Origin of the sequence: Vallitalea guaymasensis (assembly GCF_018141425.1) — a bacterium.
Taxonomy (GTDB): domain Bacteria; phylum Bacillota; class Clostridia; order Lachnospirales; family Vallitaleaceae; genus Vallitalea; species Vallitalea guaymasensis.
This window is the reverse complement of the sequence record NZ_CP058561.1, coordinates 4,037,004-4,152,346: the sequence shown is the minus strand read 5'-3', so window position 1 is coordinate 4,152,346 and position 115,343 is coordinate 4,037,004. Positions and strand designations below refer to the sequence as shown.

Annotated in this window: 105 protein-coding genes, 1 tRNA gene, 2 pseudogenes and 2 riboswitches (1 of these 110 only partly in view); of the genes and pseudogenes, 28 read left to right on the top strand and 80 right to left on the bottom strand. The window is 31.2% G+C overall.

The features are described 5' to 3' along the window. The 9 genes from HYG85_RS17805 to HYG85_RS17765 all read right to left on the bottom strand — a co-directional run. On the bottom strand, positions 1-983 hold the 5' portion of the coding sequence (locus HYG85_RS17805; protein ID WP_212690793.1) for a dihydroxyacetone kinase subunit DhaK. It extends 25 nt beyond the left edge of the window; the window shows 983 of its 1,008 coding nt (coding positions 1-983); it begins with the start codon at positions 981-983; the stop codon falls past the left edge of the window. 61 nt (positions 984-1,044) lie between these two features. After that, a complete protein-coding gene (gene rpiB, locus HYG85_RS17800) occupies positions 1,045-1,503 on the bottom strand; it encodes a ribose 5-phosphate isomerase B (RefSeq protein WP_212690792.1) in 459 nt (152 codons plus the stop codon). Between the two features lie 57 nt (positions 1,504-1,560). After that, positions 1,561-2,637: an MDR/zinc-dependent alcohol dehydrogenase-like family protein gene (locus HYG85_RS17795; RefSeq protein WP_212690791.1), complete on the bottom strand. Its 1,077-nt coding sequence runs from the start codon at positions 2,635-2,637 to the stop codon at positions 1,561-1,563. A gap of 22 nt (positions 2,638-2,659) precedes the next feature. Beyond that, a complete protein-coding gene (locus HYG85_RS17790) occupies positions 2,660-3,775 on the bottom strand; it encodes an ABC transporter ATP-binding protein (protein WP_212690790.1) in 1,116 nt (371 codons plus the stop codon). Then, positions 3,775-4,914, bottom strand: a complete 1,140-nt coding sequence (locus HYG85_RS17785; protein WP_212690789.1) for an ABC transporter ATP-binding protein — start codon at positions 4,912-4,914, stop codon at positions 3,775-3,777. The genes HYG85_RS17790 and HYG85_RS17785 overlap by 1 nt, the downstream gene beginning before the upstream one ends. Before the next feature lie 12 nt (positions 4,915-4,926). After that, positions 4,927-5,754 (bottom strand): carbohydrate ABC transporter permease, encoded by an 828-nt coding sequence (locus HYG85_RS17780; RefSeq protein WP_113674372.1) that lies wholly within the window; start codon positions 5,752-5,754, stop codon positions 4,927-4,929. Between the two features lie 12 nt (positions 5,755-5,766). Then, positions 5,767-6,693, bottom strand: a complete 927-nt coding sequence (locus HYG85_RS17775; RefSeq protein WP_113674371.1) for a carbohydrate ABC transporter permease — start codon at positions 6,691-6,693, stop codon at positions 5,767-5,769. A 60-nt stretch (positions 6,694-6,753) separates the two neighbouring features. Then, the gene (locus HYG85_RS17770) at positions 6,754-8,196 is read right to left on the bottom strand and encodes an ABC transporter substrate-binding protein (protein ID WP_212690788.1); all 1,443 of its coding nucleotides are present in this window, start codon (positions 8,194-8,196) and stop codon (positions 6,754-6,756) included. 429 nt (positions 8,197-8,625) lie between these two features. Next, positions 8,626-10,224 (bottom strand): response regulator, encoded by a 1,599-nt coding sequence (locus HYG85_RS17765; RefSeq protein ID WP_212690787.1) that lies wholly within the window; start codon positions 10,222-10,224, stop codon positions 8,626-8,628. Between the two features lie 195 nt (positions 10,225-10,419). Between HYG85_RS17765 and HYG85_RS17760 the strand changes: the two genes are divergently transcribed. After that, positions 10,420-12,168, top strand: coding sequence for a cache domain-containing sensor histidine kinase (locus tag HYG85_RS17760; protein ID WP_212690786.1), 1,749 nt, complete (start codon positions 10,420-10,422; stop codon positions 12,166-12,168). A 115-nt stretch (positions 12,169-12,283) separates the two neighbouring features. Here the strand turns inward: HYG85_RS17760 and HYG85_RS17755 are convergent, their stop codons facing one another. The 5 genes from HYG85_RS17755 to selB all read right to left on the bottom strand — a co-directional run bounded on the left by HYG85_RS17755 (position 12,284) and on the right by selB (position 18,178). Beyond that, entirely contained in the window at positions 12,284-13,294 is a 1,011-nt protein-coding gene (locus HYG85_RS17755) for an electron transfer flavoprotein subunit alpha/FixB family protein (protein ID WP_212690785.1), read from the bottom strand. A 24-nt stretch (positions 13,295-13,318) separates the two neighbouring features. After that, positions 13,319-14,104 (bottom strand): electron transfer flavoprotein subunit beta/FixA family protein, encoded by a 786-nt coding sequence (locus HYG85_RS17750; RefSeq protein ID WP_212690784.1) that lies wholly within the window; start codon positions 14,102-14,104, stop codon positions 13,319-13,321. Positions 14,105-14,116: 12 nt separating this feature from the next. Next, on the bottom strand, positions 14,117-15,256 hold the full coding sequence (locus HYG85_RS17745; RefSeq protein WP_212690783.1) for an acyl-CoA dehydrogenase: 1,140 nt from the start codon (positions 15,254-15,256) through the stop codon (positions 14,117-14,119). Between the two features lie 55 nt (positions 15,257-15,311). Next, positions 15,312-15,728 (bottom strand): MaoC family dehydratase, encoded by a 417-nt coding sequence (locus HYG85_RS17740; protein ID WP_113674364.1) that lies wholly within the window; start codon positions 15,726-15,728, stop codon positions 15,312-15,314. A 554-nt stretch (positions 15,729-16,282) separates the two neighbouring features. Further along, entirely contained in the window at positions 16,283-18,178 is a 1,896-nt protein-coding gene (gene selB / locus HYG85_RS17735) for a selenocysteine-specific translation elongation factor (RefSeq protein ID WP_212690782.1), read from the bottom strand. Between the two features lie 315 nt (positions 18,179-18,493). Between selB and HYG85_RS17730 the strand changes: the two genes are divergently transcribed. Beyond that, positions 18,494-19,234, top strand: a complete 741-nt coding sequence (locus tag HYG85_RS17730; protein WP_212690781.1) for an L-2-amino-thiazoline-4-carboxylic acid hydrolase — start codon at positions 18,494-18,496, stop codon at positions 19,232-19,234. A gap of 124 nt (positions 19,235-19,358) precedes the next feature. Here HYG85_RS17730 and selA read toward each other — a convergent pair whose 3' ends face one another. The 5 genes from selA to HYG85_RS17705 all read right to left on the bottom strand — a co-directional run bounded on the left by selA (position 19,359) and on the right by HYG85_RS17705 (position 23,978). Beyond that, a complete protein-coding gene (selA, locus tag HYG85_RS17725) occupies positions 19,359-20,771 on the bottom strand; it encodes an L-seryl-tRNA(Sec) selenium transferase (RefSeq protein ID WP_212690780.1) in 1,413 nt (470 codons plus the stop codon). Between the two features lie 63 nt (positions 20,772-20,834). Further along, positions 20,835-21,896, bottom strand: a complete 1,062-nt coding sequence (selD, locus tag HYG85_RS17720) for a selenide, water dikinase SelD (RefSeq protein ID WP_113674360.1) — start codon at positions 21,894-21,896, stop codon at positions 20,835-20,837. Positions 21,897-21,965: 69 nt separating this feature from the next. Then, positions 21,966-22,062 (bottom strand) — tRNA-Sec (locus HYG85_RS17715). 174 nt (positions 22,063-22,236) lie between these two features. Next, positions 22,237-23,040 (bottom strand): prenyltransferase/squalene oxidase repeat-containing protein, encoded by an 804-nt coding sequence (locus HYG85_RS17710; RefSeq protein WP_212690779.1) that lies wholly within the window; start codon positions 23,038-23,040, stop codon positions 22,237-22,239. 71 nt (positions 23,041-23,111) lie between these two features. Further along, a complete protein-coding gene (locus HYG85_RS17705; protein ID WP_212690778.1) occupies positions 23,112-23,978 on the bottom strand; it encodes a MerR family transcriptional regulator in 867 nt (288 codons plus the stop codon). A 176-nt stretch (positions 23,979-24,154) separates the two neighbouring features. On the opposite strand from HYG85_RS17705, the gene HYG85_RS17700 reads away from it, so the two are divergent. Next, complete coding sequence (locus tag HYG85_RS17700) at positions 24,155-25,015, top strand: nitroreductase family protein (RefSeq protein ID WP_212690777.1); 861 nt, start codon at positions 24,155-24,157, stop codon at positions 25,013-25,015. A gap of 72 nt (positions 25,016-25,087) precedes the next feature. On the opposite strand, the gene HYG85_RS17695 is transcribed toward HYG85_RS17700, so the two are convergent. Both HYG85_RS17695 and HYG85_RS17690 read right to left on the bottom strand, forming a co-directional pair. Further along, positions 25,088-25,807 carry a class I SAM-dependent methyltransferase gene (locus HYG85_RS17695; RefSeq protein WP_212690776.1) on the bottom strand — a complete coding sequence of 240 codons (720 nt, stop codon included), beginning with the start codon at positions 25,805-25,807 and terminating at the stop codon, positions 25,088-25,090. A gap of 462 nt (positions 25,808-26,269) precedes the next feature. Beyond that, positions 26,270-28,765, bottom strand: a complete 2,496-nt coding sequence (locus tag HYG85_RS17690; RefSeq protein ID WP_212690775.1) for a DsrE/DsrF/DrsH-like family protein — start codon at positions 28,763-28,765, stop codon at positions 26,270-26,272. A gap of 298 nt (positions 28,766-29,063) precedes the next feature. Between HYG85_RS17690 and HYG85_RS17685 the strand changes: the two genes are divergently transcribed. From HYG85_RS17685 to HYG85_RS17675, 3 genes are all read left to right on the top strand, one after another. Next, entirely contained in the window at positions 29,064-30,161 is a 1,098-nt protein-coding gene (locus HYG85_RS17685; RefSeq protein WP_113674354.1) for an AI-2E family transporter, read from the top strand. A gap of 171 nt (positions 30,162-30,332) precedes the next feature. Beyond that, a complete protein-coding gene (locus HYG85_RS17680) occupies positions 30,333-31,037 on the top strand; it encodes a hypothetical protein (protein WP_212690774.1) in 705 nt (234 codons plus the stop codon). Positions 31,038-31,281: 244 nt separating this feature from the next. Next, positions 31,282-32,595 (top strand): UDP-glucose dehydrogenase family protein, encoded by a 1,314-nt coding sequence (locus tag HYG85_RS17675; RefSeq protein WP_212690773.1) that lies wholly within the window; start codon positions 31,282-31,284, stop codon positions 32,593-32,595. A gap of 428 nt (positions 32,596-33,023) precedes the next feature. Here HYG85_RS17675 and HYG85_RS17670 read toward each other — a convergent pair whose 3' ends face one another. The 5 genes from HYG85_RS17670 to trpS all read right to left on the bottom strand — a co-directional run bounded on the left by HYG85_RS17670 (position 33,024) and on the right by trpS (position 37,887). Next, on the bottom strand, positions 33,024-34,193 hold the full coding sequence (locus tag HYG85_RS17670) for a glycosyltransferase family 4 protein (RefSeq protein WP_212690772.1): 1,170 nt from the start codon (positions 34,191-34,193) through the stop codon (positions 33,024-33,026). Between the two features lie 30 nt (positions 34,194-34,223). Next, entirely contained in the window at positions 34,224-35,237 is a 1,014-nt protein-coding gene (locus tag HYG85_RS17665; protein ID WP_212690771.1) for a CotS family spore coat protein, read from the bottom strand. Positions 35,238-35,260: 23 nt separating this feature from the next. Next, entirely contained in the window at positions 35,261-36,286 is a 1,026-nt protein-coding gene (locus HYG85_RS17660) for a CotS family spore coat protein (RefSeq protein WP_212690770.1), read from the bottom strand. Between the two features lie 70 nt (positions 36,287-36,356). Continuing rightward, on the bottom strand, positions 36,357-36,674 hold the full coding sequence (locus HYG85_RS17655) for a transcription initiation factor IIE (protein WP_212690769.1): 318 nt from the start codon (positions 36,672-36,674) through the stop codon (positions 36,357-36,359). Between the two features lie 199 nt (positions 36,675-36,873). After that, entirely contained in the window at positions 36,874-37,887 is a 1,014-nt protein-coding gene (gene trpS, locus HYG85_RS17650; RefSeq protein WP_212690768.1) for a tryptophan--tRNA ligase, read from the bottom strand. A gap of 198 nt (positions 37,888-38,085) precedes the next feature. Here trpS and HYG85_RS17645 point away from each other — a divergent pair, with 198 nt between their 5' ends. From HYG85_RS17645 to queC, 9 genes are all read left to right on the top strand, one after another. Continuing rightward, positions 38,086-38,262 (top strand): hypothetical protein, encoded by a 177-nt coding sequence (locus tag HYG85_RS17645; protein ID WP_212690767.1) that lies wholly within the window; start codon positions 38,086-38,088, stop codon positions 38,260-38,262. Between the two features lie 63 nt (positions 38,263-38,325). Then, positions 38,326-38,505 (top strand): hypothetical protein, encoded by a 180-nt coding sequence (locus tag HYG85_RS17640; protein ID WP_212690766.1) that lies wholly within the window; start codon positions 38,326-38,328, stop codon positions 38,503-38,505. A gap of 290 nt (positions 38,506-38,795) precedes the next feature. Further along, positions 38,796-39,518, top strand: a complete 723-nt coding sequence (locus HYG85_RS17635; protein ID WP_212690765.1) for an ion channel — start codon at positions 38,796-38,798, stop codon at positions 39,516-39,518. A 257-nt stretch (positions 39,519-39,775) separates the two neighbouring features. Then, positions 39,776-40,780 carry a 2-hydroxyacyl-CoA dehydratase family protein gene (locus HYG85_RS17630; protein ID WP_212690764.1) on the top strand — a complete coding sequence of 335 codons (1,005 nt, stop codon included), beginning with the start codon at positions 39,776-39,778 and terminating at the stop codon, positions 40,778-40,780. Further along, positions 40,777-41,535: an acyl-CoA dehydratase activase gene (locus HYG85_RS17625; RefSeq protein ID WP_212690763.1), complete on the top strand. Its 759-nt coding sequence runs from the start codon at positions 40,777-40,779 to the stop codon at positions 41,533-41,535. Before HYG85_RS17630 ends, HYG85_RS17625 begins: the two co-directional genes overlap by 4 nt. A gap of 26 nt (positions 41,536-41,561) precedes the next feature. Further along, positions 41,562-41,993 (top strand): 6-carboxytetrahydropterin synthase QueD, encoded by a 432-nt coding sequence (gene queD / locus HYG85_RS17620; RefSeq protein WP_212690762.1) that lies wholly within the window; start codon positions 41,562-41,564, stop codon positions 41,991-41,993. Between the two features lie 3 nt (positions 41,994-41,996). Then, entirely contained in the window at positions 41,997-42,665 is a 669-nt protein-coding gene (queE, locus tag HYG85_RS17615; RefSeq protein ID WP_212690761.1) for a putative 7-carboxy-7-deazaguanine synthase QueE, read from the top strand. 5 nt (positions 42,666-42,670) lie between these two features. Further along, entirely contained in the window at positions 42,671-43,258 is a 588-nt protein-coding gene (folE, locus tag HYG85_RS17610) for a GTP cyclohydrolase I FolE (RefSeq protein WP_212690760.1), read from the top strand. 21 nt (positions 43,259-43,279) lie between these two features. Continuing rightward, the gene (gene queC, locus HYG85_RS17605) at positions 43,280-43,936 is read left to right on the top strand and encodes a 7-cyano-7-deazaguanine synthase QueC (protein ID WP_330619122.1); all 657 of its coding nucleotides are present in this window, start codon (positions 43,280-43,282) and stop codon (positions 43,934-43,936) included. Between the two features lie 101 nt (positions 43,937-44,037). On the opposite strand, the gene HYG85_RS17600 is transcribed toward queC, so the two are convergent. The 5 genes from HYG85_RS17600 to HYG85_RS17580 form a co-directional block, all read right to left on the bottom strand. Then, complete coding sequence (locus tag HYG85_RS17600; RefSeq protein WP_113674339.1) at positions 44,038-44,775, bottom strand: tryptophan-rich sensory protein; 738 nt, start codon at positions 44,773-44,775, stop codon at positions 44,038-44,040. 88 nt (positions 44,776-44,863) lie between these two features. Further along, positions 44,864-45,520: a TraX family protein gene (locus tag HYG85_RS17595; RefSeq protein ID WP_212690758.1), complete on the bottom strand. Its 657-nt coding sequence runs from the start codon at positions 45,518-45,520 to the stop codon at positions 44,864-44,866. Between the two features lie 102 nt (positions 45,521-45,622). Continuing rightward, positions 45,623-45,751 (bottom strand): TraX family protein, encoded by a 129-nt coding sequence (locus HYG85_RS24695; RefSeq protein WP_212690757.1) that lies wholly within the window; start codon positions 45,749-45,751, stop codon positions 45,623-45,625. Between the two features lies 1 nt (position 45,752). Beyond that, complete coding sequence (locus HYG85_RS17585) at positions 45,753-46,841, bottom strand: uroporphyrinogen decarboxylase/cobalamine-independent methonine synthase family protein (protein WP_212690756.1); 1,089 nt, start codon at positions 46,839-46,841, stop codon at positions 45,753-45,755. Between the two features lie 240 nt (positions 46,842-47,081). Further along, positions 47,082-49,964, bottom strand: a complete 2,883-nt coding sequence (locus HYG85_RS17580; RefSeq protein ID WP_212690755.1) for an endo-beta-N-acetylglucosaminidase — start codon at positions 49,962-49,964, stop codon at positions 47,082-47,084. 533 nt (positions 49,965-50,497) lie between these two features. Here HYG85_RS17580 and pepT point away from each other — a divergent pair. Continuing rightward, the gene (pepT, locus tag HYG85_RS17575; RefSeq protein ID WP_212690754.1) at positions 50,498-51,721 is read left to right on the top strand and encodes a peptidase T; all 1,224 of its coding nucleotides are present in this window, start codon (positions 50,498-50,500) and stop codon (positions 51,719-51,721) included. Positions 51,722-51,869: 148 nt separating this feature from the next. Next, on the top strand, positions 51,870-52,526 hold the full coding sequence (locus HYG85_RS17570; protein ID WP_113674333.1) for a transglycosylase domain-containing protein: 657 nt from the start codon (positions 51,870-51,872) through the stop codon (positions 52,524-52,526). 227 nt (positions 52,527-52,753) lie between these two features. Here HYG85_RS17570 and HYG85_RS17565 read toward each other — a convergent pair whose 3' ends face one another. The 8 genes from HYG85_RS17565 to HYG85_RS17530 form a co-directional block, all read right to left on the bottom strand. Then, on the bottom strand, positions 52,754-53,248 hold the full coding sequence (locus HYG85_RS17565) for a GNAT family N-acetyltransferase (protein WP_113674330.1): 495 nt from the start codon (positions 53,246-53,248) through the stop codon (positions 52,754-52,756). 51 nt (positions 53,249-53,299) lie between these two features. Then, a complete protein-coding gene (gene nagZ, locus HYG85_RS17560) occupies positions 53,300-54,844 on the bottom strand; it encodes a beta-N-acetylhexosaminidase (protein ID WP_212690753.1) in 1,545 nt (514 codons plus the stop codon). Between the two features lie 42 nt (positions 54,845-54,886). Beyond that, on the bottom strand, positions 54,887-55,792 hold the full coding sequence (gene murQ / locus HYG85_RS17555; RefSeq protein WP_212690752.1) for an N-acetylmuramic acid 6-phosphate etherase: 906 nt from the start codon (positions 55,790-55,792) through the stop codon (positions 54,887-54,889). Between the two features lie 15 nt (positions 55,793-55,807). Next, complete coding sequence (locus tag HYG85_RS17550; RefSeq protein ID WP_113674327.1) at positions 55,808-56,677, bottom strand: carbohydrate ABC transporter permease; 870 nt, start codon at positions 56,675-56,677, stop codon at positions 55,808-55,810. Positions 56,678-56,687: 10 nt separating this feature from the next. Beyond that, positions 56,688-57,644, bottom strand: a complete 957-nt coding sequence (locus HYG85_RS17545) for an ABC transporter permease (RefSeq protein ID WP_113674326.1) — start codon at positions 57,642-57,644, stop codon at positions 56,688-56,690. A 70-nt stretch (positions 57,645-57,714) separates the two neighbouring features. Next, entirely contained in the window at positions 57,715-59,316 is a 1,602-nt protein-coding gene (locus tag HYG85_RS17540) for an extracellular solute-binding protein (protein ID WP_212690751.1), read from the bottom strand. Between the two features lie 583 nt (positions 59,317-59,899). Then, complete coding sequence (locus HYG85_RS17535; protein ID WP_212690750.1) at positions 59,900-60,187, bottom strand: hypothetical protein; 288 nt, start codon at positions 60,185-60,187, stop codon at positions 59,900-59,902. After that, on the bottom strand, positions 60,175-60,348 hold the full coding sequence (locus HYG85_RS17530) for a hypothetical protein (protein WP_212690749.1): 174 nt from the start codon (positions 60,346-60,348) through the stop codon (positions 60,175-60,177). The genes HYG85_RS17535 and HYG85_RS17530 overlap by 13 nt, the downstream gene beginning before the upstream one ends. 305 nt (positions 60,349-60,653) lie before the next feature. Here HYG85_RS17530 and HYG85_RS17525 point away from each other — a divergent pair, with 305 nt between their 5' ends. Continuing rightward, positions 60,654-60,869 (top strand): helix-turn-helix transcriptional regulator, encoded by a 216-nt coding sequence (locus tag HYG85_RS17525; protein WP_212690748.1) that lies wholly within the window; start codon positions 60,654-60,656, stop codon positions 60,867-60,869. A gap of 48 nt (positions 60,870-60,917) precedes the next feature. Here the strand turns inward: HYG85_RS17525 and HYG85_RS17520 are convergent, their stop codons facing one another. From HYG85_RS17520 to HYG85_RS17500, 5 genes are all read right to left on the bottom strand, one after another. Next, positions 60,918-61,355 (bottom strand): DUF3788 domain-containing protein, encoded by a 438-nt coding sequence (locus tag HYG85_RS17520; protein WP_212690747.1) that lies wholly within the window; start codon positions 61,353-61,355, stop codon positions 60,918-60,920. Positions 61,356-61,549: 194 nt separating this feature from the next. Then, entirely contained in the window at positions 61,550-62,251 is a 702-nt protein-coding gene (locus tag HYG85_RS17515) for a hypothetical protein (RefSeq protein ID WP_212690746.1), read from the bottom strand. A gap of 373 nt (positions 62,252-62,624) precedes the next feature. Beyond that, complete coding sequence (locus HYG85_RS24445) at positions 62,625-64,154, bottom strand: hypothetical protein (RefSeq protein WP_244971219.1); 1,530 nt, start codon at positions 64,152-64,154, stop codon at positions 62,625-62,627. Positions 64,155-64,440: 286 nt separating this feature from the next. After that, on the bottom strand, positions 64,441-64,794 hold the full coding sequence (locus tag HYG85_RS17505; RefSeq protein WP_212690745.1) for a DUF6075 family protein: 354 nt from the start codon (positions 64,792-64,794) through the stop codon (positions 64,441-64,443). After that, the gene (locus tag HYG85_RS17500; RefSeq protein WP_212690744.1) at positions 64,785-64,934 is read right to left on the bottom strand and encodes a hypothetical protein; all 150 of its coding nucleotides are present in this window, start codon (positions 64,932-64,934) and stop codon (positions 64,785-64,787) included. The genes HYG85_RS17505 and HYG85_RS17500 overlap by 10 nt, the downstream gene beginning before the upstream one ends. A 53-nt stretch (positions 64,935-64,987) precedes the next feature. Here HYG85_RS17500 and HYG85_RS17495 point away from each other — a divergent pair, with 53 nt between their 5' ends. Then, the gene (locus tag HYG85_RS17495; RefSeq protein WP_153064117.1) at positions 64,988-65,443 is read left to right on the top strand and encodes a helix-turn-helix domain-containing protein; all 456 of its coding nucleotides are present in this window, start codon (positions 64,988-64,990) and stop codon (positions 65,441-65,443) included. Positions 65,444-65,614: 171 nt separating this feature from the next. Here HYG85_RS17495 and HYG85_RS17490 read toward each other — a convergent pair whose 3' ends face one another. From HYG85_RS17490 to HYG85_RS17465, 6 genes are all read right to left on the bottom strand, one after another. Further along, positions 65,615-66,172, bottom strand: a complete 558-nt coding sequence (locus HYG85_RS17490; RefSeq protein ID WP_212690743.1) for a hypothetical protein — start codon at positions 66,170-66,172, stop codon at positions 65,615-65,617. Positions 66,173-66,188: 16 nt separating this feature from the next. Continuing rightward, positions 66,189-68,255 carry a hypothetical protein gene (locus HYG85_RS17485; RefSeq protein ID WP_212690742.1) on the bottom strand — a complete coding sequence of 689 codons (2,067 nt, stop codon included), beginning with the start codon at positions 68,253-68,255 and terminating at the stop codon, positions 66,189-66,191. Positions 68,256-68,693: 438 nt separating this feature from the next. Further along, positions 68,694-69,743 (bottom strand): GNAT family N-acetyltransferase, encoded by a 1,050-nt coding sequence (locus HYG85_RS17480; protein ID WP_212690741.1) that lies wholly within the window; start codon positions 69,741-69,743, stop codon positions 68,694-68,696. A 195-nt stretch (positions 69,744-69,938) separates the two neighbouring features. Then, a complete protein-coding gene (locus HYG85_RS17475) occupies positions 69,939-71,507 on the bottom strand; it encodes a hypothetical protein (protein ID WP_212690740.1) in 1,569 nt (522 codons plus the stop codon). A 149-nt stretch (positions 71,508-71,656) separates the two neighbouring features. Beyond that, the gene (locus HYG85_RS17470; RefSeq protein WP_212690739.1) at positions 71,657-72,043 is read right to left on the bottom strand and encodes a hypothetical protein; all 387 of its coding nucleotides are present in this window, start codon (positions 72,041-72,043) and stop codon (positions 71,657-71,659) included. 431 nt (positions 72,044-72,474) lie between these two features. Further along, a complete protein-coding gene (locus HYG85_RS17465; protein WP_212690738.1) occupies positions 72,475-73,203 on the bottom strand; it encodes a hypothetical protein in 729 nt (242 codons plus the stop codon). A gap of 169 nt (positions 73,204-73,372) precedes the next feature. Here HYG85_RS17465 and HYG85_RS17460 point away from each other — a divergent pair, with 169 nt between their 5' ends. Then, positions 73,373-73,927: a sigma-70 family RNA polymerase sigma factor gene (locus HYG85_RS17460; RefSeq protein ID WP_212690737.1), complete on the top strand. Its 555-nt coding sequence runs from the start codon at positions 73,373-73,375 to the stop codon at positions 73,925-73,927. Positions 73,928-73,964: 37 nt separating this feature from the next. On the opposite strand, the gene HYG85_RS17455 is transcribed toward HYG85_RS17460, so the two are convergent. From HYG85_RS17455 to HYG85_RS17415, 9 genes are all read right to left on the bottom strand, one after another. After that, positions 73,965-74,702: a hypothetical protein gene (locus HYG85_RS17455; RefSeq protein WP_212690736.1), complete on the bottom strand. Its 738-nt coding sequence runs from the start codon at positions 74,700-74,702 to the stop codon at positions 73,965-73,967. 320 nt (positions 74,703-75,022) lie between these two features. Beyond that, positions 75,023-75,694: an ABC transporter ATP-binding protein gene (locus HYG85_RS17450; protein WP_212690735.1), complete on the bottom strand. Its 672-nt coding sequence runs from the start codon at positions 75,692-75,694 to the stop codon at positions 75,023-75,025. Further along, positions 75,691-77,316 (bottom strand): ABC transporter permease, encoded by a 1,626-nt coding sequence (locus HYG85_RS17445; protein WP_212690734.1) that lies wholly within the window; start codon positions 77,314-77,316, stop codon positions 75,691-75,693. Before HYG85_RS17445 ends, HYG85_RS17450 begins: the two co-directional genes overlap by 4 nt. 4 nt (positions 77,317-77,320) lie before the next feature. After that, positions 77,321-77,926 carry an extracellular solute-binding protein gene (locus HYG85_RS17440; RefSeq protein ID WP_212690733.1) on the bottom strand — a complete coding sequence of 202 codons (606 nt, stop codon included), beginning with the start codon at positions 77,924-77,926 and terminating at the stop codon, positions 77,321-77,323. A 63-nt stretch (positions 77,927-77,989) separates the two neighbouring features. Then, positions 77,990-79,816: an ABC transporter ATP-binding protein gene (locus HYG85_RS17435; RefSeq protein WP_212690732.1), complete on the bottom strand. Its 1,827-nt coding sequence runs from the start codon at positions 79,814-79,816 to the stop codon at positions 77,990-77,992. Further along, positions 79,816-81,672 (bottom strand): ABC transporter ATP-binding protein, encoded by a 1,857-nt coding sequence (locus tag HYG85_RS17430; protein WP_212690731.1) that lies wholly within the window; start codon positions 81,670-81,672, stop codon positions 79,816-79,818. The genes HYG85_RS17435 and HYG85_RS17430 overlap by 1 nt, the downstream gene beginning before the upstream one ends. 49 nt (positions 81,673-81,721) lie before the next feature. Next, the gene (locus tag HYG85_RS17425) at positions 81,722-82,756 is read right to left on the bottom strand and encodes a radical SAM/SPASM domain-containing protein (protein WP_212690730.1); all 1,035 of its coding nucleotides are present in this window, start codon (positions 82,754-82,756) and stop codon (positions 81,722-81,724) included. A 273-nt stretch (positions 82,757-83,029) separates the two neighbouring features. Then, complete coding sequence (locus HYG85_RS17420; RefSeq protein WP_212690729.1) at positions 83,030-84,106, bottom strand: radical SAM/SPASM domain-containing protein; 1,077 nt, start codon at positions 84,104-84,106, stop codon at positions 83,030-83,032. After that, positions 84,090-84,374, bottom strand: a complete 285-nt coding sequence (locus HYG85_RS17415) for a PqqD family protein (RefSeq protein ID WP_212690728.1) — start codon at positions 84,372-84,374, stop codon at positions 84,090-84,092. Before HYG85_RS17415 ends, HYG85_RS17420 begins: the two co-directional genes overlap by 17 nt. A gap of 509 nt (positions 84,375-84,883) precedes the next feature. On the opposite strand from HYG85_RS17415, the gene HYG85_RS17410 reads away from it, so the two are divergent. After that, positions 84,884-85,054 (top strand): hypothetical protein, encoded by a 171-nt coding sequence (locus HYG85_RS17410; RefSeq protein WP_212690727.1) that lies wholly within the window; start codon positions 84,884-84,886, stop codon positions 85,052-85,054. A gap of 82 nt (positions 85,055-85,136) precedes the next feature. Here HYG85_RS17410 and HYG85_RS17405 read toward each other — a convergent pair whose 3' ends face one another. The 3 genes from HYG85_RS17405 to HYG85_RS17395 all read right to left on the bottom strand — a co-directional run bounded on the left by HYG85_RS17405 (position 85,137) and on the right by HYG85_RS17395 (position 88,325). Beyond that, a complete protein-coding gene (locus HYG85_RS17405; protein ID WP_212690726.1) occupies positions 85,137-85,751 on the bottom strand; it encodes a hypothetical protein in 615 nt (204 codons plus the stop codon). A gap of 139 nt (positions 85,752-85,890) precedes the next feature. Then, positions 85,891-87,372, bottom strand: coding sequence for a hypothetical protein (locus HYG85_RS17400; RefSeq protein WP_212690725.1), 1,482 nt, complete (start codon positions 87,370-87,372; stop codon positions 85,891-85,893). A gap of 359 nt (positions 87,373-87,731) precedes the next feature. Beyond that, on the bottom strand, positions 87,732-88,325 hold the full coding sequence (locus tag HYG85_RS17395) for a hypothetical protein (RefSeq protein ID WP_212690724.1): 594 nt from the start codon (positions 88,323-88,325) through the stop codon (positions 87,732-87,734). 589 nt (positions 88,326-88,914) lie between these two features. Between HYG85_RS17395 and HYG85_RS17390 the strand changes: the two genes are divergently transcribed. The 4 genes from HYG85_RS17390 to HYG85_RS17375 all read left to right on the top strand — a co-directional run bounded on the left by HYG85_RS17390 (position 88,915) and on the right by HYG85_RS17375 (position 93,016). Continuing rightward, positions 88,915-89,907, top strand: coding sequence for a GDSL-type esterase/lipase family protein (locus HYG85_RS17390; RefSeq protein ID WP_212690723.1), 993 nt, complete (start codon positions 88,915-88,917; stop codon positions 89,905-89,907). Positions 89,908-89,941: 34 nt separating this feature from the next. Then, a complete protein-coding gene (locus HYG85_RS17385) occupies positions 89,942-90,403 on the top strand; it encodes a DUF4358 domain-containing protein (RefSeq protein ID WP_113674296.1) in 462 nt (153 codons plus the stop codon). A 66-nt stretch (positions 90,404-90,469) separates the two neighbouring features. Next, on the top strand, positions 90,470-91,876 hold the full coding sequence (locus HYG85_RS17380) for an MBOAT family O-acyltransferase (protein WP_212690722.1): 1,407 nt from the start codon (positions 90,470-90,472) through the stop codon (positions 91,874-91,876). A gap of 12 nt (positions 91,877-91,888) precedes the next feature. Next, a complete protein-coding gene (locus HYG85_RS17375; protein ID WP_212690721.1) occupies positions 91,889-93,016 on the top strand; it encodes a DHHW family protein in 1,128 nt (375 codons plus the stop codon). A gap of 118 nt (positions 93,017-93,134) precedes the next feature. Here the strand turns inward: HYG85_RS17375 and HYG85_RS17370 are convergent, their stop codons facing one another. The 14 genes from HYG85_RS17370 to HYG85_RS17305 form a co-directional block, all read right to left on the bottom strand. Beyond that, positions 93,135-94,463, bottom strand: a complete 1,329-nt coding sequence (locus tag HYG85_RS17370; RefSeq protein WP_212690720.1) for a vWA domain-containing protein — start codon at positions 94,461-94,463, stop codon at positions 93,135-93,137. Further along, a complete protein-coding gene (locus HYG85_RS17365; protein ID WP_212690719.1) occupies positions 94,456-96,963 on the bottom strand; it encodes an outer membrane protein assembly factor BamB family protein in 2,508 nt (835 codons plus the stop codon). The genes HYG85_RS17370 and HYG85_RS17365 overlap by 8 nt, the downstream gene beginning before the upstream one ends. Positions 96,964-97,245: 282 nt before the next feature. Beyond that, positions 97,246-97,851, bottom strand: coding sequence for a class I SAM-dependent methyltransferase (locus tag HYG85_RS17360; protein WP_212690718.1), 606 nt, complete (start codon positions 97,849-97,851; stop codon positions 97,246-97,248). A gap of 162 nt (positions 97,852-98,013) precedes the next feature. Continuing rightward, positions 98,014-98,556, bottom strand: a complete 543-nt coding sequence (gene cobO, locus HYG85_RS17355) for a cob(I)yrinic acid a,c-diamide adenosyltransferase (RefSeq protein ID WP_113674292.1) — start codon at positions 98,554-98,556, stop codon at positions 98,014-98,016. After that, the gene (gene cbiG, locus HYG85_RS17350) at positions 98,546-99,601 is read right to left on the bottom strand and encodes a cobalt-precorrin 5A hydrolase (RefSeq protein WP_212690717.1); all 1,056 of its coding nucleotides are present in this window, start codon (positions 99,599-99,601) and stop codon (positions 98,546-98,548) included. Before cbiG ends, cobO begins: the two co-directional genes overlap by 11 nt. 84 nt (positions 99,602-99,685) lie before the next feature. Further along, positions 99,686-100,447: a precorrin-6A reductase gene (gene cobK, locus HYG85_RS17345; protein ID WP_212690716.1), complete on the bottom strand. Its 762-nt coding sequence runs from the start codon at positions 100,445-100,447 to the stop codon at positions 99,686-99,688. Next, positions 100,444-101,184, bottom strand: coding sequence for a precorrin-3B C(17)-methyltransferase (gene cobJ, locus HYG85_RS17340; RefSeq protein WP_212690715.1), 741 nt, complete (start codon positions 101,182-101,184; stop codon positions 100,444-100,446). Before cobJ ends, cobK begins: the two co-directional genes overlap by 4 nt. A gap of 1 nt (position 101,185) precedes the next feature. Further along, entirely contained in the window at positions 101,186-101,953 is a 768-nt protein-coding gene (gene cobM, locus HYG85_RS17335) for a precorrin-4 C(11)-methyltransferase (RefSeq protein WP_212690714.1), read from the bottom strand. Positions 101,954-102,224: 271 nt separating this feature from the next. Beyond that, positions 102,225-102,806, bottom strand: a complete 582-nt coding sequence (gene cbiT, locus HYG85_RS17330; protein WP_212690713.1) for a precorrin-6Y C5,15-methyltransferase (decarboxylating) subunit CbiT — start codon at positions 102,804-102,806, stop codon at positions 102,225-102,227. Beyond that, positions 102,796-103,419, bottom strand: a complete 624-nt coding sequence (gene cbiE / locus HYG85_RS17325; RefSeq protein WP_212690712.1) for a precorrin-6y C5,15-methyltransferase (decarboxylating) subunit CbiE — start codon at positions 103,417-103,419, stop codon at positions 102,796-102,798. The genes cbiT and cbiE overlap by 11 nt, the downstream gene beginning before the upstream one ends. Then, entirely contained in the window at positions 103,412-104,533 is a 1,122-nt protein-coding gene (gene cbiD / locus HYG85_RS17320) for a cobalt-precorrin-5B (C(1))-methyltransferase CbiD (protein ID WP_212690711.1), read from the bottom strand. Before cbiD ends, cbiE begins: the two co-directional genes overlap by 8 nt. Next, entirely contained in the window at positions 104,520-105,164 is a 645-nt protein-coding gene (locus HYG85_RS17315; protein ID WP_212690710.1) for a precorrin-8X methylmutase, read from the bottom strand. The genes cbiD and HYG85_RS17315 overlap by 14 nt, the downstream gene beginning before the upstream one ends. Positions 105,165-105,167: 3 nt before the next feature. Next, positions 105,168-106,544, bottom strand: a complete 1,377-nt coding sequence (locus HYG85_RS17310) for a cobyrinate a,c-diamide synthase (RefSeq protein ID WP_212690709.1) — start codon at positions 106,542-106,544, stop codon at positions 105,168-105,170. Next, entirely contained in the window at positions 106,541-107,317 is a 777-nt protein-coding gene (locus HYG85_RS17305) for a sirohydrochlorin cobaltochelatase (protein WP_212690708.1), read from the bottom strand. Before HYG85_RS17305 ends, HYG85_RS17310 begins: the two co-directional genes overlap by 4 nt. Positions 107,318-107,461: 144 nt before the next feature. Further along, positions 107,462-107,608, bottom strand: a riboswitch (cobalamin riboswitch). A 234-nt stretch (positions 107,609-107,842) separates the two neighbouring features. Beyond that, positions 107,843-108,048: riboswitch (cobalamin riboswitch) on the top strand. Positions 108,049-108,271: 223 nt separating this feature from the next. Here HYG85_RS17305 and HYG85_RS17300 point away from each other — a divergent pair. From HYG85_RS17300 to HYG85_RS17290, 3 genes are read left to right on the top strand one after another with little or no spacing between them, the layout of a single operon-like run. Then, positions 108,272-109,369, top strand: a complete 1,098-nt coding sequence (locus HYG85_RS17300) for an ABC transporter substrate-binding protein (protein WP_212690707.1) — start codon at positions 108,272-108,274, stop codon at positions 109,367-109,369. Next, the gene (locus HYG85_RS17295) at positions 109,369-110,379 is read left to right on the top strand and encodes a FecCD family ABC transporter permease (RefSeq protein ID WP_212690706.1); all 1,011 of its coding nucleotides are present in this window, start codon (positions 109,369-109,371) and stop codon (positions 110,377-110,379) included. Before HYG85_RS17300 ends, HYG85_RS17295 begins: the two co-directional genes overlap by 1 nt. Continuing rightward, complete coding sequence (locus tag HYG85_RS17290; protein WP_113674279.1) at positions 110,366-111,178, top strand: ABC transporter ATP-binding protein; 813 nt, start codon at positions 110,366-110,368, stop codon at positions 111,176-111,178. Before HYG85_RS17295 ends, HYG85_RS17290 begins: the two co-directional genes overlap by 14 nt. A 78-nt stretch (positions 111,179-111,256) precedes the next feature. Here HYG85_RS17290 and HYG85_RS17285 read toward each other — a convergent pair whose 3' ends face one another. From HYG85_RS17285 to HYG85_RS17270, 4 genes and pseudogenes are all read right to left on the bottom strand, one after another. Beyond that, positions 111,257-111,793 (bottom strand): hypothetical protein, encoded by a 537-nt coding sequence (locus tag HYG85_RS17285; protein WP_212690705.1) that lies wholly within the window; start codon positions 111,791-111,793, stop codon positions 111,257-111,259. A gap of 91 nt (positions 111,794-111,884) precedes the next feature. Beyond that, a complete protein-coding gene (locus HYG85_RS17280) occupies positions 111,885-113,381 on the bottom strand; it encodes a hypothetical protein (protein WP_212690704.1) in 1,497 nt (498 codons plus the stop codon). A 322-nt stretch (positions 113,382-113,703) separates the two neighbouring features. Next, a pseudogene (locus tag HYG85_RS17275) lies at positions 113,704-114,921 on the bottom strand (ammonium transporter); the annotation flags it as partial. A gap of 31 nt (positions 114,922-114,952) precedes the next feature. Then, positions 114,953-115,294 (bottom strand): annotated as a pseudogene (locus HYG85_RS17270) (P-II family nitrogen regulator); the annotation flags it as partial. Between the last annotated feature and the right edge of the window lie 49 nt (positions 115,295-115,343).

The window sequence follows — 115,343 nt, the reverse complement described above, 5'->3', positions numbered from 1 at the left end:
CCCATTGTGTCTACTTCAACGTCTATAAGTTCTTTTAACTCATCATCCAGTTTTGTCAATGTCAATGTAACTCCCATCATATCAAGTGAAGTAAAATAATTACCCACATAGGATTTATGGACTTTGATTCCTTTTTCTGTTAATATTTCTTCTACCTTATTATATAAAATATATAATTCCATAACTGAAGTGGCACCAAGTCCAGATACTAAAGCCACTACTTCATCACCTTCTACAAAAGGATAATCAGGCAATATTATATCAAGCATAGATTCAGCCATTTCATCTGCTGTTTTCAGTTCACTTACTTTTATTCCTGGTTCTCCATGATGACCTATACCGACTTCCATAGTACCTTCCTCTATGGTGAAGTTAGGCTTACCTACAGCAGGTATTGTACAAGGTGAAAGTCCAATTCCTACACTTCTAGTATTATCTATTGCTCTTTGAGATACTTCAATAACCTCATCAAGACTACCACCTTGAGCCGCTTTTGCTCCTCCTACTTTCCACATGATAATCTCACCGGCAACACCTCGTCTTTTTTCTCTTTCAGTCTTAGGTGCGGAAGCAACATCGTCATTAGCTACAACTGTTTTTACTTCAATGCCCTCCATTTTTGCCATTTCCAACGCCATTTTTACATTCATGTTATCTCCAGCGTAATTTCCATATAAACATGCTACTCCATTGCCTGAATTCGCCGCTTTAAATGAATCATAGAATGCCTTTGCGGTAGGTGAAGAAAATATCTCACCGATAGCAACTGCATCTATCATATTTTTGCCAATGTATCCAATAAAAGCTGGTTTATGACCTGAGCCTCCACCTGTTACAACACCCACTTTTCCTTCTATTGGAGCATTCTTATACTTCAGTACTCTTGAATTATCAGTTTTATCGACTATATCACAATGTGTCTTGACAAAACCTTTTAACATGTCTTCTACAACTTCATTTGGATTATTAATAATTCTTTGCATATACATTTTCCTTTCTATATATGTATGATTCATTGAATACATAATTTTATCGTGATAATTATCAACTACAACTTTTCTGGAATTCCTTCTCATATTCGCTTATTCTTTCAACCTTTGGTAGAGAACCACCATATTGGAATTCAGAATCAAGCCAGATAGATACTAACTGTTTAGCCAATTCTGCACCAATGACTCTAGCTCCCATTGCCATAATCTGAGCATTATTACTTTTTCTTGCTCTTTCAGCAGAGTACGGGTCATGGCATACAGCAGCTCTTATACCTGGTACCTTATTAGCAGTTATTGCCATACCAATACCTGTACCACAAATCAATATCCCTCTTTGGAATTTTCCATCTTTTACTGCCTTAGCAACTTTTACTGCCATGTCAGGATATAGTACAGGCTCATTATCATATACTCCATAATCTTCAACTTCTTGACCAATCTCTATTAAATATGCTTTTATCTTTTCTTTCAGCTCATATGCAGCTTCGTCACATCCGATTACAATAGACATAATATCCCTCCCTATGTAAATTGGTATTGATTAGACCTCTAATCCTAATATCTTCTTTTATGTCATTAAAATCACTTTTAGAGAATTATCTCCCTTTTCTGCTATTTCAAAAGCCTTTTTCCATTCTTCTAATGGTAATTTATGAGTTACAACACCTTCTGTAGGTAACTTACCATTACCAATCCATTCAATAACAGGCTCGTAGCAATATGGGCTAAGGTGAGCACCAAAAAGGTTCAGTTCTTTTCTGTCACTTATGATACTCCAATCAGCAGTCGCCAAGTCTTTGAATACGCTGAATTCAACGAATGTACCCATTTTTCTTATGGCTTCCAAGCCTTGTTGTACGCTCTTTGGATGTCCAGTTGCTTCTATATAGACATCACATCCATAACCTTCTGTAAGTTCCATTATCTTTTCAATTACATCCTCTTTGGCTGGATTCATTACCATGTCTGCACCGAATTTTTTAGCTAGCTCTAAACGGTCATCTTTCAGGTCTAGTACAATCAATAATTTTGGGTTCTTTTGTTTTATAGCTCCTACCATACCAAGTCCAAGTGTTCCAGAACCTGATAGTACTACTACATCTTCATTTCCTATATTTCCTCTATCAACACAATGTTTTGAACAAGCATATGGTTCAATCAATATAGCTTTTTCTATTGGCAGGTCTTTTGGAACATGATAATTCAATGATTCCTTAGGAAACTTCATATATTCTGCCATACCACCATTAACGTTGTTTTGGAATCCATATACATCATGCTTTTGACACATCCAATGTCTTCCTGTCTTACAGAATTTGCATTCCCAGCAAGGAACGATTTGTTCAGATATAACCCTGTCACCTAATTTGAAATCACCTTTTACATTAGGTCCCATTTCTACGATGGTACCAATAAATTCATGACCAGGAATCATAGGTGCTTTTATATATGCTGGATTTCCTTCTCCACCCCAGAAACTAGGCGCTCCACGATATGCTTTTATATCTCCTGCACAAACACCACAAGCTTCTAATTTAATAACAATTTCTCCTTCTCCTGCTCTTGGAACATCAACCTCTTCCAAGCGATAGTCCATTGGTGCGTAAGCTACTAATGCTTTCATCTTTTCTGGTAAATTTGACATAAATAATCCTCCTTTAATTTATTTATGGGTTTATTCTTTCTCCTGACTTAATATCAAATAAATGCGTTTTTTCTGCATTGACTTCCAATTTGATGATGTCACCTTGCTTATATCGTATTTCTTCTGTGGTAATAAGGGTAAGGAATTCTTGTCCTACTCTTATGCTTATACGTCTTTCTTCTCCTAGATTCTCAAATACCGCTACCTTCACTTTTGAACCTTTGCTAGCTTCGTTTCCAATCAGCAAGTCTGTAGGTCTTACCCCTAATTTTACCGTCATACCTTCCTTCACAATGGATTGGTATCTCTTGGGAACCCCGATTCTTACATCACTTCCCTTAAAATCGAAGAATAACTCATTGTCCTGTTTTGTTATATCTACTGTCATAAGATTCATAGGAGGCTCTCCAATAAAACCAGCTACGAATTCATTTACAGGATTATCATATACTTCCAATGGTGACCCGAATTGTTGTAATTTACCGTCTTTCATGATAGCTATTCTATCCGCAAGGGACATTGCCTCCAGCTGGTCATGGGTAACAATTATAGTTGTACATTTTATTTCTTTGTGTAGCCTTTTTATTTCTGTCCTTAGAACCTGTCTCATCTTTCCATCCAAGTGGGATAAGGGTTCATCCAGTAATAATAGTTTTGGTTTTCTCACTATAGCTCTTGCAATGTTGACACGTTGTTTTTGTCCGCCGCTAAGACCAACTGGTCTGCTGTCCAACAAGTCATCTACTTTTAATATAGGAGCTATTCTCATTATTTCTTTATGTATATCTTCTTCATTTACTTTTTTAGCTCTTAGATTAAAAGCGATGTTGTCATATACATTAAGTGGTGGATACAAAGCATAATCTTCAAAGGCTAGACCAATATGTCTTTCTTTCGGATGTAAATCATTGACTTTGGTCTCTCCAATAAAAATATCACCACTAGTAATATCTTCAAGTCCCGCAATCATACGTAAAGTTGTTGTTTTTCCGCACCCTGAAGGACCAAGTATACCAATAAACTCACCGTCTTTACATTCTAGGCTATAATCATTAACCGCATAATCATTCTGTTTCTTATTCTTTTTCTTGTTATTGTCATATCTTTTATAAACATTCTTCAATATCAGCTTTGCCATTATGCCATCCCCTTTATCAGCCTCTCTTGATTATTTCTAATGATAAATGTTTTATCTTCACTATCAAAAAACAGGGCATTCTTCATATCTATTTTTATGTAAATTTCCGAATCCAATTTAGCTTGCAGATTATTAGGCGCAATCAATCTTATTAGTTCATCATTTACGTTAACTATCAAAACGGATTTATTGCCTATAGGTTCTAGACTATATACTATACCCTTGATATAATCATCATCTTCCTTACCTAAACTATAGCTGATGTTAGTTCCTCTTATGCCTAAGTCAACAATCTCTTTATCATGTTTAGCAAGTGTACCTATGACTTCATCTTCTAGTTGGAATAATCTATCTTGTCCCAGCATATTGACTTTCAGCTTTCCATTATCATTGACTAGATCAACATTGAATATATTTATCTCTGGTTCTCCAATCAATCTTGCAACAAATTCATTAGCAGGAGTATAATAGACCTCATCTGCTGTTCCAACTTGTTCAATGGCACCATTGTTAATTATTCCTATTCTGTCTCCAAGACTTAATGCTTCAAGATAATCGTGAGTTACGTAGATGGTTGTAGTATTAAAACTTGACTGCATTTCTTTCAGTTCAGCTCTCATAAAATGTCTAAGCTTAGCATCAAGATGTGCCAATGGTTCATCCATCAAGAATACATTAGGTTCTCTAACCAGACATCTCCCAAGAGCAACACGCTGTCTTTGACCGTTACTCAGCTGACTTGGCAGTCTATCCATGAGATGATCTATTTTCATCATGGAAGCAACCCTGTAGACTTCTTTTTTTATAAACTCCTCATCCTTCTTATATAGAGGACTTCTCATAGGTGATGCTATGTTATCATAGACAGATATATGAGGGTACAGTGCATAATTCTCAAATACCATGGAAACATTTCTTTTGGCTGGTTCAATAAGATTAACAATCTCTTTATCTATTTTCACTAATCCTTCATTAGGAAATTCAATTCCTGCTATTGTTTTCAAGATGGTGGTTTTTCCTGCACCTGCCGGACCAAATAAGACAAAGAATTCTTTATCTTTAACTTCTAGACTGATATTATTAAGTGCAGTAACTTTATTAAACTTTTTTGTTATATTATCTAATTCAATATGAGCCATGAATTCATCTCCTTATCCTTTTACCGCTCCAAAACTTAAACCTCTTACTAAGTGTTTTTGAATGATTAAGGCTAATATGACCTCAGGCAATGCTGCTATTGTTGATGCTACTGCCATTTGTCCATAATGTACTGTATCTGAAGCAATATATTTTAATGAAGCTACTGTAACTGTTTCGATTTTGAAACCATTCAATAATAGTGGGAATGTAAAGCTATTCCAAGCAAAAATGAATGATAGTAGTGCAGATGCCACGAGTCCAGGTTTTATCAATGGCAATAGTATCTTCCAGAAGACATGGTACCATGAGTAACCATCAAGTTGTGCCGCCTGCTCCACTTCTACTGAGATATCTTCAAAATAACCTCTCAGCACCCATATCAATAAAGGTAATGTTATCAATTGATATACCCATATCAAGCCAAAATAAGTATCATAAATACCTAATTGCTGATATATCATGAATAATGGTAGGATAACTAATATCTCAGGAGCAAATCTAAAAGATAATATTGTAAAAGCCAAGTCTTCTTTTCTCTTGAAGTTATAACGTGCAAGGGCATACGCTGCTGGAACACCTACGATTACTGATATAATAACCGCACCACTACTTACTATGATATTATCCAAGAATGCCTTGAAATAATTGGTTTTCAATAATACTTCTACATAGTTGTCAAGAGTAGGTTTGAAGAAAAAAGTGGTAGTATACATTTCTGTATCACTTTTAAAAGTAATTATAATCATCCATAATAGTGGAAACAATGCAAATATTGCATAAATTGCTAATAAAGTATTTCTTCCTATCTTACCTAAAATACGCATTCTATGTCTATCCATTCTAATCCTCCTCTAGTTACCACTTGCATTTTTCTGAACCTTGAGCCATTTACCAACCAACTTTTTACTGATAACATATATAATGATCCATAGGAACAATACATACGGCAACGACTTACCAAGTTTCAAGAAAGCAAATCCTGTGTTATATCCAGTTATGGATAGGTTCATGAGAGTATCTCCTGGTCCACCTTTTGTTAACGCAAATATAATAGAAAATTCCTGTAAAGAAGCCATTAACCTAAAAATAAGAGCTATGTACATATAGGGTTTGAGCATAGGCAGTGTTAATGTCTTAAAAGTGAACCATGCTGAACCACCATCTATTTTTGCTGATTCAAAAGGTGATTTTGGTAGAGATTGAATACCTGCCAGAATCAATATGATAACAAAAGGTGCATACACCCAGATATCTATAACCGTAGCTGTGAACATTGCTGTTTTTGCTGATGAAGCCCAAGGGAAATTGTATATCCCAAATATATTTAAGAATTTTTCTAGAATACCAACAGATGTGTTGGTCATTAATTGCCATATCAATGTAGCTATTACAGGAGCAATCATTAACGGGAATATCAATACTACCTTCAATATTTTTGTAAAACGACTTGCTCTACTTAATAACAACGCTATCCCTAGACCTAATAACATTTCTGAACCTGTTGTAAATAATGCATATTTTCCAGTAACTAATACCGCATGCCAAAAATCTCTGTTAAGAAACATATCCGACCAGTTTTTGAACCCGACAAACTTGAATGTAGGACTTCTGAAAGAAAAATTGGTTAAAGAATAATATATAGCAATACCAAAGGGATATAGTATTCCTATAGTAATTAATAATGCTGGTAGCATAATTAGATAAGGTCTAGCTTTAACTAGAAATGGAATTTTCGTGTAATGATTGATATCGACAATTGTTTTGTTTTGTGTACTCATTTTCAGTCCCCCTGTTTAATACAAGGAGGATTGATATCCTCCTTGATTAGTAATGATAGACTATTCTACTTCGATGTCTTCTACTGTTTTATTTATTTTCTTTTGTAACGCATCCATACCCTCTTGTGTTGAACCAAATTTACCTGCTACAATTTCCTGTAATGTAGCTGCCCATTCAGTTGTAGTTTCGAAGAAATGAGGTTGTGGTGTAAATTGAATAGTTGTACCATCTATAGTTTCTTTAAATACTTCTGCATATCCATCTGCTTTTTTAATTACTTCAACAAAATCAGGATGTTCAAATACTGATTGACGTGCTGGATTAACTACTTTTGCATTCACTGATGCCCATAAAGAATATTCTTTTCCAGTGAAATATTGTAAGAACAACCACGCTGCCTGTTTATGTTTTGATTCTTTATTCATAGCTAATGCCCAAGTCCATAGATTAGAATTAACTTCTGTTTTTCCTTCTGGCAATGGTGCACTAACCCATGAAATGTTTCCAGCTTCTTTTGAAGCTCCTTCTGGATTTTGGAAATAACTAACAACATCTGCATCAAATAACATAGCCGCTTTTCCTGCCCCTAGATCCGCTGATGCTTGATACCATGTATAACTTGACCATGAAGGAGAGCCCCCAGCCCTAATTAATTTAGCCCACATATCTGTCATCTCAACAGCTTCCTTAGAGTTAACCATTGAAACTAGTTTTCCGTCTTTTATTTCAAAATCTTTTGCTCCATAGTTGACAAATGTGGACATATAACCTGGATGAATGGTCGCCCAGTTTCTTGAACCACGAAGAGCTAATCCATATGTTCCTTTACCATCAAATTCATTTAACTTAGTTGTTACATCAAGAAGCTCTTCCATAGTTTTAGGTGGTTTTAATCCATTCTCTTCAAATATTCTTTTGTTATATGCTAAAGTGTAAGCTTCAAATCCCATAGGAAGTGCCCATTGAGGACCTGTTCCTGTCTTATGCCCAGGTACTAAATCCCATCTTAATGCTCCGAGTATTCCTGAATAGAAATCATCGATATTATAATCACTTGCTGTCATATTAGGGTCATCAATAAATTCACTTAGATCTTGTATATATCCTGGAGGCGCATATTCCCATATCTGGTATGCACCAGTCATAAATATATCAGGATCTCCTGAACGACTGTTCAATGACGTTGTTACCTTATCAAAATAATTTTCTTCTGGAGTAATAGAGTAGTCTACTTTGATTCCTGTCTTCTCCTCAAAATCAGGAATCTTCTTAATAACTGCTTCTGCATAAGGATGTTGATTAAAAAGAATTTTTATTTCTTCTCCTTTAGCCATGTCCCAGCTAAATCCAGTTTTCTTTGCTTCTTCTTTAACTTTTTTAGTTGAATCATCGGATTGATTTGGTGTACTGATTGAATTTTTACCACCGCAAGCTGTTAAAGAAAATAAGAAAACCAAGATTAATCCAAAACTAAGTGATCTTTTCCAAATACTTTTAATCATACCTCTTCCTCCTTAATAATGTATATTTCAGCTTAATATAATACTTCTTCTGTAGCAGAATCACCTTAAGCAGCAACTAACTGCCCCCTTCCTTAATTTTTCTATTCAATAGTAAAGAAGTATCATGAAGCTAGAAATCCTCTTACAACTATCTTTCCTCATTCATTTGGTTATATCCATCATAATCGTCTCAAGAATTATGGTTATTATTATGGTTTTTTCTACTGTTTTCCAATGTTTTTTGTTTATATTTCACATTATACAGGTTAATTTTATAATTTAAAATGAATAATCTTTCTATTTTCTACAATATTTTTTGATATATTTTTAACATTTTCACAACATATCGTATTTTTTTGCACCATAAAAAAAACTACTAAATTATTTTTATAAAATAGTAAAATAATTTAGTAGTGCATAAAATTTTTATTACATATTTAATTTTCTATAATCTTTACATGTCATTCCTGTAATATCCTTGAAAACCTTACTATAATAATAAGGATTATCAAATCCAACTTTTTCTGCTACTTCATAGATTTTATAATTAGAATCAAGTAAGAATTTTTTTGATTTTTCTATACGCATGTTAGTAAGGAAACTACTGTAATTGATTCCTGTCTCTTGTTTGAAGAGTAGGCTCAAATAACTTTTGCTGATCTGAACGTAATTGGCAACTTCCGATAATGCTATATCTTTATCATAATTATCTTTGATATATTCGATTACTTTTGAAATAATATAAGAATATTTATTTGATTTATTAGTTACATTGAACTTAGTTATCTCATGATAAATATCAACAACATATTTTTTCACCATTTCAAAACTATATAGTTGTTCAAAATTATCATAATTGAATTTGTTCTCATTAAGGGATTTATCTCTATTCATATTCAATTCTTTTGATATGAATTTTGCCTGGCTTAAAAAATCAATAAATATATCTTTAACAAAATGGATATTCTTATATCTATATAATTCCTCAAAAATATTATATATATATCTATCTAACTCTTTTATACTAAAAGTCTTAATATGTTTTTTTAGAATCTTAGAATCTATTACAGGGCATTTATCGTGATTAATATTCATTTCCTTGTTATATAGCACAATATCCTGTGAATCATCAAAAAAAGAATATTGTAATGCAATAGTTGTCTGTTCATATAATGCAGGAAGATTACTCATATCATCATCTATTTCACTTATACCTATATTCAGACAAACATCCAGAAATTGCTGAACTGACTTTTTCATCTTCTTTATTAGATAAATAATCCTCTCTTTTGATTCAACATCATCTTTATTACAATCCAAGTTAAATAGATAGGTTATACCATTGTCCTTAACAAAATGAAAGAATGGTATTTTACTTTCTAGAAAAGTATTACTTGAAACTGTAATAACCGTTTTCAACAAATCCTTTATATCCATATATCTAGAAGCTAATACTTCATCAATATAAATTTCTGTAGTAACTACGGCAAAGGATTGTAAACCAAGGGTTATGTTACTGTTTCTTAATAATGATTTTATCTCTGCTTTTGAATCAGATTTTCCAGTTAATATCTTTTCCAAATTTCTTTCATCATATGTATAACCTGCAGTCTTATCAACCTTTTTCTTAACTGCACTTTTTCTTTCATCAATGTTCAATTCGTCATTGAACTTATTTAATATATTCAATAAATTATTAGGTGATAAATTAGATTTCAAAATATATTCAGAGGCGCCTAGAGAAATGGCTTCTTTTGCATAACTAAAATCATCATAATGAGTGAGTATGACAGCTTTTAATGATGGTTTTTTATCTTTTAGAATTTGTATAAGCTCCAATCCATTAATTATAGGCATTTGAATATCTGTCAAAAGAATATCTGGATCAAATTTATCAAAGAGTTCTATTGCTTCTTTTCCGTTTTTAGCTTCTCCTACGATAATATAACCATTTTCTTCCCAATTAATGGTTGTCCTAAGTCCAACCCTAACCAAAAATTCGTCATCTGCAATTAGTATTTTTTTCATATCTCACCCCAAACTATAATTTTAATGAAATTATATGCTATAATATGATATAATTATAGCATATTTGACATAAACTGCAATCCAAAAATGTTTCCACACAGTAAAAATATCCAATTAATCGTCTCAATCCGTTTTTCATATGTTAGTTTTTACATTACAACTATATAAACCAAATTATATGAAAGAGGTATCTTAATGAAAAAAGTAACTATTAGAAGTAAATTATTTTTATCAATATGTTTACTGACTACCTTGTCATTGATATGTATCAGTTATGTAGTATATGTACTTTTTTTCCAAACCCTTAAAACCAACGAAATACAATATTCCATTCAATCATCAAATGAAACTAAACATAATATTGAATTATTCCTGAAATTGGTAACAAATACTTCTACTCTTTTGTCATCTAATGAAGAAATATTAAATGAATTAAAGAGGGATATATCGCCTAATGACACGGAAAAAGCCATGATAGAAAATGAAGTCAATACTATGTTGAAAAATATTATTAGTGTAAATGAATTCATAAAAGGTATATATATAATAGGACATGATAGTCAGTTCTTCACAAGCGATTGGGCTATCCGTGAAAATCAGTTAAGAGAGAAATATGATTCCATGCTTAATAAGGATATGTCCTTAGAAGAATTCTATACAAGTATTCACCCAAATACTTACCACCTATTTTCAGAATTATATGTTATCTCTTATGTAAAACCAGTATTTCAATTTCCTTCAGGGGAAAATCTAGGAACAATAATAATTGATATCAACTATAATTATCTTGAAGAAATATTTACCATGTCATCAATTGAAAACAGCGAAAAAGTAATTGTCATAAACAGCAAAGGTGAAACCATTTTCACTTTTCCCTATAATGTGAGATTGGATAATGTAATTGAAGAGAATCCCCAACTCCTAACCCTTGAAAAAACAAAATTGAATACTAAGGTTTTCGGAAAAGAAAGTATCATAGTTTCACAAATAATTGATAATAGTGATTGGAAAATAATTACTATCAGAGCAACAGATAAAATACATAAAAATACTAATTATCTGGGTTCTATGGCTATTACCATATTTCTTGTTGTAATCGTTATTTCATTAATTGCTTCTTTTTTAGTATCTAATGCACTGACTAAGCCTATTAAGAAACTAATAACAAAGATAAAGTTAGTTGAACAAGGAAATCTTAACGTACGGATTACAGTAAGAAGTAATGATGAGTTAGGACAATTAAGTACTTCTTTTAATAATATGATAATTAAGATCAACGAATTGATTAAAAAGATATTAGACCAGCAGAAGAAAAAGGCTGATATGGAATTCAAGATCTTGCAAGCTCAAATAAACCCACATTTTCTTTATAATACATTGGATTCCATCAAGTGGCTTGCCATATTACAGAATGTGGATAATATAAGCGACATGGTTACTGCTATAATCAATCTTCTGAAATACAATATTTCCAAAGAAGATGTATCAGTTAAGTTATCTGAAGAAATAAATAGTATCAAAAATTATATTACCGTACAAAATTATAGATACGGCAATATTTTCAAAGTAATCTATTCTTTTGAAGAAAATACCTTGGATTGTATAGTTTTACGTTTTATTCTTCAACCAATTGTTGAAAATGCTATCTTTCATGGTTTTGAAAATCTGGATGATAATGGTATTATTGAGATTAAGGCTTTTATAAGAGATAATAACCTTGTTATTGAAGTTACTGATAATGGTACTGGAATGGATGAAAAGACCTTGGATAATATTAAAAATGATAAGCATCTCAGAAAAAAATTTAGTGGTATAGGAATACAGAACATCCAAGAAAGGATACAACTATATTTTGGTAATGAATATGGATTATCCTATAGCAGTCAAGTTGGCAAGGGTACCAAAGTTACTTTAACTCTTCCTTATCAATTTTCTGATAATTAAATATTGAATGTAGAAAACCTTGTAGTATCTAATCTTATCAGATCATCCTATAATAAAATGATGCTGGTATACTACAAGGTTTTCTACTATTGATTTTCCATATATAATTGGCTTCCTACCTATTTTCTTTAACAATTTTCAACTGGTTAATCAATTCAGGTATAACTTTGTGGACATCACCAACTATTCCTAAATCGGCTACCTCGAATATTGGTGCCTCCGAGTCTTTATTTATTGCAATAATGAAATCTGATTCTTCCATACCTGCCAGATGCTGAATAGCTCCAGATATACCACATGCAAAATATAAACCTGGTCTAACAGTTTTACCTGTTTGACCTACTTGATGGTCTTTATTAATCCAACCAGCATCAACAACCGCTCTAGATGCAGATACCTGTCCTTTCAATTCTTTGGCTAATTCCTTTAATATGGTGAAGTTGTCAGCTTTGCCGATTCCTCTTCCGCCGGATACAAGCACATTGGCATCTTCAATATTGATTTTTTCTTTTTCTTCTTTTACTACTTCAAGAATTTTATAGGTCATGTCAGATTCGTTGATGTCAATCTTGTATTGTTCTACTTCTCCTGCTCTTGAAGTATCTTTTTCCAACTTTTGCATAACCCCTGGTCTGACTGTTGACATCTGGGGTCTATAATTAGGACATATGATTGTTGCTAATATATTACCGCCAAAAGCAGGTCTTGTCATAAGAAGATTATTATTTTCTTCATCAATCTCTAGTGATGTGCAATCTGCTGTAAGTCCTGTATGTATTCTTGCTGAAATTCTTGGTGCAAGATCCCTTCCTATTGCTGTTGCACCAAATAATACAATCTCAGGTTTTCTATCATTTATAATTGTACTCATAGCTTTTGTATAAGGTTCTGTCATATATACTTCAAAAATCTTATCATCTGCATAGATAACTTTATCTGCTCCATAATAGATTAGTTCTTTTGTTTTGTCCATCATATCGTATCCAATTAATACCGCAGTCATCTTTTCACCTAGATTATCTGCTAGTTCTCTTCCTTTACCAAGAAGCTCTAGAGAGACTTTGCTTATCATGCCTTCTCTTTGTTCTACAAATACTACTACACCTTTATATTCATTAATATTCATCCTTATACCTCCTTTCCCCGTTGGTTATATAATGTATTTTTCTTGTAGTTTCTTAACAATTATGCTAGCCGCTTCTTCATTATCTACTTCAAATACTTTTCCTGCAGTTTTAGCACCTTTTGTAAATGATTTTTTTACTTTGGTAGGTGAACCCTTAAGTCCGATAGTAGATCGGTCATCTATATCTAAATCATCTAATTTCCATACTTTTATTTCTTTTTCTCTATATGAATCAATTATTCCTCTAACCGACATATATCTTGGTTTATTCATTTCACTTAGAGTAGTAATCAAACATGGCATTTTGACTTCTATGATATGGTATCCATCTTCAAAAGCTCTTTTGAGTATTAGTTTGTCATCTTTCTTCATAAGATTCTCAACATAACTTACATGAGGTATCTTGAGATGTTCAGCAATCTGAGGTCCAACTTGAGCTGTATCCCCATCAATAGCTTGACGTCCTGCAATTATTAAATCATAGTCAAGCTTCTCTAATGCTTTTGAAATAGTAGTTGATGTTGCCCAGGTATCAGCACCTGCAAAGGCTCTATCGCTTAATAATATTCCTTCATCTGCTCCCATTGCCAAAGCTTCTCTAAGAGCATTTTTAGCCTGTGGAGGTCCCATTGTTATTACTGTTACAACACCACCGTATTTGTCTTTTAATGTTAGAGCTGCTTCTAGTCCTCTTTTATCGTCAGGGTTGATAATACTTGGTATACCATCTCTTATGAGTGTTCCTGTTTCTGGATTGAGCTTAACTTCTGTTGTGTCAGGAACCTGTTTTATACAAACAACTATATTCATTATCTGACCTCCTTATTTTAGCAAACCAGTTGCTATTACCATTTTCTGAACTTCGGAAGTTCCTTCGTATATTTCTGTTATCTTAGCATCTCTCATCATTCTTTCAACTGGATATTCCCTTGTATAACCATAACCACCATGAAGCTGTACAGCTTTTGTAGTGACTTCCATTGCTGTTTCTGCCGCAAACAGTTTAGCCATAGCTGCATGAGAGCTATAAGGTTCATCATTATCTTTGGCTCTTGCCGCTCTATATACTAGCAATCTTGCAGCATCCACTTTTGTCTGCATATCTGCAATGGTAAATTGTGTATTCTGGAATTTTGATAGAGCTTTATTGAATTGTTTTCTCTCTTTTACGTATTTAATAGTTTCATCAAGAGCACCTTGAGCTATTCCAAGAGCTTGTGCAGCTATACCTATACGTCCACCATCAAGGGTTTTCATTGCAATACCAAAGCCTCTGTTCAATCTTCCTAGCAAGTTTTGTTTTGGAACTTTACAGTCCCTGAATATTAGTTCACAAGTTGCAGAACCTTTTATTCCCATTTTTGATTCTTTTTTACCAACACTGAATCCTTCATAATCTTTTTCTACGATAAAGGCTGAGATACCTCTTGTTCCTAGACTTTTGTCAGTCATTGCCATGATTATATAAATATCTGCATGTCCTGAGTTGGTAATAAATATTTTTGAACCGTTTAATATGTAATAATCATCTTCCAATCTTGCTGTGGTCTGTTGCGCTGAGGCATCTGTTCCTGCGTTAGGTTCAGTTAGTCCGAAGGCACCTAACAATTTGCCTTCTGCTAATGGTTTAAGATATTTTTCTTTTTGTTCTTTTGTACCAAATTGATATATAGGCCAAGCGCATAGGGAAGTATGAGCAGATACAATTACTCCTGTAGTTGCACAAGCTTTTGATAATTCTTCTACTGCCATAGCATAGGCTAGGTTGTCTCCTCCGCTTCCACCTACTTCTTTTGGGAATGGGATACCGAGCATCCCGTATCTTGCAAGTTTTTCTACTGTTTCTACTGGAAATCTTTCTTCTTCATCTACTTCACTTGCCAGAGGCTTTACTTCGTTTTCTGTAAATTCTCTGTACATTTTTTGCAGCATTTCATATTCGTTGGAAATAGAAAAATCCATGTAATGGTTCCTCCTTTTTGTTGATATTTGTAATTATTGATTCTATTATTAATTTTTATTTTGGGGGCATGACTGTTGCTATTCCTTCTAGTACAATTTTTTCTTTTTGATTAGTGCATATGGTTTTTAGTTTGATAATGTTCTTTTCTTCTTTTTTCTCTATTACTTCTACTTGTGCTTTTATAGTATCTCCAAATCTGACAGGAGCGGTAAATTTTAGTTCTTGACCTAGATATATTGTTCCTGGACCTGGCAGTTGCATTCCAAGTACTGCTGAAATTAGTCCTGCGGTAAGCATACCGTGGGCTATACGACCTTTGAACATGGATTTTTCTGCTTCAACCTGATTTATATGTGCGGGGTTCTGATCTCCTGTTATACCTGCATATAGGTATACGTCAGATTCGGTGATTGTCTTTTGAAATGAAGCTGTATCTCCAATGTTTAGGTTGGATATTGTTTTTCCTTTCATTATTTACCTCCTTGTGGGATTTTTTTAACAAAGTTATTACAGTTTAATATTATCTTTATATTCTTAACTATATGATAAATCGTATAAGGGAAAAAAGCATCTAGTTAGGTGTTATTTTATGGATAGTTAAGGTTTTTTTGTTATAGCTTTATTAATTGAATCAAATTTGGTTGGAGACTATTTATTTGTAATGGGGAGGGGGGATTATCTTAATTTATGGGATGGGGGAGGGTAACGTTTTATCAGATTTATTGTAGTGGTAGATGGTGGGGTAGATTGTTAATTTATTATTAAAATAGGTTGGGAATAAATAATATCATGATAAAGGAGTTGTTTGTTAGATTTTGGTGATTAATGTTAGGAGTAATAATTTAGGTGGTATTGAAATTAAAAGAAGTATTAAAAGGAAAGATTATTAGTGGTTTAGTATTGGAATGATTAGTGTAGTGCAAGTGGTATAGTATTCGTTTTACTTGCCTTTCTCCTGAAGGACCGGTCTGCGTAAAACGAATACTATACCACTTTTGTTGGGTGTAATGATTTTTTTATTTTATTTATTTGGTTTTTAGTTGGATTCGTTGGTTGTTTTGTCGTTTGGTTATGCCTATTTGGTCTAGGTATTCTAGGAGGATTATTGTTTGTTTTCTTCCTATTAGTAGGGTGTCTCTTACTTGTTGTACTGTTATTTTGTTTTGTTGGGTGAAGAGGGTGTTGATATGGTTTAGTAGGTTATCGTAATTTGTTTTATGGATGTAGGTGGTTTGGTTTAGTTTTATTATTTTATTTATTTGTTGGAGGAACTTTAGTTGGTGGTTTAGTTGGTTAGTGTTGATGTTGGGTTGTGTGGTGTTAGTTGTGTTAAAGCCTTGTAGGTTGGTTTTTAGTATTAGTTGTTCTAGTTTGTTTATTTGATTGTTTTGGTATATTTGGGTTATTCGTTGTTGTTTGTTCATGATGATTTGGTCCTTTGAGATGCTTAGTAGGTTGTTTTTATTGTATTGGGTTAATAGGGTGTCGAATTGGTCTTTGTTCCATTTTGGGAATGTTTTAGTTCTTAGGGTTTCTTTGTTTATTGAGATAGTGTATTTGTTGTTTTGGTAGTATTCTTCTATTGATTTTATTATTAGTTGTTTTAGGTAGGTGTTTGTTTCGTTGCTGATATAGTATTTGTTTTTTAGTTTTAGTATCTTTTGTTGGTTTAGTAGGGTGGATAGTGATTGATAGATGGTTTGTCGGTTGATGTATAGATTTTTGAATATTTTGTCTATGGTAAATAGTTGATGGTTGGTTTGTAGTAGGTTTAGGATTATATGGGTTGGATTAGCTTGTTCTAGTAAAGTGAAGTAATCTAATGTTTTAGTTTGCAGGTGTGATAGTTTAGGTGATTTGTGAGATAGTATTCTGCCTCCTCCGATAGTGATTACTGGGGTTAGTGAGCGTATTATGAATTTGTCGCCGAATACAGCTGTAACTGGTTTTTCTAGTCTTATTCTGGCGTAGGCTTTTTGATTTTTTTCTATTTGGTCTTGTTGAATTAATTTTATTTTTCCTAGTACTTCTGTTGTTCCTATGTGTAATCTGACTTTTTGGTTGTGTTTTATTGTGTAGTTGTCCATTAAGTTATAGATTACGGTATCTATGGAGAGTGTAGGGGATAATTCTTGTGGTTTTCCTATTACGTCGCCACGGTTTATTGATGATTTTTCTACTTTGGTTAGATTTATTGCGCATCTTTGACCAGCGTAGGCTTTATTCATTTCTGAACCATGTACTTGGATTCCTCTAACTTTTGAGTTTATTTTGTTTGGGAGTATTTCAATATGATCATCTTTGGTTATTTTGCCGCCTGTTATTGTTCCTGTTACTACTGTTCCATGACCTTTTATGGTGAATACTCTGTCTATGGGCATTCTGAATAATTCGGCATTCCTTTTTTTATTTATTGTTTTGGATTGGTTAAGTATTATGTTTTTAAGATTGTCTATGCCTATATTTAGTTTGGAGGATACTTGACAGATAGGTGATTCTCTTAAAGGGGTTTCTTTTATGAAAGATTTTATTTTGGTTGTTGTGTTGTCTAGGCTTTCATTATTTATTAAGTCTATTTTTGTTATAACTATGATTATATTGGTTATGTCTAGCATAGAGAGTATGTTGATGTGTTCAATTGTCTGTGGCATGATGCCTTCGTCCGCTGCGATGATTAGTAGTGCCATATCCATTCCAGTTGCACCTGATACCATTGTTTTTATGAGTTTTTCGTGGCCTGGTACATCTACGATAGAGAAAATCTTTCCATCTAAATGAAAGGGGGCAAATCCTAGTTCAATAGTCATCCCTCTTTGTTTTTCTTCTTTCAGTCTGTCTGTATCGCAGCCTGTCAGTGCTTTTACTAGTTCTGTTTTACCGTGGTCTACGTGTCCTGCTGTTCCTATAATTAAATGTTCCATTATTTTCACCTTTATATAATATTATTTATGTTTTGTATTGTATCAAATAGTGATGCATTAATTGATGTATATGTTTATTTGCAAATGTATGTATTTATTTGTTAATGATTACATTATTTAATGATACCATAGAATACTTTATAATTCACCTATCTACAATAAAATAAGTGTTATATCATTTGTGTAATATTGCAGGAAATATAAACCTCAATTTAATGATAATGATTATAGAATTCAATTGCAATTCATTGACATTTGGGCTATGATTTGTTAAGTTATTATTATACAATTAAAATACAAAGGAGTGATAGTGTTATGTCAGAGAATGATTATTACATAAGACAGAAAGATAAACTTTCTAAGTCAATAGAAAAATTTTTGAAACCAATTACACCTGAATTAATTGACATGTTCGGTAATAAAGAAGCTAGCGTAGTTAAACTAAAAGTCAAAAATGAGTATGATAAACTAATACCTCAGTTCCCTTATATTGGCGGTGATGACAACAAATTGACATCTAATCTTGTTCAAGCAAGTTGGGGACTAGCCTTGTATCGAGTATTGAAAGAATATGACATTGATTTATATGATATTGGAAAATTAATCTATTTATCGTTGACTAGACATTTTAACAAATTGCCAAGGTTCATAAGAAAAATCATGGGTAGAAGGATGTTCTCAAAATCAAAAGTAATAAAGATGAAACGAAGAGCCTTTTTATCCAGAGAGAAAAAATATCCTTATGATTGGGTATGGGAAGTTAATGATGGTGATGGTATCAATTATGACCTTGCAATAGATTATACTGAATGTGGTATAGTTAAATTTTTTCATGATCAAGATGCTGATGAGTTAGTACCTTATCTATGCAATCTGGATTATGTTATTTTCAAGGCTTTTGGAATTGAACTTCATCGTACTAAGACATTAGGCTGTGGCTGTGATTGCTGTAATTTCAGATTTATTAAGAATGGTACTCCTAGAGAACCATGGCCACCATTTTTTGTAGATACTGCCGAAAATGTATCTGCTAATAAGACCAATCAAACTAACTAATAATTACTATTTTGGGTATTAATACAAAAGGATTATTAGAAATTGAACTGTTTCATCATTACAAGATAAATTAATCTATTACCTTTTATCTTCTTTTGAAACAGTTCAAATTTTTATTAATGGATTATTTTTCATATATAATATTCTTAAAAGCATCTGCAATATGTTTATAGTCATCTTTTTTAATGGTTCTCATACTTAAAATAATACCATCATTCTTAATTTTACAGATAATCGGTATAGTATTATCTCTTAATCTACTTTGTAATACATTCGCACCTATCTTGCTATTTCGAATGTACAAAGCAACACCTTTTACTGTAATACCTGGTAGAGAACCTCCACCAACAGGATTATTTTCCTCTATAATATCTACATCTATTTTATTACCAATTTTTTCTTCCATCATTTCTTTTAAGATATTCGCTTCTTCTGACAAAGTTCTAGAAGTCTTAGTCAACATATCTATTATTGGAATTTTTTCCTTAACATTTTTATTTTCTACATATATACTTAACACTTCCTGTAAAGCTATAAGGGACATCTTATCAATTCTAACCATTCTTGTGAGTGGATTAACCTTAATTTTTTCAACAAATTCTTTTTTCCCTACGATAATTCCTGCTTGAGGTCCTCCTAATAATTTGTCTCCACTAAAAGTTATTATATCCAGACCTTTCTTAACTTGGTCCATTACTGTAGGTTCATAAGGCAGATTGAAATTTTGTAAATCCAGTAATACACCACTTCCTAAGTCTTCTACAGATATAATTTCTTTTTCATTCCCTAGATTCACTAATTCTTCACCTGAAACCTCATGGGTGAATCCTTCTATTCTGTAATTGCTTTTATGAACTTTTAATAATATTCTAGTATCTTCTGTTATAGCATTTTCATAGTCTCTTGTATAAGTTTTATTAGTGGTACCTACTTCCACCATCTTAGCACCACTTCGCTCTATAATCTCAGGAATTCGAAAACTTCCACCAATCTCAACTTGTTCTGATCTAGCTACTATCACTTCTTTATCAAGCGCCAGAGTATTAATGCATAGAAAAACTGCTGCGGCATTATTATTAACCACTAGGGCACTTTCTGCACCAGTCAACTTAATTAATAATTCTTCTACACTATCGTATCTAGAACCCCGTTTCCCAGTGGTTAAGTCATATTCTAGATTGCAATAACTACTTGCTACATCATTGATTTTATCTACAGCTCTTTTTGGCAGGGGAGCTCTTCCCATGTTAGTGTGAAGTATTATACCTGTCCCATTGATTACTCTATTTAATCTTTTTTTCTCTGATGAGTTAGCATATTTTATAACTTCATCAATGATAAAATTATATATATCTTCTTTTGAATCACTTTGTCTATGATAACTAGTTGAAATTATCTTATTTCTGTAATTATTGGTAACCTTAATTATTATATCTTTTATAATGATTTTGCCTTTTTGTTGAACCAATTCTAATATTTTATGGTCTTCAAGAATTTCATTTGTAGATGGGATTTTTCTTAGGATATCATTTACCAATTTCAAATCCCCCTTTCTATTGTTTAAGATTCTATAAAAAAATAAGAGGGTATTATCCCTCTTTTAATAAACGTTTATAAATATTTCACTTTCATCTTTATCTTGTACATTACCGATAACATTTGCACATAGACAATTTTCTTTAGTAAGCTCTTCAACAAGCTTCTCTGCTTTATCCTCTGCTACTGCTATTAGTAATCCTCCAGAAGTCTGTGGGTCATATAAAGCTGTTTCTAAACAATCTGATATATCTTCATCAATATCTACCCATTTACCAAAATGTGATTGATTGGATCTAGCACCACCTGGTACAGCATTTTCTTCTATTAACTGCAATGTCTTGTTAAAAAGCGGTACCTTGGAAGCATCGATTTTTACATTGACATCGCTGCCACTTGCTAATTCATAAGTATGACCTAATATACCAAAACCAGTAATGTCTGTACAAGCATGTACACCAACTCTTTCCATAGCAGCTGCTGCTCCTTTGTTTAATGTACTCATACTTTTAACGACTTCTTCTAGTTCTTTTTCAGTAATAAGATCTTTCTTGAGAGCAGTAGTCAGAATACCTGTTCCTATTGGTTTAGTAAGCACCAACACATCTCCTGCTTTCGCTCCTGAATTAGTAAGTACTTCATCAGGATGAACATAGCCTGTTACTGATAGTCCGAATTTCACTTCTTTGTCAGTTACCGTATGTCCTCCTACCAAGATTGCTTCTGCTTCAACTATCTTATCTGCACCACCTCTTAGTATCTCTGCCAATACGGCTGGTTCTAAACATGTAGCGAAACATGCAATATTCATAGCTGTAAGAGGTCTGCCTCCCATTGCATACACATCACTCAAGGAATTAGTTGCAGCTATCTGTCCAAATGTATATGGGTCATCTACTATAGGTGTGAAGAAATCAAGTGTTTGTATTAACGCATAATCATCTTTTATTTTGTAAACACCAGCATCGTCTGATGTACCTAATCCTACTATTAAATTGGGATCTAGTTTGTTCTCTTTAGTTTTCAATTGGCACAAAACTTGCGCCAAGTCCTGTGGACTTAATTTACTTGCTCAGCCAGCTTTTGATGACATTTGTGTTAAACGTATTTTATCTTTGTCTGCCATAACGTGTCCACCTCCAAAAAATATTGACGTTCAGTATTTATGTCAACGTCAATTAGTCTTAGTCATTATTGGCGGGAGTGAGTAGGAATCGAACCTACCTCGGCCGGTCTTACCACCCGAAAAAAGATTTGAAGTCTCCTGAATCCACCAGAATTCATTCATTCCCATAATTCTTGTATAATTATACTAGATTTTATTGCTTTTGTATAGGTATAAATTGAAGTGAGTTTACCTATTGATTTTCATAACCAATGTTCTAATATAACTACACAATTGCATAATGTAAATACATTCTACAATTGTGTAATTTGTTTTGTCAATATTTTCTTACCAAATTATGTTAATATATTAACTTCTTATTCTTAAGGAATCTTAGTATATAGATAGCAGACCAGACTCTATTATAGGTTCCAAATTGATGAGGCCATCCACCATCCTCTTCTTGATTTTCATTGATTAACTTAATTGCCATATCATAAGCTTGTTCTGGAATAGGCGTATCATCCTCTATCATACCCATTACCTGCTGCCACCCAAATTGTGACTCATTAGGCATTAATATCTTCATACTCCATTCCATAATTTTGGAATACTCTTTTACATGAGGCAACATAGAAAATGCGCCTGAATAAGCAACTGCTGACCAAAAATCAGTTTTTGAAGATATCTCATCAAAAGCTTGTATCATATAGTCTCTAGCTCCATTAATCATTGCTTTATCTATAGTATTCAACCTTAACAACCATTTCAGTATCATTCCAGTCTTATAATCAGGATAAATACCTGGTCCCATATATGGAGGATGAGGGAAAGCAAGAATCTTATCTGTGTCATCCCACATTCCATTTTGATGCTGAGTATCTTTTAAATAAGCCAATGTATTGTGGTACAAACTTGTATCTTTTAGGTCAAATTTAGCTATATAACCTAAAGCTGCTGCGGTGGTAAAGGGAGAGCTAGCAGATCCAGGATATTCTACTTCCAATCCATTCACCCATCCTCCATCAGCATTTTGATAAGTCGAAAGTTCTTGTATAATCTTCTTCTTATTGCCTTTATCAGCTATATAATCCATACAAGCCTTCTGTAAGCTATTAGCATTTTCATAGATATACTTCTCCGCTTTTATCTTTAATTCATTCATATCATTAAAACCTCCTATTTATTATGATGATTCATATAATAAAACATCCAGTTACTGGAGGGTCAAGTCCTTTAATGATATTTTTTTACAGGCAATATAATTTCTGTTACATAATTCTCTTCAATATTTGTACTGGTTGTATCAATAATGTATTTTTCTGTTGCAGGTGTAATATAGGCATATCCCTTTTTCTGAATCCATTCTAAAGCCATACTATAGGAATCTTGCATTCTGGAATAAGGTCCTTTATGTAACATTGTTACTCCTAAAAAACCACCATATTCCCTTATATTTGGGCATCTCTCCAAATTTCCTGCCACAGGCATACATACTTCAATATCCGCATTACTATAATCAAATTCTGTGTAGTGGTCATAGAAGACTGTCATCAAAGGACCCACTCGATACAACTTATACTTTTCCAACAAAGAACCCAATTCACTGAATCGCTTAATGTAACTGCCAGGATTGCTTGGACATCTATACCTTGTGAAAAGTACGGGTATAATAGGAATATTCTTCATCTCTATTCCATTTTTATCCCATGTCTCCTGTTCTGTATCAAGATAATCAGAAAATTCTTTACCCATCTTCAAATGATTAATATCCATTTCCAATTTGTCACGAACATATTCCAGTTCTTCAAGCTTCTTTTTTGTATCAATTAATTTATCTTCAAGCTTCTTTTCCAATATGGATAGATCCTCACGTTTTAAAAGGTTCCGTATGTCCTCTAATGAAAATCCAGATGTCTTAAAATGTCTAATAATACTTAAGTATAATATCTGTTTTTTTGAATAATATCGATAATTATTCTGTGTATCAACATGTTCAGGCAAAAGTAATCCTATATCATCATAATACCTTAATGTCTTTATAGGAATATTACACAGCTTTGACATCTGACCCACTGTATATAAATCATCAAACTTTTTCATTACACAATAACCTCCATTACTAAACTATTTAACATCCTACCTAATACAATAAATAATCAACTATCTACTAGTATATTCCATTAACGGATGACTGTAAAATAATTCTTAATAGAAATTTGACTTACTTATACCGTAGTATATAATTATATTATAATAATTTTTGGGGAGGTTCAAACATGAAAAAAGAATATCAGAATGAAACTATGAAATTATTGTATGAAAGAGCTAGTTGTCGTTCTTTTCAGGACAAAGACATTGAAGAAGACTTACTGAATCAAGTAATAGATGCTGGTTTACATGGGGCTACTGGCGGTAATTTTCAACCATATTCTATAATAAAGATTACTAGCGAAGAGACTAAAAAGCGTTTAGTTGATGAATGTGAGATGCAGAAAATTGTTGCCAATGCTCCTGTTAACTTGCTGTTCTGCATTGATTGGCGTCGTTTAGGTCGTTGGGCAGAAGCTTGCAATGCTCCATTCACAGCAACGAAAAGCTATCGTCATTTCTGGATTGCATTACAAGATACTGTCATATGCGCACAAAATATCTGTACAGCCGCAGATTCAGTTGGTTTAGGTTCTGTCTATATCGGTACTGTAGAGAGCTGTTTCATGGAACTAAAATCCATATGTAATATTCCAGAAGGTGTATTCCCTGTTGTACTCCTCAGTCTAGGATACCCTACTAAATATCCTGCTCCAAGGAATAAACTTGGGGTTGAAGCTCTAGTACATAATGAACAATACCAAGACTTGGACATTGAAGAACTCATCAAACTTCATGATGAAAAATATGAACATAAAACTCTTCCTATTACAGAAGAGAAATTACAAACAATCTATGAAGTTACTGCTGACGTATCTGACAAATCCAATGCTGAAAATATCATAAACACTATAAAAGAACAAGGTCATATCAATATGGCTCAAAGATATTTTGGATTACATTATATGGCTAATTGGACTTGCACAGGTAATCAAGAATTCATCGATACCCTTATAAATTATGGCTTTGACTGGATAAAAGGCATATAATACTTAAGAGATAGAAAAAGGTGTACACACATTTTTCTATCTCTTATATTATATTTTATATAATCACTTAGTTTATATCTTAGCTATTACAACTAATTGAGTCGCACCATCTATTCCATATTCATCCAAATGTTCCCTAATATCTCTTGCTCTACCAACAAACTCATCATATCTCTCATGTTCCTCTATATCTTTTAATCTCTTATCAAATAACTTTTTCAGAGCCTCTATTTCCTTTTTCTCTTCTTCATCATTCTTAAAAACTTCATCTCTAACTTCAAAACTCCTAATAATCTTTAATCCCTCATCTTCCAACAAATCAATAATCTCTTGTTTCTTATACGTTGGTTTATGAACAATCCCCTTAATAGTATCAATCTCAGCCATATAATGATGCAAATAAACATGTGATAACTGAGCATTAGATTGATTATCACAAAACATCTCATTAACAATAACCATACCCTCTGGTTTTAACACTCTTTTAATTTCCTTAAAAACTTCTGAATAGTCCTTGAAATGATGAATTGAATTGGATACGCTTACTATATCAAATATAGAATCATCAAACTCTAATCTATCTGCACTCATATACTTAAATTCAATTCTATCATCTTGCATATTCTTTCTGCCCATCTCTAAAGCTTTCTTACTAGTATCAACTCCAATAATATGATTAAAGTTCTTAAAACCTCCCATAAGAATCTTTATAAATCCCCCCGCACCTGTAGCAATATCCAACACCTCATCAACTTCCAAATTCCTAATTTCATCCTGTAAAACCTTCATCATTAATACCCCCTCTTTAACTAATTAATCCATATATACTATTTTAATACAATATAATTAAATGTCCAATAATTTTAGGTATTTTGGTCTCATTTATATTTTATACAACTGAATTGACTTAGCCAATAGTAATCTTCTTACTCAGAAGAAAATGGGTTTTGTAACTACATTGACGGAGACTACAAGCAAAATAGTATATGTATATGTGGAGTAGTGAGACAGGACGTCGAACCCAGCTTTTTGCTCAGGACGAGCAAGTAGCTGGCGTAACATATACATATACTATTTTGCAAACGCCACGTCAGAACAAAACACTTTTTCTGACTTATTCTCACTACAATATCTAAAACTTTATACACTAATTTATTGTTAATAATATTTTTTAAATCCCTAATACAATCACAATAAAAGCCCAGTCAAGTGTTTTTATCACTTTGACTAAGCTTTTACTTATACCTATTTTATTTAGATAAACAAATTATGATTCGCATCATCAGTATCTCCCAAATAAGAAGCCACACCACCTAATTCAATACCATCAATCAATTCCTCTTTCTTAATCCCCATAACATCCATCGACATGGTACAAGCCACAATCTTAACCCCATTATCCATTGCCGACTTAATTAAATCTTCTAAAGAATTCACATTCTTATCTCTCATAACCTTTTTCATCATCGCCGAACCCATTCCAGCCATATTCATCTTAGAAAGCTTCAATTTCTTAGTTCCCTTAGGCATCATAAAACCAAACATCTTCTCTATTACCGATTTCTTAACCTTGACTTTTTGTTCCTTCCTCAAGATATTCAATCCCCAAAAAGTAAAGAACATAGAAACCTCTTTCCCCATAGAAGCTGCCCCATTAGCTATTATAAATGATGCCAAAGCTTTATCCAGTTCCCCACTAAAAACTACCATTGTACTCTTATCAGCAGCTACAGCCGACTTTTCTTTTATCTCAACATTCTCATTACCTTTACCAATCCAAACTACAAACTCTTTCTCTCTTTTCTCAGTCTTAATAAAACTATTACCAGTTTTCTTACACCAAGCTTCTACATCCACAGGAAAACCTGGGTCAGTAGCTGAGATTTCAAGAATGTCTCCTGTATTAATTTCTTTCATCTTATTATTCACTTGCATTATTGGTCCTGGACACTGTAATCCACAAGCATTAAGTTTAATGGTAATTCCCTGATTAATAGCTGAATCAATTAACTCTACTTTTTTTTTACTGTCTTCATCTGCATTCTCCTCACAACAATCACAATCTATATCTGAACCTGTCATCTTAGTATAATCTTTCACAACACATTTATAGAAATTATATCCACCAATTAAGTTTTTAGCTCTGTAACCTTTTTGTGTAAGTATCCTTGAAGCAATGTATCCCCTGATACCAATAGCACAATATACTAGAATCTCTTTATTCTTATCTAGTTCATCAATTCTATCCCTCAATGAATTTACTGGAATGTTCTTAGCTCCTTCTATATAACCCAGCTCCAATTCTATATCATCTCTTACATCCAAGATTATTGAATTTTGTTTATCTTCCTTATCTATTTCATCCCATAAAACTACTTCCATGTCACCATTTAAAATATTTTCTGCTGAGAATCCTGCCATATTTACAGGGTCTTTAGCTGAAGAATATGGTGGTGCATAAGCAAGTTCCAATTCTTTCAGGTCATATATTGTACCACCCATTTTGATTAATGTAGCAATGACATCAATTCTTTTATCAACACCTTCATAACCTATAATCTCAGCTCCAAGTATCTTACCCTTTATATCAAACATAAGCTTTATTGTCATAGGTATAGCCCCTGGATAATACCCAGCATGTGACTTAGGCTGAACCAATGATATCTTGTAGTCCTCTTGATATTTCTTACCAAGTCTATTCAGAGTTTTTTCATTGTTACCTGTTGCGGCTACAGTAAGGTCAAATACTTTTACTACAGAAGTTCCCATAGTTCCTTTGTACTTCTCTTGTTTACCTACAATGTTATTAGCAACAATCCTACCTTGTTTATTAGCTGGTCCAGCAAGTGGTATCATAGTTTTACTACCATTGACGTAATCTACAACTTCTATAGCATCACCAACTGCATATATGCTGTCATCACTGGTTTTTAAATATTCATCAACTACTATTCCACCTCTTTTGTTAGTCTCAAGTCCTGCATTTTTAGCTAATTCTCCATTTGGTCTAATACCGATAGATAATATAACCATATCTGATTCAAGCATGGTTCCGTCTTGGAGTTTTACATAAGTCTTATCATCTTTATCTTCAAAAGAACTTACTCCGTTGTTAAGAAATAATTTGATACCTTTTTGTGCCATATGTCCATGAATCAGTTGTGCCATATCATAATCAACTGGTGCCATAACTTGATCAGCCATCTCAACTAGATTAACCTCTAAACCTCTATCATACATATTTTCAGCCATTTCAATCCCAATGAATCCACCACCGATTACAGTGACTTTTTTTACAGATCTTCTATCAAGAAATGCCTTGATTGCATCAGTATCTGGAATATTCCATAGTGAGAAAATGTTATCTTTGTCAATACCAGGTATAGGTGGTTTTATTGGTGTAGAACCTGGAGAAAGAACTAGATTGTCATATGTCTCTTTATAGATTTCTCCAGTTTTCAAGTCCTTGACTTCAACATATTTTTCCTCTTTGTTTATAGATACAACTTCATTTTGTACTCTTACATCAATGTTAAACCTAGCCTTCATTGCTTCAGGAGTCTGAAGAAAAAGGGCATCTCTTTGCTCAATTGTTCCTCCTATATAATAGGGTAGACCACAATTCGCAAAAGAAATATATTTACCTCTTTCAAACATTATTATCTGAGCGTCTTCATTAACTCTTCTAAGTCTTGCAGCGGTACTAGCACCACCTGCAACCCCTCCAACTATAAGAACTTTATTAATCATAAATAATATCCTCTCTTTCAACTTGTATTTATTTTAACAAACTATATCGTACTATCTATATATTTATATATTACAATATTAGGATATTGATGTCAAGAAAAAATCTAATTTATACTAGACATTTTTTGCCATATAGATTATGATAACAATAATCATTAATTTTATACTTCAGATTTATATATTAATAAGAACTTGTCCTTCAAATTTTTATAAATTAATACATTATATTGCATTATTCTGGAATATACATTACTATAGTGATATAGGAAATTTACTACTACGAGCTTAGAGGTGAATCATGAGTACAAACAAAAATAATAATTTCGATCCATACAAATATATACCCTTTATAATACTTGTTTTTTTGATAGCAAAGTTCATATTTAAACCTGGTAATCTAACTTGGTTTTTCTCGTCATTCAAATCATTGATTATTGCTTCTATAATCATTTATTTATTAAGCCCAGTTGTGAGAATATTAAAGACCAAATTGAAATTCCGACATACATTGAGTGTCTTACTCACTTATGTACTTGTTTTTGCATTTATAGTACTCTTTATAATTTTGATTGTTCCTACGATTACTGATAGTGTTAATTCACTAGTCAATAATTTTCCAACTACTGAAGAGTTGAGTGAATTCATTAATGGACTTTTTGTTACTAATCTCATAAGCCCAGAAAAGATTGCTGAGCTTATAAAAATGCTGGAAGATTCAATTGTAAGCTTTTCAAGTGACTTGGTCAGCTTATCAACACAAGTCATTTCATCAATTGGAAGCTTCATAAGCAATATTGCAATATTATTTTTATCATTATTCATGGCATTCTATGCCCTTAGGGATTGGGATGAAATCAGACCGAAATTAAATAAATTCGTTAGAGCTATGCTACCTAAAAAATATGCTGATTGGACTATAAGAGTAACCAGATTGACAGATAGAGCGCTTAAACAATTTTTGATAGGAAAATTATATACGTGTATCATATTGGGTTTGCTTGTGAGCATAGGAATATACGTGGTCAACTTTGTCACTCCATTAAAGATACCTTACGCTCCACTTATGGGATTCATAATCGGTATAACTAACATAATTCCTTATATCGGACCTTTTATCGGTACAATACCTTGTCTGATATTTGCATTGTTTTCTGGATTCTGGGAAGCTGTAGCTTTATTAGCTATTATACTTATAATGCAACAGATTGATAATATAATAGTAAGTCCAAGAATCCTTGGTAATTCAGTTGGATTGAAACCATTCTGGGTTGTTGCATCTGTAACCATTGGTGGAAGTTTCTTTGGTGCAGCAGGAATGATTCTATCTGTTCCTATTGCCTCTGTTATACTTACATTGGTTATGGAGAAAATTAATAGTGTGGATGTGAAAAAGTAAATATAGCTTAGATATTAAATAACGTAGCTTATAAGGTAATTTCAAACATTGAACAGGTTTGAAATTGCCTTTTTTGTTTATCCTCCTTGAATAAAATAACTATATATACTCAAAATAGTAATATAACATTTCTTACATTTTTTTACTAATAGTTATATAGGAGGTTTTTTAATGAACAGAAAAATTATACTACCAATATTAATAGTTTCATTACTTTTATTTGGGTGTCAAAACAAATATAGTGATAATAATACATCAGAGACAGACTCCTTAGAATTCAATTATAATTTCCAAAATGGAACAGATGGTTGGATGGGAGGATTAGCAGGTATTGATGATGATTCTCTTACAAGTGGATTTGATATCAATTTTGCCCATGCAGATTATTCATTGGATGATAATTCCAATAAAGGCATTTATCTAACAAGCAGCACTAAGAATAATAACATGTTTATGTATACAACTAAAAAATTAACTTCTAGAGATGGGTTATCACCTCTTACCAACTATGAAGTTGACCTTAGATTTGATATTCTGCCTGCAAAAAATAATAACGAATCCATACCAATGGATAGATTGTTTATAAAAGCGGCTATAGTAAATATTCAGCCTTCAATAGAGGTTATAGAAAAAGGTAATAATAACTATTTATTCGTAAATCCTAATACAGAAGACGCTAGTAAAAAGATTAACCTAACCACTCTTGGTAATGCAAGTACATTAAGGAGTGATGGTGTCAAAACTTTTCAAGAATCATTTAATACTACAACTAACAGCAATGGTGAGATGTGGGTAATTATTGGAGTGGATTCTGATTATAAAGGTAATGGTTCATTGTTTCTTGATAACATAAAAATCAGTATCAATAGGATATAAAAAGATATAAAAATATACATTACCCTTCTATCTATAATTGTGACAACAGCTCATAAGCTTAATTTTTATATGTATGATACCTAAAAATGATTATTGTCTTAATAATAATTATTCGTTTTAACATAATAGTTAAACTTTTAACTATATTAAAACATTCTTCACAGGCATCTTAATACAAGCATATAATATTGTAGAACAGCAATAAACACGGGATGTTACAATATAGATAGAAGGGTGATTTCTTTTGAAGATATGTGTTGTTGGAGCAGGATATGTAGGACTCGTAGCCGCATTATCTTTTGCGAAATATAAGAATGATGTTATATGTGTTGATAAGGATATCAAAAAAGTAAAACAATTGAATAAAGGTATTCCGACCATATACGAAGAAGGTCTTGAACCTTTATTGAATAAATGTTTGAAGAAAAAATATATACTATTTACTGATAATATCAATAAAGCTATAAGTCTGTCAGATGTGATTATGATTGCAGTTGGGACACCAACAAAACCTGATTGGAGTGTTGATATTTCGCAAGTTGTTGATGCATCTGTTGAAATATCTAAGGAGATTGATAAATACAAGGTTATCATAATCAAGAGTACTGTACCTGTAGGTACTCATGAGGTTGTAGAGAATTTACTTCTTAAGAATGGTGTAGATAGAAATAATTTTGATGTAGTATCTAATCCTGAATTCTTAAGAGAAGGCAGGGCACTAAATGATTTTCTTCATGGGGATAGAATGGTAATAGGCTGTAAATCTGAGAAGGCTCAGAAAGTAATGGATGAGTTATATAGTCCGTTCAAAACGAAAATAATAAATACTAATCCACCTACAGCAGAATTGATAAAGTACGCTTCTAATGCATTATTGGCTACAAAAATCTCTTTTATTAATGAGATGGCTAATCTATGCAGTAAGGTGGATGCTAACATAGATACCTTGTCTTATGGATTAGGTCTTGATAGTAGAATTTCTCCAGAGTTTTTAAGAGCTGGGATTGGATATGGAGGTTCATGTTTTCCTAAGGATACAAAAGCTCTAGTTAATATAGGTGAAAAATATGGTTGTGAGTTTAACATAATAAGAAGTACTATTAAGGTTAATGAGAATCAAAGATTGAAGCCAGTGGAGATTTTATTGGATCATTATAATAAGATTGAGGGTAAAACCATTTCTCTTTTGGGTCTTACTTTCAAACCTGGTACGGATGATATTAGGGATGCACCATCTTTGTTTATTATTGATGAATTGTTGCAGATGGGTGCTCGTATTAGATGTTATGATCCTATGGTTTCTGAAGAGATTAAGAGTTTGTTTCCTAATATAACGTATTGCGATAGTATTGAGGATACTGTTAGAGATTCGTATTGTACTATTATATGTACTGAACTTGATGAATTCTTTAAGATGGATTTGGAGAGTATTGCTAAGAAGATGAAGAAGCGGGTGCTTATTGATGGTAGGAATATGATTGATATTGAGGAAGCTAGGAAAAGTGGGTTTAGTTATTATTATTCTATTGGGAATGGGAGTTTTGAAAATAATAAATAATTAGTTAGTTGTGTGGTTAGGTAGACAACGGTTGTGTGGTTGAACCATATACAGTGATAATCACTTTCGTTACGGTTGTTGCTTTTTATCATTGAATGGGTGGCAACAAGCCGTAAAAGGCGTTCTTATCACTGTATATGGTTCTGGTATGTACTGCCACTCTTATTTTAGATATACAGATATACACCGTGATTTAGGTATATGTATTTTAGGGTTTATTGGGGAAAGGGTATTATTTTATTATATTTTTTTAATAAAGAAAAGCTAGAGAGTAACAATTATTTAGTATAGTATATTGAATTTTTTGGGATGGGTGTAGATATTTAAGGTTAGTATATATAGTAATGTTGAATTAAATCTTAGTGGATAAGAGATTAATTCAACATTTTTGATTTATTTATGATTTTTTAATATTTGTTTTACTTTTTTTAACGTTTGATGTTGTGGTGTTTTTTTACTTTGTTGAAGAGGGATAGTAGTTGTTTGGATACTCTTTGGAAGGTATAGTTTTCTTCGGCGTCTTTGCGTGCTTTTTTACCCATTGCTTTTGCTTGGTCTTCGTGGTCTAGTAGGTAGTTTATTTTTTCAGCCATGGCGATTGGATTGTCGTAATCGTCTAGTACTATGCCGTTGACGTTTTGTTCGAATAGTTCGGAGTTACCGCCGCGATTGGTTGTTATTATTGGTAAGCCTGCTGCCATGCCTTCGTAGTGGATTCTAGCTAGGGGTTCTCTCCATTGGGATGCGCATACGAATATGTCTGCTATGTTGTATAGTTTTGGTACTTCGTCGGGTGTTAGGAATCCTGTGAAGATTACTGGTCCTTTTAATTCGTTTGCTTTTCCGTGTAGCATTGAGGTGAATTCATCTATTTCGTCGCTTCCATACCATTTACTTCCAACTAGGACTAATGCTGTTTTTGGATGAGATTCCATTACAATCTTCATGGCTTCCATTACGATCTGTTGACCTTTTTTGGGACTTAGTCTGCTGACGCATATTACTACTTTGTGGTCTTCTATATTATGTTTTTTTAATAGTTCTTTTTTGTTTTCTATTGCTTTTTTAGAGCCTACAGGGTGATAGATGTTAATGTCGGCTGCTGAATAAACTGGGAATACTTTTCCTTTTGCGGATGGGTACATATTAATAACTTCGTTTCCTATGAATTTACTTACTGTTGTTATGAATTCTACTTTGTCTATGCACTCTTTTGCTTGGGGTGGATTAATTTTTTTAGGTAACATCATTTCGTTATGGAGACTTAAACTAAAATAAGTATTAGGTGCTACTCTACTTAATTGCCTTACCCAGCGTGGTCTATTGAATACATGTATCAAATCTAATTTATCATGAATTAAACTTATCTTATTTTCAACTTCTTTTATATACTCGGACTTTGTTCTTCCCTTTACACGGATAAAAGTTACATTTCCCACTTTTTCATGTTCGGGTAAGCCGCCTTTTAATACTGTAAAAACAGTTATATGGTGTTCTTTTGATATTATGGGTAGTATATTGTCTATATATATCTGTATAGCTCCTCCTAATACTGGAGGAACAGGAAGTTTCTCTGTACATATAAATGCAATATTCATTAAATAATCCTCCTTATGGACTAATTCTGCTTAGATCTTCCATTGATTCAAAACTGCTAATTTTTCTTTTTCCAATTTTGCTATTTTAGCTATTTTTCCTGGGTTTACCTGTTTATTTTTAGAGAATATATTTTTTATTGTTCCAAAAAACCAGTGTGGAAACATTAAGTCTATTTTTAGAGCTTCTTTTTCTTCTAGAGTCAATTTATTGGTTTTTTCATAGTGATTAAGTATTAGATTAATATCTTCTATATCCCATTTGCCTCTTTTTTCAGCTCGTTTGCCAATTATTTTTCTCAAATCTCTAGCAGGCAAATCGTATGTTACACCATCCAGGTCAATGACAAATATGCCTTTTTCAGATAAGATAGCATTTCCTGAGCCATAGTCTTGATGACATAATGAGGATTCATGTAGATCAATCGTGGTTATTTTATCGTAAGAGGATTGTTCTAATGCCGCAATGGCTTTATCGCATAGGTTAATAATATCATCTATGCATTCAAGATAGACTTTATATGACCCCTTGGTTCTATCGGTCAAAGCTATATCTTTCCATTTCAACATTCTTTTTTTCATTGAACTATACTGTTCTGTCCATCTACCTAGTTTAGAGGATATTTTTGCCCCTTCTGGAGCTATATAGCCTTTTGATATTGAGTGGAAAGCTCCTAATCCTTCTATTCCATCATTGAAGTCGTTGGTTCTTGTAAAATTAAGGTCTCTTCCTTCTATCCATTCATATAGTACAAATAGTTGTCCCATGTACTCAGTAATATATTGACCTTGACTGTTGGGATAAACGTTTGGTACTTTTCCACCTTTTTTATATATATGCCTCTGAGCATTAACAGAGAACGTGATTTTTTCCTTGGTATGACGAAATCTTTTTAGACACATTTTCTGATTTCTATTAGTAAATTTCCATAGGGTTTTTAATCCTTCATTCTGAATGATTGATATATTATCAGGTCTAATATTATATTGATTCAGTACATTAGTAAATATATCCTTAAGTTCAATAGTAGTGTTATTTGTTTTCAATTCAACACCTACCCTTTCGCATATTATAGTGAAGCGATTATTTGTTCAAAATTATCTATAATATATTCTTTTGAATTTTCTATGTCGATGATATTCTTTAGCTTACTTACATATTTGCTTTCTGACCAGGATGCTTCTCTCTTTTGATAATATTTACTCATTATACCTGCAAATAGATGAGGATACATTACTGTGGATTTTAGAACCTGCCATTGCCAAGGCTCTAATGGATTGACTTCTTGGTACCATTTCAAAATATCTATAGTAAGTTTCATGTCCCAACTGCCACGTTTTTTCATGATTTTATTGAGGAATTTTCTAATATCTTTTGTTGGTACTTCAATAGCTAATGAGTCTGGGTCTAGAACATAGATTTTTCCTTTATCAGTCATTATTAAATTTCCATCAATGAAATCTTGATGAACCAAGCATGTTGTTTTTTGTATTTCAGCTACCCATCTGTTATATAATGACATACTATCTTTATTTAAAGCAGTCTCCATTTTCTTGTGGAAGTTAGGAAATTCTTTTAGTATCATATTCCCGAATTCGCTATGAGTACTTTTGTTTTTTTCTTGTTCATAATACTCATTGAGTTTGTTCATTTTCTTACTGGATTTATCATACCAAGTTCCTAGAAGGATATTTGGTTTACAATCAGAAGGTGGTTGAAATCCCACAGATGCTGCATGGAATCTAGCTAATTCTTTTATTATTTTTTCTAGTCCTTCAGTTGTCTTAGAACTAGGTGCTTTGCCTGGAATTGCTTCATTCAATAGATAATTGGCTCCATCTGCTTCAATAAATTTTTCGCCTTTTTTGGATTCAATGATTTTTGGCATATTGATTCCTCTACTGCATAGATATTCTATGGCAGCAACAATAAAATTCAATCTTTCTTTTGGTATGGAATTCTTTTTAAGTATCTTGTATCCTGTTGGGGTTTGAATCCACCAAACACCTTTTTTTACTTTGTAATTTTCATTTTTTATGTTTAGTACCTCTATATTATAGTTATCTAAGACTTTGGATAAATCTTCAGATGGCATGTTTTCTCTCCTTTTTAATCATTTTTAAAAACAAAACCCTCAGTTTTTGAGGGTTTTAGCTATTTTAATCTTAGAGATAATAGTCTTTAGTGTTCTTATTTGGTATAAATTCCTCGTCGTCATCATCGTCGTCGTCGTCATCTTCCTCTTCATCTTCTTCATCTGGAAGATCTGGCTCTTCGCCCCAAGAGATCTTGATTCCAACACAGCCGTACTCATAATCTTCGTCATATTCAAATTTCATTTTGAATTCTAATTCTTCTCTACTTGGAATAAAAACATCCTGTCCTTCTAACTGAAGTTCTCCTCTAAAAAGTTTTGGTAGATTGGTATTAAGAAATTGGATACACTCTTTTTTAGTACCTATATAGGATTCCTTACATTTCAAAAGTATTATTCCTCCTTGTTAGAACAATTAAACATGCATGTTAGCAACTAATTATCCTAAATATTTTTTATGAACTATTAATACATTATATGTTATTAAAAAAAATGTGTTCTAATTTAAGATAAATAGAAAAGAGGAATAATAAAATTTTCTTACAAAATAAAAAGAGCCTATCCAAACGGACAGACCCATAAATACTTTATCTGATTCTTACTGGAAAACCAACTTTCTTTTGAACTTTTCTAAGCGTTTTTGTTGCTAAGTAATTAGCTGTTTCTCCGTTTTTCTTGATTATACCATCTAGATAATCTTTGTTCTTCTGTAGATCCTTGAACCTTTCTTGAATAGGTCTGAGTTCTTCTACAACTGCTTCTCCCACTATTCGTTTCAAGTCACCATAGCCTTTACCTTGGAATTCGTTCATACAAGATTCAATGGAATTACCAGTAATACTTGAATATATATCAATAAGATTCTTTACTCCAGGCTTATCTTCTGAATAAGTAACTTCTCTATCTGAATCTGTTACTGCTCTTTTGATTTTGTTTTTGACAACATTCAAATCGTCTAATAGAGAAATATAACCATTTGGATTTTCGTCTGACTTGGACATTTTCTTAGTTGGTTCTTGTAAGCTCATTATCTTAGCGCCTACTTTACCAATATAAGGTTCTGGAACAGTAAATACATCTCCATAGATGTTATTGAATCTATTTGCAATTTCTCTAGTAATCTCAAGATGCTGTTTTTGGTCATGTCCAACAGGAACTAGATCCGATTGGAATAATAAAATGTCTGCTGCCATTAACACTGGATAAGTAAAAAGACCTGCATTGATGTTATTTCCATGTTTTGCTGATTTTTCTTTGAACTGAGTCATTCTGTTCAACTCACCCATATATGTAAAACAGCTAAGAATCCATGAAAGTTCAGCATGTCCTGAAACATGTGATTGATAATACATAATATTCTTTTCAGGATCAAGTCCTGCTGCTATATATATTGTTAATAAATCTCTTGCTCGCTTTCTTAGTAGAGCGGGATCTTGTCTAACTGTAATTGAATGCATATCAACAACGCAAAATAGGCAATTATAATCATCTTGTAATCTCGTCCAATTCTTAATGGCTCCTAAATAATTACCTAATGTTATAACACCAGTAGGTTGAATACCACTAAAAATAACTTTTTTCTTTTCAGCCTGTGCACTCATACATGTCACCCTTCCTTTATCTATAATTTTTTTTATGTTTTTAAAAACATTTAATTTATCGTATTACGTGTTAGTTTAGCATATAATAAATTTTTATTCAAGGTATCACCAAGTATAATTTATCAAAAATTACACATAATAGATTATATTAGTTCTGCTAATAAATTTATATAATTTTTTAGTATCTGGAGGGATATTATGATAAGTTTTTCTAACACTAGACAAGTATGTAGATACCCAAAATCGTCTATAATACATCTGCCAGTTAGTGAATATATCTTTAACGTTTACAGTCCTTTTGGTTACACAAATGATTTTATTAATAACTGGAATTCCAAAAAAACTTATTCTAAAAAAAGAAAAGTAGGCAGGTAAAATGTTGAAATAGAATACCTATAAATGGTTGATTCAGCATTTATATTGAAAGGAGAAATTATTATGGATAGCATGATGAATTTTTGTGAAACTGCTAAGCAATGCAGTTCTTATTGTCCAAGACAGAATGTGCAATCTTTATCAAATTCAACTGTAGAGAGTACAACGTGTCTTAATTGTACTAATTGGGAAAATAGTCATTGTAAATTAGATTTATATGATCAAATAAATCATACGGAGTAAACATATAGCTATACAGTCGTTCCAATAGTATAGGGGAATATTCCGTCAGCAAATTAAACGTCCGTGTTTAAATTGCTGAGTTCGCCGTCCGTGGCTCACTGCTCCATATTCCCCTATACTATTTACACTCGGTGTTGAGATCATATGTTTTATATATGTTTTATATATGTTTCATATATGTCTCATGAAGTTTTATGATAAAAATGATTTTTAATGGGGCTGTTGGGTTTACCTACAGCCTCATATCTGAAGATACATAATTTTATTTGATGGTAGGAAAGGTAGTTTTTATGAAGTTGAATTTTACAAAAAGCAGTGTTGTTTTTATGATTGTTGCTTTTTTCTTGTTATTTATGTTTGTGGTTTTGGAGAGTCTTGATAGTAAGGCGGTTATAATAATTTTTTTATCGCTTTTTATGCTTTTTATAAGTACTAAGTGTTTTTATATAGGGTGTTTTGTTAATATTGTATTGCTTATATATCTGCCTTTTATGCTTATACAGAATAATCATGTTTTGCTTAATAGAAATGAAACTTTTACTCTTATTTTTATATTGTGTGCGATTTTTTTGACGTCTATTTTTGATTTTTTGATACTGGCTTATCATATTAATAATAGTGATAAGAATTGTAATTTTTATATTACATCGTTTTTTAATCGACCTTTTTTGAAGATATTGTGTATTTTCTTTTTGTATTTGTCTTTGCTTTTTTCGGTTATTGATTCTTTTGCGCTTTTGTACACTCATCTAAGTAATATATTTAATGAGGGTATAATTGGTGAGGATGAGATTTTTAGTCATCTTGATGCTCTTTATTTTAGTACTACTACCTTTTTTACTATTGGTTTTGGTGATATAAGACCGTCGGAGTATTCGGAGATAACTAAGAGGTTAGTTATTATTCAAGCTATTATAAGTCATATAATAACTACTGTTCTATGGCCGGTTGCAATAATTTTTGTATTTGGTAAGAGTACTAAAAAAATATTCAGTAAAGATAAGGATATATAGTAACTTTTTGTGTATTTACATCTTAATTTTTGATATTTTTGTGTTTTTAATAAAGTTTTACTATTGTATATTGTAAATAGGTGTGATATACTTTAAGCAATTTCATAAGACAGTTCGTAACCATCCTGTCTATAAAAAAAACTAGGACTTATTAAAACTATCGTCTTATAGAGGTTCAATATAATTAGATAGTTTTTTGTTTTAGGGTGGTTTGCACCCTTTTTTAGTGTCCTTTTTTAATGAAGGAGGATAATATATTGAAGAAAATTGGTTTGACTACTACGGTTCCCGTGGAGGTTCTTATTACAGCTGGATATAGACCTGTAGATTTAAATAATCTTTTTATAACGTCTGATGATTATTCGAAATATATAGAAATAGCTGAGAGAGATGGATTTCCAAAAAGTCTGTGTGCTTGGATAAAGGGTATATACGGGGCTTGTGTAGAGAATGGTATAAAAGAGATTGTTGGAGTCATTGAAGGGGATTGTTCTAATACAAAAGCACTGGCTGAAGTATTGGAGTTAAGAGGGATTAGGGTATATCCTTTTTCATATCCTCAGAGTCATAGGAAGGAAGATGTTGAAGTTGAGATCAAGAAATTCATGGATATCTTTCATGTGAGTTACGAAGAGGTTGAAGTAGTAAGAAAAAGACTTAATAGAATCAGAAGACTTGCTGGGGAATTGGATAGATTGACTTATTCCCATGACAAGGTTAGCGGATTTGAAAATCATTTGTATCAGGTTAGTTTGAGTGATTTTAATGGTGATGCTGATGAGTTTGAAGATGAACTAGAGACATTTATTATGAAAGTGAAAAAAAGAGATGGAAGTTGTAAAAAAGTCAGGTTGGGATATATTGGAGTTCCACCTATGACTATTGACATATATGATTTTGTAGAAAGATTTGATGCTTCTTTTGTTTATAATGAGGTTCAAAGAGAGTTTGCTTTTCCTAGATGTGAGGTTGCTTCCAATATATATGAACAATATTATGATTATACATATCCATATGATGTGAATTACAGAATCAAGGAGATAAAGAAACAGATTGAAGATAGGCGAATTGATGGGATAGTTCATTATACTCAAGCCTTTTGCTATAGAGCAGTAGAGAACATCATTCTGAAAGACAAGCTTAATGTTCCTATCATTAATATTGAAGGAGACAAAATGAATAGCTTGGATGCAAGAACTAAGCTTAGGTTAGAAGCTTTTCTTGATATGTTAGGTGATCTTAAGGAGGTATCATGTGTATGAGAACCTTGGGAATTGATCTAGGCAGCAGAGAAGTCAAGATTGCAGTTATGGAAGATGGTAGGATAGTTAATAAATCAAAGGTAAGTACAATGACATTTTACAGAGAGTACTGTAGTTTTGACGGTAAAATCTTAGTTGATTTGAATAAGCTTGAAATAGATAAGATAGATAAAGCTATATCAACAGGATATGGGAGAAACAATACTGATCTAAGAATGTTCAAAGCTATAAATGAGATAAAAGCTCATGTTTATGGAGGGATTTATCAAACTGGATTGAAGGATTTTATACTATTGGATATAGGCGGTCAGGACGTAAAAGTGGTCAAAGTTGAAAAAGGGATAATTACGGATTTGGACCTTAATGAGAAATGTGCGGCTTCCTGTGGGAGATATCTGGAAAATATGGCTAATGTTCTAGAAATACCACTTAACTCCATGAGTGATTATTATGATAATCCAGTTGAATTAAACTCAACATGTGCTGTATTTTCTGAGTCTGAATTGATTGGTAAGATAGCTGAAGGAATTGATATAAAAAGACTTTGTGCAGGAGTCAGTTATTCTTTATATAAAAGGCTAAAACCACTTATGAGTAATTTTAATGGAAAAGATTTGATTGTAACTGGTGGCGTTGCGACTAATAAGGCTGTAAAGCATTATTTGGAAAGAGATTATGAGAATATTATTTCAGTGGAGGAACCTCAATTCAATGGTGCTATAGGCTGCTGTTATTATGGAGAAAGTTTTTTGTAGAATAGAAAGATATGGAGGAATAGAATATGTATATTTTAAAGACTGAACATAGCTTTGACAGTGCTCACTTTCTTGCTAATTATGAGGGAAAGTGCAGTAATATTCATGGACATAGATGGAAAGTAGAAATGGAGATACAATCAGAAACATTGAACGAAGGCGGACAGCTTGATGGCATGGTAATAGATTTTGGTGATTTCAAGAAGGATGTAAAAGAAATGGTAGATTCTTTCGACCATGCTCTTATTATACAAAAAGGAACTATGAGAGAAAAAACTCTCGAGTGTTTGTTGGAAGATGAATTCAAGATTATACAAGTTAATTTTAGACCTACAGCAGAGAATTTTTCAGAACATTTCTTTTATGAGATGGAAAAAAAGGGGTATAACGTAAAAAGAGCTGTAGTATATGAAACTCCAACTAATAGTGCTGTATATGAAAAAAGTGAGGCGAGATAGATATTGGAATACAAAGTAGTTGAAAGGTTTGTCAGCATAAACGGAGAAGGACGTTTGGCTGGGCAATTAGCAGTTTTTATAAGGTTTGCGGGATGTAATCTAAATTGTAGTTATTGTGATACCCAGTGGGCAAACAAAGACCATGTGACATATGAATCAATGAATGCAGAGAGTATATATGAATACATAAAATCAACAGGTGTCAGAAATGTGACACTGACAGGAGGAGAGCCATTACTTAGGGATGGTATTTCAGATTTGTTAAAGCTTCTATCAGAAGACCATGAACTTTTAGTTGAAATAGAAACAAATGGAAGTGTGGATTTGAAAAAGTATTCTGCCATAAGTGGAAATACAATCAGTTTTACAATGGATTATAAGTTACCCTCAAGTAATATGGAATCTGAGATGAACCTAGATAACTTCAGTTATCTAACTAAGAATGATACTGTTAAGTTTGTGTCAGGAAGTATGGAAGACTTGGAAAAAGCCAAATTCATAATCTATAAATACGATTTGATCAATAAAACAAACGTATACATAAGCCCAGTGTTTGGTCAAATAGATATGAAAGATATAGTGCAATTTATGATGGATAATCATATGAACGGTGTTACTCTTCAGGTTCAATTACACAAGGTTATATGGGAACCAGAGAAAAGAGGTGTCTAATTAGTATGAAGATAGATAAAGCAGAAATAGAAAAACATATAAAAGGTATTTTAATAGCATTAGGGGAAAATCCAGACCGTCAAGGTCTTAAGGAAACACCTACCCGTGTAGCCAATATGTATGAAGAAGTATTTCAAGGGATATGTTATACCAATGATGATATTGCAGATATGTTCAATAAGACCTTTGAAGATGATTTATATGTAGAAGAAGAAAATAAAGACATAGTGCTTATGAAGGATATTGATTTATTCAGCCATTGTGAGCATCACTTGGCATTGATGTATAACATGAAAGTAGCTGTAGCATATATACCCAATAAGAAAATCATAGGACTTAGTAAAATTGCAAGAATAGCTGATATGGTAGGCAGAAGATTACAACTTCAAGAAAGAATAGGTACGGATATTGCAGAGATAATGCAGAACATAACAAAATCTGAAGATGTAGCGGTTATTATTGAAGGTGAACATGGATGTATGACTACAAGAGGGATTAAAAAGACTGATGCCAAAACAGTAACAACAACTTTTAGAGGAAAATTCAAGACTGATATCCTTTTGAACAATAGATTAATGATGATGTATAAATAAAATTGAATGGAGTGTAAAATCATGAACAAAGAAAAAGCAGTAGTAGTATTTAGCGGTGGACAAGACAGTACAACTTGTTTATTCTGGGCAAAAAAGAAATTCAAAGAAATTATAGCTGTATCTTTTGATTATAATCAAAAACATATATTAGAATTAGAGTGTGCAAAAGACATATGCAAGAAATATGAGATAGAACATCATACTCTGGATCTTGGACTATTGAATCAGCTGGCTCCTAATTCATTGACTAGAACAGATATAGAAGTAGATAAAGAATCACCAGATGAAGGAGTTCCTAATTCATTTGTAGACGGCAGAAACATGTTGTTCTTAACCTTTGTAGCTGTATTTGCCAAGCAAAGAGGAATAAGCTACATTGTTACAGGAGTATCAGAAAGTGATTTCAGCGGCTATCCAGATTGTAGAGATGTATTCATAAAATCAATAAATGTAACTTTGAATCTAGCTATGGATTACCAATTTGAAATCTATACACCACTAATGTGGATCAATAAGGCACAAACATGGAAAATGGCATATGATCTAGGTGTACTTGATGTGGTAAAAGAAGAAACCCTAACCTGTTATAATGGAATAAAAGGTAATGGATGTGGGGATTGTCCTGCTTGTAAATTACGAAAAAATGGATATCTGGAATTCAAGAAGCTATATAAATAAAGGCATACATATGCGTAATTGTAAAATTCATATGCTTGAATAAGCTCTATTAATATGATTCAAGCATATGATTATCTTATTTATTACCTTGGGGGCTTTTCTTATTTTTTCCTTGCACTGCATATTATCTGAATGATTATCACTATTACAGCAGCAATGACAGTAATGCTGATAGGAGTGTTACTTCCCCAATGTCTGACTAGTATTCCAATTAATGCCCAAGCTGTAGTCAATAAATATACCAAGTCATCATTTTTGATTGAAACATATAATGAAAGAATCAATGCAAAAACCAGTACAATTATTGTCCATACAGTTTCTGATAACCCTAAACCGTTCCAGCCAGTAGCTTTAAGGACAACTGAAACGTTAGCTATTGTGGCTATGGAGATCCAAGCTAGGTAGATACTGAAAGGTATTCTGACAAACTTGTTATCACCGTTCTTCACACAGTTCTTATTTACTCTATTATAGATTTTGATTAGTGTAAATAGAAGTAATATCATTATAATCAGCGATAACCATAACTTCTCATAATGCCATGCAAATAACCATAACGCATTCAATATGCTTGAGATAAAGAAAGTGATACCTATTGAATCAATACAGACATTTTGTTTTTGTTTTGGCAATAATCCATAGATGACAAATCCTAGTAATAATATGTAGATGAGCCCCCATATCATAAATGTATAAGGTGCTGGCGTGAATAAGGAATTGATGTTACTGGATATTTCTCCTGTTGTTTTACCGTTAAGAGGTAATGCCACAGCAAGAATATTAACCACTACCATGATTACATATCCAATAGCATTAAGTATTCTATTCCTCTTTTCCATATATCCTCGTCCTTCATTTATTATTTATTACTATATATGTCTTATATTCAATTTTAATGCAACAAATCTTTTTTTATTTTTTAAGCTATTACAATATATATCTCAATAAACCAAGAATCAATAGATGTCCTGGATAAAATACATAGAATAAATACTTGATGTTAAATCCTTTTTTACCATTATAAAAATATATGGGTATCAAAGCTATGGGTGAGTATACCTGCAAATTGATACTATCATATTCAAGGTACAGAATACCTAAGAATACTAATGTTAATAGAATATAGCTTAATGCCTGCTTATAGAAATCCCCCTTAAAAGCATAGAATGCAAATATAACCATTACCCCTAACATTCCATAATCTGTATCAAGCAAATGAGCTATTATTCCTATCAACAATACTGGTAAGAATCCAAAGTTTTTATAGTGGTCATATACAAATACCGCAAGTAATCCAAAGAAAAGTGTAAAAAACACATTCAATCCACTGCCAAAATCAATTATGTTTCCATTAAATGCTAAGTTATAAGGTATTTCAGATATCAAAGCAAATGCAAACAATCTGATTAAGTATTTCTTAACGTTATGGGTATGAAGATATCCTTCAGCTATCAAAAAGGCAAAGATAGGAAATGCTATTCTTCCTATTATCCTTAAATAGATATATTGTGGAAAAAATACTGCTCCCAAGTGGTCTATCAACATTGTCAAACAAGCAATTATCTTAAGGTTGGTTGAATTCATCGTTTTCTTATCTCCTTCATATATTATAATAATCTTTATTACTATTATAATATATGTTGTCCAGATTTATTGCAATTACTTATATAATTATTTTACTAATTTTTAAAAGCTATATAATACATATTTCAATAAACCAAGAATCAATAGATGACCTGGATAAAATATATAGAATAAATATTTGATGTTAAATCCTTTTTTACCATTATAGAAATAAATTCTAAAATAACTCATTTCATTTTCTTAAGATACTGACTGCTTCTTCATAAGTATCTACACTAGTTTTTAGAGTTATACCAGTATCAAATGAATTTTTATAATTCTTATACTCTTCTTTTGTGAGATGATAATTGATTATAGGTATATTTTTCTCCATGAAAGGTTTCTTCAATAGCTTAAGATATTCTTCACCAAATTGTACATTATCCATATAACCGAAGTTCATGGCTTCGTTACCTTTTGTATAAGCCATATCAACTACAATCTGGTCTGCTCTACCACAAAAATGAATACTGCCGGAACCAAATTCTTCTAAGATTCTTTCGTCATATGGCTGTATGAATTCTTGATACATACCTTTTGACACATTGACCGCTGAATCATTTCTCAGCACTATCTTTCCTCTATACAAAGTACCCCAATGATAACTGTAGTCATTACCTCTTTCATCGTTAAGATACGGCTTTATCTTCTTCATATATTCAATGTAGGTCTCAGTAACTAATGATAACAATTCATGAACCAAGTCAGGTGAATCATACATTGCCATATAGATATCAGCTCCCCACATCAGGTGAGCAACGTCAAAAGGTCCTTGTAAATCAGGATGGTATAACTTGATAGATTCATTACACTTCTCATAATGTGATAATTGCTCTCTATAATATTCATAAGTCTCTATTATTCTTTTTCCAAAACCCGTGTCCAAATCAGGCACACCTTTACTAATAATATTTTTTATTTCATTTAATTCTACATGGTCTACCCATGGAAGATTAGTAGATTGTACCACCCTTGACTTGAGTCCGAATAAACTTGGTAAAGTACCTACCCCATAGTTACTCCTAGCAACAAGTAGAGAATAATCCTTGACACATACAGTATTTATACATGATACCAATTCATTATAAAACATACTCTCCATATCATTGAATGCTTCCACATAAGGTAAAGCCTGAAACTCTGTTTGTGGAAAAGTAACGCTAAGTGGTATAAAATCAACTTTCTTATAGGATAGTGCATCTTCAATTGTTTTTTCCACCATATCCAAATGGTCCATATCAATTTTATCTTCTAAATATTGTAACACTCTCTGACAATTCATCTAATCACCTTTTCCCTCTAAAGATTAATATAGATATAATATATCACGCAGTTTTTTTAAGTACTTAGCTTATATTTGAAAAAACATTGCATATATTGTTTTATTTGCTATATTTGTTATATTAGATAAAATATATGGGTAATAGGTATAATAACAAAGCATTTACTCGTTGAAATTACAACAAGTAAATGCTTTAATATAAAATTTAGTATGATTTAATTTTACAATTATATATTAAGATTAGTTACCAAATGGAACTAAAACAGCTTCAGAGAAGTTACCAGCATAATCTTCTAAGATTATTTCAATCTCTCCTGAACTACCTTGAACTCTTAAATTGGTTAAATCGTCTACACCTCTTATAGCATATTGTGCCCCGTTTTTAAATGTAATAGTTCTACCATTTTGTTTGGCATATAAGTGCCACCAATCTTTTGATGTTGGTCCTGTGAGTTCCACTCTGCCATAATTATATATAGCTTTTCCTTCATAGACATCAGAGTATGTATCTATTAACTGTCCTGAATAATCTGTATAACTTATAATATTTCCATTATCATCTAGTGCTGATAACCTTAAAGTATATCTGGTACCATCTGTTACAGGCACAGTTATTGTTCCTTGACTTGTATTTTCATTAAATGTTTCGTTATAACTACTGTCATTATTACTATAATTCAAAGTAACCTCTGCTTTGACCATATTACTTGAGTTAGGATTATTCCAAGAAACATCAAGATAACCGTCATTTTCAACTACTTCTATATTACTTATAGCTTGAGAAAAATCTCTTTCTATAACTGCCCCAGGACTTTCAACACCATCTGCACCTACAGCTGTCAATTTAATTGTTACTATTCCAGTAGGATTATATAATGATTTTATGTAATATTTATCATCATAGGTACCTCCTAAGTATACTTCTTTTCCATCGCTGTATTTTGCATATACATTATATTTTTGCACCTTACTATAATCATCCATATCCCAAGAAATATACATTTCAGATGAATCAAAAGCACTATCAATCTTTAATCCTGTAGGAGCATCAAGTTTTTCGCAAGTTGAATCTGTAATTTTGATCTCTCCAATATTCATTTGATATCCTTGAACTTGTCCATTAGCAGGTTCAAATGATAAGCCAAAGGCTGCTATTTGTCTTCCTTTGTAATTCTGTAGATTCAATGTTTTAGTCTTCCATTTATTAGTTTGAGTTCCCGATGAAGGAATTTCAATATATTCTACTGTTTCTGGCGCATCTTTAAAGATAAGTCCTAAGCTCATTTTTGATCCGTCAGTTGCAGAAGGCTTACTAAATGTAATATATGCTTTTGAATCTTTTGATACATCAAGGTCTGTTTTGTATAAACGCAAGAAATTATTTGATTCCAAATCACCTTTTACAACAAGAGAACTTCCTCCGTTATATCCACCTATTTGGTCTAATTCAAAAGCTGGGTTGTATTTGTTACCATAGTCAAAATCAACTCTTAATGTTTCTCCATTTTCATGACTTGAACTAATCCACCACTGCCATGTTGGTAAGATATCTTGAATATTGATATTAGCCCATTCATTATCATTAGAGACTTCACCATTAACAAAATATTGTAATCCATGTCCAGTATTGAAGTTAGTATAGAAATTACCACCATTAATTACAGATCGCTCTGATATAAATGCTGCTAACCCTGGCCATGATTGATAATTTTTACCTTCTAGGTCATTTCCAGCATTAGGTTTTGCTCTATCAGGATTATTAGCTGTCAAGTATGGATTGGTTGTTGCATCTAGTATATTTCTTAATAATTCTTCTCGTTCTTCCTGTGTATAATCTGTTGTTGGATGACTTGCATAACCACTATTATTACTATAATAAGGCTGGTTCATTGAGCCTGACCACCAAGTTCTCTCTCTAGCAAATATGTATTTTTGATACTCTGAATCACTTCGCCTGTTTTCATTGTATGAATTATTTCCTGTATGTCCAAAAGCTTGCTCATCAAGTCCACTCCATACCATTTCTGTACCTAAGTGAGCTATAGCTGTTCTTGGAACAAGATTATCATCTAGAGTATTATATATTGAACCTCTTCTACCTGAAAAACCTGTTTGTCCTGCTTCCAATGTATTGAAAACAGTTTCTCTTGGGTCAAGACCTAGAGATTCCATTATTGACACTGAACCATTAACCATTGATTTACTTGGATCGGGATTCATATATAATGAACTAGCCGCTTGGTCTCTGTCAGGATGTTTAACCCAGTTACTGAATTCTGTTGCATCTTTGTTATAATAATTAATACTACCCCATGATCTTTCATTAAATTGTCCATATAAATTAGAAGCATATACTTGAACATATATACCTTGGGAAGTCATAGCAGCTATAAATTCCTCATATAAAGGCATATAAGAAGAAGGTAATCTCTCTTCAGCATTAACAAAATACCCATCAAACCCATAATACTTACAAATCTCAACTAACTTGTCAGCTAAAGGAAATCTTCCATTTTCATCTTTATAAACAAAATCTTCTGTATGCTCAGCTCTTGGGAAGAATATACATCCTAACGTCATAACACCGTTTTTATGAGCTGCATTAGTGTATGCAGGATTAGGAAGATTCAATACACCAAATTCATATTTACGCTCCCACCAAGGTGCATCGGGAACGAATAAGCTGTCAGGTGCTGGTTCTGTTACCATTCCATGCCACGCCGCATGATAATCCAAGTACTGCCAGAAATTCAATACATTCTGAGCAAACTTATCATTATACTGGTAAGAGTTAAAGAAATCATTACCATAATCACCTGCTAGAGTCAAACTCTTAACATTTTGATCTAGCATTGGATTAGCTTGAGTAGCTTGGAAAGATACATTACGTTGTCTAAGTGGTACTTTTGCACGCATAAAATCATAATATTCATCTTGTTCAGGTGTCCAATCCAAGATATCCTGTTTACAATATCCATGTATAGAAGGTTGATTATCACCTTTGTACCCTTGTTCCCCCTCTCTAGGCGGCATTGTATCACCACCTGCAAATACATCTGTTAACATAGTCACTGTCAACATTGATACCATCAGTAAAACTGACAAAATCTTTTGTTTCTTCATACCCATTCTCCTTTGTTTAATATATTTTTAAATTTTCATGTTATAGAAAACTTAAATTTGATAAGAAAACCCTTTAACATATTAATCAAATTTTAACAATGTATTTTAATATATTATAACAAAATATAAGTTATTATGTCAAAAGTTTTATATATTAAATTATTGCATATTTTATGAAATATTACATTAAATGTACTCTCAAAGGCTTATATTCCCTATATTTGCGCACAAAAAATGTTAATTAATATTTCACAAAAAAATTTTATCAACTCTATTTTGGTGACTAATTGTTAAAACATATTTTTAACTTTATTTAACATTTGATAAAACCCAGGAAATTTACGTTTATATTAGAACCAATATACTAGTACAAATCGCAAATTTTGTACTTGATAAATACTGTAAAGTGACGTAAACTTATACTTATCGGTAGGAAACTTATTAATTCAAAAAAATATATTGGACTTATTAAATGCTGGTGCCTAAGTTCAATATATAATAAGTTTTATTATGTAATCGGAAGGAGAACCAACATGAACGTATGTGAAAAATTTTTAAATTATGTAAAGGTAGAAACTACTTCAAACGAAGAATCTGAGACTTGCCCAAGTACTGCTGTCCAACTTGATCTTGCTAAAATACTAGTTGAAGAATTAAACATTCTAGGACTTGAAGATATATCACTTGATGACAATGGTTACATCATGGCTACACTAAAAGCAAACACTGACAAAGATATTCCATCCATCGGATTCATTTCCCATATGGATACATCACCAGATATTAGCGGTAAAGATGTTAAACCACGTATTATCGAGAACTATGATGGTGAAGATATAGTGCTTAACGAAACTCTTAAAGTAGTTTTATCAACAAAAGAGTATCCATCTCTTCTTAATTATAAAGGAAAAGATCTAATCGTTACAGATGGTACAACTCTTCTAGGTGCTGATGATAAAGCAGGTGTTGCAGAAATAATGTCAGCAATGGAATACCTAATAAATCATCCAGAAATTAAACATGGTACTATAAAAGTAGCATTCACTCCTGATGAAGAAATAGGAAGAGGTACTGATAAATTTGATGCAGAAAAATTCGGTACTGATTTTGCTTATACTGTTGATGGTGGAGAAATAGGAGAGCTTGAATACGAGAACTTCAATGCAGCTAATGCTTGGTTAACAATCAACGGTAACAATATTCACCCAGGTTCAGCTAAAAACAAAATGCTTAGCGCTATGGAAATAGCCTTTGAATTTGATGGAATGTTACCTCCTAATGAAAGACCACAATTTACTGAGGGTTATGAAGGATTCTATCATCTTGTAAGAATGGGTGGTAATGTTGAACAAGTTAAAATGGTATACATCCTAAGAGATCATGACAAAGAGTTATATTATAATAAAAAAGATTACTTCACTAATGTAGTCAACTATCTTAACCTAAAATACGGAGACAACACTGTTGAATGCGATTTGAGAGATATGTATTTCAACATGAAAGAAAAAGTAGAACCAGTAATGCACATTGTGGAAACAGCTACAGAAGCTATGAAAGCTGTTGGTGTTGAACCAATCATCGTGCCTATCCGTGGCGGTACTGACGGTTCAAGATTATCATATATGGGAATTCCTTGCCCTAACCTATTTACAGGCGGACATAATTTCCATGGTAAATACGAATACATTTGTATACAATCAATGCATAAAGCAGTAGAAACCATAGTAAAAATCATAGAATTATACGCACAAAAATAATTAATTAGCCTAGCTTAATACTCATCCTTACAAAAATGTAAGTTACCTCTTTATTTTGTAATCTATTTGAATGGAATAATTAGTCCAAGTAGAATACAATGTTAGTATAAGCTGATAAAGAGCTAATTACTAACGGGAGGTAACTGATATGAAGAATTTCTTAAAAAAATCATTAGCGATATTTGGGATATTATTCCTGATGGTATTAACATATAGTCAATTCTATAATCCAAGCAACGAGAATTATACTTTGGATCATAGTTTGAAAACTCAAATTTCAAGTAGGACATCCAATTATGTGGAACTTGATAAATTACCTAAAAATCTAATCAATGCAACTATTGCAATGGAAGATAAAAGATTCTATCGACATGGTGGTTTTGATATTCTAGCAATAATGAGAGCGGCAATAATGGATATAAAAGAAGGTAGATTCGCACAAGGCGGCAGTACAATAACACAACAGCTTGCCAAGAATCTTTTTCTCAGCAGGCAGAAATCACTGACAAGGAAGTTTCATGAAATCATTATTGCATCGAAACTAGAGCGGATGTTTACAAAAGAAGATATATTGGAAATGTACCTGAATATCATCTACTACGGTGCAGGTGCTCATGGAGTGAATGATGCATCTAATGTATTTTTCTCAAAAAATGTGAGTAATCTTACTCTTGAGGAATGTGCAATGTTGGCTGGTTTACCCCAAGCCCCTAGTAGATATAACCCTGTAGAACATATGGAAACAGCTAAGAAAAGACAAAAAATAGTTATGAGTGTTATGTTGAAGAATGGATATATTAGATAAAGTACTTTTTAAAAAATAGACAACGGTCGTATGTTGAAATCATATATAGTGATAATCACTCTCGTTACATTTGTTGTCCTTAGCTGTTTTAAAGGAATGACAACAAGCTGTAAAAATCGTTCTTATCACTATATATGATTTTCTTTATATTTACCACTCTTGAGCCAGTTAAAAAATATGGCTTTAGCCTTTAAAAGGGACTTACTAGCCCCTTTTGATATAACTGATTATTTGTTTTGTTTTTCGATTCCTGCTAGGAAATGTTCGTAGACACTGTATTCTTTTGAACTATCTATAAGAACTGCATTTACACATTTCTCGTAGAAGTTGGCTGGTCCGATTCCTCCGATTATTGCATATATATAGCCTTCGTCTTTTAGAGCATTAAGAGAGCGTAATAATAATGCTTTTCCTATACCTTTACCACGATATTCCTCTGATACTCTAGTAGGTCCAAAAAAATCAGGTGCTGTAGCGTTATAACAAGCATATCCGATTATTTCACTACCTTTTGCGGCAATAAAACATGATATTGGATTGTTAGAAAAACATACATCGCATTCCCCTGCTGCATTAATACTGGAATGCTCTTTTACCCATTCTACAATACGGTATTTATCAGGAGCCAAGGCTCGAAAGATTTTGATATCCTCCTTCTCAAGACGCTCCAATTCATTATGATAATCTTCAATATGTAATAGATTAACTAACATATCTGCCATAATAAAAACCTCATTTCTGTATTATTGCTTTTACTTAGCATGCATTTTTCATTACATTTTTACTGGTAGAACACCATGTAACTCATAAGTTTCTTCAAATAATTCACCTAATGCTCTTAAGCTGTTAAGTGTATATTCATAAGCAGCAATACCATAAACATTATCAGGAAGACTTCTTAGGTCATAAGGATTCCTTAATGCTGTAACTATGATATTGGTATTATTGACAGCTGCTTTTTTTATTAATTCAAGTTGTCCTTTATATAGGTGACCATTGTAAGTACCTATTATAATAGAACTGTATGATTTTGCTTCTTTTAATATATCATCAATCTCTTCCTCATCAGGATCAGGTGACATGATAACCCCCTGTCCGCCAAATCGTTCTACCATGAAATCAGAAAAACTTAGAGTGTAATCGTTTTTGTTGGATACATTAGTTGCTCTAAAAGGTAGACTTCCAATAAATAGAGGTTTGTCTCCAAGTTCTGGCAGGTTCTTAGTTGGCATTTGTACTGGAGTTATAGTCTCTTTTAACATTTTATAAACATATTCTTTTCCATCGTCTTCATCAAATGTAATTTCTTCCACCTTATCAACAAACTTTTCTTTCCATGAGAATATCTTATCAAGTGATTCGTCCATTTCTTCTATAGAAAGCTCTCCTTGTTGGAAAGCATCAACAAGAGCATCTGATGCTTCTCGTGCAAATCTAGCTGTATGTGAAATACAAATCAAGTCAACACCTGCATTCATAGCCTGCTTGATACCTTCTACAGTACCATAGTTCTTTTGGATTGCTTTCATTTCCATACAATCACTGATAACTAATCCTTTGAATTCTATTTTATCCTTTAACAATCCTCTAATGATTTTCCTGGACATGGTGGCTGGTAGATTATCAGTCTCAATCTTAGGGAATAAAATATGAGCTGTCATAATAGCTGGAATACCTTCTTTTATCATTTGTTTGAAAGGTATCAACTCACACTTTTCAATCTCTTCCAATGACTTATTAATCTGTGGTAATCCAAGATGTGAATCAACGTTGGTATCACCATGTCCTGGGAAGTGTTTAGCTGATGCCATTACTCCACCATCCAACAGACCTTTTGTCATAGCTGATGCATACTCTGCCACTTTCTCAGGATTATCACCATAGCTTCTGACACCTATTACAGGATTATCCATGTTGGAATTAATATCACCTACAGGAGCTAGGTTAAAATTGACACCTAGCTTCATTAATTGTTTTCCTGTAATCTTACCTGCTTGATATGCATAATCCACATTGTTTGTAGCCGCTATTGCCATTGCTCCTGGAATATTGACATTATCATCTTGTAACCTTGTTACCATTCCGCCTTCTTGGTCTATTGCAATGAATCCACCTCTTCCAGTATTCTTTCTGATTAGGCTCTGCAAATCTTCACACATTTTCTTTAACTGAGGACCACTTTCTATGTTATTTTTGAACAGTATAATATTAGAAACTTTGTAATCTTCAATCAATTCAACAATCTCATCATTTATTTTTGTACCTGAAAAGCCAACAACTAGACGTTGTCCAATCTTTTCACGTAGTGTTAAATTCATAATTTCAGTCTCCTTTTTAAATACAGATATATCTAATAATCATTATAGTGCATATGCCTCTATGACACGTGATATATGCCCATCAGCTTCCACTAAAGCTTTTTCTGCTTTTTGCATGCCCATGTTGCACTTAATCATGACAATTGCAGTTTTTGCAGAGTATCCACATCTTTCCAAGACTTCTCTAGCCTGACAATCATCTGCACCAGTAGCACTTTTTACTATGGATACAGTACGTTCAAATAACTTTTCATTACTTGCTTTTACATCTACCATCAAGTTGCCATATACTTTTCCTAGCTTTATCATGACAGATGTACTTAACATGTTTAGTACCATTTTTTGAGCTGTACCACTTTTCAATCTAGTTGATCCTGTTATTACCTCAGCTCCTGGTAATGGAACAATAGCAACATCACTAAGCTCATTCAATTTTGACCCATTGGAACAAGTCAGACTTATGGTCTTAGCACCAATACTGTTAGCATAGTCTACAGCACCTAATACATATGGAGTCCTTCCACTTGCGGCAATACCCACTAATACATCTTTCTCAGTAAAACCTAGAGAACGTAAATCCTCAGCTCCAAGCTGGAAGTTATCTTCTGCTCCTTCTACTGCTTTGATGATAGCTCCCATACCTCCTGCTATTATACCTTGTATGAGTTCAGGTTCAACTCCAAATGTAGGAGGGCATTCTACAGCATCCAAGATACCTAGACGTCCTGAAGTTCCACAACCGCAATAAATCAATCTTCCTCCATCAGCAATCTTCTCATATATGATATCAACTGCTTCTGCAATATCAGGCAATACCTTTTGCACTGCACCAGCAACTTTTTTATCTTCATCATTCATCAACTGTAATACTTCTATAGTTGTTAAAATATCTATGTTTTTTGTGCGTTCATTTTTCTGTTCTGTTTCTATATCACTTAGTTTTACCATTGTCTTTCACCTCTTTTAACCTTTTACAGAGCCCACTGTAAGCCCTTTAACAAAATATTTTTGTAAGAATGGATATAGAATTATTATTGGTAGTGTTGATGTAATAATAACTGCTGATTTAATTGAAATCGCAATGGTTGCCTTATCAGCTGAACCTGCTGCATCACCAAGCATTGAAGTTCCATTAACTATATTTCTCAAAAATAGCATTACTGGAAACTGATCTGTATTCAAATAAATTAATCCATTAAACCAATCATTCCAGAAGAATACTGCTGTATATAATCCAATGGTTGCCAATGCAGGCTTGGAAAGAGGTACAATAATCCTTCTTAGAATACCAAAATATCCTAGACCATCAATTAATGCAGCTTCTTCAATTTCATTAGGTATTGATTTGAAAAAGTTTATAAGTATAATCAAATTGAATTGATTGATTGCAAATGGAAGTAACATTGCAAAACGTGTTCCTGTCAATCTAAGGCTTGATATAAGTAGATAGTTAGGAATTAAACCACCTGAGAAAAACATTGAGAACACAACTAGTTTCATTGCAATTTTCTGTCCCTTTAAATGATGCTTTGATAAAGGATATGCAAATAGTGTTGTCATACATAATGAAATGAATGTTCCTACAGTTGTGTAGAAAATCGTATTTCCATATGCTTTAAAAAAGTTAGGATAAGAAAAAATCTGTTTATATGCTTCAAAATTCATTCCAACTGGAATAAATGATACTTCATTATTAATAATAGCTTTTGGTGCTGAAAGAGATACCGCAAGCATGTATAGGAAAGGTACTAAACATATTAGAAGCACAAAAATCATTACTACGTAGATTATTACATCAAATATGATATTACCTTTTGTACGATACGTTTTCATATAGACCCCCCTAGTAAATTCCATCACCGGTAATTTTCTTACTGATTGAATTTGATGATGATACCAATATTACGCCGATAATCCCGCTGAATAATCCAATAGCAGTCGCATATGAATAATTCTGATTAGCAAGACCTGTTCTATAAACTAATGTGTCAATGATGTCACTTACCTGAGAATTGGAAGGTGTATACATCAATAGTACTTTCTCGAATCCTAGACTCAACATACGTCCAACGTTTAGGATCAATAAAACCATGATTGTTGGCAAAATAGAAGGTATTGTCACATAGATTATCTGTTGTAATCTATTGGCACCGTCAATCTTGGCTGCCTCAAATAAATCTGCACTGATACCTGTTATTGCCGCTAGATAGATAATTGCTGTCCATCCTGTGAACTGCCATGTATCTGTCAATATGTACAACCATCTGAAATATTTTGCTTCATTCATAAAATATATTGGTTTTATACCAAATGTACTTTGTAAAAAGTTGTTGATAAGCCCTGAACTAGGTGAAAGTAATTCTCCTAATATTGCTATAACTACTACAGTAGAAATAAATCTTGGCATATATGAAACTGTCTGTACTGTTTTCTTGAAACGTACATTTCTTACTTCATTCAATAGGATTGCAAATATAATAGGTATAGGGAAGTTAACGATTAAATTCCCAAGAGAAATGGTTAATGTGTTACGGAATGCTCTCCAAAAAGCTGGATCCTGCATGAACATCTTAAAATACTTGAAGCCTACCCACTTGACACCATATGGTCCCATACCTGGTCTGTATCTTCTGAATGCCAATATATTACCGAACATGGGAATATATTTGAATACTATGAAGTAGATCAATGGCAATACCATCATTGCATATAACTGCCAATAACGTCTTAAATGTCTCTTGAAATTACTCTTCTGTAAGGATGCACTATCGTAGGAATTTTGTTTTTTGCGTCTAGCCATCTGCTGACCTCCTTGCTTTATAAAGGCCGCCCTCTAATCAAAATGAGGGAAGCCCTTATATGTTTAATGATTATTTTGCTAAGTTTTCGTTATATATTTTGCAGAATTCTTCTATTTTCAATGACTTCATTTCTTTTACGTAAGTGTCCCAATCTTTTTCTACGTCTTTTTTACCTGTGATAAATGCATCAGCCCAAACTTCAAATGTATCAAATAATGGAGTTTGTAATACACCGGCATCTTCTGCTTTCATATCATCAAATAATGGTGTTGGAGGAATCGCTTGGATTACGTCTCCCATAGCCGCTACTTCTTTGTTGATACGAGCATAGTTCTCATCATATTTTGTCATTTCACGTTCGTTGACCCAAACCATTTGAGTTACATCTGATCCACAACCATATTTAACTTGAAGACTCTTGTAGATTCCTTCTGCTGAGTTAACAAGTTCGTCTGCATATTTAACTTTTCCATTTTCTTCTGTATAAGTTTTACCTTCAACACCTAAGCACCAAAGTTTTGCACCTTCTTCTGAGAAGAAAACTTTATCAATTGTTCTTACAACTCTTTCAAAATCATCACGTTTTGCAGTCTTAGCTGGGAATATGATTCCTGAGCCTGTACTACTCTTAGGCTGGTGATGAGCACCTGCTGTTCCTTCTAATGATGGGTACATCTGTAATTTATAACCATCTATTTCAGTTGAACCTTCAAGTCCACCGATTTGATCATAGTATGCATATGTAGCCATTGATTTTCCTGTAGCCATCTTTTGTGACCAGATATCTCCATTGATTGGATCTGCCATCTCTGGGTCAAGTAAACCTTCAGCATATAGTTTTGCAAGATAGCTTATGTACTCTTTGTAACCTTCACTGATTGCTCCTGGGAAGTATTCTTTTTTGTCATAATCGTAGCTTAATGTATTAGTTCCTGATGAACCGTTTTTACCAAGACTTACACCATATGAAGGCATTGTCATACGATAAAGAACACGAGGTCCAGCTAAGATAGTAAGTGGATATGAATCAGGGTTTTTAGCTTTGTAAGCTTTTAAAATCTTATATAAGTCATCAAATGTCTTAGGTGCTTCAAGTCCTTCAGCTTCTAAGAAGTCTTCTCTTAAGATAAGACCACCATCATAGAATGGTACATCATATAGACTTGGTAAGTAATAACGTTTTCCATCAGCTAATTTTAATTTATCAACTGTATCTTGTAATCCAAATGATTCAACACGTTTATTGAAGTTAGGTGTGAATTCAGAGTAATCACTGATTGGAACTATAGCACCATTAAGTGCAAGTGAAGCATTTTCACCTTTTGTTGATTGATATAAAATAACGTCAGGTGTATTAGTTCCTGTGTTCAATGCTAATGAAACTTTTGTGGAATAGTCAGCGATAGGAATTACTTCCCAATCAAATTCTACATTGAACATTTCCTCTGCTGCTTTTACAGTTAACCAATCATCTTGGAAAGGAAGTGTTGCATTATCTGAATAATAGATTCTAATTTTTACTGGTTTTTCTGTTTCTTGATTATCTTGATTTTCTGTTTGATTCTTAGATGAATCAACTACCTTTTTATCTTCTGCTTCTTTTTTTCCACAAGCAGTAAATAAAGCCATTACCATTGTTACCACCAATATGAGTGATAGAAATTTTTTCATAATAACATCCTCCTAAGTATTACTTTTTAAATTACATTTCAAAAAGATATAAGCCTCTGAAAAATTATTTCATGTTTTTTAGTAAAATCTTGTATCTTTTTTTCATACTAGTATACTAGCACTATTTTCTCATTAAGTCAATATCTTTTTTTCACATTTTCGTTAAATTGATTCAAGTTAATTTTTGTTTTTTGTTTATACTGCACAACACTAAATCATCAAAACCTGTGCTAATTAGCTTTTTATGCTACTTCAAGATGTCTTGTAATAAGTCTATAATATAGAAGCCAAGGGGTTTTATATTATGAATTATTATTGACATTATAACACATTTGTACTACTAACCAAAGGAATAATGTCATATTAAAGTAGAATAATAGAAATATTAAGTATTTTAGTTATGATTATGTTGATTGGAGTATTATTATGATCCTGTAGTAGTACAACCAATTCTCCAGACCAAAACTTATGAAATTGAATTTCATGATAAGGGATATTATTTGTTGGAGATAGAGACTAAAGAATGAGAATATAAATAGCAGGGGAATAAATCCTCTGCTTTTTATATTATATCAGTTAATATTTATAATATAGTAAGTTCTTTTAGTAGTTTGATACAATCTGTATATCCTGCTATGTATAGACTTTCATTGATACAAGCATCTCTTTCTAATTTTGTTGTTATATAGTTCTCAATGAATACTTTGTCTTTTTCGTCCAGAGAGTTGATGATTTGATTGAATTTGTCTTTGTATCTATCTACGTAACACTCCAACTCCTGATATTCTAAATCAGTTTTGATTAATTCTTGATATGTTGTTCTACGCATTTCAGCTGCGAAATTGCTAAAGCACTCGTTTACGTCTGCCATGTTATTATACCTCCTAGTATTGAATTACTATCAGAAACAGGGTATAATGTATTTATCGCTATTTTTGATAGTTGGTGTTGAGAAGTGGTGTTTTTTGCTTGGTTGGCATGCACCGCTTCTTTTATTTGTTTTTTAGGGACATGATACCTTTTTTTCGGCAAATATATCCCTCCTTTCTACCGACAAAGCTGTTTCACTACTTTTTCACCGACAAAAGTCAAATGAGTTTAAAAGAGTCATCACCTACCTTACAATTAATAATGTACTTACTACGACTAGTGTTATATGCATGAAATGTTAAAAAAATATTATTCACCAGTACATTATTATGTGTATATGTACACTTAATTATATCTTATGTAATGTATTTTGTAAACCTTTAAATTTCTATAGAATAAATTATATTGTTATAAGCTATGTTTTAGTGTATAGTATTAATATATCTGAATTAGAAGGTGTGATTTGTATGGATTTATCTATGGGCGAAAAAATACGTATTGTTTTAAGACGTAAAAAAATGACAATTACTGATTTAGCAACTGCCATTGGTACAACAAGACAAAACTTAACAAATAAATTAACTAGAGATAATTTCTCTGAAAAAGAACTTCATCAAATTGCAAAAGCTCTTGATTGTAGGTATGAAGGATATTTTATTTTTGATGATGATGAATATGTATAGGTGTCATTAACTTATATATTCACATCATCTTTTTAATATATCTATCTTTTACTTTTTCTCTACAGGTCTTTTTTTAATTTTGATTAATTCTTTTATATCATTTAATTCTGTTTTATTTAATACCCTGTAATGAATCCATCCTCCGCTACCGCAGGGGTATCTATTTTCCCATAAATCATTAGTTTTTGGTAACATATCAGGAAGTTTCTCAAGTAGTTTTGGCAATTCATTCTTTCCTATTTGAATAGTTACTGTAAAAGCTTCTTTTTCATAAAATACGTAGCACAGATGCTTACTTTTATGACTGTATTTTGTTCCCCAACCGTAGTTATTTCCAAAAGGAAATTTGAGTTCAGATATAATATCATAGTTGTTGGATAGGAATTGTTCTAATTCTTGGAGTAGTGTAATTCCATTATCACCTATGGTATCGTATATTTGGTTGATTGTTGGTTGGTTGTTTTTATCGAGTAGACGTTCATACATACCTAATCCCCCTATTATTGTAATAATATATTTTTATTTAGTTTTAGTCCATTCTTTTATGAAGTCCCACTCTTTTATAGTTCCATCGGAATTTAGTATAAATATGCATATCCATTCATTATCCGCTAGTCTAAGACTGCCAACAATAACAAATTCTGCTACCTTTTATTACTTTAATTTCATTAACTGCTTCTTTATAAAATGCCATATTCATTTTGAATATATACTTCTTCTCTTTTCTTAGGATTCACTTTTACAGTAACTTTTTTGCCTAGTACAATAGTATGAATCATATGCATTGGTACTAAGAAATCTTTTGTCACTTGATAAGCTTCACCTTGATAATACGGAATATCAATCGTAATCTTATAAGACTTAACTCTATTGATTTTCGTATGGGTATCCACTACATTTGAAATGGTCCCTTCAGTTGCATCATATGTAGAAAAATCAATATTCTTACGTTTATTCAATTTCAATGATTTAACAATTGCAGCAATAATTAGTGGAATACACAAGATAAGTGTCCCTCCATGTAACATGATAGACAGCTTTGCAACTGATACACCTCCACCAATCTCCATTGTCGCATTCCCAATATCGCCACCAAGAGCACCAATTAAAAACACATGCACTTTTAATTGATAAATAATGTAGCCAACCATAATAATTAAATAAGTAATTGGCAGTACTGTTAATTTAATAATAATATTTGAATCTACAAGCATAGAGCCCATCATAAATACCATCGTAAGTACAAAAAACACCACAACACTTTTTAATAATATTATACCAATACTACCTGAAATAAAAATGCCAACAAGTGGCACTAATGCTCCCATTATCCCAGATAATATCCCAAATATCATAGTCAATCTTCTTAATTTTATCTTCACCTAACTTCTCATCTCCTCGTTATATGTTCTCCACAATATAACGAGTATACATTAATTCACAAAAAAATTCTATACCACCAGTCTATTATTTTTATCTGGCATACATTCTATTTGTCCTCTTAATCCTGTGAAATACCCCAACTAAAACCTCAGTTATTTATGGTACGACTCACCATTGTTATCCTAACCTTTATTTATTATTTTAAATACTTTTTCTTACTTTATTCTATAATTCCTTTCGTTAAGCATATTATACATTTTAGAATAATTATGTAATCGATTCTACTCAAAAAAACAATGAGTAAGAATTAACTAATCGTCGCTATAAGGGTTATCCATTCAATTCATTATTTGTTTATCTTTCCTTATAATATTAGTTAGTATCTGACCATTTCTTAATGAAGTCCCAATCTCTAATAGCTCCATCGTTATTTAATATATCTAAATAAACTCCATCCCCTTTACCTACTTGCCAGATGGCTTGGGCGGAATTGGGTTTGTCTGATATATTATTTGTTTTTACGTACTCAAAGAATTTGTCTTTACCTTTTCCATATGTCTCTGAGACGTAGGCTACTAAGTATATGTCAATACAGCTAGCTCCAAAATCAGATGGTAGTCCATCTAGGATATGTTTTCTTATTATATTTACCCATTCAGTTTCTGGTGAGTAAATTATCTGTGATTTTATATCTTCAATGTTATATGCTTTGTAACTTCTTTTTTCCCATTGTTTTAGTTTAGAAAAGTCTCCATGATATTGCACCAGTTTGTGTAGCATGTTTTTTAAGTTGCATACTGTGGGGATGATATTTTCATTAATGTTTCTTCCTCTTAGACTATTAGGTAAATTATAATTGATTGCCTTTTTATCATTACCATTCTCATTAACCGACTTATTGTTATGTAAATAATATCTAATCCTCTTTGTAGCACCATTTCCTTTAGGTGGATTATAAAGTATATCATATTTAATATTATTTCCTAAAGATGTCATAGCATTACATATCATTGGCATTCTATTAAACAAGCCAATTTCTTTGCTTAATTCTCCAGATACAATTTCAAAGTACTCTTTTCCTTCTTGTTGTGCTTTCTCAAGTTTTCTTACTATGTATTCTCTAATTTCTGAGGTCTTACTTATTTGGGGTTGAACATTTTTACCATTATTTTGTTTTTGTTTGCTTGCTATGATAGAATGTACTTTCTTATCTTCTTCTAACATACTATAGCATTTATCCTTATTAAATCCTAGATATCCAAAATATATATCTAATAATTTCATTGGTGGGTAATAAAATTTCTCATCATATGATTTAATTTTTATTTTATTAAAGCATGTTTCATTCGACTTATAAAATTCTTGAATATCTACTATAGATTCTAGAGATAATTCACCCACCTCTATGTTATGCATCTTTAAACCTCTAATAAAGCCTTCATTATATGTAGGAACGCATCCATAAATCCCTAAAATAATTTTGGTTGCTAATGAATCTGAAACATTTATATCTACTGATATTCCATTAATTGTTGAAATATTATTCATATATGAATCTTTAACCTCATTTACGAGTTTCATCAATGCTTTAGGATCCTTTATAACATTTCTATTATTAACTAGAAAATAATTATAATTTTTATTCATTACTATATTTTTAATTAAATATTTATGTATTTTATAGTCTTTGTAGTGCAAAAAAGAATTACTAAACAGCTCGAAATTTGCTAAGTAATATGCAAGATTCAGACATGCTAAATCCATATTTTTTAGTTTATATCTATTAGAACTATTTGTATAATTCTTAAAAAAGAGATAGCAATGCTCCCAAGATTTATTAGCATGATATTCATCAATTCTCATTTGGTTATAATAGTTCTGAATTATACTTCTATCAATCAAATCAATCTCTCCTTCAGATAATTAACTATTAATATTGTGTTTTATTAAAATTATTTTTTTAAAATGTTCTTATTTTTATATTATTATTCAATTATATGCAATAATTAATTATAACATATATTATAATTATTTTGTATATATTTCTATATTTCAACAACATTCACCTTATATCAAATCCATATTTAAACCTATGTATACCAAAGCCACACATCTGCACTTTCTTCCCTATTTACTAATACCTAATGATCTAATAAAAAAAGACCTTCCCACCGGAAAGTCTCGACCATTATTCATATTCCCCCATATATCTAATCTTAATAGCACTAAGTGCCAATTCAAAATTAAAATCATCTAACCCTTGAAACAGATTAATTAATGAATCATCATTTTCTTTAATTAATACATACGCTAATGTTAATAATTTTATAGATGTCTCATCATATAATTGATTACTATTAACACACTCTTTTCTCATTACTCTTTTATCAAAATCATATATTTGATACAATTTATTATACAAATCATCATTACCAGCAACTATGTAAAACAACGACTTTCTTTTAGTATCTAATAACTCTGTACCATCCCTCTCAACTAATTGAATAAATCTTCTCATATGCAATTTGTTTCTTATAAACATTTACCATCACCTTTATCATTTGCTTCACTTTCTTTTTTAAGCACTAAATACTTAGCTAAGTTTAGTACTAACATCCTTTGTTTTTTAGATAATTTTGATGTCAATTTAATTAATTCTTGTGAATCTTGTTTATATCCCATCTTCCTTAAAACGCCTCCTATAATGTTTGTTAAAAACATTATATTCCTTCTATATGTTCTTGTCAATCACAAAAATTAATTTTATAGTTCTTGACAAACACTTTTTTCTCTTCTATACTCTTTCTATGGAGGTGTTTATTATCCGTTCACGTATAAAGGAATTAAGGAAAATATTAGGTATTAATCAAGATCTTTTTGCTAATAGAATAAGTATGAGTCGCTCTAATTTAGCCAATATAGAAAATGGGAATGTTTCTCTGACAGATAGGGTAAAAAATAATATAATAACTGAATTCAATGTTAACGAAGAATGGTTTGTAACTGGAAAAGGTGAGGTTTTCAATAATATTACTTCTAACTTAATAGACCAATTAATTAAAGAGAATTCACTTGATGAAATTGACAAACAAACATTAACCTATTTTATCCAACTTGATGAAGCTAGTAGAAAACAAGTTTTAGGATATATTCATCGTTTGTTGGAAGAAAAGAATATTAATAATATATAAAATTAAATAACATCCCATCTAATTTACCCTTAGAATGGGATGTTTATAATAACTAACGCTTCATTCACTTACAAAGAGTACTTAATGCTTTTGATTATTATAACCTAGATGTTTCACACACAAATATGATATAATCCTATAATGATATTGTTTTAAGATTTTAATACCTTATCAATATGCCAGATTCTCTTTAGTCATATCACCTGTATTAACATTAATAACAAAATGCCATCTACTTCTACCGTAATCATCAACATTATTTTCTCCTCCATCACATACAATTGAAGGTTGGTTCTTATAATTAGATAAATACATAAATTTATACCCTTTAGGTGGTTCCTTCTCAAATACTAGCCTACCATCCAAAGTAAAACCTTTTATATTTATAGCAGTTTGATTTGGACCTGTAATTATAATTATTACATTCTGTTCAATATAAATTTGAGCATTCAAAGTATTTTTACAATGAATTTCTACAAGTTGGTTTTGATGTATCCAACTGATTTTACCACTCACCTTGTCAAATATAAATATTCTTTTCCCTTCAAAAGATAGATTATAGACTTGATCTCTAGAGTAATTTTGTCCTGCCTCAACATAAACATAATTTTTCTGTAAATCAACAGAAGCAAAGTATGCATTCTCAAACGTTTCTTTAATGACTTTTCCATTATATATCCAACTTACACTTTGATTTTGGCTATCCCAAACAAAATTTTCAACTGTCATTTTCTTCTTATCTCCTTTAATTAATTGAATGTATTGACACAACCTCTAAATAGTCCATTTTGTTGACACCTCGTTCAAGCAACATTTGTATTTGAGTTCCTCCACCAGATAAATACTTATTTGCATTTATATCTATTTGAGGTCCAACTGGTCCTTCAAGCACAGGTAATTCTACACCTTGCTTAACCCTATAAGTTACTACTTTACTACAATCTTCTTTCCAATCTGATTTTACCGCTAACTTATTTCTAACATAATCAACATCAGTTATATTGTCCAATGTTGCAAAACTACCTGGTGATGTTACAGGTTGAGTACTATCTAAAGCCATCTGAAATGTATCTCCTTGTTTAAGAATTTTTTGTTGTGGTACAAAATCTTCAGGCCATGGAGACTGTCCATCAATAAGTTTTATATATGAATTTGATATTTCTTCAATACTTTTTCCTGAGTTTGCATCTAAAAACTCTTTCCAAGTTTTTTTGGTTCCCTTTGCAATAGCTTTTTTAATAGCTTTACCTTCAACACTACTTACAACCCCAATACCATCTTCACCATAAACCCTATCAGTCACTACATCATTCTGCATATGTGAATCAACAAAGCCATCAAATTTACTTTTCTGCATAACAGTTAAATCATCATAAGGAACTTTAACCAATTCATCATTATTTAATAGCACTTCATAATGGTCTTTTCTTTTAAATATTTTCTTGACGGATTTTATAAACTCAGCAGGTTTCATTTTCAACAGTTTCTTAACACTGCTACCCATTTTAACAACTTGTTTAACTGCCTTTCTAAATCCACCATTTTTAACAAATTGAGTTAAGCCCTTAATTCCTTTTACAAAACCACCTGCTTCTACAGCAAAGGTAATGGCTTCACCAATCAACTGACCAATCATAAATCCTTTATCACCAGCATCAGCATTATCATATTCAGCTTTCCATTCATCATAAGTCTGCTTTATCATAAGTTTCATAAGTTCTCTATTTTTAGATGAAAACGGAAGACTTACTACAAATGTTATAAAAAACCCTAATTGTTCTGGATGAGTGAACACGGAGTAGATACCTTCTATTGTATCATATATGCCTTTTATAGGTGAAGTCACACCTCCAAAAAATAATCCTGCTCTAAATTCCTGACCTTGTTCTTTTTTACTGGAACCATATGCCAATCTTGCCCATTCCATAAAAGCTGTTCTTTTTAACTGCTCAAAATCTCCTTTTTGGAATTGATATAAAGCTTGTATAGGATAATAATATTTCTTAAAATAGTTATATGCATCTTCGCTTTCATATTTATTCTCTGACGTTATATTACCAAGTTTTCTATCAGTAAAAGGCAATGAAGGTACATTCTCAAAATATTCATCTGGTAAAACATTAGATACATCAATATGGGTATCAGTTTTCATTAATTCTACCCAATGCATTAATACCATAAGCTTGTACTCATCAGGTAATGATTTATAAGTTGATTCCAGATTTATTCTATTAGAATATAGATAAGCTTCGCAATTACGTAAAAAATATTCAACATTTTCTTCAAAATCATAATCTATATCACTATCTATTTCCCCAAATATGTTTTCAAAATTAATATCATTTACATAGTCATTGTCTTTAAAGATATCTTGCATACCCTTTTTTAAAGCAATAATGTCTTCGTCATCATATTTGAAGGCTTTACTTGAAGACCCTCCTGAATTATCGCACATTTGACTTGTACGTAAATTTCTCTCATCAGTCAATGATTGTGGTTCTATCATTGGTATGTGATGTTCATCTTCTAATTGACAAGCTAATGAAAGCAATTCATTTTCTATATTATTGTAAGAATCGGCCGAATCATTCATTAGCTTTATATATGAATCCATGTTATAAATAATATCATTAAGTTGTTTTAAACACGTATTAATCATTCCATTAATAGCTTGTCTAGATTTCACATCATAATCAATATTAGATGTAATATTCATAAAGTCATCTTTTATATCTTGTATTTTACTACAAACATATGATATAGAATAGGTTTTACTTTTTAAGCCATCAGTTTGTATTTTAAAAGTATCCAACTTAACCCTCCATTAGCGAGTTATACTGTCTAATATTTCGCCATTTATTAATGTTTATTATCAATTAATTTATTAATAATTTAACAATACAGCATAATTGATAGCTATTAGCAATTTAATTAAGCTTAGACATTATAATAAACAAATCGCTATGTTTTTTCAACAAATCCTGACGAACGGTATGTTTAATCGGATAGAATGCAATAAAAAGTAAAAATGAACAAAAATCAAGTATGATTTTTGTTCATTTTTATCTTCAAAAAACTTAGCTATATAGCAAAGAGCAGAAAATAATTTTCTGCTCTTTGCTGTATGAGTACTATATATATCTTTAAGAAATTAAGATGTTACTCCATCATTCTGAAGATAAATTAATATATTTATTTAATATTTCTTTTGGAATATGGCAATAATCATTTGGACATTTAGTCAGCTATATTACCCCTCCATCCACTTCACGTTAAATTCAGAAGCCATATCACATGAATGTAAATAATCAATAAATGATTCCATTTCAAAATCCATTGGAATTTCCATGCTATGAATCGTTTTTAATACATCTTTTGCATCCTCTAATGTATTTCCTTTTATATAAGAAAGCATACAATCAATTAATAACTTAGGTTCACTCTTTGATGCATGAAATAAATAGTCGCCCCATTCCTTCCATTCATCCTCTGTCAAATCCTTCAGATTTTCAATTGGAGGGTAAGGTGTGAAGCTAGTATATTTATCAGCGAGTTTAAACCCAACGCTTTTAGCCGTTTCTATGGAACCTTTATTACAATCTACACATAACCAGTCTATACTTTCATATCCTTTTGCAAAGCATTTCTGAACAACTTTTGATACTACTAATTTTGCAAATCCACATTTACGATATTTCTTGTCTGTATGAATCCCTATTGCAATTTTCTTATTGTAAGTGCAATCACTCAATGACCAACTTACGATATCTCTATCATTTCGTATGTAATAGCCAACCCCATATTTATGAAATATCTCATCATCCTTCCAGTTATCTATCCATTCAATCAAATCCTCTACATTATTATATTTCATTTGTCTTAACAAATTAGGATTAACTTCTTCAAGATAATAACCTTCTGGCAATTCTACATTTATTTCTTTCTCTAATCCATTTTCAAGTATATAATGTCTCCTAGTATATGCTCTTATAAATTTATCTTTGTGATTAGAACATATGACATTTCTCCATTCACTTGTATCAGGTGTGACCTGATCCCAAAAGTCTATGTTTTCAAATACTGCTTTGTTAAATTCTAAATCCTTAGCATCCCCTGCAATATAATTACATTCACAAGTTTTAATTAATGCAGCAGTTGGATGAGCAATACTATTTACATATACCTCTCCATTCATAATTCCATTTACTGTTGAATAAACCGATAATTCATGATTTGACTTAACTAAAGGTGTAACTTTATAAAAATCATTTTTTGTAAGTTTATATACTTCTTTTCCCATATCTTCCCCCCCATTATTCATAATAACTACCCGAATACAATATTGTAATCAAAGTTATTTTATTACAATATCTATTTATATTCACTAATTAATTATAACATATACAACTATTATTTTGTATATAATGCTATTAATCTTATAATTTCATAATATTAATATGTTTACATGTAAATAACATATATTTCTCCACTTACTTTAATCCCATCTATCTAATATATAATTGTAAACACCTGTAGAGGTAGTAACTCTAAAACTCACATTCCATTCTCTACCATAATCAAGTCTGTAGCCACAAGCACTTGCTTCATTTACTCCTTCAAGGGTTGCCTCTTTCGAATATGCTTCTATAGTCTTTCTTATTTCTCTCAAATCATTTATTAGCATTTCTGGAAATAAACAATTACTTTGAGTTCCATTAACATCTTTTGCGCTATCAAGTAAAATAAATATACTCTTACCCTGATGTGGATATTCTCCATACCACATTGAAGGTTGATAACATATACCTGTAACATTACAATAATCATTCTTTAGATTCCATCTTGTACATGGAGATCCATTAGTATATACATACCATGAAAAGGGATTTCTTTTTTCTAGATTATCCCATTGAAATATAGGTGGAGCCTCTTGATGAGTAGCTGTTAATAGAGCCGTAAAATTACCATGCTTAGGAACCAAAAATTCAATTTTACTTGCATTAGTTAATACTCTCTTTTCGAATTTTTTCCAAGTAATTTTTGTAACTGGTATATCCACTGATTTATTAGTCTTATTTACGTTTTTTATTTTTATATGACCAAAGAACCCTTTTCCAGTAGTCTCGGAAAAATCATTATATTCCCATATGGTATTGAGTTCATCTAGTCTTGCATATCTACGACTAAAAGATTTTTTAATACCTAATTTTTCAACTATTTTTTCTCCTTGTTCAATATTTCCTCTTGTAGGGTTAGTTTGTGGTCTTTGATATTGTAAGGGATTCATTTTTTTTGCAAATCTATTTGCGATAGTATCAAAATCCAAACCAAACTTTATATCATCAAGCAAAGTACCAATCATAGTATTTTTGATATGACAATAACCTGGTGGTGCAGTAGCAACAGCGTGCCACAATATGTTATCACTATATTTCTTATTAAATTGTAATTTTTTATGTAAGTTCATGTACCAGTTGGAAATACCAAGACATTTTTCAAATCTATACAGATGCTCTGAATTAAGTATATTGTTAGCATCAACTGCAACATCATATGGATATTCCTCTATGTACTGTTTTAACATTCGAAAGTCTTCTCTTTTTTCAAACATCATTTGCATATCTGTATTTATTTTACCCGTATACCTTATTTTATCTGGTACATTTATATGCATATGATTAAAGCCGCCGGCACATGGAACTCCCAATATTTCTTTTGAAGTTATAAAGACATCTACAATATCTGCTTTTTCAACTAACTCTTTTAATCTTCTAAATGCTGGTGCCATTAACCCATCAAAATCTCCCCATAGAGCCGCTTCAACTTTACCATCTTCAGATAATGTAACAATGTTACCATAATCTTCAACAAACTTTTTACATGCACTACATGTATATCGTTGTCTGTACTCATTAGGTATTTCTAATAGAAAAGCTTCAAATAAATCATCCGCATTTGTTTTAAATAGTGGTCTACCTTTCTCAATAACATTTGTAAACTGTTTATTAATTAATTGTATATAATAAGTAAAATCTACTGTATATGAATCAAATCCTTTTATCATTTTATACACTCCCTTTTAAAATAGATTGTTTTTGTGTCTTAGACACTCATTTTTAATGTGTATACATGTTATCAATTTGACCCAATATCTTCAATAAAAAAAGTTTGCGAACTTATAATAAAGATGGAGCCCTAATGGCTCCATCTTTATTATACTGCTGTCTCTATCACTTCTATCTTAGAAACATTATTATCACTATCAATTGTAAATATTAATACCACAGTCTCTCCAACATATTTAATTATAGAAGGTGTATCATCTTTATAAATTATGTAAGCACATTTATTATAGAGATCCTCATCACCATAGAGAATCTTAATATCACCATAATAATCATCAGAAATTGGTTCATTATCTTCACTAAAAAAAGTAGTTAGAACTTTATCCATGGAGTCACCAACAACAATACCTTTCACAATACTTTCAGTTTTACTTAATGATACTATATTAGTTATAAAACCTTCTGTACGATTTTTATTTTCACCTAGGTATAGGTCTATTGAAAAATCCGAGTAATCTCTTGTTGTAATGAACACATCATCAAATGCAGTAAAATATTTATATCAGTTTGATTTGGTACTGTAATTAAAATAACTACACCCTGCTCTCTATAAATTTGAGCTTTCATTTTAATTATCTTTAGTATTTATTCTTCTGTCATATAATCACCCTTAATAAATTAGTACTTATAAACTCAAATTACTAGATTTAAATCTACAATAATTCATTAGTATATTTTAAATATTAAAATATAGGTATCTAATATGTTTAGATTCTACATTATATATATCAATTATTCAAGCAAAGATACTTCAACTAATTTATCATCATTTTAGTTATTAAGAATTTCCATTATAATATTTATTAAATAAGAAAAAGAATAATATTAAAGAGATCACTTTACATTAATGGCAAAGTAATCTCTTTTGATATATGTAACTTATAATAAAATTAGTTTATGTCAATTTTATCTATCATTAACCTCAAAATAAACATGATTTCCAAACTTTTTCACAGTATTTAATATAGGATTTTTTCTTCCCCAACAAACAAAGGTTGTTGCAGACTCAATATTTGTTTCATTACAAGTAGTTCCATTGCTTAACTTAAATCTCTTAAGATAACTTGAAACAGAAATATCTCCAAAAAATCTACTATTACCAATATCATCATATCCACTTGTTGGAATACTATCACCTTCAACTAAACATGCAGCTAACCATGCACATTCCGCCCAAAGACGATATTCATCTTCTAGATAATAATAATTTAAAGGATCTTTAAAAGCTCCTCCACCATAAGCATCAAATCCTGAAGAAATTACTTGAACTGCTGTTTTATTATCATAATCCATTCTATTCTTTATAGCTTGTGCTACAGCATAAGCATTATCTATTCTAGGAGGAACATTACAAATTTCTCCTAAGATAGTTCGTGCTACTTTTTCTACATTAGATAAGCTACTTACTTGACTAGAACTAATTTTTTTTCCCATCTTATCATAAGCTTCATATCTTAGATAACGTGGTCGATTATATTCACCAGTATAGTCACCAATCCATTCATGTTCTACTTCTTGGAAAGAACACACCTTTTCATAGTTAATTTCTTCTGCATAGGTCGACCAAGATGATGTAAAAATAATTGTCAATAATAATGTCGAAAGTAGTAAAGTTTTAATTTTTGAATCTTTCATGAAATAACCTCCTATAAATATAATTTAATTTTTATTACAACAAATAAAGAGCCTAATATAATAAAAAATGTAAAATAAAATATTATTTTACATTTTTTGATTTAAAAGGCTCTTTTATACTATATGAAAACAAATTTTCTTATATTATATTAAAAGGAGATCTACTATTATGGAAACAAAATGGACAGAATTAATATTAACATTTAAACAATCTCAAGATAAAACACAAAACGAAAAAATAGTTATTAATATAATTAACAGTTTTAATCCATTAATTAATAAATATGCTAGAAAATTATCCTATGATGAAGCACAATCTGATTTAATAATATATCTAATTAAATCAATATATAAAATACCTGATTTAAGTGGTGATGCAAAAATAGTAAAGTACTTCTCTAACTCCTTATATTATGGATATATTAAATTACTAAAAAAAGATATAAAGATAAAAAACAATGAAATAATTGTAGATTTTTGTAATGAAAAATATAATAACCTTATTAAAGATTATGGTGAAATAACAGATATAAAAATAGATATCAATCATTCAATAGATCTTTTACCAAAAAAGGAAAGGAAAATCATTCAGTATAAGTTTTTTGAACAAAAAACCTATACTGAAATATCAAGAAAAATTAACCTAACAAGACCAACAATAAAAAAATACGAAGAAAAAGGATTAGCATTTTTAAAAAATGAATTAAAATCTTATATTGAATGATACTATTAAAAGTATTATTCAATATATTTTTTATAAATTAGTTAAAATTCTTAAAATATTTCTCTAGTGTATTATCTTTACTATAAAAACATGATTTTACTTTTTGTATACCATTATCTTCAATTTTATATACTGAATAGTATGTGTCTACTAAGGGAGAAAAACCCATTGTAACTATAGATTTAGTGATAAGCTCTTCTTGTCCATCTTTATCATAATCATATATACAATACGCTACTGTATTACTAATTTCTAATTGTATCTTTTTATCCTTTTCTTTAATTGATTTGATAAATTCCATTAATTTATTTTCTATTTTTTCATCATACTCAATAATAACTTCTGATGAATCACTATCAACAATAATGGTATTGTTAGTAGTATTATAGTTTTTAAGGAAAAGCTCTTTCTTTAATTCATCATCTGTAGACCATATTTTAGTTATCGGATTTTGAATGTAGTCATAAAGATACAAAAATGTTAATGAACTATATTTTACTGTCTTCTTATTTATCATTCCAACTAATAGATAATTTCCAATTATCTTTAAACTATACTCATAATCATCTATCAAATCTTTGGGTATTGACTTAACCCCTACTTCTTTATTATCAAATTGTAAATTTATTTTCTCTTCATCAAAAAGAAGTACTATATCTTTATTTGATTTTGTATCTTTTATTTTATCTATTATCAAATCTTTATCTCCTATAATTTGATTTAATGCAACAATTATAAATATTAAAATTACTATGATTATACTTATTTTTTTCATTTTAAAGTCTCCTTATAATTTAACCAAAATCAACATCTATTTTCTATTAAATTAATTTTCTATCCCTTTTTTTTATCTATATTATACCATAATATAAATAAAATAAATACATATTGTTTAATACCACCTTATTATTAGTGTTAAAATCAAAAAAACGTATATATATCTTCTAAATTAAACATTATCAACAAATTATACTATACCATTTGTTGATAATATAACAGATTACAAATCCATAAACATACAAAAAAAGCAGGGAATAATCTCTGCTCTTCACAAGTTAAATTACCTATCTAATTTATATAAATCATCTATAACAACTAATCTTTCATATTCATAACTTCCCTATCAATCCTACCATCCACTATGCTAATTATTTTATCCGCCTCAGCTTTTGCATCCTCTGGATTATGCGTAACCATGATTGTGGTTATATTGGTTTTCCTTATAATATTGAACAAATCATCTCTAACCTTTTTAAGTAAGTGGGTATCAAGATTACTAAAAGGTTCATCTAATAATAATAATTTTGGTTTTGGAGCCAATGCCCTTGCAAGCGCAATACGTTGCTGTTGTCCTCCACTAAGCTCATGGGGATACCTTTTTTCATAACCACCCAAAGCAACTAACTCTAATACTTCATCAAGTCGTTGTTTTCTCTCTTTTTTTGGTAGATGATCAATCCCATATTCAATGTTTTTCTTTACAGTCATATGTGGAAATAGTGCATAATCCTGAAAAAGCATACCTATTCCTCTATTTTCTGGTTTCACATTATTATTCACATTAAAAACAACCTTATTATTAATGCTTAATGTACCCTCATATGGTGTCTCAAGCCCAGCTATAACACGAAGTAATGTTGACTTGCCTCCACCACTAGGTCCTACTACTGCTAAAACTCCACCATTATGTAATGAAAATGATACTTTATTTAATGTAGGTTCAATAGCATTACTATATCTAAAGGATATGTCCTTGCATTCAATCATTCTGCCTTCTCCTTCCTGAATCCTAATAAAAATACTAGTGCTAGGGTACTTACACCTATAATCATCAATGCGTAGATGCTTCCTTCATGTATCATCTCATCATTTGCATAGGTATATACTTTAGTAGCTAGTGTATCAAAATTGAAAGGTCTCAGTATCAATGTGAGTGGCAGCTCTTTTAATACATCAACAAATGTTAATATCATAGCACTAATTATAGCAGGTTTTAGTATTGGTAGGTCGACTTTTGTAAAGGTATGCCACTCCCCTTTTCCCAATAGTTTTGATGCTTCATAATATTTTAATCCCATTTTGCTAAAACCCGATTCAACGCTGTTATAACCTATTGCCATAAATCTAATGGTCAATGCAAAAATCAGCATAAATACACTGCTTGTCAAAAACAGGTTTTTCAATCCAAAAAATCCATATATTCCACCCAAATTCCTATCAGCAGCTATAAAAAACACAAGTACGGCTATTGCTATAATTGATGCAGGAATGGAGTAACCAACAATGACAATTCGAGCATATATTTTTGTTATTATTCCAGAATGTAGGCGATTAAGATTTCCTATTATACTACTACAGATGATTATTACGATAGTAACAATGATTGCTGTAATCAAGGTATTTTTTAATATTTTATCCAGGTTTCTAAGTACCACTGTATCCTTTGCTAAAGTACTCCAGTGTATTAATTGAGCAACTGGAATAATAAGACTTAGTAACAGATAGATAGTTCCTACAATATAAAATAATATTTTATATCCTATTGGTGCTGCCTTCTTTGTACCTAAATCTGGAACAGCTTTTGCTTGACTTAATCTCCCTCTACCTCTGAAGAATTGCTCAACCAATAAAATGATGATAACTATAATCATGAGACTTGAAGCAAGTCTGATTGCTCCGTCCACATCTGACAAACCAAACCAAGTAGTATAGATTGCAGTACTAAAAGTTGGAATACCAAAATACTTGACTAAACCGTAATCGTTGAGTACCTCTAGAGCAACAAGTATAACTCCTCCTATGATAGCACCTCTGCTCATTGGCAATATAATTTTATAAAACGTCTGGAATCTGCTTTTACCTAATAATCTAGAGGATTCTTCTATATTTTTAGGAAGGCGATTAAAGAATCCTTTTGTTACCAACATGACATAAGGCATCAAAAACAAACTAAAAACACAAACTGCTCCTCCCATTGATAAGATATCAATTTTTATAGGTTTCAATCCAAGAGTCAACATTATACGATGGAGTGTTCCAAAACTAGTAAAAATACCCCCATAGACATATCCTCCAATGTACGGAGGTATCGCCATTGGTAAAAACAATAATATTTCTAGTGTTTTCGTATATTTCCACCTATATCTTGATAACGACCAAGCGAAAAAAATCCCAAGTAAACATGTAACCCCTCCAACAAGAAAAATAAGGGTTATTGAATTTATTAAATAGTCTTTTAATAGGTATGTTTTAATATGAATCCATGATTCTGTCACAGGTTGAAATAGTTGAATCACTATCATTAAGCTTGGTAAAAGTATCAGCATAATTATGATACTTGCAATGACATGAAGAGGACTTATTCGCCTTCCTTTCATTACATTTCTCATAAGCTTACTGCCATCCAACTTTATTGAAAATCTTTACAGCTTCATCGTTGTATTCACCTAGAAGGGATAAATCTATTTCTTGTATATCAAAATCACCAAAGCTTTTCAATAAATCAGATGGTTCAACTTTAGGATTTACTGGGTATTCATAGTTAGCATTAGCATAGTCATCTTGAGCTTCTTCACCTGTCAAGAATTCTAATAATTTTATTGCTGACTCACTATTTTTTCCGTGTTTCGTTAATGCTCCGCCACTGATGTTAATATGTGTACCTGTTGTTTCTTGATTTGGGAAATACACTCCAATCTTCTTTCCTACTTCAACTTCATATTCATCAGATGAATTTAATAATTTTCCTACATAATAAGTATTAACTATTGCTACATCTCCCTCTCCTGCAACAACAGCTTTCATTTGATCACGGTCATTACCTTCAGGTGTTCTAGCCATGTTTGCTACTAAGCCTTTAGCCCATTCTGCATCGGCTTCTTCTCCATTTAGGGCAATAAATGATGCTAATAATGATTGATTATATATATTGCTTGAACTTCTTACCAGTACTTTTCCAGCCCACTTTGGTTCTGTCAAAGCTTCATATGTAGATAACATAGAAGGATCAACACGGTCAAGAATAATTAATCCTTATTTACAAAAATTATGTTTTTCCATATTTCAAATACAACTTACTTCATCGTTACTCACATAATATTGTGCCTGAGCCATAAACATCTTATAATACTTGCCCTCTCTATCTTTCATGAGTTCATCATGTGAACCATACTGTATGATCTCTCCATTATGGAAGACAGCTATACAATCACATATCCGAGTACTCGAAAGTCTATGAGATATAAAAACTGCAGTTTTTCCATAAGTTAATTCATGTAGCGTATTGAATATTTCGTATTCAGCCAAAGGATCCAGTGATGCTGTAGGCTCATCAAATATCATTATAGATGCATTTTTATATATAGCACGTGCAATGGCTATTTTCTGCATTTCTCCGCCTGAAAATTCAATCCCTTTATCATCAAATATTCTATCTACATAAGTATCTGCTCCATTTTCTAAGACATCTATTTTATCTCCAACTCCAGCATTTTTTAGACATTCAATAACTATATCATTTTGAGTTGAACTACTATTTTCCAAACATATATTTTCCTTAACAGTAAATGATAAAATATTACTGTCTTGAAATACTACTCCAAATAAATTCTGATACTCTCTATAATTATACTTCTTGATATTATTATCATTTAATAATATCTCACCATTTTTAGGGTCATATAATCGCATCACTAGTTTAATAAAAGTAGTTTTTCCTGCACCATTCAATCCTACTATAGCTAGTTTTTGCTTTGATGGTATCTTAAGATTAATATTCTTCAGTACTAGTTTATTCATTCCTGGATAAGCAAAAGATACATTACTAAACTCAAAACTATAGTTAGTATTAGCAGGTATGTGTTCGTTATTCTTACATAAAATTGGTGGTAACTCAATAAATTCTTTATATAGTTTTAGATATTTACAAGTATATTTTATTTTAACCGCTGATTTAAACATTTTAGTTATTGAGCTAATTAAATTATATAGTGCAGAAGTATACATAGTAAAAGACCCTATTGTAAATTTAGAAGGTTCACTTATCACTTTTAGAGCCAAAGTAAAATATATTATGAATTTTTGACTATAATCTAATATATTAATAATAAGATAATGCTTTTTATTCGACGAAGAAATCAATCTAAATAGTCTCTGAGATTTTTTATCAAACTGTCTATATCTACTAAGTATCATCTCAGACGAATCATATAGTCTTATATACTTACTAGCCTTATAATCTTTTATTACTTCTCCATCTAGATAAGAAAACATTTTATTATTTTTAGCATTCTTCTGCCAAGAATGATATTCCGCTTTCTGTCTTTTGCTTTCAGCTATGTAGTTAAATATTATCATTATAATAAGTATTAATATGATTACTATACTTAAATCATTTAGAATATATAATAACCCCATTATGGTACAAATACATGTAATAATGTTCCTAATATTGTTTGTAAAAGTATTAATGCCCCCTGACTGATTTATACCGCTGAGTGCACGTTCTTTTGCATCTAGAATCTTAGGATTTTCCACATATTCATAATCCATAGACATTGTTTTTTTATTTATTTCTAGGTTAAATCTTTTTTTTATAAATTGGTTCTTTGCTTGTAGCCATCTAAAAATAATACTTCTTATTATATGCATAAGTAAATTTACACCTATTAGCAAAATAATTATTTCCAATAGTTTATTGAATTGTTTTCCTAGTATAAGCTCATCTATAATCTTTCTGGACATTAACAGATTATAGATAGTTAAAAAAGAACTAATAAGTGCCAATAGTATTGTTAAAGGCAAAAAAGCTTTTGAATATTCATTTGTTAGCTTTAATATAAAAAAAATAACATTGAATTCCATTGTTAAATTATTATATAATTTCTTCATTAAGCCAACACCTCTTTATGATCCTTGATATCACTATTATAATAGCGAGCTTGTTTATGAAACATTTTTGCATATGTCCCATTAATTTTCATTAATTGCTCATGTGTACCATATTCTTTTATAGAACCTTTATCCAACAATATTATTTTGTCACAAAATCTTGTGCTTGCTAATCTATGAGAAATATATATTGCTGTTTTACCTTTTGTCAATCTATCAAATTGTTCATATAATTCATGTTCTGCTATGGGATCTAAAGCAGCAGTAGGTTCATCAAGTACAAGTATTGGTGCATCTTTGTATAGTGCTCTTGCTAAAGCTACTTTTTGAATCTCACCTCCAGATAATACAATTCCTTCTTCATCTAATATCTTTAATAAGCTTGTATCAATACCATTTTCTAAGTTTTTTAATTTATCTGATAAACCAGCTGATTTAAGACAGTTTATAGCTTTCTGTCTATCAGTTTCATCTATTTTCCTTAATGAAATATTTTCGCCAAGAGAAAAAGCATATAGCTTAATATCTTGAAATACTACTGAGAATAATTTAAAATACTCGTTTTTATCAATATTAGTACTATCTATTCCATTAACAACAACTTTACCTTTAGTAGGTTTGTACAAACCTGTAAGTATCTTAATTAATGTTGTTTTACCTGCACCATTAGCTCCTACTATAGCTACTTTCTCTCCATCTTTTACATGAATGCATACATTGTTGATAGTATAGTTATCACTATTAGGATATTTAAAAAATATATTTTCTAGTTTTATCTTATATACCCTGTCACTAATATCTTTTTTCATTGAATCTCTATTATCATTTTTATTAGGTTCCTTAGCATCAACAAAATTTCTATAATCGTTTATATAGAGATTCTGCTGTCTAATAGATAATATAGAACTAACAACAGATTCCATCCAACCTGAAAAACCCTGAATAGATGCAAAATACATTGTAAAATTACCTATACTCATACCGTTGTATAATACTCTATTTATTAGATATACATATACTATACCGTTTCGAACAAAAGATAAGAAACCTTGTAACGTATCTATTTTAAATCGTTTGATAGCTATTTTTTTTAATTTTAAATATATCTCATTGCACCAAGTAATATATTTATTAGTCAACCATTTTGCCATATCATATAATCTAATATCTTTAGCTAGGCTATGATTTACCATTTTCTTATCCAGATATTTTAGTTTTCTTTCATTTATAGCCATTTGTCTATCTACTTGATGAGAATATTTTTTTTCTCCTAGAGAAGCTTTATAAGTAATACCTACAGTTAATATCAGAAAAAATACTATTAATGGACTTAAAGTACTGATTATAGCTATATATCCTCCAAAGGCAACAATATTACCAAATAAAACAAATATTTGATTAAGAATTCCTTCGACCCCTATATCATTACCTGACAGTGCCATCCAAGCTCTCTGTATTAAGTCCTTAGTATTTACTCTTTCTAATTGTTGATAATCCATAGTCATAGCTTTTTTATCAATTTTATGAATAAACTCCATTCGGATTTGAATTACTCTTGGCCAATATACTTCTTGTGAATAAACTTTTATAAGATTTAATAATAACCCTCCTATGCAAAATGAAGCAATTATAATTACTAGTATGTTAATTCTCTTAAGTCCAACTAATTCATCAATTATCATTTTAGGAAGAAAAATACCTATAAAAGGTATTATTCCAGCAGTTATTGAATATATTAAGAAATAAAATATTAATGGCTTATCCCATAACCATATATGTTTGAATAAATATATTATTGTATTAAAAGTATTGTATTCCAACTTTCTCTTTTTTTTCTTTTCTTTTAATTTATTCATTTTATGTTATTCTCCTTATACAAGAAAAATATAGACTTGATTATAATTATTAATTAGCGATAAGTTTTGATTTTGGAAACTCACCTTCTTCATACATAACCTGACATATAGGATCAGGAGCATTTAACTTCCCATATACTTCATAAGCTATGGCTCTGCATCCGCCTTTACATAATTTTAAGAATAGGCAATTATTACAAACACCTTCTAATGGTTCAGTTTTCTTGACAACCAACTCTTTTCTTTTCCATATATCCTTAAGCTTTTCATTTTCAATGTTGCCTAATAGAAGTTCAGAATCTTTCTTTGACTTGCTCCATCCACATAATGAAATATTACCACCAGGAGTTAAACAGCAAACTGAGCCAAAATTACATCCTTTAGATGATTTTGGGTAATAAAAATTATTTAGTGAATATAAACCTGTACACATAGGAGCACTTGTATCGATTTCCATAGATTCATTTTCTTTAGTATAATTTTCTATCCTTTTATGTATATTAATCATATCTGGTCTAGTTAATCTATCTAAATTTTCTCCCCGTCCTACTGTTTGGAGAATATTAAACTTTACAGAATTAGCACCTATAGATGAAAGTAATTTTAGGATGTCTTCTAGTTCGTCCATATTTTTCTTTGAAATAGTTACTAAAATTTCTTTATTTTTTATTTTTGGAATAACACTTATAACTTTATCAAAAGCTCCCTCTTTGCCAACTATTTGATCATGTTTAGGAGCCTTTGAAGAATGTAGACTTATTGATAAATATATGTTATTATCATTCAATAGTTTTATCATTTTATCATCTAACAAAATACCATTTGTCTCCATTCTCAACCGAACATCACCATAATTATTAACTAAATCAATAATATTGGTTACATAATTTTTTAATACTAATGGCTCTCCTCCAGTTAATTTTAGAGATCGCATTCCCATATTGTAAGCTTCATCAATTGTTCTTTTAATTGTTTCCAATGAAAGCTCATCTTCTTTTACATCTGGACCAGAATATGCCCAACAATGTTCACATTTTAAATTACATTTAAAAGTTAAGTATATAAATAAAGATTGTATTCCCATATGTTTTTCTCCTTCCTAAAATGCAAATGCAAAATAGAATTAAAAAATTCTATCCTGCATTTTATAGCATATTACGTAAATTCTCAATAATTAGTTACCATTACGGCATCCATCTGAGCATGAATGTCCAGCTACTGGAGGTTCCTTTTCCTCAAGATCTTGGATTAATGGTTGTTCGTATCCCATACTTATCCCCCTTTCCTTATGTATTTGTTAAATTTAACATTGTATAAAAATCTGCTTTTTGTGATTAAAAAGCAGTTTTTATCTACTTCAAATAATCTGCTTATCTACTTCGTTAATTATACAATTACTATCACATCTATTTTTCAAATTTTTATATTTGTAATAAGATTCTGCTCGACATCCCCCATAGCACCTTGATTTCAAGTCACATTCTGTACAGATATCACTGATTTTAATATTCTTTTGATCTCTCCATTGTATAAATCTCCTAGAATGTTTCCAAATATCTTCAATACTATTAACTAAAACATTATCTTCATCATCACAAAAATCCTGTGAAAGCATATTACAAGGAACCATATAACCATCGTATAGAATAGCTGCACTTTTGAAACCAGCACCACAATTAATAAGAGGTATATCAGATAACCCTGAATAACTACAATCTGTTATACTTTTAAATAAATTGATATAATCCTCAAAATAGTCCGTACTTATATCAATTTCTTTACCATATTTATTTTGTAAAAACTTAATTTTATTAGCTATATATAATTTATCAATAATGGATAAACTAAATTGATCATTATCTTGACTATCTAAACGTCCAACATTTATGGCTTCTCCAAACATCAAATTGTTGATACCTAAGCTAAGCATATCATTTATTGTCTGCTCCATATATTTAGCATTCTTTTTACTTATAGTACAATTGATATATATCTTAGACTTGTCCAAATAATTCATTAGCATTTTTAAACCTTGAACTGTTTTATTGTATGATCCTTTTCCCCTGATACTGTCATGAATTAATTGTGGACCATCAATACTTACCATCACTGTTAAGAATCTGCCCGCAATAAACTTAGCTATCTTATCATTAATAAGAGTAGCATTAGTATTAAGTTTTAATGTCTGCCATATATCAAAAGCTTCTATAATATCTATAAAATCTTTTCTTACTAAAGGTTCTCCTCCAGTAATAACAATAGAAAATATCTTAGCTTTTGCAGTATCTCTAGCAATTTTAATCCACGCTTTTGTATCTAAATCATTATATTGCGCAGAAGAATCTAAATAACAATGAGGACACTTAAGATTACAACGATTAGTTATAGATAGAAATAAATTAGTTGGTAAGCTGAAACTATTCTTCTCTAGCAACAACAACCTCTCCTTTTATTAAATCAGAAACAAATAATTTTGCATCTTCTTTAATCTTTTCATTCCCGACTTGTGTATCAAACTTCTTATTTAATTCATTGGTGATGTCATCTACATTGATAAATTCATTATCAGGTATTAATGACCATATGTATGCACCAGTTTTGTTTAGGATTTTTATTCTGTTCTTATTAGAATCGTATAATAGATATTCTTCTTCCTCTGGTTCAAACCTATCAATTACCCCCATCTTTCTTGTTATAAGCACATCAACCGCCTCCTAAAAATAATTATAAAAATGGCTTGTCCCATTTTTTGAACTATAGACTTATATTCAATCATAATATTATGAATCAAATTGTTACTAAAATCATATTAACATGTTTATTACATATTTGCAATATATATTTTTATTATTTTTTATATTCAAATTTAATTATTATTTTCTACATTTTTTACTCTAATTATTTAATAATCTTAATATTCTTATTAATTTCACGCTATAAACTCAAGAAATTGCAATAGCTATATAATATTACTATTTTTCCATAAATTAATTGTTATTTTACATATAATTGACAAGTTAAGAAAATCAAACTTTACCTATAAGTTAGTGTTCCATTGATACATCACAGATAAGTGAAAGTATCTAATCATATAGTAAAACAGTTCTACGTCTTCATCTCTATAAGCTATTGTTATTAAGCCCATTATCCTATAATTCCCTAATAGCAAAAAACCGATAGTTAATATAGCAACTATTGAGGAGAGAGCATAATGCAAAAGAAAATGAATAAAATCAAACTTTACATAGACACTAATCAAGCAAATATTGATCCACAATGTTTACAAGAAATTATAGACCTGATTATTATAAATCCAACTCAAGCAGAAATTGAAGAAATCTTAACGGATTATGATGTGATTTATGAAAGATTAAAACAATGACAAGAATGATAACAAATTTATACGTAGCATCAACTTAATTGAAGGAGCAGTGGAAATATCCCTGCTCCTTAATTCTTTATGTTTAATCGCTTAAATTTTCAACACTATCAAATATATAGTCTAGCAATGCTAATCTTTCAGATAAAACATTAGCCTTTAATTCTTTCTCAACATCATATAAATCTAGAATTGAATGAATTTGATTATTCATATCTACTAAATGCTGAATTACTTGTTTATTACTATTTATCTTTTCAATAGTTAAATCTATAGTTCCATTAGATTTACTAAAACCATCCAAATTATCAGATAGATTTTGAAGAAAATTAAAATAGATTGTCATTGCCTCTTTATTACTTTTCAATTCGTGATTACTCCAGTAATTAATCATATTTAAATATTCTTGGAGTTTGATAGTATATTCCAACGAGATATAATTTATTATTTCTAATTGTTTATAAATGGCAATATAATCTTTCATGTCAATTGCTTCATTATTCTCTATATTCTTAAGTTCATATATTAAATACTCATTAGCAGCAATCATTTCTAATTCTTTGTCTATGAAAAAGTCATTATAAAATTTATTAATATCTTTATTGGAATTGTTATGTTCGTATTTCATTCCAAGAATAAATGCAATAAAAATTATTATTATTATTGATAGAGCTAATAAAAATTTCTGTGATTTTTTCATGAAGAAATCACTCCTCTAATATTATATATATTTATAATTATAATAACATATACTATATATTTAATTAACTATCCTCTCACACATCGTATACAGAATTATATATCTAACCCTAAAATTATAAATACTATTTCGTTATATTTTACCATACATTTGATTCATAATCTTTCTCTTCTGTAGTATTATCATATGAATAACTTTCTTTATGTATTGTAGTAAAATAAACATCAAACTTCCATTGTATAACCGATTGAGTATTAACGTTCTTAACAAGATTATTATCCATCACCAAACAACTTAGATTAATATCAAAATGATCAACACCATCAGCTAAGTATGTATCCGAATCATATTTAACATAAACTGCTCTCTTGTCTACACCAAGATTCTGTAAATCTCCTTTTGTAATTGTAACAGGAGAATATACTGGTTTAATTGAATTTATAAACTTGTACACTTTATTTACATCTGAAACAACTGGGATATTATTTGTAGCTAACGATAACCATGCTTTAATAGTCTTTGATGTGTCTATTCCACCTCCTTTGTGGTATGTTCCTCCAATTATTCTAGAGGCAATCTGTGTATTATTTCCAGCTCCAATTTTAACCTCTGCATTTTTAATCTTAAATAAATTCTCTAATTCTGGATAATGAACATCATTAATATATACACTTTCAGACATTCTTAAAGATGAAGTCCATGTACCAGAACCAGCCTTTGGTATATCTGCAATTAATCCATCTACATAAGGACACATTTTATAGGTATAGGTATCCCAACCTGGTTTATAATAATCTATATGAATATCACCAGCCCATAAATACCCTTGTGTACTACGTGTTGTAGTTAAAGTATTTAAGCTTACTTTTCTTTTAGCTTCTACATTACTTATTATATCATCTAACAATACACTATTATAATTTATTTTGTTAAGTAATTCAGAACTTACTATACTATTTGAAATACTTTTATTATTTATAAATGTATTATTGTTTTTTTCATTTGCTCTTAGCTCAATCATTTGTTGTACTTCACTACTTTTAATTACAATACTTTTTATTGGTTTCAATAAATCTATAAACCAAAAAGAGTCAATTCTTGATGAAGCCATAGTTTCTATCTTCAATCTATTATTATCAATAACCTTAGATAGTTTGTCTTCTGTTAAAATTATATTACCATTATTATCACTCATATAAAGTGTAAATATCGGTTCTTCTATAATTTGTTTATTAAATACAGCTTTTTGATTTGAATTAAAATTCAGCTCTAACAGATGAATTTTAAAATTATTAAATTCATCTTTCACATCTGCTACATATATTCCTTGATCTGATTTTCGACTTTTATATAGCTTACCTATTAATGAAAATCTAGAACTATTAATCTCTCCAACAATATTAATGGTATTATTAAGTATATCAATTTTTTCAATATATAACTTTGATTCTTTATTTTTCTCTGGTATTTCACACTTATTAAATGCATCTTGAACTAAATTCTCATTAATAATCCATGAAGTTAACGTTATTTTTTCATCACTAGAACTTGCATTAGAATTAATAGTAAATAAAGATATTATCATTATTAAACTTAATAATACAGATGTTATTTTTTTCATATTAATTACCTCAACTTTCTTATTTAAATTAGTTTAACAAAATTTGTAAATCCACACCTCCTTTAATAATAAAATAGGTATAATTATTAGTACTTAATTAGCAATATATATTATAACATAATACCAATAAATTATATTATCTTTTTTTTATTGTTAGTATAATTTTTTTTATAAACTCATATAGAATTTTAATTTATTATATAAGCCATATAACAAATATTAGTTATTTTTCAAAATATTTTTATTCCATTATAATCTAAATCTCATAAATTAATTATTAAAAATTATTATAATAAAAAAAGAGTGTCATACTAGCTAATTTTATATTTCTAGCTAGCACAACACTCTTATAATAATCTTTATTCACTACAATAATCAGCCTCTGAAAAATCCATTACATATTTATAAGTTTCATCTCCTGTGTATTCTTCAGTTTTTTTATCTTTCATACAACTACCAATATAATTTATCGCTTTTTTCTCAGTATCAACTTCTAACAACTGAGCTTTGATATACTGTTTATCCTCTCTAAATACAACAACATTAGGATTTTCATTATCTTTCAGTTGATTAATAAAAATCTTACTGATTTTAGGAATAGGTGATAAATCACCATCATCTTCAAAATCTCTTCCCTCATATTTCATATCAACTTTGTCACCATTTTCATCAATACCTACAATCATTATTTTTTCTATTTCTTTATCCAATTGATCTGTAACAGCATAAACATAATGAGTAGTATCAACAAATTCACCGAACATAACAGTTCTGTTTTGATTATTTTTCAACATCTCAGTGAACTCTTCAATCAATTCCACTTTTTCGTTTTTTGATTCAAGTTCATCAATCTTATCTTTACCAGTATCTTGATTATCTTTACTACAAGCTGCTAATATAATAACAAGTGCCATCATCATTATGAATGTTCCTACTGCATTTATTTTTTTCATCTAATATCATTCCTTTCTACATACTTTGACTCTACAGCCCTATTATTTTATCCTCTATCCCATAATATGTCAAAACCTTTCTTTTCACCCCAAATTCCACTAAAAATCTTGATTTTTAAGGTCCCTAGTCAATAGGACAAAATCATTAAGATATTGTTACACTTTTAGTAATTATTATTTAATACAATTATAACTATAATTTAACATATTAACCTTATTTATGCTATATAATACTAGAGTGTATCATAATAAGAAATCGTCTCATAATGACAATCACTACATTCTTAATATGTTTTTTTGATTTTTACGAAGCAATATAAGATTTTAATGATTTATGTAATAAAAGCAAGAAAAAAGTTCTATAAACTCAAATATGACTCAATCTTAATTTTATGCATCTACATTCTTAAATGATATTTCCAACAATTACTAGATCGTTTATTGTAAAAAAATATAAGTTATTAAAACTTTTTGCTTTGTTGAATAGTCTTATATATGAAAGCTAACATAGTATAAAAGTATTATAGTAAAAAATACTATGCCAGCGAGGGATAAGTATAAAATAATAATGCCAAAGAAAGGGGAAAACATGAACAATTATTCAAGAGCTACACGCATGAACTACATTAGAAAAAAAAGAAGAAAAAGAATTCGAAGAATGTTGCTTCTTGTAATATTGATTAGCTTGACACTAAGCGTCAAATGTCAAGAAGGTCATTACAAAAAGTCACATGATTTAGACGCCTCAGCAACAACCAACCCGAGCACTGACCTCAATGATAAAAACCCAGAGACAAACCAAGAATCCATTGAATATTTGTTTAAGGACGAAGATCAAAAACCAAAAGAAGAAAAACCTGTTGAACCAGCGCAACCAGAAACAAAATTAAATACCAATTCTGATTCAGATGAGAATGATAATAATTCTGAATCCCATGAGAAAATTGATGAAACTGTTACAGATGATTATGATTATACCAAACAAGTTCCCTTAGGTGAACCCGTTGAAGAAAGCTATTTTGATGATGCTGTGTTTATAGGTGATTCTCGTACAGAAGGATTTATGCTATATTCCCCTCCTTCTTCTAAGGCTTTATCATATACATATAAAGGACTAATGGTAGATACTGTTTTTACAAGTGAAGTAATTAAAAAAGATGGTAAAAAAATACCTGTCATGGAAGCACTAAAAAATACTGATTTTGGTAAAGTATACATTATGTTGGGTATTAATGAAACTGGATGGATCTCTAATGATATCTTCATAGAGAAATACGAAAAGATTATAGATTCAATCAGAGAATCTCATCCTGATGCAATCATATACATACAATCGATTTTACCTGTGAGCCATAGAGTATCCTCTACTCATAGTTACATAAAAAATTCGAAGATTAATCAATATAACTCTCGTATTCTTGAGATGGCAAGAGATAATGGAGTATATTATGTAAATGTTGCAGAAGCAATGACAAATGAAAATGGTTGTTTACCAAAAGAAGCAGCAGTTGATGGAATACATTTGAAAAAGTCATATTGTCAAAAATGGCTTGACTATCTAAAAACACATACTATTAAATAAAATATTAATTAAGATAACTAAGGAGAAAAAGATTATGAAAAGATTTATTTGCATTTTACTAACTATGACTATTGGATTATTCACACTCGTTGGATGTGGAGGCAAAGATAAAGATATAACAATCGATATTAGTGCTTTAGCAGGAGATTTAACCAGTAAGATAGAATTTCAAGATGACTTAACTAAGATTGAAGGCAACAGCATTGAGTCAATATATCAGATAGATTATGCAGTATCCTCTGAAGTATATGTAAGCAGTGGAGCAACAGCTGAAGAAGTTGCAGTGTTTGAATTAAAAGATGAAACGGAAGCAGATAATGCTTACAAAGCAGCCGGGGAAAGAATTGATGCTCAAAAACAAGCTTTTGAAAGTTATGTGCCAGAAGAAATGGAAAAACTTGATAATGCTGTAGTTAAAAAAGTTGGTAAATATGTCATCGTTTGTGTTGCTAATGATAACACAGCAGAAGATATAATAGGAACATATACTGACTAATTATTCTTTAACATAATACATGCAACTTCCTACCCTGCGACCCGAAAATAACGGAGGTATTTTCTCATGATTTTTAGCACACCAATTTTCATATTTTTGTTTTTGCCATGTATTTTAGCTGTATATTATATCAGTCCAAGTAAGTTAAAAAATACAAGCTTGTTTCTTGCGAGCTTGGTTTTTTATGCTTGGGGAGAACCAGTATATGTTAGTATAATGCTTTTTTCAACTGTTTTTGATTATATGAATGGTCTATCTATTGAAAAATTCAAATCCCAAAAGAAATATAATAAGGCTAAACTTGTCTTGATTATCTCCATTGTGGGAAATCTAGCCATACTGTTTTTCTTTAAATACAGTAATTTTTTAATAAGCAACATCAATCAATTGACAACACTAAACATAACACCATTAGATCTTAAGCTTCCTATTGGTATATCCTTTTATACATTTCAAACAATGTCCTATACAATAGACGTTTACCGTGGTGAAGTCAAAGCTCAGAGGAATATTATTGACTTTGGAACCTTTGTTTCATTGTTCCCACAACTAGTAGCTGGACCGATAGTAAGATACAAAACAATAGCTGAACAATTAAAAAATAGAGTCAGCAGTATTAATAAGTTCTCTGAAGGTGTACAGCGTTTTATAATAGGTATGGGTAAAAAAGTGTTATTAGCCAATAATATCGGTATGCTATGGGAACAGATATCAAATTCTGATTTAACTATTGCTTCTGCATGGTTGGGGGCAATCTGTTTCAGTCTGCAAATATATTTTGATTTCTCTGGTTATTCGGATATGGCTATTGGACTTGGTAAAATGTTCGGATTTGATTTCTTAGAGAACTTCAATCTGCCTTATATCTCTAAAAGCATAACTGAATTTTGGAGAAGATGGCATATCTCTCTTGGAACTTGGTTCAAAGAGTATGTCTACATTCCCCTAGGCGGAAGTAGAGAAGGAAAGAAAAAACTAATTATCAATATGCTGATTGTCTGGGCATTAACTGGTCTATGGCATGGAGCTAACTGGAATTTTGTTTTTTGGGGAATGTACTTTGGTATTTTGCTAATTCTAGAAAAGCTGGTTTTCCTCAAATGGCTTAAGAGGTTACCTGATTTTGTACAGCATTTCTACACTCTATTTTTAGTAGTTGTTAGCTGGGTTATCTTTGCCATTGATGATACTTCAAAGTTAAAAATATATTTGCAGACCATGTTTGGACTTGGTAATGTACCCCTAATAGATAAACAGACCATCTACTTGTTTTGTACCAACATATTTTTGATTATCATATGTATTGTAGCATCAACTAGATTGCAAACTATCATTAATACCAAGTTAATGAATTTTAGACATGAAGGATTAATATATACCGTTAAAAATATATGCTATATAACTATATTCATAGTATCTATCTGCTTTTTAATAGGTGCATCATATAATCCATTCTTATATTTTAGATTTTAGGGAGGGATTTAAGTGAAATCAATACATAATGCTATACTAGGAATTATTTTTATAATAATAATCTTTGGGATAATGATTGCTAATATAATTACCCCTGACAAAAAATTCTCGGAGAACGAAAATAGGTATTTAAGTAACAGTCCAAAGTTTTCCATAGAGAAATTAGTCTCAGGGAAATATGCCAAGGATATTGAAAAATACATAGATGACCAGTTCATTATGAGAGAAAAATGGATTGTTGCAAAATCAAACATAGAACAATTACTTCCTAGAAAAGATATCAATGGTGTTTATTTAGGAAAAGACAACTACCTTATAGAGAAACACTTGGACAAAGATTTCAACTATACACAATTAGATGAAAATATTGCAATCATCAATTCTTTTTCAGAGGAATATGAGCATCTAAATATAGACTTAATGGTTGTACCAACTTCTGGATTGATATTGGAAAATAAACTACCCTGGAATGCACCTCAATTCGACCAACAGAAAGTAATTGATGATATAGGGGATAAGATTACTTCAAGTAATTATATTGATATTACGGGGACCCTAAGTAGTCACAGCAATGAATATATATACTATAAAACAGACCATCATTGGACAAGCCTTGGAGCTTACTATGCATATGTTGATTATTGTAAAAGCACTGGGACAGACTATAAACCTTATGAAGCTTGGGATATAGAGAATGCTGCTACATCATTTAGAGGAACTCTTTATTCAAAAGTCCTTTTAAATGGTATCTATGATGATATTGGTTTATTCAAGAATAAACAGCAAAATCCCTATAAAGTTTATTATAATTTCTCCAAAACTACCAGTAATAGTGTTTTCAAGTATGACAAAATAGATGAAAAAGACCAATATCAAGTTTTTTTCGGCGGAAATCATGGAGAATTAAAGATTGTCAACGAAGAAAAGAATACCAAGAATTTACTTGTAATAAAAGACTCCTATGCTAATTGCTTCGTTCCATTAATTATGAATCAATTTGGTAAAGTTTGCATGATTGATTTAAGATACTTTAATAGTGATATAGATAAGTACATAGAAGAAAATAATATAACAGACGTTTTATTTCTATATGGCATAATGAGTTTTTCTAATGATACTGGATTCAGAAAACTACAGTAATAATATATGCTGTTACTTAATTAAATATATAAAATGGGGGGCTGTCCATAATACATTTTATCACATTTACACCACTCAAAAATGTATTATCTGACAGTCCCCTTTATATTACATGTTTTTACTTCACATTAACACTCAATCTTCTTGTTCTTGTAAATTTTGTATTACTCCTTAATATAGTTCCCTCTACATCAACTCTAATAGTATGGTTACCAGGTACATCTAATTTAATTGGTTCATGTTCCACACCATCTTGTGAGTATTTAGCATGTACTGGACTTTGTCTACGTGCAAATATATTAACATTAGGTAATAATTTCTTGTGTAGCGTGTTAAGTTTTGCATCTATCTCATTAATACCCTTTTTCATGAGTTCTTCATCTGGTTCAGTATTCAATATTTCATCTTCATATTTTTCAAGAACATAATCTTTTGAATTAACTGGTGACTCCAAAGTTGTTTTAATTATTACATTACCAATCTCATCTTTACTGCTTTCCAATGCAGTTTTTATATCTAGGCAGTCTCCACAATTCATTTTTGTTTCCGCCAATTTACAGTTAAGCTTGATAGTACTATTAGGTTCAAAAGCTCCCACAGTAGCTCTAAAAATATTTTGACGCATATTTCCACACCAGCACCCTGTAGTCCATTGACCTGGTTTTGGATCATGAAGATGGAATGTGACAAAGCCATTTCCCATAAAAGTTGGAGGCATTACTATTTTTTGTCCATCAGGGTCTCTTAATAATATATTGACTTGATTTTCTCCAGGTGTACCTGTTGTATAGGTAACTGATTCATCAAGCCAGTTTACTGCAAGGCTTACATGGTCAGAACCTCCTGGAACATATAAGGGCAGTGTTGTAAATCTGTATGAATCTATTAGTTGTTTTTGATTTATTGCTATTGTAGCTACACTTGCATCATCTGCTATCTGATTATATATCTCAGCAAGTTCAAATGCATCAGGGCTGAAATGGTACTGTCCATAAGTTCTCCTTGCTACTTCCTGTAAAAAATTACATTGTCCCCTATCTCCTAAAGCAATTGTATAGATAGGGATATCTGTGGGTAATCCTATAAGTGGATCTCCTCCTTCATTCCAGATACCATCTGATAGAAGTATCATAGCTCTGTTAGGGTTGCCTGCATTGTTAAGTATGTCATGCCCTTGAGATATAGCTTCTTTTATGTTAGTCATATTAATTGGTTGTATCTTTTTTATTTCATTTATGGCATCATATATTGTTTTATGGTCTGATTGTATAGTTGTTAATGGGTATAATATTCTACTCCTTGTGGAAAAAGCTACAACTCCAATTTGATCTGCTTCTTTCATAATTGTAATAAATGTTGCAGCATCTGTCTTGGCAGGTTCAAGATAGTTAAAACTCTTCATGGTATATGACTGATCAATAAGTGACGCTATACTTACACTAGACATAATATTCCTCCTGTTTTTTGATTTTTTCTTCCCAATATTTATTTATTTCCTCTACTGCTCTAAGTGGTCCTCCATCTGCCCCACGTGTTACAAAATCCACAGCTAAAAAGTTTGGTAAATGATGCTCCCATCCTAATTTTTCATCTTCAAAGAATCTAGGATTGAATTTACATGTATTACATCTTGCTATAAGTGTGTTAAATCCATTAATAGATTTATATGTACGCAGCTTGAGAATATTCAAGTACCAGATTGTAGGGAAATTGTTTACTGTATATAGAGAACGATTCTTGCTTAGTGGAATACTATCAGATTCATCTCTTTCATCATAATTACCCTTAAGACTGTCTTCACCATATTTAGTTTCTACAGTATAATCCCAGACATATGGAAGTCCATCACCTTTTTTTTCAGCAAAAACAACAAGACGTTTATCATTTTCAACCATCCATCCTATACTTGGCCAGCCTTTTTTTAGTACTGGTTCCCACGAGTAACCAGATTCTCCTGTGTTCACTCTATCTGCATAGAATATCATATCTGATACTCCCCCATCATCAAAAGCCTTTTGAACCAACTTAGGGTCAAATACTCTATTCTCAAATTGAATAGTTACAACTTCTGTAGGATTATTCTTTAACCATATGCCAATTTCCTTCATTGCATCATCAAGAAATAACCAGCTGTAACTAGACCATTTTGTACCATGATACATTACAATCTGATCAACACCATTTATCTTTTCTTTGTATATATCAAGCATCAACCCTCTCACTCCATAATTAAGTTGTTCTGTCAACGTAAACTCTTGATTTCCAATCCACCACCCATCTAGAAAGTAGGCAAAGGAATTATGAGACATAAGATAACAATATTGGTCATATCGACGTGATACACATAGGTGCTTATTTAATGGAACCAGTACTGGACTTGTAAAATTGGGTGTTGTAACAATGTCCTTCCATATGACACTTCCATCATCTTTATCTAGACAGTAGCAAAATCCATCACTAGCCGCAAAACAAACCCGATTACCTATAATCATAGGATCTCTTTCTACACCATTAGTGATATTGTATTTCCAAGTAAATCTAAATGGATTGGTTCCATCTATTGTTTTGATATCAATATTTGTATAATTAGTCATATCTTCTTCTAGCATAGATGAAGGCATATCATATCTTATATCAAATGCGTAGATGTCTGCATCAATATTGTTAAAGGTTACAAATAATTGGTTACTGGCAAGGGTATAACTTCTTACTGGATGCCCTTCTATAGAGCATTCACTTTGCACTTCACCATCTTTTAAGTCTAAGACATAAAGTGAGCCGTTATCACACCCAACTATAAGATAGTTGCCGGATATCAGTGGTGATGAATGGATAGGCATATTAAAAGTTTTTCTCCAGCGACATTGGTTATTTATTATATCCATAGCATAGACTGAACCTTTAACATCTCCATAGTATGCAACATAATTAAGTATTGCTGGAACACCTTTAACTGGATAATCCAAGTCAAAACTTGAAATAACCACCTTTGTTGCAATATCAAAGGCATAAAAACCTTTGTCACTTGTTAGATAGATAATATTGTCTGAGAGAACATTAGAATATATTTTCATATCCTTACCAGGTTGTAGATGTAAGATATCATAACGTTCAATTTTTTTGCCTGTTTCCTTATCTATCGCATATAAAAATCCTTTTGATGTGGATATATATACTTTTGAATCAAATACTTCAGGAGTGGCATCTATACTGCCTTCCATTTCATATTTCCATTTGACTATTCCTGAATTAGTATAAAGGGCATATAAACAACATGTAGTATTTCCATCACCAAAATAAACAACATCATCAACTACTACTGGTTTTGCTGTCAAAAATCCATTATCTGTTTCAAATGTCCACTCTTCTTCCCCATTTTCTATGTTATGAGCAGTTATTGCTCCATCAGTGTCTGAGAATATGGCATATTGTTTGGGTTTGTCTACATAAGGTTCATCAAAATAAATACCAACATTATCAATATATGCACTGTTACTTGCCCTATATACTGGAGGTAATTCTAGAAAAATCCTAGCTTTTTTTGCCCCTGTTGGAATAGGGAAACTAGCTGATTTTTGATTCAGCCATTTATTACATTCAATCAAATCCACCCATTCAATTAATGCAGGTTGTCCATCAAATTCGATACCTACTACAAAATTATTACTAGTGGGTATTTCATTGGCAAATAAACTAAAGAATACTAACACATTATTACTGTATGACTTAGGGATATCAAAATCAATTGTGCTCAATCTTCCCGACATTCCCATGCCTGACATAAGTTTACAACTATAACCTGCTGAAAGAAACTTTTCACTTAACCTTTCAGCTCCATAAGACCTTGACATATCAATCCTATTATCATCTTGCAGTAAAGTTTTAAAACTAAAGAAACGTCCAACAGTAACTTTATCATTCTTACGCATTTCATAATGTTCTTCCATCATATTCCTCCTTTTATTTTCTAGTGTTTCCATTACATTCAGAGTCATGAAGAAGTCTATTGGCTGTCTATAGAAGTGTTTTATAATTATATTAATTATATCATAATTTTAAAAATCTAATGTTTATTCTATAAATATTTTAACATTTTTTTAACCTGAAATAACATTATACGTGGAATGGCAGATATAATTAATAATATAAAAACTGTCTAGTGATACATTTTTCATATCAATCATTAAAAATGTATCACTAGACAGCTTAATTATAAAATTATATAAATATTATTTTTGGACTATATAATCTATGAATCCTTGCTTGATTTTTTCTCCTTGGTATATTCTCTCTAAGATTCTATTTTCTTTAACTAAAATCTTCATATCCTGAAAGTGCATATCCCCTTCATCAATCTCATAATATGTATGGATTACTTCTCCATCACCTTCACCTTGTAAAAATTCTCCCTGTCCTATTTTTGTTCCTTTTCCATAATCACAATCATTTATTGAAAGGAAGTTGACAAAACAGATACCACCTGGTTTCAGTACTCTTTTTATTTCTCTTATACCTTTTGCTATATCCTTTTTATTCAAATGAAATATAGTATTATATGAATAAATATAGCTTATGGAATTATCATCAAAAGGTAGCTCTCTAATATCTCCCTTAGTAATATTAAGATTGATATTATGGTCTTTTGAAAAACTTTCAGCCTTCTTTATCTGTGCATCACTATATTCAATTCCATATGTCTTATAGCCCCACTCCCAAAAGAGAGTAAGGGGTGGATAGTTGCCTCCTGCTCCACAATCTAAAACACTTTTGTCCAAATTCAAGTCATTGCAATAATTCAAAAACCTGTATAACTGTGTTTGCTTACATATAAACATATAGAACCCTCCATTTTCTAATATAATTATATTATTAATCACTTGCTATATAATGATATATCATTAAACCATAAATTGGTAGACTATAAATAAAATCAATTTTATGGTATAATATATATGGAAAGTTTTACTCTATATGAATATCTATACGTTAAATATTGACTAAAATTCTATTCCTTTTGCCGCTTTTCTGCCTTCATTATAATAATGCTTTCTTTCTTCGCAAACTGTTACTAGGTCTACAGCATCCATAAGTTTTTGTGGTGCATTTCTTCCTGTTATAACAACATTAGTTCTGTCAGGTCTATTTTTAAACACATCAATGCATTCTTCTACAGATAAAACATCTTCTACGTTGAATCTGGTGATAGCAAATACATTATTTATTTCATCTAAGACAACAAGGTCATATTCACCGCTGTTAATCTTCTCTTTCGCTAACGACCATGCTTCTTCAATACCTTTTTTATGCTCATCAATATCTCTGATATTAGTGAATCCTTTACCCATTTGGTACATCTCAACACCAAGTTTCTTGAATACTTCTCTTTCACCTATCAAGATATCTGGCGATTTGATAAATTGGATAATACACACTTTCTTACCATGACCTACTGAACGGATTGCTAACCCGAACGAAGCAGTACTTTTACCTTTTCCATTACCTGTATAACATAGTACAACACCCTTTTGATTAATACTCATTGTTTTTCCTCCTATCCTTCCATAATGATATTGTTATACCATCAGCTTTTACTTTATTTAAAATGCAATCGCCTTTGTTTGACGAAATGTATCCACAAGGTTCACTAACACATGTGACACCTATTGTTTTCTCTACAAACTTTGAACCTTCAAATAGATGCTGGATTTCCTTTATCCTATCAATAGTTATGATATCCATAGGAACTTTTAGAGTTCTAGCTAGCTCAATTATACCCACTTCATCTTTTTTAACTTCTACAGTTGATATTCTTGATATACTTTTTATATTGATGTCTTCTGTCTTAAGTAGGGGCACAAGTTCCTTAGTTATCTCTTCTCTTGTTTTACCTCTTCTACATCCTATACCAAGTGTAATGTCTCTTTTATAAAGGTATGATATAGGAATATCAGCCTCAATCTTATTGTAATCTATAACTATCAAGCCTTTTATATTATGCTTATCAATACTTTGACTTACATTACGATTGTCTATTGTTATAAATTGCTTCGGCAGATCTATGTCTATATTGCTATTACTGATTATACCAATATTGTCTCCATTAACAATATGGGATGTTACTATTTTTGCATCTTCAAAATCATCTATGTAACAATTCAGTTTCATAGCCATAATATCAACAGCCATAGTATTGTTAACGTCAGAAGCCGTTGTTATTACTGGATGTGCATGTAAAAACTCGGCAAGTTCTCTTGTATACTCATTAGCACCTCCAAGATGTCCCGATAGAAGACTGATGACATAATTTCCCTGTTCATCTATGACTATAACACCTGGGTCTATAGATTTGTGTTTTATGTAAGGCGCTATCAGTCTAACTACTATACCTGTTGCCATGATGAATACTAACATATCATAGTCATCCACCAGCCCCTTGATATTATCTCTTAGTGGTAATTCTATCAATTTTACATATTCATACTGGCATTTTTTATGAGTAAAAACTTCTATATTGGGATTATATTCCCTTAACTTATCTGCAAGTTGTAAACCACCATGAGTAAGTGTTATTAATGCAACCTTCAATATATTACCACCTTTCTTATAAAGAATCATCAGTTACTATATCTATTGTTAGGAATTATTGTAATTGCTTTAGTTTTTTTATCCTTAGGCAGTTTTCTCTTTAATATAGTTAATCATGTCATCCATATCACAATATACTTTTGGATAATCAATCTTGGGTCTACCTATAACAATAACTTTTACATTACATTCATCTGCCGCTTGGAGTTTTTCTTGTATCATTCCCCTGCTGCCGCTTTCCTTTGTCACCATTACTTTGCAATCAATGCTATTCATTATAGCTACGTTCAACTCTTTGGAAAAAGGTCCTTTCATGGCAATGATCTGGTCTGGTAATACATGGAGTCTTTCTAGTTTTTTTATATTACCCGATTGTGGTAATACCCTTATATATGCTCTATTTTTGTCTTTCATCTCATTTATGATATGTTCAATATCTTTGCTGCCAGTGGTTATCAATACATTTCCTTGCAATCTATCAATAGTCTTTCCTGCTTCTTCATAAGAATAACAGTAAATATACTTTTCTTCATCTTTATCTATCAAGGGTCGCTCATAGCGTACATATTCTATATCTATAGCTTTACAAGCTTTTATTGCATTCTCTGATACTTGTTTGGCATATGGGTGAGTTGCATCAATAACTATACTTATTCCTTTATCAACACAATATTTAGTGAGTTCAATATCATCCATTTTACCATATATAATACCACCATCAAAACTTTTGCTCGCTACTTCTTTTCCATATTCAGTGGCACAGCTTAATATTAGATCATTTGTAAATATTTTAATCCTGTTGGCAATTATTATACTATCACTTGTTCCACCTAGTATTAGAATCATATATTATACCCTCTTGATGTTACCATGAAATCATTTATCCATTTTGTCTGTTTATTACCTATGATAATAGTACAGAACATATCTACTTCCTTAGTATTAATATGAGCCAAATCAGTTCGAACTATCTCCTGTTCTTCTCTATAGGCCATTCTTACAATACCAACTGGGGTATTATTATCTCTCTCTTTTCTTATAATACTTAATGCTTCATCCAGATAATCTGGTCTCTTGGAACTTCTAGGATTATATAATGCTATAACAAAATCTCCCCTAGATGCCAATTCAACTCTTTTAAGTATTTTTTCATAAGGCGTCATATAATCACTAAGACTTATTGTACAAAAATCTTCTACAATAGGCGCACCTAGTAATGCTCCACAGGATATAGCCGCCGTAACACCAGATACCACTTCTACATCTATATCACTTTCCAGTTTCTTAATATGCACAAGCTCTATTAGTAATCCAGCCATACCGTATAATCCACCGTCACCACTACAGACTATCCCTACTTTTTTACCTTGTACCGCCTCTTCTATAGCCATTTCGCAACGGTCAACTTCTTTTCCCATACCTTTACTTATGACCTTTTTATCCACTAATAAATCCTTAACTTGTTCTACATAAACCTTATATCCTGCAATGACATCACAGGACTTAATAACTTCTACTGCCTTTACTGTCATATTCTCTAATTGCCCTGGTCCAATACCAATAACAAAAATCTGCCCTCTCATCTTATCTCTCCTCACTACTAACTGCTGTTCTATACATATGACTGAAACCTTTATCATATAGTTTTGATAGAGAATATTTATCTGACATAAAGTCACCTATTAAAATCTGAGCAAATCTTGTAATAGATGCTTCTTCTACCTTCTTCTCAATATCTTCGAGGGTTCCTCTAACTATTTTTTCATCATCCCAAGTAGCTTTATAAACTACTGCTACAGGAGTTCTTGCCTCATAACTCTTTCTTAATTTCACCATTACTTCACCAATGGACTGAACTGATAAAAATATAGCCATTGAAGCCCTATGCTTAGCCAATTCTTCCAACTGTCCACCTTCACCATGACCAGTTCTGCCAGGTAACCTAGTAATAATTATCGTCTGTGAAACATCAGGTAATGTAAACTCCTCTTTCAATCTAGAAGCAGCAGCCACAAAAGAACTTACCCCAGGTATCACATCAAACTCAATCTTATGTTCAATCAATCTATCCATCTGCTCTCTAATAGCTCCATATATGGATGGATCACCTGTATGTAGCCTAACAACCTTCTTATTGTCCTTTTCCATCTCTACCATAACTTCAATAACCTCATCCAAATCCATCTTAGCACTATTATATATAATAACGTCTTCCTTACAATAAGTATCAATCAACTTAGGATTCACCAAAGACCCTGCATATATAACACAATCAGCCTCTTGTAAAGCCTTCATCCCCTTAACCGTAATTAACTCAACATCTCCTGGTCCTGCTCCTACGAATAAAATCATAATATGTACTCCTTTATCATATTTTTTATGCTTAATGTTTTTATTTTCTTGTATATACTACTATTTCCAGTAGCCTAGTCGGTGAGTATATATACAAATAAAGCGATTTTTAAATATTTGATTAGAAAATCTTAGTGAGTGGAAATAAATATTACGTTAAGAACCTTAACTGTTTGACCAGCGGGAGTTGTTAAGGTTTAGTAATATTTATTGTAACGAACTTAGTTTTTCTTCAAATATTTGATATGAGCTGTTTTGTATATATACTCAGCTACGGCAATTTTGCAGAAATAACATAAATCGGATTATTAGCTTTCATCATCCATCCACCTAACTGATGCCCCTTCGCCACCTGAACCAATGCAACATCAATATCCATGAATCTACCCTCTAAGGCACTAAGAATCTTATATGTACTATCCAACAATATAGTATTAGCAACAAATACTCCACCTGACTTAAGATGGTTCAGAACAAAATCAATTATCTCATCAATCTTCCTGCTCCCACCTCCTAGAAAAATACTGTCATAATATTTCCTAGGTATATCCTTTGGTGCTGCTCCTTCAACTATCTGGACATTTTCAAGTCCAAACTTCTTAACATTCTTCTCTGTCAACTTGACAGCTTCTGTTTTCTGATCAATAGCAGTAACTTCACCTTCACTACATATCAAACCACACTCAACAGTTATACTGCCTGTACCACAACCAATATCTAAAACATGGGAATTAGAATTAAGTCTAAGCTTAGATACAGTTATAGCTCTTACCTCTGATTTTGTCATCGGTACTTTATCTCTAATGAATTCATCATCTGGAATACCAAACATATACTTTTTATTAATCTTCATTTTCAATCACCACCACACAAAGCACTGAATAATCCTGCTTCACAATATTCTCTGGAACATCAATAGTAATCTTTTCGTCATCATATGAAAGATTTTCTCCAACAATCATTGTAACATTTGAAAGTCCTGCATCTATTAACTGTTTAGCAATACAGCTTGGAGAATTCTTCTTATCAGTTAATAGAAATATACCTTTTTTATCCTTTAGAATATCCATCCATCTGATTTCTCTTCCATGCAAACTATACAATCCATAATCCTTATAACTCTTACCGATTCTACTGAACAAATATTGGTAAGAACTTATTCCCGGTATTACATCAATACATTCCTTACCTAACTTACTCTGTAAATAATCTAATAAACTGTAGAACCCTGTATCTCCTGAAACTATTACAACTATCTTTTTTTCATTTCTATTAGCTGATATATAATCACACATACCTTGAAGATTGGAATCATATGCAAACACTTCTTTTTCATAAGAAGCAAAAATCTCTAGATTCCTCTTTCCTCCAACAAGAACATCACATTCTTTAATAATTCTATAGGCTATTGGAAGAATATAATCTCTGTTACCTGGACCAATACCAATCACATTTACTTTATTCATCCTTAATCTCTCCTATGATAGATTGAACTTTATCACTTATGGCTAACAGCTCTGTCATATTGAAATATAGTACACCTATATGTAGATTACCATAAATATAACTTTCACAATTATCAGCTGCCTTGTTAGCCAGTACTGTAAATACTTCTTCCATACCTGTTCTTTTAATAATCTTAGCCGCTTCATCAGTGGTTGTACAATCCATGATACTTATCAGGTCTTCTTGTTTCATACCCATTACACCTAAGTAGGCAGTCAATATTTCCATTCTTGTGGAACTTACTCTGCTGTGAGTATAATATATACCCCCTGCTGGCTTGATTAATTTTCCTATATGTCCAGCGATAATTATTTTTCCAAATCCTAATCTACTACATTCTTCTAATGCAAAACCTAGATAATTACTCATCTTAACCATAGAGATATTATCTATACCCGAGTACTTCATAAACAATTTTTCCCCTATATTACCAGGAACCAGTATCACATATTTTTTATTCTTCTTATGAGCAATCTTAAGTTCAAGTGCTATAGTCTCTTTTAACGCATCTTCTGACATAGGCTCTACTATTCCTGTGGTTCCAAGTACAGATAGACCACCAATGATTCCTAATTTGGGATTAAATGTTTTCTTAGCCAATTCTTCTCCCATAGGAATACTAATAATAACATCTACACCAGTACCCTTTTCAAATATGGCTTGTACTGATTCTCTTATCATTCTTAGTGGAGTTGGATTAATGGCATAATGATTAACAGGTATCTGTAAACCTTCTTTGGTAACTTTACCGACTCCCCTACCTCCAGTAATATTGATTCTATTATCATCTCTTAAGACCACTTCTGCAAAAACTTCTATACCATTAGTAATATCTGGATCATCACCAGAATCCTTTATTATACAACATGATGCTTGTCTTTCATTATATTGGCATTTATGTACATCAAGATTCAACTCCCATCCTTTTGGTGTATCAATCTTGACTGATTCTACAATCATTTGGTTCTTCAACATATAAGCTGCCGCTTTTGTTGCAGCAGCGGCACAGGATCCAGTTGTATAACCTGTCCTTAGTTTTTTGCACCCTTTGTAAACATACCTACTGTTTTCCAACTTTTTTCACCGCTTCTCTTAATACAGCGTTAATTATTGCAACTGCAATAGTACTTCCACCTTTTCTTCCTTTTGTTATTATTGATGGAATATCTTCATCCCATAGAGCATCCTTAGATTCACAAGCTCCAACAAATCCTACTGGAACCCCGATAACCGCTTTTACAGTGTCTAACTCATTCTTGTTTTTCTCATCTATAAGACGAAATAGTGCAGTTGGGGCATTTCCTACAGCAAATACTTTATCCCCTGGTATCTTAAGAGCTAAATCGACAGCTGCCATGGAACGTGTAATTCCTTGTTCCTTAGAAATCTTATAGGCTTCTTCAGAACCTACTAGACATTCAATTTTTATACCTAATTGTTCTGTAAGTTTTTTGCTTACACCTGCTTTTATCATCTGTGTATCAGTAATGATTGTACATCCTTTTTCAAAGGCTTCTAAAATGATATTTTCAACTTGCTCTTTGAATAATAGTATATCCTCATAAATAAAATCTGTAGTTGTATGAATAACCCTTTGCATTATACTAAGTCTCAATGGTTCAAGGTCTGTATTTTTCATACTATCATATATAATCCTAAAACTCTCATCTTCTATTTTTCTTGGGTTAGCTATAAAATCATGCATTATTTATCTCCTTTTATTTTTTACGGTTAACGCAGTGTCTAAAAACTTCTCTGGTATAGCGGTTTCAGCTGGAAAATATATATGTGGATACATTCCATATACATTCTTATATAGTTTTCCGCAATGCCATCTCTTATCCTTCTTAGAACCTGTAATGTACGTAGGTTCAACTGTTCTATCAACAACTGACCTGTGAAATTCATGTGCTCTGAATTCTGTATCTTTATTGAATATAGGAGTATCATTATCAGCCCTTACAGAAACATAACCAAAGTTTTGAAGTCTTTTCTTCATATACGCTCCACCTTGGAATATCCCTACCATCTTATATGTTTCATTTTCCAGATTGGTTATAGTCTCATGAAGATACATATAACCTCCGCATTCTGCATAAATAGGAATATCCTCATTAGCTTTCTTTCTAATATCTTCCATTAGACTAGTATTGCTTGACAGTTCTTTAGCAAATACTTCTGGATAACCACCTGCTAAATATATTCCATCACATTCATCAGGTAATTTATCATCTTTCAAGGGACTGAAATAATGGATTTTCGCTCCTGATTCCTTCAACATCTCTATATTTTCATTGTAATGAAATGAAAACGCTTTGTCTTTTGCTACTGCAATATGTACATGGTACTGATTACTTGTTTTAACGCTATCAATATCTTCTAATGGTTCTGTACTTCCAGCTATTTCAACTAACTTATCAATATCTATAGTATCAGTAATGATATCTCCAAGTCTATCAATCTTAGATTTTATATCATCTATTTCACTACTTTGAATAAGTCCTAAGTGTCTGCTTTCCAGTTTCACTTCATCCAGTTTTGGCAGATATCCTATTACAGGGACATCTGTATTTATTTCAATAGTTTCTTTCAATATTTCATAATGTCTCTCTGACATTGGAAGATTGATTATAACCCCTTTTATAGGAATATCTCTAAAAGTCTTCATACCATGAACTAGTGCCGCGGCACTTGTTGACATTCCTTTTACATTCATCACTAATATTACTGGTGATTTCAATAGATGGGATATATGAGCTGTACTTCCAAGCATAGGCTCACTGCCATACCCATCATATAATCCCATAACACCCTCAATTATACTTATATCTGCATCATTATTATATTTATCAAATAAATATTTATTAACATTATCTTCTAAAAGCCACCCATCCAGGTTAATGCTGGGTCTGCCAGTTACCACTTCATGGAATCCTGGGTCTATATAATCAGGTCCTACTTTATAAGGCTGTACCTTTAACCCTCTTTTACATAATGCAGCCATTAATGCTATGGTAAGAGTAGTTTTACCTGTCCCACTATGTGGTGCTGATATAATTAATCTAGGTTTTGCCTTAGCACTCATTGGTTATTCACTGCTTCCTTCAAGTGATTAAGATAGATTTTTCTAATGGCTTCATTACCACCTAATCCTTTAGTTATTGCTCTAACCTCAATACCGTTAGCAATTAATATATTCTTCCATGAATCTTCCTCGTCACCTGCCATATCATTGTGTGCATGATCTCCTGCAACAACCAAGAACGGCATTAGAACAGCTTTACTGTATTTACCCTTTTTCAACCTTTTTATAACTGGTTCTATACCATCTTCTATAGTCCCCATAAATACTGGTAAATCCTCATTTTCAAGAAGATATTGCATATAGTAATAACTGGTATTAGCATAATGCTCTGTACCATGACCCAGTAATACAACCGCTTCATTAGGTTCTACCTTAGGAATATAAGTCTTTAATGCTTCTATAACCGCTCTATAATCATTTTTATGATATAATAATGGTTGTGAAAGTGAAATATGTACATTCTTGTTATGATTCATCCTACTTACTATAGTTCTTATCTTATCATATTCAAAACCTGGTATTATATGGGTTGGTTGAACAATTATATGTTCAAATTCTTCAATTAATTTTTTCAAAGCTTCATCTGGTGTATCAATATGAATACCTTCTTTTTTCAACTTTCTAATTATCATATTGGATGTAAATGCACGTACCACCTTATAATCAGTAAAAGTATTTTCTATCAACTTTTCTATAGGTTCTATCTGCTCTTTTCTTGCATTTTCATAACTACTTCCAAAACTCGCAACCAATATCGCTTTTTTCTTCTCCACAACAACTTCCTCCTTTTAATTCAACTTAAATATAATAAAAAACTCTTACCTACAACGAGATAAGAGCATGATATACAATATTTATTAATAATATAATAAATAGTTACACCCTCTGTCCCTCGCAAAGTTTTTACGTAAAATAACGTAAGTGTATAAGATTAAATAGGTACTCTGACTTCAATAACTTCCATAATATAACAGAAATCATTTACACAGTGGCGTGACCGTTCAGGATTCCAACCTGATTCCCTTTGAAGATATCCAAAATATCCTCAAACATACATCGCTATCTAATCATTATTCAATTTAATCTAATAATAAATCATCTGTAGCTTCATGTCAATAAAACATCATTAATGTATCATTCTATTTTAGAAGAAAATAACATATACTATTTTGCAAATACCACGTCCGAACAAAATAATTTTTCTGACTTACCTGCACAACATAATTTTATTTTTATAATGCATTACAACTCTAAATCACATTGACATTACTACAAAACTATGATACTATTTCTTTAAAATTTAATAGTTATTTAAGGGTGCTTTATAATGTTGTTCAAACAAAGTCCAACATTAAAAGATAATAGGGAATGAGGTGTGAATCCTCTACAGCCCCCGCTACTGTAAGTAGGGATGAAATCTTAGATATATCACTGGGAAACTGGGAAGATTAAGAGAGTAAATTGAGCTACGAGTCAGGAAACCTGCCTTTAAAATCCATGTAACTAACTTCGGTGGGAAGATACGATTACATTAATTGATTAATAAATTTATCTTATTATAAATTATTTAATTCGTTAATATAACTTACAACTGATAGTTGTAAGTTTTTTTATTTTTTACTATCTCTACAAACCGTTAGCTATTCTTATTTTCATGGAAGATAAACCTTCAAAACTATTGAATTAATACAAGCTACTATTAAAAGATTTTCTAGGAGGACTTAATAATGAAAAATATGAAACGTGTTGCTATTTTATTGATTTTTATATTGACCGTTACTTCATTCAGTGGATGTTCAAAACAGGATTCATCAAAAACTACTGTTACTCCAGACAGCACTGAAAAAACAACTGATGAAAATAAGGATACAGAAAAAGATTCAGAAACAACAAAAGATAATTCAGGAAAAGACTCTGTCAATAAAAATTCAGAAGAATTACCAGAATTCATAATCAAAGATACTGACACAACTATTACATATTTAAACCCAATGGGTAATGAACAAACAATCACTAAAAATCCAAAAAAAGTTGTTGTACTTATGAATTCTATTCTTGATATCTGGTATCTAGCAGGTGGAGAAGCCATTGCTAGAGTAAGCGGTTCAACTAATGTTCCAGAAGCCGCTAAAGATATTGAACAAGTTGGTAAAGTAAACGCACCTAGTGTTGAAAAAGTATTATCTCTAGAACCTGACCTAGTTATACTAAGTTCTACTAGAAGTCAACACGTAGAAATGGAAGATATATTAAAAAGCAATAATATAGAATGTGCATATGTCGATGTTAGTAATAATCCTTACGAAAGATTTAATGATGCACTAAGATTATTTACAAAAATCACTGGTAGAGATGATATTTACGATTCAGAAGTAAAAGCTCTCAAGGAAAATGTAAATAAAATCTGTGAAAAAGCTAAAAAAGAAGAGCAACCTGATGTATTTATTTTATTCGGTTCTACAAAATATGTAAAAGCAGAACTTTCAACAGGTCTAGTAGGAAACATGCTAGAGATGCTTGGAGCTAACAATATAATTACTGACTCACCAGTTGAAAATAGTTCAAAAGTAGATTTTAGTTTGGAAAAAATCCTTGAAAAAGACCCTGATGTAATATTAGTTGTTACTATGGGGGATCTTGAAAAAGTTAAAACTCGTATAAATGATGACTTAGAATCAAATGAAGCATGGGCTACACTTACAGCAGTAAAAGAAGGTAATGTACACTATCTTCCATCAGATTTATTCCATTACAAGCCTAATGCAAGATATCCTGAAGCATTTGAATATTTAGCTAAAATATTATATCCTCAGGTATTTAAATAATGAACGATTTAAAAAACAGACATTCTTATAAGATTACCGTACTAATAATTTTGCTAATTATTACTTTCATATCATTTCTTTTCAGTATTAGTTTAGGTGCTTTTAAGATATCAGTTCCAGAAATATTAAAAGCTATATTTATTGATGAAACAGGTGTCAATAGAAATATCATATGGAAAGTAAGAGTTCCAAGGTCACTTGTAGCTGGAACTGTTGGTATATGTTTGTCTTTGGCTGGAGGCATTTTGCAGGGGGTAATGAGAAACCCCCTAGCCTCACCTAATACTATTGGTGTATCCTCTGGGGCAGGATTGGGCGCAGTCTTTATTCTAGTAGTCTTTCCTGACTATGATTTCCTTGTTACACCAATTGCTTTTGCATTTGCATTATTTACAACTATGCTTATATACATACTATCTTGGAAGAATGGTATTAAACCACTTAGAATGATATTAGCAGGTATAGCAGTATCCTCATTCTTGGGAGCTTGGATTAATACTATACTTATATTCTATCCAGATAGAGTACAAAATGCATTAGGATTCATGGTAGGAAGTTTAGCCGCCAAGACTTGGAAGGACTTCTATGCTCTATGGCCTTACGCACTATTTGGATTGATATTAGCTTTCTTCTTATCCAAGAAATTAAATATATTGATGCTTGGTGATGAAATAGCCACCGGACTAGGACTAAAAATCGAGAGAGTAAGAAAAGTTTTTATTGCTTTAGCTTCATTACTGGCAGCCAGCTCAGCAAGTAATGTTGGTTTGTTAGGTTTTGTAGGATTGATTGTACCTCATATAACAAGACTTATAATTGGTTCTGACTATAGATATCTATTTCCTGCAAGTGCTTTACTGGGAGCATCTTTGATGATGTTTTGTGATACAATCGCAAGAATAGTTATGGACCCTGTAGAAATACCTGTAGGTATTGTTATGTCAATGCTTGGCGCACCATTTTTTATATTCCTATTGAGAGGCGGTTTGAAAAATCGTGTTAAGAACTAATTCAGTAACTATAAACTATGGCAAAAACAACATAATAGACAACCTTTCTTTAAACATAAAAAAAGGTTCCATAAACACGTTAATCGGTACAAATGGTTGTGGTAAATCAACTTTACTAAAGGCATTATCTAGAAATCTAAAGCCTAAATATGGTGATGTATACCTTAATGGTAATTCAATTTTTCAGATGGATACCAAGTTATTGGCGAAAGAAATGTCCATATTACCTCAATCTCCTAATGCACCTGATGATTTTACAGTCTTTGACCTTGTTAGTTATGGGAGATATCCACATCTTGATTGGACTGCCAAACTTCATAAAGAAGACATTGATATAATTAACTGGGCAATAGAATTGACTAAGATGGAACACCTAAAAGATAGACAAGTTACCACTCTATCTGGTGGAGAACGTCAAAGAGCATGGATCGCTATGGCTCTATGTCAAAAGCCTAATATATTATTATTGGATGAACCTACTACATACCTAGATATCAATCATCAATTTGAAGTACTGGAATTGGTTAAAAAGCTTAATCATACAATGAAATTAACTATTGTAATGGTTTTACATGACCTTAATCAAGCTGCTAGATATTCTGATAAAATTATTGTCATCAAAGATGGAGACATATATAAGCAAGGTAATCCAAAGAGTATCATCACTAAGGAGATTCTCCATGATGTTTTTAACCTTGATGTTAGGATATTAATGGATGATTATAATGATTGCCCATTCTTCATTCCATTAATGCATTCTAATAGATATAAAAATCCGCTAAAAAATATATCTGTCTAAAGGAAAAGATAATATCATTTCAAGATATTATCTTTTCCTTCATAATCTTATTTTTTATAATGGTTATTTAACATCAATTTATTGTAATTTCTTATTATCTTTTAACATTACTCTGATATTTGTATATATATTCTTAAAGACTATATCATCATATTTTCTATTAATTCTATAACCTGTTTTTTCACTGTTATCATAAATTATTATGTTTTTTTTCAAATTATCATGTGTCACTTTAATTTGTTGAAGTAATAATTGATAGTTTTTTTCTACATTATCTAAATTATTCTCTTCTTTTAAAGTTATTAATATTTCTCCAAACCCAATATTTAAATAAAAACAAATATCTTCAAGATCACTATTTTTATCATATAATGAAATTAATTCCCCATAAATTTTAGCTTTATTAACATTTCTAATTAATTTATCACATTCTGTTATTGTTAAGTTACTATAATTATCAAAGTTAGAAACAATATCATCAAAAACCAAATAATAACTAAAATATATTTCTTCTATATTGTGTTTATTTACTTCATTTAGTTTTAAATAAGAATTAATTAAGTAAATATTAACTAACAATGATATAATAAACAATACTCCTATAACTCTTTTCATTAAAAATCTCCTATCATTATTAATAATAATTTAAATATTTCTACTTTTTTAGGATAGGAAGGGGCATCATAACATCCCCTTCCTATAATATTTATCTATAGTAACTGATATAATAATTAAAATGAATAGTCTCTTCTAAAACATTATACTGCATCCAACCATTTCTGCTATATACACTAAATTTAGGATGATAATATATTTTTTTTGAAGATGTACCATAGTCATGTAATTTCCCTTCAATTTTGAAATTTTGACTTTCATTTCTTAAATACTCTGTGCACTCTCCAGCAATAGCACGATTAACATTTCCAGTGCTTCCAAATATATTAGAAGCCTCTTGTTGGCTTCTTGAAGCTGGCCATGTTTCTTCACTGCCATTTAAATCTTGTTTCTTGTCATTTATCAATTCCGACCAAGCCCAATAAAAATTTGATGCATAAGGGCATCCACCTAAAAATGCTTTAATGGGATGATATGTTGTTCCTCCGGTATCTCCATAGAATCTTCTCATATAAAAGAACTCATTACTTGCATCGTTTGAAGATATTCCAACATTAATATTATCAAGCTGTAAATAACTTGTATTATCATATAAATTCACACTATTATCATTTTTATTATATAAATATGTATTGCTAGTAAGTACTTTTATGTTTAAATAAACTTCATCTTGTGAACTAGATCTTGGATAATCTTCTTGATATTCCCATTGAATGAAATTAGTTAATATATTCTCACTACCTATTGGCCACTCATTAGATTCTTTAAAATACCCAAAATAAGTATTAGAATCTTTTTCTAGAAAAACTTTACCTTCTTTAGTAAATGTATCAGAAGGTATAGAATCACTATAAGGTATATCTGGTACAGAAACAGACTTTACAGTACTATAAGTTTCAATATATTGTTTTTGTAAATCACTATTAGTCTTTTCTGTAATCAATTCTGTATCTTCACTTATATTAATTTTGGTATAATTACTGTTTTTACTTATAAAGGGAATAAACCATTGTTCATTCATACTTAGTTCCCCAAATAATTTATTTTCTTCAGAGATATCATTAGTAGCTATTGCATTTTTTGATAACCGTTCAAATAGCTTATTATCTTTAATTTTATCTTCTATATATATAATATCATTCGTTTTACGATCTCTTAATACCATTTTAATAACTGGTTGATTTGAATATAACTTATTAGGTTTTAACAACAATTCACTTTTAGCCTTTTTTTCAATAATGACACTTAGTACATCAAATTTATCAGTATCAGCACAATTAACAACTAATGAATTACCTTTTTGATAAGATAATACTGTATCATATATATTTCCCGACAACAACAAATTTACTATTTCATTTTCATATAACAATACACCTGAAATTTCAACTTCGCTTAATTGATTAGTTATATTTACATCTTTAAATAAAACATTCATTTCCGATCTATCTTTGATTTCTTGAATTGTATTATTCTTATAGATAATACCATTATTTAATAAATTTTCCGCTTGTATATCAATGATATTTATTGAGATACACATTGATATTACTAATATACTACTAAAAATTTTTCTTAATATTTTCATTTGTCTCATCCTTTCACTACTATTACTTATTAAATAGCTTTCAATAATTCATTAAATTTTAGTTATTTATTTTATTACTAGTAATTTTGAGCATAGGATTAGCATTTCAGTTTATATTTTTTAAATATTTTTACCTCCCATTATTATATATTATATTTTTGGTTAAATTTTGTCAATAGACATATATATTAAAATAATAATTTATTTCAATCAATAATATCAATTGTAACCTTATACAAAACATAGCATTGATAACTATATTAGTTACTAATGCTATGCTTTATATAATTCTTTATTTTGTATATTACATCACCTTTATCTCAAAATCAGCATAACTCTCTATACCATGTTCTTCTATATCTAATCCTATATTCTCTTCTTTTTTATTTACTCTCAATCCAATAGTCAGATCAACTGCTTTGAAGATGATAAATGCAATTGTGATTACCCAACCTGCTACGGTGACTACTCCTAATGCCTGAACACCTAATTGTCTAACTCCACCTCCATAGAATAGACCTAATCCAACTTCTGCATCGGCTGAAAATAAACCAACACAGATAGTTCCCAATGCTCCACATATTCCGTGTACACCAATAGCTCCTACTGGGTCATCAATCTTCAATATCTTGTCAATAAATTCTATACCAAATATTATGGTCACACCTGAGATAATACCTATCATGACAGCTCCTACTGGAGTAACCACTGCACATCCTGCAGTAATTGCAACAAGTCCTGCTAATGCACCATTTAGGGTCATTGAAACATCTGGCTTTTTGTATCTTATCCACGTAACACTCATAGTTACAATAGCAGAAATTGCAGCCGCCAAGTTCGTTGTAACAAAGATTTTTGATATTGATGCTATATCTGCCCCCGATGAAGCTGCCAACTGAGAACCTGGGTTAAAACCAAACCATCCAAACCATAGTATGAATACCCCTAATGCACCTAATGTCAAACTATGCCCTGGTATAGCTCGTGATTTTCCATCTTTCGTATATTTTCCTATACGTGGTCCAATGATAGAAGCTCCAACCAAAGCACACCATCCTCCAACTGAATGAACAACAGTCGAACCTGCGAAATCATGGAAACCAAGTTGGCTCAACCATCCTCCACCCCATATCCAATGCCCAGCTACGGGATATATTATTACTGATATGAAGAAACTATATATCAAGTAGGATATGAACTTGGTTCTTTCTGCCATTGCACCTGATACTATGGTAGCTGCTGTAGCACAAAAGACTGTTTGAAATATAAGTGCTGTATAATCAGTATTATTAAGAAATAGTAAATCAGGAGTTCCAATTAATCCTCCTATTGATTTTCCGTACATTAATCCATATCCAATTATCCAGAACATTATTGAACCAATGGCAAAGTCCATTAAATTCTTCATTATTATATTCCCTGCATTTTTTGCTCTAGTAAATCCTGTTTCTACCATTGCAAATCCTGCTTGCATAAAAAATACTAATGTTGTAGCTATCAAAATCCATATGTTATCCAAAATAAACTTAATCTCTTCCATTAAAAATTCCACTCCTATCATTATATTTATTTTATAAAGCGTCTACGCCTTCTTCACCAGTACGAACTTTTATTACATTTTCTACTGGATATATAAAAATTTTACCGTCCCCTATTTCCCCTGTCCTAAGTACTTCTTGTGCTGTCTCAACAACTACTTCCACTGGTACTTCACAAACCACTATCTCGATTTTTGATTTTGGTAATAGATCAATACTATATTTATTACCCCTGTAATATTTTGTTTTACCTTTTTGCTGTCCACATCCTAATACATGTGAAAATGTCATACCGGTAATACCTATTTCATTAAATGCTTCTTTTAATTCTTCCACCTTGCTAGGCCTGGTAATAATATCGATTTTGGTTATTTTATTCATTTTCAACCTCCTTCTTTTAGTGGAACATAGGTCAAGCTAATCT

Excerpts from the sequence above, each read along its gene's own strand:
- rpiB (WP_212690792.1), bottom strand. The coding sequence starts at position 1,503 with ATGTCTATTGTAATCGGATGTGACGAAGCTGCATATGAGCTGAAAGAA.
- HYG85_RS17795 (WP_212690791.1), bottom strand. The coding sequence starts at position 2,637 with ATGTCAAATTTACCAGAAAAGATGAAAGCATTAGTAGCTTACGCACCA.
- HYG85_RS17790 (WP_212690790.1), bottom strand. The coding sequence starts at position 3,775 with ATGGCAAAGCTGATATTGAAGAATGTTTATAAAAGATATGACAATAAC.
- HYG85_RS17785 (WP_212690789.1), bottom strand. The coding sequence starts at position 4,914 with ATGGCTCATATTGAATTAGATAATATAACAAAAAAGTTTAATAAAGTT.
- HYG85_RS17780 (WP_113674372.1), bottom strand. The coding sequence starts at position 5,754 with ATGGATAGACATAGAATGCGTATTTTAGGTAAGATAGGAAGAAATACT.
- HYG85_RS17775 (WP_113674371.1), bottom strand. The coding sequence starts at position 6,693 with ATGAGTACACAAAACAAAACAATTGTCGATATCAATCATTACACGAAA.
- HYG85_RS17770 (WP_212690788.1), bottom strand. The coding sequence starts at position 8,196 with ATGATTAAAAGTATTTGGAAAAGATCACTTAGTTTTGGATTAATCTTG.
- HYG85_RS17765 (WP_212690787.1), bottom strand. The coding sequence starts at position 10,224 with ATGAAAAAAATACTAATTGCAGATGACGAATTTTTGGTTAGGGTTGGA.
- HYG85_RS17760 (WP_212690786.1), top strand. The coding sequence starts at position 10,420 with ATGAAAAAAGTAACTATTAGAAGTAAATTATTTTTATCAATATGTTTA.
- HYG85_RS17755 (WP_212690785.1), bottom strand. The coding sequence starts at position 13,294 with ATGAATATTAATGAATATAAAGGTGTAGTAGTATTTGTAGAACAAAGA.
- HYG85_RS17750 (WP_212690784.1), bottom strand. The coding sequence starts at position 14,104 with ATGAATATAGTTGTTTGTATAAAACAGGTTCCTGACACAACAGAAGTT.
- HYG85_RS17745 (WP_212690783.1), bottom strand. The coding sequence starts at position 15,256 with ATGGATTTTTCTATTTCCAACGAATATGAAATGCTGCAAAAAATGTAC.
- HYG85_RS17740 (WP_113674364.1), bottom strand. The coding sequence starts at position 15,728 with ATGAAAGGAAAAACAATATCCAACCTAAACATTGGAGATACAGCTTCA.
- selB (WP_212690782.1), bottom strand. The coding sequence starts at position 18,178 with ATGGAACATTTAATTATAGGAACAGCAGGACACGTAGACCACGGTAAA.
- HYG85_RS17730 (WP_212690781.1), top strand. The coding sequence starts at position 18,494 with ATGTCAGAGAATGATTATTACATAAGACAGAAAGATAAACTTTCTAAG.
- HYG85_RS17710 (WP_212690779.1), bottom strand. The coding sequence starts at position 23,040 with ATGAATGAATTAAAGATAAAAGCGGAGAAGTATATCTATGAAAATGCT.
- HYG85_RS17705 (WP_212690778.1), bottom strand. The coding sequence starts at position 23,978 with ATGAAAAAGTTTGATGATTTATATACAGTGGGTCAGATGTCAAAGCTG.
- HYG85_RS17700 (WP_212690777.1), top strand. The coding sequence starts at position 24,155 with ATGAAAAAAGAATATCAGAATGAAACTATGAAATTATTGTATGAAAGA.
- HYG85_RS17695 (WP_212690776.1), bottom strand. The coding sequence starts at position 25,807 with ATGATGAAGGTTTTACAGGATGAAATTAGGAATTTGGAAGTTGATGAG.
- HYG85_RS17690 (WP_212690775.1), bottom strand. The coding sequence starts at position 28,765 with ATGATTAATAAAGTTCTTATAGTTGGAGGGGTTGCAGGTGGTGCTAGT.
- HYG85_RS17685 (WP_113674354.1), top strand. The coding sequence starts at position 29,064 with ATGAGTACAAACAAAAATAATAATTTCGATCCATACAAATATATACCC.
- HYG85_RS17680 (WP_212690774.1), top strand. The coding sequence starts at position 30,333 with ATGAACAGAAAAATTATACTACCAATATTAATAGTTTCATTACTTTTA.
- HYG85_RS17670 (WP_212690772.1), bottom strand. The coding sequence starts at position 34,193 with ATGAATATTGCATTTATATGTACAGAGAAACTTCCTGTTCCTCCAGTA.
- HYG85_RS17660 (WP_212690770.1), bottom strand. The coding sequence starts at position 36,286 with ATGCCATCTGAAGATTTATCCAAAGTCTTAGATAACTATAATATAGAG.
- trpS (WP_212690768.1), bottom strand. The coding sequence starts at position 37,887 with ATGAGTGCACAGGCTGAAAAGAAAAAAGTTATTTTTAGTGGTATTCAA.
- HYG85_RS17645 (WP_212690767.1), top strand. The coding sequence starts at position 38,086 with ATGATAAGTTTTTCTAACACTAGACAAGTATGTAGATACCCAAAATCG.
- HYG85_RS17640 (WP_212690766.1), top strand. The coding sequence starts at position 38,326 with ATGGATAGCATGATGAATTTTTGTGAAACTGCTAAGCAATGCAGTTCT.
- HYG85_RS17635 (WP_212690765.1), top strand. The coding sequence starts at position 38,796 with ATGAAGTTGAATTTTACAAAAAGCAGTGTTGTTTTTATGATTGTTGCT.
- HYG85_RS17625 (WP_212690763.1), top strand. The coding sequence starts at position 40,777 with ATGAGAACCTTGGGAATTGATCTAGGCAGCAGAGAAGTCAAGATTGCA.
- queD (WP_212690762.1), top strand. The coding sequence starts at position 41,562 with ATGTATATTTTAAAGACTGAACATAGCTTTGACAGTGCTCACTTTCTT.
- folE (WP_212690760.1), top strand. The coding sequence starts at position 42,671 with ATGAAGATAGATAAAGCAGAAATAGAAAAACATATAAAAGGTATTTTA.
- queC (WP_330619122.1), top strand. The coding sequence starts at position 43,280 with ATGAACAAAGAAAAAGCAGTAGTAGTATTTAGCGGTGGACAAGACAGT.
- HYG85_RS17600 (WP_113674339.1), bottom strand. The coding sequence starts at position 44,775 with ATGGAAAAGAGGAATAGAATACTTAATGCTATTGGATATGTAATCATG.
- HYG85_RS17595 (WP_212690758.1), bottom strand. The coding sequence starts at position 45,520 with ATGAATTCAACCAACCTTAAGATAATTGCTTGTTTGACAATGTTGATA.
- HYG85_RS24695 (WP_212690757.1), bottom strand. The coding sequence starts at position 45,751 with ATGAGTTATTTTAGAATTTATTTCTATAATGGTAAAAAAGGATTTAAC.
- HYG85_RS17585 (WP_212690756.1), bottom strand. The coding sequence starts at position 46,841 with ATGAATTGTCAGAGAGTGTTACAATATTTAGAAGATAAAATTGATATG.
- HYG85_RS17580 (WP_212690755.1), bottom strand. The coding sequence starts at position 49,964 with ATGAAGAAACAAAAGATTTTGTCAGTTTTACTGATGGTATCAATGTTG.
- pepT (WP_212690754.1), top strand. The coding sequence starts at position 50,498 with ATGAACGTATGTGAAAAATTTTTAAATTATGTAAAGGTAGAAACTACT.
- HYG85_RS17570 (WP_113674333.1), top strand. The coding sequence starts at position 51,870 with ATGAAGAATTTCTTAAAAAAATCATTAGCGATATTTGGGATATTATTC.
- HYG85_RS17565 (WP_113674330.1), bottom strand. The coding sequence starts at position 53,248 with ATGGCAGATATGTTAGTTAATCTATTACATATTGAAGATTATCATAAT.
- nagZ (WP_212690753.1), bottom strand. The coding sequence starts at position 54,844 with ATGAATTTAACACTACGTGAAAAGATTGGACAACGTCTAGTTGTTGGC.
- murQ (WP_212690752.1), bottom strand. The coding sequence starts at position 55,792 with ATGGTAAAACTAAGTGATATAGAAACAGAACAGAAAAATGAACGCACA.
- HYG85_RS17550 (WP_113674327.1), bottom strand. The coding sequence starts at position 56,677 with ATGAAAACGTATCGTACAAAAGGTAATATCATATTTGATGTAATAATC.
- HYG85_RS17545 (WP_113674326.1), bottom strand. The coding sequence starts at position 57,644 with ATGGCTAGACGCAAAAAACAAAATTCCTACGATAGTGCATCCTTACAG.
- HYG85_RS17540 (WP_212690751.1), bottom strand. The coding sequence starts at position 59,316 with ATGAAAAAATTTCTATCACTCATATTGGTGGTAACAATGGTAATGGCT.
- HYG85_RS17535 (WP_212690750.1), bottom strand. The coding sequence starts at position 60,187 with ATGGCAGACGTAAACGAGTGCTTTAGCAATTTCGCAGCTGAAATGCGT.
- HYG85_RS17525 (WP_212690748.1), top strand. The coding sequence starts at position 60,654 with ATGGATTTATCTATGGGCGAAAAAATACGTATTGTTTTAAGACGTAAA.
- HYG85_RS17520 (WP_212690747.1), bottom strand. The coding sequence starts at position 61,355 with ATGTATGAACGTCTACTCGATAAAAACAACCAACCAACAATCAACCAA.
- HYG85_RS17505 (WP_212690745.1), bottom strand. The coding sequence starts at position 64,794 with ATGTTTATAAGAAACAAATTGCATATGAGAAGATTTATTCAATTAGTT.
- HYG85_RS17500 (WP_212690744.1), bottom strand. The coding sequence starts at position 64,934 with ATGGGATATAAACAAGATTCACAAGAATTAATTAAATTGACATCAAAA.
- HYG85_RS17495 (WP_153064117.1), top strand. The coding sequence starts at position 64,988 with ATGTTCTTGTCAATCACAAAAATTAATTTTATAGTTCTTGACAAACAC.
- HYG85_RS17490 (WP_212690743.1), bottom strand. The coding sequence starts at position 66,172 with ATGACAGTTGAAAATTTTGTTTGGGATAGCCAAAATCAAAGTGTAAGT.
- HYG85_RS17480 (WP_212690741.1), bottom strand. The coding sequence starts at position 69,743 with ATGGGAAAAGAAGTATATAAACTTACAAAAAATGATTTTTATAAAGTT.
- HYG85_RS17475 (WP_212690740.1), bottom strand. The coding sequence starts at position 71,507 with ATGATAAAAGGATTTGATTCATATACAGTAGATTTTACTTATTATATA.
- HYG85_RS17465 (WP_212690738.1), bottom strand. The coding sequence starts at position 73,203 with ATGAAAGATTCAAAAATTAAAACTTTACTACTTTCGACATTATTATTG.
- HYG85_RS17460 (WP_212690737.1), top strand. The coding sequence starts at position 73,373 with ATGGAAACAAAATGGACAGAATTAATATTAACATTTAAACAATCTCAA.
- HYG85_RS17455 (WP_212690736.1), bottom strand. The coding sequence starts at position 74,702 with ATGAAAAAAATAAGTATAATCATAGTAATTTTAATATTTATAATTGTT.
- HYG85_RS17450 (WP_212690735.1), bottom strand. The coding sequence starts at position 75,694 with ATGATTGAATGCAAGGACATATCCTTTAGATATAGTAATGCTATTGAA.
- HYG85_RS17445 (WP_212690734.1), bottom strand. The coding sequence starts at position 77,316 with ATGAGAAATGTAATGAAAGGAAGGCGAATAAGTCCTCTTCATGTCATT.
- HYG85_RS17440 (WP_212690733.1), bottom strand. The coding sequence starts at position 77,926 with ATGTTATCTACATATGAAGCTTTGACAGAACCAAAGTGGGCTGGAAAA.
- HYG85_RS17435 (WP_212690732.1), bottom strand. The coding sequence starts at position 79,816 with ATGAAGAAATTATATAATAATTTAACAATGGAATTCAATGTTATTTTT.
- HYG85_RS17430 (WP_212690731.1), bottom strand. The coding sequence starts at position 81,672 with ATGAATAAATTAAAAGAAAAGAAAAAAAAGAGAAAGTTGGAATACAAT.
- HYG85_RS17425 (WP_212690730.1), bottom strand. The coding sequence starts at position 82,756 with ATGGGAATACAATCTTTATTTATATACTTAACTTTTAAATGTAATTTA.
- HYG85_RS17410 (WP_212690727.1), top strand. The coding sequence starts at position 84,884 with ATGCAAAAGAAAATGAATAAAATCAAACTTTACATAGACACTAATCAA.
- HYG85_RS17405 (WP_212690726.1), bottom strand. The coding sequence starts at position 85,751 with ATGAAAAAATCACAGAAATTTTTATTAGCTCTATCAATAATAATAATA.
- HYG85_RS17400 (WP_212690725.1), bottom strand. The coding sequence starts at position 87,372 with ATGAAAAAAATAACATCTGTATTATTAAGTTTAATAATGATAATATCT.
- HYG85_RS17395 (WP_212690724.1), bottom strand. The coding sequence starts at position 88,325 with ATGAAAAAAATAAATGCAGTAGGAACATTCATAATGATGATGGCACTT.
- HYG85_RS17390 (WP_212690723.1), top strand. The coding sequence starts at position 88,915 with ATGAACAATTATTCAAGAGCTACACGCATGAACTACATTAGAAAAAAA.
- HYG85_RS17385 (WP_113674296.1), top strand. The coding sequence starts at position 89,942 with ATGAAAAGATTTATTTGCATTTTACTAACTATGACTATTGGATTATTC.
- HYG85_RS17380 (WP_212690722.1), top strand. The coding sequence starts at position 90,470 with ATGATTTTTAGCACACCAATTTTCATATTTTTGTTTTTGCCATGTATT.
- HYG85_RS17370 (WP_212690720.1), bottom strand. The coding sequence starts at position 94,463 with ATGTCTAGTGTAAGTATAGCGTCACTTATTGATCAGTCATATACCATG.
- HYG85_RS17365 (WP_212690719.1), bottom strand. The coding sequence starts at position 96,963 with ATGGAAGAACATTATGAAATGCGTAAGAATGATAAAGTTACTGTTGGA.
- HYG85_RS17360 (WP_212690718.1), bottom strand. The coding sequence starts at position 97,851 with ATGTTTATATGTAAGCAAACACAGTTATACAGGTTTTTGAATTATTGC.
- cobO (WP_113674292.1), bottom strand. The coding sequence starts at position 98,556 with ATGAGTATTAATCAAAAGGGTGTTGTACTATGTTATACAGGTAATGGA.
- cobK (WP_212690716.1), bottom strand. The coding sequence starts at position 100,447 with ATGATTCTAATACTAGGTGGAACAAGTGATAGTATAATAATTGCCAAC.
- cobJ (WP_212690715.1), bottom strand. The coding sequence starts at position 101,184 with ATGAGAGGGCAGATTTTTGTTATTGGTATTGGACCAGGGCAATTAGAG.
- cobM (WP_212690714.1), bottom strand. The coding sequence starts at position 101,953 with ATGATTTTATTCGTAGGAGCAGGACCAGGAGATGTTGAGTTAATTACG.
- cbiT (WP_212690713.1), bottom strand. The coding sequence starts at position 102,806 with ATGAAGATTAATAAAAAGTATATGTTTGGTATTCCAGATGATGAATTC.
- cbiE (WP_212690712.1), bottom strand. The coding sequence starts at position 103,419 with ATGAATAAAGTAAATGTGATTGGTATTGGTCCAGGTAACAGAGATTAT.
- HYG85_RS17315 (WP_212690710.1), bottom strand. The coding sequence starts at position 105,164 with ATGCATGATTTTATAGCTAACCCAAGAAAAATAGAAGATGAGAGTTTT.
- HYG85_RS17310 (WP_212690709.1), bottom strand. The coding sequence starts at position 106,544 with ATGAGTGCTAAGGCAAAACCTAGATTAATTATATCAGCACCACATAGT.
- HYG85_RS17300 (WP_212690707.1), top strand. The coding sequence starts at position 108,272 with ATGAAAAATATGAAACGTGTTGCTATTTTATTGATTTTTATATTGACC.
- HYG85_RS17295 (WP_212690706.1), top strand. The coding sequence starts at position 109,369 with ATGAACGATTTAAAAAACAGACATTCTTATAAGATTACCGTACTAATA.
- HYG85_RS17285 (WP_212690705.1), bottom strand. The coding sequence starts at position 111,793 with ATGAAAAGAGTTATAGGAGTATTGTTTATTATATCATTGTTAGTTAAT.
- HYG85_RS17280 (WP_212690704.1), bottom strand. The coding sequence starts at position 113,381 with ATGAAAATATTAAGAAAAATTTTTAGTAGTATATTAGTAATATCAATG.